At 46.2% G+C, this 113834-nt stretch carries 114 protein-coding genes, 2 tRNA genes, 1 other RNA gene and 4 pseudogenes (2 of these 121 running past the window's edge); 85 read left to right on the top strand and 36 right to left on the bottom strand.

Annotated elements, in window-relative coordinates; genetic code table 11:
• From ELR70_RS17910 to ELR70_RS17890, 6 genes are all read left to right on the top strand, one after another.
• Window positions 1–2099: the 3' portion of a DUF2309 domain-containing protein gene (locus tag ELR70_RS17910; RefSeq protein WP_054015764.1), read on the top strand. 352 nt of this gene lie to the left of the window's left edge; only the last 2099 of its 2451 coding nucleotides appear in the window; its start codon lies beyond the left edge, outside the window; its stop codon occupies window positions 2097–2099.
• A gap of 184 nt (window positions 2100–2283) precedes the next feature.
• Window positions 2284–2502: a hypothetical protein gene (locus ELR70_RS17905; protein WP_054015765.1), complete on the top strand. Its 219-nt coding sequence runs from the start codon at window positions 2284–2286 to the stop codon at window positions 2500–2502.
• A gap of 172 nt (window positions 2503–2674) precedes the next feature.
• Window positions 2675–3421, top strand: a complete 747-nt coding sequence (locus ELR70_RS17900) for a transporter substrate-binding domain-containing protein (protein ID WP_054015766.1) — start codon at window positions 2675–2677, stop codon at window positions 3419–3421.
• A 132-nt stretch (window positions 3422–3553) separates the two neighbouring features.
• Window positions 3554–4504 (top strand): helix-turn-helix domain-containing protein, encoded by a 951-nt coding sequence (locus ELR70_RS17895; RefSeq protein WP_054015767.1) that lies wholly within the window; start codon window positions 3554–3556, stop codon window positions 4502–4504.
• Window positions 4501–4914 carry a hypothetical protein gene (locus ELR70_RS25495; RefSeq protein ID WP_241566320.1) on the top strand — a complete coding sequence of 138 codons (414 nt, stop codon included), beginning with the start codon at window positions 4501–4503 and terminating at the stop codon, window positions 4912–4914. The genes ELR70_RS17895 and ELR70_RS25495 overlap by 4 nt, the downstream gene beginning before the upstream one ends.
• 2 nt (window positions 4915–4916) lie before the next feature.
• The gene (locus ELR70_RS17890; protein ID WP_241566319.1) at window positions 4917–5762 is read left to right on the top strand and encodes a S41 family peptidase; all 846 of its coding nucleotides are present in this window, start codon (window positions 4917–4919) and stop codon (window positions 5760–5762) included.
• A gap of 85 nt (window positions 5763–5847) precedes the next feature.
• Here ELR70_RS17890 and ELR70_RS17885 read toward each other — a convergent pair whose 3' ends face one another.
• Window positions 5848–6033: a hypothetical protein gene (locus ELR70_RS17885; RefSeq protein WP_128064659.1), complete on the bottom strand. Its 186-nt coding sequence runs from the start codon at window positions 6031–6033 to the stop codon at window positions 5848–5850.
• 383 nt (window positions 6034–6416) lie between these two features.
• Between ELR70_RS17885 and ELR70_RS17880 the strand changes: the two genes are divergently transcribed.
• Both ELR70_RS17880 and ELR70_RS17875 read left to right on the top strand, forming a co-directional pair.
• Entirely contained in the window at window positions 6417–7460 is a 1044-nt protein-coding gene (locus tag ELR70_RS17880) for a type III polyketide synthase (protein WP_054015769.1), read from the top strand.
• 146 nt (window positions 7461–7606) lie between these two features.
• The gene (locus ELR70_RS17875) at window positions 7607–9538 is read left to right on the top strand and encodes a GGDEF domain-containing protein (RefSeq protein ID WP_054015770.1); all 1932 of its coding nucleotides are present in this window, start codon (window positions 7607–7609) and stop codon (window positions 9536–9538) included.
• Between the two features lie 100 nt (window positions 9539–9638).
• On the opposite strand, the gene ELR70_RS17870 is transcribed toward ELR70_RS17875, so the two are convergent.
• A complete protein-coding gene (locus tag ELR70_RS17870) occupies window positions 9639–10475 on the bottom strand; it encodes a hypothetical protein (protein ID WP_054015771.1) in 837 nt (278 codons plus the stop codon).
• Between the two features lie 391 nt (window positions 10476–10866).
• Between ELR70_RS17870 and ELR70_RS17865 the strand changes: the two genes are divergently transcribed.
• The 11 genes and pseudogenes from ELR70_RS17865 to ELR70_RS17810 all read left to right on the top strand — a co-directional run bounded on the left by ELR70_RS17865 (window position 10867) and on the right by ELR70_RS17810 (window position 26594).
• Entirely contained in the window at window positions 10867–11766 is a 900-nt protein-coding gene (locus ELR70_RS17865) for a sulfite exporter TauE/SafE family protein (protein WP_054015772.1), read from the top strand.
• A 462-nt stretch (window positions 11767–12228) separates the two neighbouring features.
• Window positions 12229–12504 (top strand): annotated as a pseudogene (locus ELR70_RS25735) (hypothetical protein); the annotation flags it as partial.
• 490 nt (window positions 12505–12994) lie between these two features.
• Window positions 12995–13714: pseudogene (locus ELR70_RS17855) on the top strand (IS5 family transposase).
• 280 nt (window positions 13715–13994) lie between these two features.
• Complete coding sequence (locus tag ELR70_RS17850; protein WP_054015775.1) at window positions 13995–16448, top strand: DEAD/DEAH box helicase family protein; 2454 nt, start codon at window positions 13995–13997, stop codon at window positions 16446–16448.
• A 90-nt stretch (window positions 16449–16538) separates the two neighbouring features.
• Window positions 16539–18239: an N-6 DNA methylase gene (locus ELR70_RS17845; RefSeq protein ID WP_082353212.1), complete on the top strand. Its 1701-nt coding sequence runs from the start codon at window positions 16539–16541 to the stop codon at window positions 18237–18239.
• Window positions 18239–19939, top strand: coding sequence for a restriction endonuclease subunit S (locus ELR70_RS17835; protein WP_054015776.1), 1701 nt, complete (start codon window positions 18239–18241; stop codon window positions 19937–19939). The genes ELR70_RS17845 and ELR70_RS17835 overlap by 1 nt, the downstream gene beginning before the upstream one ends.
• Window positions 19940–19962: 23 nt before the next feature.
• Window positions 19963–23559 (top strand): reverse transcriptase domain-containing protein, encoded by a 3597-nt coding sequence (locus ELR70_RS17830; RefSeq protein ID WP_241566318.1) that lies wholly within the window; start codon window positions 19963–19965, stop codon window positions 23557–23559.
• Between the two features lie 575 nt (window positions 23560–24134).
• Window positions 24135–24356: a hypothetical protein gene (locus ELR70_RS17825; protein WP_128064658.1), complete on the top strand. Its 222-nt coding sequence runs from the start codon at window positions 24135–24137 to the stop codon at window positions 24354–24356.
• 41 nt (window positions 24357–24397) lie between these two features.
• Window positions 24398–24859 carry an HNH endonuclease gene (locus tag ELR70_RS17820; RefSeq protein ID WP_128064657.1) on the top strand — a complete coding sequence of 154 codons (462 nt, stop codon included), beginning with the start codon at window positions 24398–24400 and terminating at the stop codon, window positions 24857–24859.
• 32 nt (window positions 24860–24891) lie between these two features.
• A complete protein-coding gene (locus ELR70_RS17815; protein WP_054015779.1) occupies window positions 24892–25809 on the top strand; it encodes a hypothetical protein in 918 nt (305 codons plus the stop codon).
• 140 nt (window positions 25810–25949) lie between these two features.
• The gene (locus ELR70_RS17810; protein WP_054015780.1) at window positions 25950–26594 is read left to right on the top strand and encodes a hypothetical protein; all 645 of its coding nucleotides are present in this window, start codon (window positions 25950–25952) and stop codon (window positions 26592–26594) included.
• A 19-nt stretch (window positions 26595–26613) separates the two neighbouring features.
• Here ELR70_RS17810 and ELR70_RS17805 read toward each other — a convergent pair whose 3' ends face one another.
• The 10 genes from ELR70_RS17805 to ELR70_RS17765 are packed head-to-tail and all read right to left on the bottom strand — an operon-like array spanning window position 26614 to window position 33204.
• Window positions 26614–27816: a site-specific integrase gene (locus tag ELR70_RS17805; RefSeq protein WP_082353213.1), complete on the bottom strand. Its 1203-nt coding sequence runs from the start codon at window positions 27814–27816 to the stop codon at window positions 26614–26616.
• Window positions 27771–28001, bottom strand: a complete 231-nt coding sequence (locus tag ELR70_RS17800; RefSeq protein WP_054015782.1) for a hypothetical protein — start codon at window positions 27999–28001, stop codon at window positions 27771–27773. The genes ELR70_RS17805 and ELR70_RS17800 overlap by 46 nt, the downstream gene beginning before the upstream one ends.
• 25 nt (window positions 28002–28026) lie before the next feature.
• Window positions 28027–28647, bottom strand: a complete 621-nt coding sequence (locus ELR70_RS17795; protein ID WP_054015783.1) for an MT-A70 family methyltransferase — start codon at window positions 28645–28647, stop codon at window positions 28027–28029.
• 8 nt (window positions 28648–28655) lie between these two features.
• Window positions 28656–29819, bottom strand: a complete 1164-nt coding sequence (locus ELR70_RS17790; protein WP_082353214.1) for a recombination-associated protein RdgC — start codon at window positions 29817–29819, stop codon at window positions 28656–28658.
• A 10-nt stretch (window positions 29820–29829) separates the two neighbouring features.
• The gene (locus ELR70_RS17785) at window positions 29830–30198 is read right to left on the bottom strand and encodes a hypothetical protein (RefSeq protein WP_054015784.1); all 369 of its coding nucleotides are present in this window, start codon (window positions 30196–30198) and stop codon (window positions 29830–29832) included.
• Between the two features lie 17 nt (window positions 30199–30215).
• The gene (gene ssb / locus ELR70_RS17780) at window positions 30216–30740 is read right to left on the bottom strand and encodes a single-stranded DNA-binding protein (RefSeq protein WP_054015846.1); all 525 of its coding nucleotides are present in this window, start codon (window positions 30738–30740) and stop codon (window positions 30216–30218) included.
• The gene (locus ELR70_RS24925) at window positions 30740–30910 is read right to left on the bottom strand and encodes a hypothetical protein (protein ID WP_160317381.1); all 171 of its coding nucleotides are present in this window, start codon (window positions 30908–30910) and stop codon (window positions 30740–30742) included. Before ELR70_RS24925 ends, ssb begins: the two co-directional genes overlap by 1 nt.
• Before the next feature lie 56 nt (window positions 30911–30966).
• The gene (locus tag ELR70_RS17775) at window positions 30967–32004 is read right to left on the bottom strand and encodes a hypothetical protein (protein ID WP_054015785.1); all 1038 of its coding nucleotides are present in this window, start codon (window positions 32002–32004) and stop codon (window positions 30967–30969) included.
• A gap of 1 nt (window position 32005) precedes the next feature.
• A complete protein-coding gene (locus ELR70_RS17770) occupies window positions 32006–32917 on the bottom strand; it encodes a Rad52/Rad22 family DNA repair protein (protein ID WP_054015786.1) in 912 nt (303 codons plus the stop codon).
• The gene (locus ELR70_RS17765; protein ID WP_054015787.1) at window positions 32914–33204 is read right to left on the bottom strand and encodes a hypothetical protein; all 291 of its coding nucleotides are present in this window, start codon (window positions 33202–33204) and stop codon (window positions 32914–32916) included. Before ELR70_RS17765 ends, ELR70_RS17770 begins: the two co-directional genes overlap by 4 nt.
• Before the next feature lie 189 nt (window positions 33205–33393).
• Here ELR70_RS17765 and ELR70_RS24920 point away from each other — a divergent pair, with 189 nt between their 5' ends.
• Together ELR70_RS24920 and ELR70_RS17760 are read left to right on the top strand one after the other, a co-directional pair.
• The gene (locus ELR70_RS24920; RefSeq protein WP_160317382.1) at window positions 33394–33552 is read left to right on the top strand and encodes a hypothetical protein; all 159 of its coding nucleotides are present in this window, start codon (window positions 33394–33396) and stop codon (window positions 33550–33552) included.
• 174 nt (window positions 33553–33726) lie between these two features.
• Window positions 33727–34050, top strand: a complete 324-nt coding sequence (locus ELR70_RS17760; protein WP_054015788.1) for a hypothetical protein — start codon at window positions 33727–33729, stop codon at window positions 34048–34050.
• A gap of 603 nt (window positions 34051–34653) precedes the next feature.
• Here the strand turns inward: ELR70_RS17760 and ELR70_RS17755 are convergent.
• Window positions 34654–35190, bottom strand: a complete 537-nt coding sequence (locus tag ELR70_RS17755; protein WP_054015791.1) for a hypothetical protein — start codon at window positions 35188–35190, stop codon at window positions 34654–34656.
• A 305-nt stretch (window positions 35191–35495) separates the two neighbouring features.
• Between ELR70_RS17755 and ELR70_RS17750 the strand changes: the two genes are divergently transcribed.
• Both ELR70_RS17750 and ELR70_RS17745 read left to right on the top strand, forming a co-directional pair.
• Window positions 35496–35921: a hypothetical protein gene (locus ELR70_RS17750; protein WP_054015793.1), complete on the top strand. Its 426-nt coding sequence runs from the start codon at window positions 35496–35498 to the stop codon at window positions 35919–35921.
• Complete coding sequence (locus ELR70_RS17745; protein ID WP_054015794.1) at window positions 35921–36517, top strand: hypothetical protein; 597 nt, start codon at window positions 35921–35923, stop codon at window positions 36515–36517. Before ELR70_RS17750 ends, ELR70_RS17745 begins: the two co-directional genes overlap by 1 nt.
• A 26-nt stretch (window positions 36518–36543) precedes the next feature.
• On the opposite strand, the gene ELR70_RS17740 is transcribed toward ELR70_RS17745, so the two are convergent.
• Window positions 36544–36879, bottom strand: coding sequence for a hypothetical protein (locus ELR70_RS17740; RefSeq protein WP_054015795.1), 336 nt, complete (start codon window positions 36877–36879; stop codon window positions 36544–36546).
• A gap of 92 nt (window positions 36880–36971) precedes the next feature.
• Between ELR70_RS17740 and ELR70_RS17735 the strand changes: the two genes are divergently transcribed.
• The 11 genes from ELR70_RS17735 to ELR70_RS17685 all read left to right on the top strand — a co-directional run bounded on the left by ELR70_RS17735 (window position 36972) and on the right by ELR70_RS17685 (window position 41215).
• Window positions 36972–37226, top strand: a complete 255-nt coding sequence (locus ELR70_RS17735) for a hypothetical protein (protein WP_054015796.1) — start codon at window positions 36972–36974, stop codon at window positions 37224–37226.
• A 73-nt stretch (window positions 37227–37299) separates the two neighbouring features.
• The gene (locus ELR70_RS17730) at window positions 37300–37608 is read left to right on the top strand and encodes a hypothetical protein (RefSeq protein ID WP_054015797.1); all 309 of its coding nucleotides are present in this window, start codon (window positions 37300–37302) and stop codon (window positions 37606–37608) included.
• Window positions 37609–37726: 118 nt separating this feature from the next.
• On the top strand, window positions 37727–37963 hold the full coding sequence (locus tag ELR70_RS17725; protein WP_054015798.1) for a hypothetical protein: 237 nt from the start codon (window positions 37727–37729) through the stop codon (window positions 37961–37963).
• A 65-nt stretch (window positions 37964–38028) separates the two neighbouring features.
• Window positions 38029–38703, top strand: coding sequence for a replication protein (locus ELR70_RS17720; protein WP_128064656.1), 675 nt, complete (start codon window positions 38029–38031; stop codon window positions 38701–38703).
• Window positions 38703–39059, top strand: coding sequence for a hypothetical protein (locus ELR70_RS17715; protein WP_128064655.1), 357 nt, complete (start codon window positions 38703–38705; stop codon window positions 39057–39059). Before ELR70_RS17720 ends, ELR70_RS17715 begins: the two co-directional genes overlap by 1 nt.
• Complete coding sequence (locus tag ELR70_RS17710; RefSeq protein ID WP_054015800.1) at window positions 39059–39655, top strand: replication protein P; 597 nt, start codon at window positions 39059–39061, stop codon at window positions 39653–39655. Before ELR70_RS17715 ends, ELR70_RS17710 begins: the two co-directional genes overlap by 1 nt.
• Window positions 39652–39876, top strand: a complete 225-nt coding sequence (locus tag ELR70_RS17705) for a helix-turn-helix transcriptional regulator (protein WP_054015801.1) — start codon at window positions 39652–39654, stop codon at window positions 39874–39876. Before ELR70_RS17710 ends, ELR70_RS17705 begins: the two co-directional genes overlap by 4 nt.
• Window positions 39876–40343 carry a DUF1367 family protein gene (locus ELR70_RS17700; protein ID WP_054015802.1) on the top strand — a complete coding sequence of 156 codons (468 nt, stop codon included), beginning with the start codon at window positions 39876–39878 and terminating at the stop codon, window positions 40341–40343. The genes ELR70_RS17705 and ELR70_RS17700 overlap by 1 nt, the downstream gene beginning before the upstream one ends.
• The gene (locus ELR70_RS17695; protein ID WP_054015803.1) at window positions 40340–40639 is read left to right on the top strand and encodes a DUF1364 domain-containing protein; all 300 of its coding nucleotides are present in this window, start codon (window positions 40340–40342) and stop codon (window positions 40637–40639) included. The genes ELR70_RS17700 and ELR70_RS17695 overlap by 4 nt, the downstream gene beginning before the upstream one ends.
• On the top strand, window positions 40639–40854 hold the full coding sequence (locus tag ELR70_RS17690; protein ID WP_054015804.1) for a helix-turn-helix transcriptional regulator: 216 nt from the start codon (window positions 40639–40641) through the stop codon (window positions 40852–40854). The genes ELR70_RS17695 and ELR70_RS17690 overlap by 1 nt, the downstream gene beginning before the upstream one ends.
• A complete protein-coding gene (locus ELR70_RS17685) occupies window positions 40847–41215 on the top strand; it encodes a hypothetical protein (protein WP_054015805.1) in 369 nt (122 codons plus the stop codon). The genes ELR70_RS17690 and ELR70_RS17685 overlap by 8 nt, the downstream gene beginning before the upstream one ends.
• Here ELR70_RS17685 and ELR70_RS17680 read toward each other — a convergent pair.
• Window positions 41199–42635 carry a P-loop NTPase fold protein gene (locus ELR70_RS17680; RefSeq protein ID WP_054015806.1) on the bottom strand — a complete coding sequence of 479 codons (1437 nt, stop codon included), beginning with the start codon at window positions 42633–42635 and terminating at the stop codon, window positions 41199–41201. The genes ELR70_RS17685 and ELR70_RS17680 overlap by 17 nt on opposite strands.
• Window positions 42636–43012: 377 nt before the next feature.
• On the opposite strand from ELR70_RS17680, the gene ELR70_RS17670 reads away from it, so the two are divergent.
• The 23 genes from ELR70_RS17670 to ELR70_RS17560 all read left to right on the top strand — a co-directional run bounded on the left by ELR70_RS17670 (window position 43013) and on the right by ELR70_RS17560 (window position 66183).
• Window positions 43013–43696, top strand: coding sequence for a site-specific DNA-methyltransferase (locus ELR70_RS17670; RefSeq protein ID WP_054015807.1), 684 nt, complete (start codon window positions 43013–43015; stop codon window positions 43694–43696).
• 156 nt (window positions 43697–43852) lie between these two features.
• The gene (locus tag ELR70_RS17665; protein WP_054015808.1) at window positions 43853–45538 is read left to right on the top strand and encodes a hypothetical protein; all 1686 of its coding nucleotides are present in this window, start codon (window positions 43853–43855) and stop codon (window positions 45536–45538) included.
• A gap of 71 nt (window positions 45539–45609) precedes the next feature.
• Window positions 45610–46023 (top strand): glycoside hydrolase family protein, encoded by a 414-nt coding sequence (locus tag ELR70_RS17660; protein ID WP_054015809.1) that lies wholly within the window; start codon window positions 45610–45612, stop codon window positions 46021–46023.
• 244 nt (window positions 46024–46267) lie between these two features.
• Window positions 46268–46480 (top strand): hypothetical protein, encoded by a 213-nt coding sequence (locus ELR70_RS17655; RefSeq protein WP_054015810.1) that lies wholly within the window; start codon window positions 46268–46270, stop codon window positions 46478–46480.
• A gap of 173 nt (window positions 46481–46653) precedes the next feature.
• On the top strand, window positions 46654–47196 hold the full coding sequence (locus ELR70_RS17650; protein WP_054015811.1) for a terminase small subunit: 543 nt from the start codon (window positions 46654–46656) through the stop codon (window positions 47194–47196).
• A 49-nt stretch (window positions 47197–47245) separates the two neighbouring features.
• A complete protein-coding gene (locus ELR70_RS17645) occupies window positions 47246–49072 on the top strand; it encodes a terminase gpA endonuclease subunit (RefSeq protein ID WP_164881460.1) in 1827 nt (608 codons plus the stop codon).
• A complete protein-coding gene (gpW, locus tag ELR70_RS17640; RefSeq protein ID WP_054015813.1) occupies window positions 49069–49287 on the top strand; it encodes a gpW family head-tail joining protein in 219 nt (72 codons plus the stop codon). Before ELR70_RS17645 ends, gpW begins: the two co-directional genes overlap by 4 nt.
• Window positions 49284–50861 (top strand): phage portal protein, encoded by a 1578-nt coding sequence (locus ELR70_RS17635; RefSeq protein ID WP_054015814.1) that lies wholly within the window; start codon window positions 49284–49286, stop codon window positions 50859–50861. The genes gpW and ELR70_RS17635 overlap by 4 nt, the downstream gene beginning before the upstream one ends.
• Complete coding sequence (locus ELR70_RS17630; RefSeq protein WP_054015815.1) at window positions 50851–52194, top strand: S49 family peptidase; 1344 nt, start codon at window positions 50851–50853, stop codon at window positions 52192–52194. The genes ELR70_RS17635 and ELR70_RS17630 overlap by 11 nt, the downstream gene beginning before the upstream one ends.
• A 3-nt stretch (window positions 52195–52197) precedes the next feature.
• Complete coding sequence (locus ELR70_RS17625) at window positions 52198–52545, top strand: head decoration protein (protein ID WP_054015816.1); 348 nt, start codon at window positions 52198–52200, stop codon at window positions 52543–52545.
• Between the two features lie 9 nt (window positions 52546–52554).
• Complete coding sequence (locus ELR70_RS17620; protein WP_054015817.1) at window positions 52555–53589, top strand: major capsid protein; 1035 nt, start codon at window positions 52555–52557, stop codon at window positions 53587–53589.
• Between the two features lie 45 nt (window positions 53590–53634).
• Window positions 53635–53973 (top strand): hypothetical protein, encoded by a 339-nt coding sequence (locus ELR70_RS17615; RefSeq protein ID WP_054015818.1) that lies wholly within the window; start codon window positions 53635–53637, stop codon window positions 53971–53973.
• Window positions 53974–54255: 282 nt separating this feature from the next.
• The gene (locus ELR70_RS17610) at window positions 54256–54789 is read left to right on the top strand and encodes a hypothetical protein (protein WP_054015820.1); all 534 of its coding nucleotides are present in this window, start codon (window positions 54256–54258) and stop codon (window positions 54787–54789) included.
• Entirely contained in the window at window positions 54786–55193 is a 408-nt protein-coding gene (locus ELR70_RS17605; protein ID WP_054015821.1) for a hypothetical protein, read from the top strand. The genes ELR70_RS17610 and ELR70_RS17605 overlap by 4 nt, the downstream gene beginning before the upstream one ends.
• An 8-nt stretch (window positions 55194–55201) precedes the next feature.
• Window positions 55202–55960: a hypothetical protein gene (locus ELR70_RS17600; RefSeq protein WP_054015822.1), complete on the top strand. Its 759-nt coding sequence runs from the start codon at window positions 55202–55204 to the stop codon at window positions 55958–55960.
• Between the two features lie 66 nt (window positions 55961–56026).
• Window positions 56027–59734 (top strand): tape measure protein, encoded by a 3708-nt coding sequence (locus ELR70_RS17595; protein WP_054015823.1) that lies wholly within the window; start codon window positions 56027–56029, stop codon window positions 59732–59734.
• Window positions 59731–60096: a hypothetical protein gene (locus tag ELR70_RS17590; protein ID WP_054015824.1), complete on the top strand. Its 366-nt coding sequence runs from the start codon at window positions 59731–59733 to the stop codon at window positions 60094–60096. Before ELR70_RS17595 ends, ELR70_RS17590 begins: the two co-directional genes overlap by 4 nt.
• Window positions 60096–62171, top strand: coding sequence for a hypothetical protein (locus tag ELR70_RS17585; RefSeq protein ID WP_054015825.1), 2076 nt, complete (start codon window positions 60096–60098; stop codon window positions 62169–62171). Before ELR70_RS17590 ends, ELR70_RS17585 begins: the two co-directional genes overlap by 1 nt.
• Window positions 62168–63142 (top strand): hypothetical protein, encoded by a 975-nt coding sequence (locus ELR70_RS17580; protein WP_054015826.1) that lies wholly within the window; start codon window positions 62168–62170, stop codon window positions 63140–63142. Before ELR70_RS17585 ends, ELR70_RS17580 begins: the two co-directional genes overlap by 4 nt.
• The gene (locus ELR70_RS17575; protein WP_054015827.1) at window positions 63129–63425 is read left to right on the top strand and encodes a hypothetical protein; all 297 of its coding nucleotides are present in this window, start codon (window positions 63129–63131) and stop codon (window positions 63423–63425) included. The genes ELR70_RS17580 and ELR70_RS17575 overlap by 14 nt, the downstream gene beginning before the upstream one ends.
• Window positions 63426–63428: 3 nt before the next feature.
• Window positions 63429–65228, top strand: a complete 1800-nt coding sequence (locus ELR70_RS17570; protein ID WP_082353218.1) for a hypothetical protein — start codon at window positions 63429–63431, stop codon at window positions 65226–65228.
• On the top strand, window positions 65221–65445 hold the full coding sequence (locus tag ELR70_RS17565) for a hypothetical protein (RefSeq protein WP_054015828.1): 225 nt from the start codon (window positions 65221–65223) through the stop codon (window positions 65443–65445). The genes ELR70_RS17570 and ELR70_RS17565 overlap by 8 nt, the downstream gene beginning before the upstream one ends.
• Window positions 65446–65607: 162 nt before the next feature.
• On the top strand, window positions 65608–66183 hold the full coding sequence (locus ELR70_RS17560; protein ID WP_054015829.1) for a hypothetical protein: 576 nt from the start codon (window positions 65608–65610) through the stop codon (window positions 66181–66183).
• Window positions 66184–66332: 149 nt separating this feature from the next.
• On the opposite strand, the gene ELR70_RS17555 is transcribed toward ELR70_RS17560, so the two are convergent.
• From ELR70_RS17555 to ELR70_RS17545, 3 genes are all read right to left on the bottom strand, one after another.
• Window positions 66333–66641 (bottom strand): hypothetical protein, encoded by a 309-nt coding sequence (locus ELR70_RS17555; protein WP_054015830.1) that lies wholly within the window; start codon window positions 66639–66641, stop codon window positions 66333–66335.
• 110 nt (window positions 66642–66751) lie between these two features.
• A complete protein-coding gene (locus ELR70_RS25480; protein WP_241566317.1) occupies window positions 66752–67087 on the bottom strand; it encodes an excalibur calcium-binding domain-containing protein in 336 nt (111 codons plus the stop codon).
• 155 nt (window positions 67088–67242) lie between these two features.
• Complete coding sequence (locus ELR70_RS17545) at window positions 67243–67581, bottom strand: hypothetical protein (RefSeq protein WP_128064652.1); 339 nt, start codon at window positions 67579–67581, stop codon at window positions 67243–67245.
• 41 nt (window positions 67582–67622) lie between these two features.
• Between ELR70_RS17545 and ELR70_RS17540 the strand changes: the two genes are divergently transcribed.
• From ELR70_RS17540 to ELR70_RS17525, 4 genes are all read left to right on the top strand, one after another.
• Window positions 67623–68153 carry a hypothetical protein gene (locus ELR70_RS17540; protein ID WP_128064651.1) on the top strand — a complete coding sequence of 177 codons (531 nt, stop codon included), beginning with the start codon at window positions 67623–67625 and terminating at the stop codon, window positions 68151–68153.
• 112 nt (window positions 68154–68265) lie between these two features.
• Window positions 68266–69114 carry a bZIP transcription factor gene (locus ELR70_RS17535; RefSeq protein WP_054015833.1) on the top strand — a complete coding sequence of 283 codons (849 nt, stop codon included), beginning with the start codon at window positions 68266–68268 and terminating at the stop codon, window positions 69112–69114.
• Between the two features lie 12 nt (window positions 69115–69126).
• Window positions 69127–69795: an RES domain-containing protein gene (locus tag ELR70_RS17530; RefSeq protein WP_054015834.1), complete on the top strand. Its 669-nt coding sequence runs from the start codon at window positions 69127–69129 to the stop codon at window positions 69793–69795.
• 161 nt (window positions 69796–69956) lie between these two features.
• Complete coding sequence (locus ELR70_RS17525) at window positions 69957–70835, top strand: hypothetical protein (RefSeq protein ID WP_054015835.1); 879 nt, start codon at window positions 69957–69959, stop codon at window positions 70833–70835.
• A gap of 193 nt (window positions 70836–71028) precedes the next feature.
• Here the strand turns inward: ELR70_RS17525 and ssrA are convergent.
• Window positions 71029–71385, bottom strand: a transfer-messenger RNA (tmRNA) gene (gene ssrA / locus ELR70_RS17520).
• A 586-nt stretch (window positions 71386–71971) separates the two neighbouring features.
• Here ssrA and ELR70_RS17515 point away from each other — a divergent pair.
• A complete protein-coding gene (locus tag ELR70_RS17515; RefSeq protein ID WP_054017112.1) occupies window positions 71972–73606 on the top strand; it encodes a FapA family protein in 1635 nt (544 codons plus the stop codon).
• A gap of 49 nt (window positions 73607–73655) precedes the next feature.
• On the opposite strand, the gene rnt is transcribed toward ELR70_RS17515, so the two are convergent.
• A complete protein-coding gene (gene rnt, locus ELR70_RS17510) occupies window positions 73656–74321 on the bottom strand; it encodes a ribonuclease T (protein ID WP_054017111.1) in 666 nt (221 codons plus the stop codon).
• A gap of 278 nt (window positions 74322–74599) precedes the next feature.
• Here rnt and ELR70_RS17505 point away from each other — a divergent pair, with 278 nt between their 5' ends.
• The gene (locus ELR70_RS17505) at window positions 74600–75475 is read left to right on the top strand and encodes an OmpA family protein (protein WP_054017110.1); all 876 of its coding nucleotides are present in this window, start codon (window positions 74600–74602) and stop codon (window positions 75473–75475) included.
• A gap of 44 nt (window positions 75476–75519) precedes the next feature.
• Here the strand turns inward: ELR70_RS17505 and mnmC are convergent, their stop codons facing one another.
• Window positions 75520–77505: a bifunctional tRNA (5-methylaminomethyl-2-thiouridine)(34)-methyltransferase MnmD/FAD-dependent 5-carboxymethylaminomethyl-2-thiouridine(34) oxidoreductase MnmC gene (gene mnmC / locus ELR70_RS17500; RefSeq protein WP_054017109.1), complete on the bottom strand. Its 1986-nt coding sequence runs from the start codon at window positions 77503–77505 to the stop codon at window positions 75520–75522.
• Window positions 77506–77685: 180 nt separating this feature from the next.
• On the opposite strand from mnmC, the gene fabB reads away from it, so the two are divergent.
• The 3 genes from fabB (at window position 77686) to ELR70_RS17485 (ending at window position 80456) form a co-directional block, all read left to right on the top strand.
• Window positions 77686–78900, top strand: coding sequence for a beta-ketoacyl-ACP synthase I (gene fabB, locus ELR70_RS17495; protein ID WP_054017108.1), 1215 nt, complete (start codon window positions 77686–77688; stop codon window positions 78898–78900).
• Between the two features lie 353 nt (window positions 78901–79253).
• Window positions 79254–79889 (top strand): hypothetical protein, encoded by a 636-nt coding sequence (locus tag ELR70_RS17490; RefSeq protein ID WP_054017107.1) that lies wholly within the window; start codon window positions 79254–79256, stop codon window positions 79887–79889.
• A gap of 9 nt (window positions 79890–79898) precedes the next feature.
• A complete protein-coding gene (locus tag ELR70_RS17485) occupies window positions 79899–80456 on the top strand; it encodes a hypothetical protein (RefSeq protein WP_054017106.1) in 558 nt (185 codons plus the stop codon).
• Between the two features lie 59 nt (window positions 80457–80515).
• Here the strand turns inward: ELR70_RS17485 and smpB are convergent, their stop codons facing one another.
• Complete coding sequence (smpB, locus tag ELR70_RS17480) at window positions 80516–80995, bottom strand: SsrA-binding protein SmpB (RefSeq protein WP_046004234.1); 480 nt, start codon at window positions 80993–80995, stop codon at window positions 80516–80518.
• A 129-nt stretch (window positions 80996–81124) separates the two neighbouring features.
• Between smpB and ELR70_RS17475 the strand changes: the two genes are divergently transcribed.
• Both ELR70_RS17475 and ELR70_RS17470 read left to right on the top strand, forming a co-directional pair.
• Window positions 81125–81562 (top strand): SRPBCC family protein, encoded by a 438-nt coding sequence (locus ELR70_RS17475; protein ID WP_046004233.1) that lies wholly within the window; start codon window positions 81125–81127, stop codon window positions 81560–81562.
• Window positions 81559–81882 (top strand): RnfH family protein, encoded by a 324-nt coding sequence (locus ELR70_RS17470; protein WP_054017105.1) that lies wholly within the window; start codon window positions 81559–81561, stop codon window positions 81880–81882. Before ELR70_RS17475 ends, ELR70_RS17470 begins: the two co-directional genes overlap by 4 nt.
• 63 nt (window positions 81883–81945) lie before the next feature.
• On the opposite strand, the gene ELR70_RS17465 is transcribed toward ELR70_RS17470, so the two are convergent.
• From ELR70_RS17465 to ELR70_RS17445, 5 genes are all read right to left on the bottom strand, one after another.
• Entirely contained in the window at window positions 81946–82398 is a 453-nt protein-coding gene (locus tag ELR70_RS17465) for a DUF2069 domain-containing protein (protein ID WP_054017104.1), read from the bottom strand.
• Complete coding sequence (gene wrbA / locus ELR70_RS17460) at window positions 82395–82946, bottom strand: NAD(P)H:quinone oxidoreductase (RefSeq protein WP_054017103.1); 552 nt, start codon at window positions 82944–82946, stop codon at window positions 82395–82397. Before wrbA ends, ELR70_RS17465 begins: the two co-directional genes overlap by 4 nt.
• A gap of 4 nt (window positions 82947–82950) precedes the next feature.
• Window positions 82951–83298, bottom strand: coding sequence for an arsenate reductase (glutaredoxin) (arsC, locus tag ELR70_RS17455; protein ID WP_054017102.1), 348 nt, complete (start codon window positions 83296–83298; stop codon window positions 82951–82953).
• 178 nt (window positions 83299–83476) lie between these two features.
• Window positions 83477–84928 (bottom strand): M48 family metalloprotease, encoded by a 1452-nt coding sequence (locus ELR70_RS17450; RefSeq protein WP_054017101.1) that lies wholly within the window; start codon window positions 84926–84928, stop codon window positions 83477–83479.
• Window position 84929: 1 nt separating this feature from the next.
• The gene (locus ELR70_RS17445) at window positions 84930–85595 is read right to left on the bottom strand and encodes a hypothetical protein (protein WP_054017100.1); all 666 of its coding nucleotides are present in this window, start codon (window positions 85593–85595) and stop codon (window positions 84930–84932) included.
• Between the two features lie 373 nt (window positions 85596–85968).
• Here ELR70_RS17445 and ELR70_RS17440 point away from each other — a divergent pair, with 373 nt between their 5' ends.
• Both ELR70_RS17440 and ELR70_RS17435 read left to right on the top strand, forming a co-directional pair.
• The gene (locus ELR70_RS17440; RefSeq protein ID WP_054017098.1) at window positions 85969–87045 is read left to right on the top strand and encodes an AI-2E family transporter; all 1077 of its coding nucleotides are present in this window, start codon (window positions 85969–85971) and stop codon (window positions 87043–87045) included.
• 182 nt (window positions 87046–87227) lie between these two features.
• Window positions 87228–89471: an aminotransferase class V-fold PLP-dependent enzyme gene (locus tag ELR70_RS17435; protein ID WP_235577141.1), complete on the top strand. Its 2244-nt coding sequence runs from the start codon at window positions 87228–87230 to the stop codon at window positions 89469–89471.
• A gap of 35 nt (window positions 89472–89506) precedes the next feature.
• On the opposite strand, the gene ELR70_RS17430 is transcribed toward ELR70_RS17435, so the two are convergent.
• Complete coding sequence (locus ELR70_RS17430) at window positions 89507–90541, bottom strand: LacI family DNA-binding transcriptional regulator (RefSeq protein ID WP_054017096.1); 1035 nt, start codon at window positions 90539–90541, stop codon at window positions 89507–89509.
• 389 nt (window positions 90542–90930) lie between these two features.
• Here ELR70_RS17430 and pgi point away from each other — a divergent pair.
• The 3 genes and pseudogenes from pgi to pgl all read left to right on the top strand — a co-directional run bounded on the left by pgi (window position 90931) and on the right by pgl (window position 95240).
• A pseudogene (pgi, locus tag ELR70_RS17425) lies at window positions 90931–92573 on the top strand (glucose-6-phosphate isomerase).
• 484 nt (window positions 92574–93057) lie between these two features.
• Entirely contained in the window at window positions 93058–94530 is a 1473-nt protein-coding gene (gene zwf / locus ELR70_RS17420; RefSeq protein ID WP_054017094.1) for a glucose-6-phosphate dehydrogenase, read from the top strand.
• Window positions 94530–95240: a 6-phosphogluconolactonase gene (gene pgl, locus ELR70_RS17415; RefSeq protein ID WP_054017093.1), complete on the top strand. Its 711-nt coding sequence runs from the start codon at window positions 94530–94532 to the stop codon at window positions 95238–95240. Before zwf ends, pgl begins: the two co-directional genes overlap by 1 nt.
• Window positions 95241–95383: 143 nt before the next feature.
• Here the strand turns inward: pgl and ELR70_RS17410 are convergent, their stop codons facing one another.
• The 4 genes and pseudogenes from ELR70_RS17410 to ELR70_RS17395 all read right to left on the bottom strand — a co-directional run bounded on the left by ELR70_RS17410 (window position 95384) and on the right by ELR70_RS17395 (window position 99986).
• Window positions 95384–96730, bottom strand: a complete 1347-nt coding sequence (locus tag ELR70_RS17410; RefSeq protein ID WP_054017092.1) for a sodium-dependent transporter — start codon at window positions 96728–96730, stop codon at window positions 95384–95386.
• A 188-nt stretch (window positions 96731–96918) separates the two neighbouring features.
• A complete protein-coding gene (locus ELR70_RS17405) occupies window positions 96919–98229 on the bottom strand; it encodes a HAMP domain-containing sensor histidine kinase (protein ID WP_054017091.1) in 1311 nt (436 codons plus the stop codon).
• A gap of 98 nt (window positions 98230–98327) precedes the next feature.
• Window positions 98328–99034: pseudogene (locus tag ELR70_RS17400) on the bottom strand (response regulator transcription factor).
• A 145-nt stretch (window positions 99035–99179) separates the two neighbouring features.
• The gene (locus ELR70_RS17395) at window positions 99180–99986 is read right to left on the bottom strand and encodes a hypothetical protein (RefSeq protein WP_054017089.1); all 807 of its coding nucleotides are present in this window, start codon (window positions 99984–99986) and stop codon (window positions 99180–99182) included.
• Between the two features lie 123 nt (window positions 99987–100109).
• Between ELR70_RS17395 and ELR70_RS17390 the strand changes: the two genes are divergently transcribed.
• Window positions 100110–101324, top strand: a complete 1215-nt coding sequence (locus ELR70_RS17390) for a serine hydrolase domain-containing protein (protein WP_128064650.1) — start codon at window positions 100110–100112, stop codon at window positions 101322–101324.
• Window positions 101325–101337: 13 nt separating this feature from the next.
• On the opposite strand, the gene yhbY is transcribed toward ELR70_RS17390, so the two are convergent.
• Entirely contained in the window at window positions 101338–101634 is a 297-nt protein-coding gene (gene yhbY / locus ELR70_RS17385; RefSeq protein WP_054017088.1) for a ribosome assembly RNA-binding protein YhbY, read from the bottom strand.
• Between the two features lie 83 nt (window positions 101635–101717).
• Here yhbY and rlmE point away from each other — a divergent pair, with 83 nt between their 5' ends.
• From rlmE to ELR70_RS17335, 10 genes are all read left to right on the top strand, one after another.
• Window positions 101718–102347 carry a 23S rRNA (uridine(2552)-2'-O)-methyltransferase RlmE gene (gene rlmE / locus ELR70_RS17380; RefSeq protein ID WP_054017087.1) on the top strand — a complete coding sequence of 210 codons (630 nt, stop codon included), beginning with the start codon at window positions 101718–101720 and terminating at the stop codon, window positions 102345–102347.
• Between the two features lie 68 nt (window positions 102348–102415).
• Window positions 102416–104350 carry an ATP-dependent zinc metalloprotease FtsH gene (gene ftsH / locus ELR70_RS17375; protein ID WP_054017086.1) on the top strand — a complete coding sequence of 645 codons (1935 nt, stop codon included), beginning with the start codon at window positions 102416–102418 and terminating at the stop codon, window positions 104348–104350.
• Between the two features lie 294 nt (window positions 104351–104644).
• Window positions 104645–105490, top strand: a complete 846-nt coding sequence (folP, locus tag ELR70_RS17370; protein WP_054017085.1) for a dihydropteroate synthase — start codon at window positions 104645–104647, stop codon at window positions 105488–105490.
• Entirely contained in the window at window positions 105487–106827 is a 1341-nt protein-coding gene (gene glmM / locus ELR70_RS17365) for a phosphoglucosamine mutase (RefSeq protein ID WP_054017084.1), read from the top strand. Before folP ends, glmM begins: the two co-directional genes overlap by 4 nt.
• A gap of 79 nt (window positions 106828–106906) precedes the next feature.
• On the top strand, window positions 106907–107650 hold the full coding sequence (gene tpiA / locus ELR70_RS17360; RefSeq protein ID WP_054017083.1) for a triose-phosphate isomerase: 744 nt from the start codon (window positions 106907–106909) through the stop codon (window positions 107648–107650).
• Window positions 107651–107654: 4 nt separating this feature from the next.
• Window positions 107655–108002 carry a preprotein translocase subunit SecG gene (secG, locus tag ELR70_RS17355; protein ID WP_054017082.1) on the top strand — a complete coding sequence of 116 codons (348 nt, stop codon included), beginning with the start codon at window positions 107655–107657 and terminating at the stop codon, window positions 108000–108002.
• Between the two features lie 9 nt (window positions 108003–108011).
• Window positions 108012–108097, top strand: a tRNA-Leu gene (locus tag ELR70_RS17350).
• Between the two features lie 80 nt (window positions 108098–108177).
• Window positions 108178–108262: transfer RNA gene (locus ELR70_RS17345), tRNA-Leu, on the top strand.
• Between the two features lie 471 nt (window positions 108263–108733).
• The gene (locus ELR70_RS17340) at window positions 108734–110527 is read left to right on the top strand and encodes a UvrD-helicase domain-containing protein (protein WP_160317417.1); all 1794 of its coding nucleotides are present in this window, start codon (window positions 108734–108736) and stop codon (window positions 110525–110527) included.
• A gap of 125 nt (window positions 110528–110652) precedes the next feature.
• Window positions 110653–111633: a RimK family alpha-L-glutamate ligase gene (locus ELR70_RS17335; protein WP_054017080.1), complete on the top strand. Its 981-nt coding sequence runs from the start codon at window positions 110653–110655 to the stop codon at window positions 111631–111633.
• A 54-nt stretch (window positions 111634–111687) separates the two neighbouring features.
• On the opposite strand, the gene ELR70_RS17330 is transcribed toward ELR70_RS17335, so the two are convergent.
• Both ELR70_RS17330 and queC read right to left on the bottom strand, forming a co-directional pair.
• Window positions 111688–111918 (bottom strand): hypothetical protein, encoded by a 231-nt coding sequence (locus ELR70_RS17330; protein WP_046005768.1) that lies wholly within the window; start codon window positions 111916–111918, stop codon window positions 111688–111690.
• A 126-nt stretch (window positions 111919–112044) separates the two neighbouring features.
• Window positions 112045–112701, bottom strand: a complete 657-nt coding sequence (gene queC, locus ELR70_RS17325) for a 7-cyano-7-deazaguanine synthase QueC (RefSeq protein WP_054017079.1) — start codon at window positions 112699–112701, stop codon at window positions 112045–112047.
• A 230-nt stretch (window positions 112702–112931) separates the two neighbouring features.
• Between queC and queE the strand changes: the two genes are divergently transcribed.
• Complete coding sequence (gene queE / locus ELR70_RS17320; RefSeq protein WP_054017078.1) at window positions 112932–113597, top strand: 7-carboxy-7-deazaguanine synthase QueE; 666 nt, start codon at window positions 112932–112934, stop codon at window positions 113595–113597.
• On the opposite strand, the gene ELR70_RS17315 is transcribed toward queE, so the two are convergent.
• On the bottom strand, window positions 113598–113834 hold the final stretch of the coding sequence (locus ELR70_RS17315) for a helix-turn-helix domain-containing protein (protein WP_054017077.1). The gene runs 738 nt beyond the window's last position; the window shows 237 of its 975 coding nt (coding positions 739–975); its start codon lies off the right edge, out of view; its stop codon occupies window positions 113598–113600.

Raw genomic sequence — 113834 nt, 5'->3', positions numbered from 1 at the left:
TGGATGAGCACAGGGCGCGTCACAAAATGGCCTGTAAAGATGAAATCATTCATCAGATCAGCCAGTTCTGTGCTGCGCATTTTCAACAAGCTCAGCCCATGTTGCATCGTGAGCACAGCAATGCGCAGCCTGCTCTGTACACGCACTGGCTGGCGGTTAGTCAGCGTGATCGCGGTATCAGTATCGTGCTGGATGAACCCGATCTGCATCGCTATTTTAAACAGTTACCAGACGACCCGGGTGTTTTGATAGCACAAGCGCTGGATACCTTTGGGGTGCGGGACGACCAGGTTGAGTTGTATGCACACGCGTTGTTGCTGGATGTGAGCGGATGGGGCGCCTGGGTTGCCTATTTACGCTGGCAAAACGAGCTTAAAGGTGAGCCACAGGATCAAATGCAGGATCTGCTTGCTATTCGTATGGCGTGGGAGCTGGTGCTATGGCGTTACCAGCAAGCTCATTCCCCGACATTTTTTACTACTTTGGCGCATCAATGGAAGCAATCTCTCGCACTGCTGTCAGAGCAGCCGGCGCAACATCTAACGCAACAAAAACCACTGTGGATCTGGGCCAGAGCAGCAGAGCTGAGTTATCAGCATCAGCTACACAAGGCACTGAGTCGCTCGGCAAATCAGCCGCTACAGGCCATACAGTGTCAAGCCGCATTTTGTATCGATGTACGTTCTGAGGTTTATCGTCGCGCACTGGAAGCGCAAAGCGATAGCATACAGACGATGGGGTTTGCAGGCTTCTTTGGTTTACCGATTTCATATCAGGTGCAACAGGCTGATGTGAACCGCCCTCAGTGCCCGGGTTTATTGTTACCAAGTTTGGTGGCCTCTCATGGCCAGGCAGATAAACATGGCGCCGCTTCGCTCAATGCAGGCGCCCGCTGGCAGGCATTTTCTAAATCGGCCACGGCCTCATTCTCTATGGTGGAATCGGCAGGCTGGCTGGATACCTTTAAATTACTGAAAAAAGCCTTCTTTGCATCTGAACAGGCCCATCCGGTTGATAAGCTGACGAACAGTCAGGACTGGTCGTTGACACAAAATGGAGAGGAACTGAGCGCACAACAAAAGGCGGGTCTGGCCGCTGGCGTGCTGAAGGCAATGGGGTTTGAGCAGTTCGCTCCCACTGTGCTGTTAGTTGGGCATGGCAGCCACTCTGCCAACAACTTGCAGGAAGCGGGACTTGGGTGCGGTGCATGCGGTGGACAAAGTGGGGAAGTAAATGTCAAAGTGCTGGCCTGGTTACTCAATGACAAGGCGGTGCGTGCGGCATTACCTGAGCTGGGGATTGAGATCCCAGAGCAGACAAAATTTGTAGCGGCACTGCACAATACCACCACAGATCATATTCGTTGTTATGATCAAAAGCCGGACGCGCAGATTACGTCATGGCTTGAGGGCGCTACGACGGCGGCACAAAAAGAGCGGGCGGCAAAGCTGGATATTCAGTTGGCTGATGCAAGTCGGGAAGCGCTGGATCAGGCCCTGATAGCTCGCAGCCTGGATTGGTCTCAGACTCGTCCTGAGTGGGGGCTGGCAAACAATGCTGCATTTATCGTTGCACCCCGTAGCTGGACTCAGGGCATTGATTTACAGGGGCGTAGCTTTTTGCATGATTACCAGTATCAGCAGGATCCGGACTATCAGATTCTGGAAGCCATAATGACTGCCCCTATGCTGGTGACTCACTGGATCAACATGCAATACAACGCCTCGACCACAGATAATCTGCACTTCGGCAGTGGCAATAAGGTGTTGCATAACGCGGTGGGCGGTAACATCGGGGTGTTTGAGGGCAATGGCGGCGATTTGCGAACCGGCCTTGCAATGCAGTCGTTACACAATGGATACGACTGGATGCATCAGGTGTTACGCCTGTCTGTTTATCTGGCAGCACCTAAATCTGCGATTAAAGAGATTGCTGAGCGTCATGAGGTGGTCAGGCAGTTGATCGATAATGAGTGGCTGTACGTATTTCAGTGGCAACAAACGGGCGAGATAAGTCGCTTTTATCAAAATCGCTGGTGGCCGGTGTCGGTTGGGTCGCCCGAATCAGGTGAAGAATCAAAAATAGTACAGTGTCTTTGATTTCTGGTATTTACACTACCAGAACAAAGCTGTGGGGCACGAAGCGGCAACCTCCGGTTGCCGCTTTTTTTATTACCACGGCGCTTGGTATATTCGTGCGGATCTGCCACAGTTACAGTAACCATAGGGAGTTTACTATGAGTGGCATAACGTACAGAACAACAGGCAATAATACGGAGTGAGCATGTCGGGAGATATCGTCAAAATTCAGGCTGAACACTGGTCAGCAACTCAGCTTAAGTTAAAAGCACTCAGTGAAAAAATGGCCGCACTGGAACCTTTAATTCTGGAAGCTGCTGAGCAGCTCAACCCAGATAGCAGCAGTTATGATGCGGGTCAACGTCAGGCACTGGCACAACGTCTGAAAGAGGCGCTGTCTAAAGACGGTGAAGCAGTATCATAATTAAAATTACCCGTGTGGAATTCATCTAAGCGTTGCCCATACGGGGGCGTTTATGTTTGAAGCGGATCTGGTACTGCCCGATTGCACAAGAGCATATCTTTCCCTGAATTGTCATTGCAGCTCGTGAAAACGGCTCTAGAATAATAAACATAGAAGGAAGTTGGTAGGTGATATGAATATATCGCGATGTCTTGTTATCTGTAGCATCCTGATATCCGGGCTGACTTTGAGTAAAGCCGCGGTGGCGGATAAGCTCGATGTTTCAGTCGGTTGGACCAAACCTCCTTACGTTATAGAGCAGGGAGATACCGGCTTTGAACTGGATATGGTGAAAGCGATTTTTGCTGCGCTGGGCCATGACCTGCAGTTTGTTTACGTGCCGTTTGGTCGCTCGAATTCTCTGTTGAAAACCTCAAAAGTGGATGTTGCACTGACCATGAACCGGCGCATGGATTTAGCGGGAGCGGTCCTGTCTGAACCCTATATTACCTATCATAACACCGCAATTAGCTTAAAAAGTCGTAACGTAAAGCTGCACAGTATCAGTGCACTTGAGAATTACGCTGTGATTGGATTTCAAAATGCATCGCTGGTCCTGGGGATGGAATATCAGCTCGCAACCGCCAATAGCCCCTTGTATATAGAGCTGCCCGACCAGCAAAAACAGGTTGAGCTGCTGCTGCAGGGCAAAGTCGATGTAGTCGTTATGGATATTAATATATTTAACTATCTGAGCAAGGCTATCCTTGGTCGTGACCAGATGGTCAACGTATCGGTGCATCATTTATTTCCCGCGTCACCTTATCGAATTGCATTCAGAGATCCTGAGCTTAAAGAGGCCTTTAACCTCAAGATGGTGCAGTTTAAAAACAGCCCCGCCTATCAAAAGTTACTGAGCCGATATCAGTTCCTGCAATAAGCCTTTTCACTTTTCTGTCTGGCCGCAACCCGTTGTTGCAACTGACGCTCAGTTATGGTGTCTGATTTTGTCGATTTTGTGTCTTAAGTGACACTGCTTGTTCGGTTATGATGGACATCTAAGGAGTAAGGTATGACCAGAAAACAAGTATATTTTATCGCGGATGGGTTTCAGGCCCTGGACTTATTTGGGCCGTTGGATACCTTTATGGAAGCCAACGCCTGCGTGCCAAATGCCTATGCGAGCAAGCTGTTGAGCATAGTGTCCGGCCCGGTCAGGACGGCTTATGGTCAACAGGTTCATGCCGATTTTGGGCTGGACGATAATATTGACCTGGATGATTTGATCATTTGTGGTGGCAGTGGCATGCGGACGTTAACGCTTAGCGCCCAACAACTTGCTGCTCTATCGGCGCTGGCAGGCAAAGCTGAACGGGTATTCAGTATTTGTACCGGCGCGTTTGTGTTGGCCCAGCTTTTTCCTGACAAGGCATTGACCCTGACGACGCACTGGCGCTATTGCGAAAATCTGGCCCGGCAACATCCACATTGCACCGTTTCTGCGGATCCTCTGTATATACAGGACCAGCATGTCTGGTCGTCGGCTGGGGTGCTGTCGGGTGTTGATCTGGCACTGGCTATTGTGAGAGAGGATCATGGCAACAGTATTGCTGCACAAGTGGCGAAAGATCTGGTGGTCTACCTGCAACGCTCAGGAAACCAGCATCAGTATTCAGATGCCCTGGCATTGCAATCTGGCGACAGTTTGAAGCTTTCTCCGCTGATGGATTGGTTGAGCACCCAGCTTAATCAGTCGGTCACGGTATCCAGGATGGCTGAGTTTTGTAATCTCAGCGAGCGGCAACTGACACGATTGTTTAAGCAGCATCTGAATTGTACACCCAGTCACTACTTTAAGACCCTGAAACTGAATCATGCACGCGACCTGCTCTGTGAAGAAAATATCAGTCTGCAACATGTCTCGGGCAAGCTTGGTTTTAACAGCTATGACAGTTTCAGGCGTGCATTTATAAGACAGTTTGGGGTATCCCCGTCACACTATACAAAAGGAATTAACCGATGAAACACGCTCTGATGGCGCTGATATTTGGCAGCTTTACATTTGGTGGTGCCGCTTCACCGCTTACCCAGGCAGAGCAACAAGCCTGGCTGGAAGACATTGACTTTTATGTCCAGCAGGTGAAAACGCAACACATTCAGCCATTTCATACACTGGCAGAAGCAGACTTTTACCTAAGGGTTGAGCGCCTCAAAACACAACTGCCGGTGCTCACAGAAGCGCAGGTCGAAACCCGGCTAATGACGATAAGCCGGGCAATAAGCGACGGACACAGCAATTACTTTATGATGTCGGGGCCACACCAGCACTTTCCATTTAGGTATAAGTTTTTTGGCGATACCTTACGTGTTATCGACACCACGCCAAAATATCGCAACTTGCTGGGGCTCAGCTTAGCTCTATCAACGGGGTGAGTGTGGCTGAGCTGTACGCTCAGTTGTCGGCTACTTTGCCTGGCGTAGACAATCAGTACAGTGAAAAAACCAGCTTTGAGTATTACCTGTCTTTACATAAATTATTGCTTGGGCTTGAGATAGTGGCAGAGGGCCAGTCAGCGCTGTTCAAATTTGGTACAGGGAAAGAGGAGGTCAGTGTACAGGTTTCGCCCGTTAGTATGAGTGAATTTGGTAAACTCAGCTCTGCTTATTCACGCACAGAGCCCGAGCTAACCGCGCAGAGTATTGGCATGCCAGGGATCACATTGAGCCTGTTGAGGCAGCATAAGGCCGCTTACTTTGCCTTTACGTCTTATCCCAAACTAGAGCAGATAATAGCGCATTGTGAGGACTTGCAGGCGACACTCAGGACGGCGGATTCGCGCGTTATAATTATTGATTTCAGAGGCAACGGTGGCGGTAATTTCTACTCGGGCCTGGCGTTGTCAGCATGTTTGCAATCTCTGGATCAGATTGACTGGATGCAGGGAGTCTATGTTTTATCAGATGGAGAAACCTTTTCTGCTGCCATGACCAATACCGTGCAGTTCAGACAAATCCTCAATGCCACAGTGGTCGGCACCCCAACCGGAGGAGACCCAAATCAGTTTTCAGAAAATAGCGTGTTCTCGCTGCCAAACTCGGGGCGTCGGTTCAGCTTGTCGAAACGGTACTATCCATTTTCAGACGTACAAAGTGATGCCGTGTATCCGGACATACATATAGCACCGAGCTGGGAGGATTACCGCACAGGAAAGGATACCGTGTTGACGTATCTTCTATCACAACTAAACGCACACACTCAGTTGCCTGCATTGATTGAATAGAAACTGCGATTATGCAAGGCATGGGATCCGTGTCCCAGTGCCTTGTATTCACAACACGCCCAACAGGCAGTGCTGAAGCAAACGTTTATAATGGGAAGTTACATTCCAACGTAAAGCAATCCGTTGTTATACACATATCCAGTGCAGAGCAGTGATGGTTTGTTAGTCCGGGAAAAGCACCTCCTGCAACCTGGTGTGTTACATGGTGTGGCATTTGATTTGCCGTGTGCGTCAGGTTTTTAACCGCTTTCTTTTTGAAGTTAAGTTTCATAATTATTCCTTTAAGTTACGTGCTCACCCAATTGAGCACAGCAATAAATTACCTTAATTAGGTAAATGTGCAACAGAAAAATGCAATTGTGGCAGAGCACCGCCTGTTACAGATGTGGCGACCTCCTGAAAATGCTCTATGGCCTTGAACGCTGGTGTTTAATGGCATTCCTCATTGTTTCTCTTCAGGTACTTTATGTCTCAATTTTGTTGTTTTTTAGATCTTTAATTTAACGTTTTTGCTGATTTTTATTTTAATAAATTGATTTTTAAAGCCAAAGATATTTTCTTCAAGAACCCCTGTTGTTAATTTTATTTTTTATTTTTGTGAAATTTATTTTTGTGGGTCGGGTCTTTTTGTATGAATTCAAAAGGAGATACAACATGACCACATTATGCAAACCCGCGACTTTCTACCCAGAGCACCTAGTCAATGCTGATGACATCATGACCGTCATTGAAGTTTGTCACCCTGATAGCCCTTACAAGCAGCGGGCTTTTGAAATGATCCAAAATACAGAGGTCAAGAACCGACACCTGATCCTGCCGCTCACAGAAGTCGTGAAGCTCGGGGACTTTGGCGCGCGTGCCGCTCGCTACAAAGAAGCAGCCATTGATATGGCCCAAACCGTCGCATTAGAAGCGATGGAAAATGCCCGGGTGCAGCCGGAAGACGTCGATATGGTGATAACTACGTCTTGTACTGGTTTTATGATGCCCTCATTGACTGCGCATTTGATCAATCGACTGGGTTTACCTAATGAAACCAAGCAAATCCCGATTGCGCAGCTAGGCTGTGTGGCGGGGGCCTCGGCGATTGGTCGGGCATTTGAATACTGCCAGACCCGCAGAAACAGTAATGTGCTGATCGTCTGTGTTGAAACCTCCTCATTGTGTTTTCATCGAGAAGCCAACCGTTTACAGGACTTTATTAGTGATGCGCTGTTTGCCGATGGCGCTGCCGCTGTGGTCATGCGTGGTGACAGCCAGGTATCTGGCCTCAAGCTGACCAATAATCAAAGTGTTACCATCAAAGATACACTGCCTTACATCGAATACGATATTACCCATCAGGGCTTTAAGTTTTCTCTGGATAAGCAGGTCATGCACTCCATTCCCCATGTTGCACCTTATCTGCAATCATTTTGCAGACGCAGCCTGTCGCGCGATGCCAACCAGGTTGATAGTGCGATTTTTCACACCGGTGGAAAACGTATTCTTGATGAGCTGGTGCGGTGTTTGTCGCTTGAGCCAGATATGGTGGCCCGCTCCCGGGCTTGCCTGGCTGAAACAGGTAACACCTCCAGCGTAGCAGTCATTGATGTTTTAAAGCGGACTTTTGACTCTGCAAGACACGGCGATACCAGCCTGCTTGCTGCATTTGGGCCCGGATTTACCTCGGAGATGAGCGTTGGGGTGTGGCACTGAGTGAAGCTCAAGGTAAAAAGCCAAAACCGCCTGTTTAATAAGCAATGTGGGTTGGTTTTGGCCATCAGCTAACAGACAGCGCGGTTTCATGGCTAGTCAGTCACTTTATTGTATACTTTAGCAATTATCCCTGAGTGACCTGGGTCATGTATAAAAAAGCCTTTCTCGCGCTGAGTTTATTTTTTGTCTCTATGCTGATAGTTGCAACACTGGATACCTTTTGGTTGCACGGTGCCAATGCGCAGCGGCCAGCTCACATACCCCCGGTATTACCACCCGAGGAACAATTAAAGCAGCAGGACCCATTGCACCCGCTGCTTGACATTTATGGCTTGGCTGCTCACTCACCGCAGGCTGCGTTAAAGCAACTGGCGCAGTGGCAACAAGAGAACTCAGGTTTAAAGCCAATCGAAACGGTGTATGTACTGTGGGTTCGCAGGCGCGCAGCGAGCGACGATAGCGAACGTGCTGCCTTGGACCAGCAGCTTTCTGAGCTGGCACAAAAACATCAGCTCTTCTGGCTGCAAGCCTGGGTTGCACAGGCTCGGGCAAAAGTAGCGCTAAGGCTAGGTGATCTCGACACGGCGCGTACAGCGATTGTCGAAGGGGTGACGCTCGCGCAAAAGCACGGTGTGGGGTTTCTTTTAACAGAGCTTTACAATACGGCGGGTGTGGTTCTTAACGCAACCAATGAACTGGTTAAAGCGCAGCAGTATTTTCTCAAAGGGATTAAACAGGTCGACGCATGGCCTGATAACCGGCTGCATGGCCTTTTACATAATAACCTTGGGCTCTTGTATGTACACCTGGAGCAATGGCACAACGCGTTAAAGTATCTGAGTCAGGCAGAAGCGCTCTATGGAAGTTATGCCGGCGCCACCCCTGAATACATGTCGATGATCTTGTTTAATCAGTCTTTTGCTCACAACCGTGCCGGCCAAGCCAGCCAGTCCAGAGAGAAATTTGAGCAGGCGTTGAGTTACCTGAACGAGAATTCCGGCGATTTCTATCGGGTTGTTGCACTCAAAAATGAGGCCCGACTACTTAACCTGGAGAAAGATCTGGATGGAGCTACGGAAAAAGCCACCCGCTGCACCAGTATGACCAGTACTGAGCAATACCCGATGCAGCATGGGATCTGCCTACTGGAGCTGGGCTTGGCACATTATGCTGGCGGGCGAATTGATGCTGCGCAATCGGCAACTCAGTCAGCGGTAGCGGTGTTTAGCCTGCTTAAACACACACGCTGGCTGCTCAAAAGTCGGCTTTTTCTGGCACAAGTACTGGAAAGTCAGGGCGAGGCCGCAGCGGCACTGGCACTGCTTAAAGAGGTGAGGGTAGAGGAAAAAGCCATGATCATGAATGAGCTGATTGCGCTGGATACAGCCCTGGAAGTGCAACAAATTGCTCAGGAGCGTGACCTGTTAAGCGCGCAAAGCCGGTTATCTAACCTTGAGCTTTTACTTGATAAACAACGCTTCAGATTACTGGTCTTGTGGTTAGTTCTGGCGCTCACCGGGGCTGGATGGCTGGCACTGAGGGCCAGAGCGGTAAGCAAAGATAACCGCCGCTTGTACGATTTGAGTTTTGTTGATCCCCTCACTAAAGCGGCCAATCGTCGTTTATATCAGCAGGAAATGGCAAAACCGAAAAGACTGAACACCGATACACTATACCGTCTGGTGGTGATTGATCTCGACCATTTTAAACAGATCAACGACAATTTTGGCCACGACAAAGGAGATGCGGTGCTAGCCGAATCCGCAACACGGCTACAAAAGTTTGTTGCCGATGATGAGTTATTTGTACGATGGGGCGGCGAGGAATTCCTGATGGTGGCTAAAGAACGTGATGACTTTCGGGCATTTACCCAAAATATGGTGAATGCACTGAGAGAGGCACCGTTTAAACTTGGGGACACCACGCTTCAGGTTACCGCCTCTTTTGGTGTCAGCCATGCGATGAAGGTACAGCAGCTGGGTACATCAGATGCAGCATTTAAATGTGCCGATCAATGTTTGTATCAGGCTAAACAAAATGGCCGGGATCAAGTTGTGATGCCTCAACAGAGTCGTTAGTAGGTTGCAGATGTCAGGCTAAGTCAAATGTTGCTATTTGACGGCCAGACGACTTGCTGACCACGCGGCTGGGGCCAGCAAGTTTTGTACTCTGTACTTTTTACTTAAACAGTTCCAGTTCACCTAAGCTCAGGTAATTGCCCAGATCATTTGAGACATCAAGGCGGTAGTACTGATAGTGTGCCTTTGAGTCCAGACAGTATTCAGACATAGCTGGGAAGTCGGGCTTGTCGCCTGACCCAATGGGTGTCCAAACCTGTTGATCGTTACTACCAAACAGTTTCCAGCTGGTGGTGATCCAGGTTGTGGTGTGATTGTAGCCCTGGGCAAGTGCGATTTTAGATACCGCCTCTGCCTGAGGCAAAGTCACATAAACTGACTCCTGATTTTCTTTGGAAAACCAGACGTGGTTATAGCTGTAGACCACGACACCATCATTCAGGTGATTAATGCTGCCATGGCTGGTAGTCGCGACCTCAAAAGCGCTGATATCAACTTTCTCATCTGCCAGCTGGCAGGCGCGGTTGGGCACCGTACCATCTCCTATGGTCAACTCGAAATCGCCGCTTTGTTCAGTGACATCGACCCAGTGTCCGTACCAGCCGTTGAAATCCAGTGACGGGGTGCCGTAGTAGGTGGCTTTTATTCCGTCGTTATTGATCACATCAAAAGTGATGTACTTAGTGCTGTCTGGTGCGTTGATCTGAGGTTGAGCACTGTGTACCTGGCTGCCCGAGATGATGCTGCCCTGACTGTCTGTGGCAATAAAATGCGTGCCACGAAACTCAGGTGTAAAGGTTGTCAGTTTATCCTGAGTCAGCAGGTTGTCTCTGAGGCTGTCCTGTTTGAGGATAAGTCCATCGCTTTGCGCTGTTGCAGAGCAGGCAACCAGTGCCAGCGCACTCAGTAAAAATTGGGGTTTTTTATTGGTAAACATCGTTATTCCTTAAGTTATCCTTGTTTCCAGTAACCCATTTTAAGGGACAAATGAGTAATTAAGAAGGCTTAAGGGTATAAAGTTTGTTTTATATCACAGTTGGCAGCATAGCCTTTTCAAAAAAACATTCAATACGAGATAAGCGAGGGCGCCATAAGACGCCTGTTGCATGAACGATTGAATAGAGTAAACACTACGTGCCAACCGCACCGGCTCAAACCGGGTTGTCATGGCCGCGCGCAATCACGTTTGTTGGCATTAAACCTTTGTGCAAAGGGCTGGCCAGTGGTTTCACACCATTATCTAATCAGGATATTTTGGTTTTCGGTAAACGTGATTGTTCCAATCTGGCAGACATCAAGGATACAATGTGGCCGCTTAAGGAGAAAGTATGCTGCAAAACACCATCCGTCAGAAAATATCAAAACGCTCTGTACCACTACTGGTCTACCCCTGCTTGCTTTTTTGCTGGCTGTTAAGCCTTGGCCCGGATCTGGCTGTGAGCAACTTCTATCAGCAGATACAGATAGCGCTGACCATGGTGTTTGGTTCATTTATTGCCGGCGGTACGGCGCTTGGTGGCGGGGCTGTGGCCTTTCCCGTCATGACCAAAGTGCTGTCTGTTGAGCCGTCTACTGCGAAGGTGTTTTCGTTGGGTATTCAGTCCTTTGGCATGGTTGCCGCGACACTGACTATCTTGTTCTTTAAGATCCGTTTTTATCATCGGGTTGTATATTCGGCGCTGCTGGGGGCGATCCCAGGCGTAATTGTTAGCCTGACGTTATTGGGCGACCTGCTGCCAAGGTTGGCAATCAAATCCTTATTCAGCGTACTGCTGATTTTGTTTGCGGTGACCCTGATAAAGCAGCTCAGAGTTGGCATTCAGTCTCATTTGACAGAGAGTTCGACCGATTATCAGTATATCCCTTTGGTTGGATTTATAGGTGGGCTGGCAAGCGGCCTGGTGGGATCCGGAGCCGACATTTTTATTTTTGCCTACCTGGTTTTAATGCTGAAAAAAGACATCAAGGTTGCCACGGCAACCAGCGTGATCATTATGGCCATCACCTCTGTTGTGGGCACGATAACGAATATGCTGGTACTGGACACACTCACACCCGAGATCCAGCTGATGGTGCATGCAGCCATCCCCGTGGTGATCCTCGGTGCACCGCTGGGGGCACTGGTGTGTGCAAAACTACCTGAACGCGGCGTGGTTAATATGTTATTGCTGCTTATCGCACTGGAGACCGGCTTCACAGCGTATGAGTGTGTCAGACTGTATCTGTAGGCAGAAATAGCCTGGGTAGAGCTGACATACGAGTTTCGGACCACGAGAATGTACTGATAAAACTATCAGCTGTTGAGTGGCAGTAAGTACTAGTGTGAGAAGGAAGCGCACTGGCTTTTTTAAAAACCGTCTCCGATTATGGTTAACCAGACATCGAGAGTGGGGCAATATCAGGCAATGAAGCCTAACCCAGCGCCCATTACTTTTTATGAGACAGGACCGAATAGCGAAAAACGCTCAACGATGGTATTTTACGGCAATCTTGATAGTGGGCAGATATCAGATTCCATTAAGGGTGCAGCATTTATAGAAATCAGACGCAAAACTGATGGATCAGATACACAGCTATAGAAGTGCTAAAGACAGCACCTGGCTTCCACGTAAGCCGCCTATCGGGTTAACCGAATAACGCCGTGAAATATCAAACTAAGTGAATGGCTTTTATTTTTTCAAGGATTAAAAATGGATAACTCCAATTCCACCCATACGTTTACTATATCCAGGCAATATCTACTGCTTGCAGTATTGGCTGTATCTATTTTGGCATGCATATTCATCATTAGTTGGGCGCGTACACCTGAATACAGGCCATTGGTGCAGGATATGCGTGTGGTTGATGCCGTTAAAATAGTCGATATCCTTGAAATGCATGATATTTCCTACAGGGCAGAACTGTCTCAGCATATTTTATATGTCCAAAAGAGAGATGCCGATCAGGCGCGCCTGGCACTGGCCAGAGCTGGATTCGTGTTCGAATACCCTGAAAAAGATCGATTCACCGGATTACCAGAGGCATGCACCTTACTGGAAGATCAGGCTGGCGAGAAAAAAGTTAAACCTCTGTGGGAACAACCCTGGTTTATGCAGTCCCAGAGGTTGCTTATGGGTGCACTTGTAATGATAGTCTTTATACTGGCTGTTATACGACCAGCGTTGTCTGCTCTGATTTACCCTCAGGCCAAGAAGTAATCGTGCGGAATGAAAAATGGGGCCGATCAAAACCGTTGACAAAAAACATGCACTTTAGGTTTTCAAGCTCACTTGTTGCCTATTCACTGGTTGGTGTTATTTTTGGCTTGAGTAAACAGGGATTCGGGTAAAGTCTGCGTTGTTTCTTAAATCATTGAACTAATCCTGCCTTGTATGAGCAGATCTCAAACGCAGACACCGAGACTGAACGTTGAAAGAAAAGCGTATCACTAACTGGCGTGAATACAACAAAGCTCTTATGGCCAGAGGCAACATCCAGCTTTGGTTTTCCGAGGATGCAATTACTCAGTAGAACAACACGCAACATCACGGCGGCAAAGGGCGAGCTAATCATTTCTCCGAGCTGGCAGTTCGTTACAGACCAAATTCTTGTGCATCTGCAGGCATTGATATCGTGGTTGATAGCACCGGTTTGAAGGTATACGGAAACGGCGAGTGGCACGCAAGAAAACATGGTGTGAACCAACGCTGGACCTGGCGAAAGTTACATCTGGCCATTGATGCAAATACTCACCAAATCGTAGGTGCTGAGTTATCCACAATCTCCGTAGCTGATTCAGAAGTTCTAGGCGACTTACCCAGGCCATTGCGCAGGAAGGTCAGCTCGGTCAAAGCGGATGGCGCTTATGAGACCCGAGGCTGTTATGCCGAAGTGGCAGCCAAAAAGGCCGACGCAGTGATCCCACCAAGGTGTAATGCGCAGTTGTGGGAAGATGGACATGCTCGCAACAGCGCGGTTATTTTAACAAAGCATATAGGCAGCAGTGAGTGGAAAAAGTGTATGAACTACCATCAACGTTCACTGGCGGAAACGGCAATGTACCGGTATAAACAGCTAATGGGAGACAAGCTGGCCAGTCGAGGATTCAATCAGCAGCACACAGAAGCGATGATCAAAGTGAAAGCGCTTAATAGAATGGCTGGGCTAGGTATGCCTGAATATCAGGGAAACAGCTGAAATCTCGGTGTTACCTAACCTATCTGGATTTGATCAACAAGGCCTAACAAAACCTAAAACTACGTCAAGAGTAATATTTTAAACGCTATCTAATTGTTTTTTAAGTGACAAATTTTGGTCATTTTGTTAAGTTATTTGTAATAAGTTTAAGTTGAGCAATTTTCATAGTTATACGCAAAACTATGAAAAAACAGTTCGTAAGAAAAGAAAGCATCAGTCCCTTATTGTTATACGCCAAGCACTTTTACTCACGAATCAATGGATTTGAAAAGGTATTCATATGAGTCCAATAAACAAAAAAGCACTAAGCGAAACAGACATCATATCTAAATTCATTATGCCTGCGGTTAAAAAAGCAGGGTGGGATGATATGACGCAAATTCGCCAAGAAGTGAAACTTCGAGACGGTAAAGTCATAGTTCGTGGTATGGCTGCTGCACGTAAAACAGTTAAAAGTGCTGATATTGTTCTTTATCATAAGCCGTCTATCCCGCTCGCTGTCATTGAGGCGAAAGCCAATAAACACGAAATTGGCAAAGGGATGCAGCAAGGTTTAGATTATGCCAATTTATTAGATGTGCCATTTATATTTGCCAGTAATGGCGACGGCTTCGTATTCCACGATAAAACCAATCCTGCACAATTAGAGTCAGAAATAACATTAGAAGATTTCCCAACACCCGCACAGCTTTGGGATAAATACTGCACATACAAAGGTTACCAACCAGCTCAACTACCTATAATCACACAAGATTACTATGATGATGGTTCTGGAAAATCTCCGCGTTACTATCAGCTACAAGCAATAAACAAAACGGTTGAAGCTGTTTCATCAGGTCAAGATCGCATTTTATTGGTCATGGCAACAGGCACGGGTAAAACCTATACGGCTTTTCAAATTATCTGGCGCTTATGGAAAGCAAAAGCAAAAAAACGAATATTGTTTTTAGCCGATAGAAACGTATTAGTCGATCAAACTCGCACCAATGACTTCCAGCCTTTTGGTCAAGCGATGACTAAAATCACTGGCAGAAAGGTAGACCCTGCATATGAAGTTCATTTAGCACTATACCAAGCACTAACAGGCCCAGAAGAATGCCAAAAAGCATACAAGCAAGTTGACCCAGATTTCTTCGACCTCATCATCATCGATGAGTGTCACAGAGGGAGTGCATCAGAAGACAGCGCTTGGCGAGAAATACTCGAATACTTCAGCTCAGCGACCCAAGTTGGTCTAACGGCGACACCAAAAGAGACTGATGAAGTTTCTAATATCGATTACTTTGGCGAGCCTGTTTATCAATATTCATTAAAACAAGGTATTGAAGATGGGTTTTTAGCGCCATACAAAGTTGTTCGTGTTGATATAGATGTCGATCTACAAGGTTGGCGACCAACTAAGGGAATGGTTGATAAAAACGGCCATGTAATTGAAGACCGTATCTATAACCAAAAAGATTTTGATCGCACAATGGTAATAGATGAGCGCACGCAACTTGTTGCAGAAACCATCACCAATTACCTTAAGCGAACTGATCCCATGTCTAAAGCCATCGTGTTTTGTAACGACATAGATCATGCAGAGCGAATGCGCCGAGCGCTTGTGAACTGTAATCCAGAACAAGTGGCTAAAAACGATAAGTATGTGATGAAAATCACAGGTGATGATGCAGTTGGTAAAGCACAGCTAGACTATTTTATTAACCCTAAAAAGCCTTATCCTGTAATTGCTACAACTTCTGAGCTTATGACAACAGGTGTTGATGCCAAAACCTGTAAGTTAGTTGTACTTGATCAAAACATTCAGTCTATGACCAAGTTCAAGCAAATCATTGGGCGCGGTACTCGTATAGATGATAAATTTGGCAAGTTATGGTTTACAATCTTAGATTTTAAGAAAGCCACTGAACTATTTGCCGACGAGCGATTTGACGGTATACCAGAAAAAGTAATATCAACAAAGCCTGATGATATTAACGATCCTGAATCTGACTTTGATGATGTAATTGAAGATAATGACCCAATAATTGATGATGAGTTTGGTGAAATTAAACATCCAGATACCGATTACGATATATCTTCAGATGAAACTGAAGCCGGCTACCCATCTGGTGAAATCCACGGTGATGATTGGGGCGAAGAAGCACAAAAGGTAAATAAATACCACGTTAACGGCGTTTCAGTTAAAAAACTGGGTGAACGTGTTCAATACTATGATGAAGACGGCAAGCTTGTTACCGAATCTTTTAAAGATTACACCCGCAAAACCCTCACAAAAACCTTTAGCTCTCTTGATGAGTTTGTAAAACGCTGGGATGAAGCCGAGCGCAAGCAAGCGGTTATTGATGAACTTGCAGCTGAAGGCATAATTTGGGAAGTTTTAGAGCAAGAAGTGGGGAAAGAATTAGACCCATTTGATATGATTTGCCATGTTGTTTTTGACCAGCCGCCACTAACGCGAAAAGAACGCGCAAACAATGTTAAAAAGCGCAATTACTTCACCAAATATGGCGATCTAGCCCAAACCGTCCTTAATGAACTGTTAAATAAATACAGTGATGAAGGCGTTGCTGCCATTGAAAGTAAAGATGCCCTTAAAACAGGAAAAGTGGTGGAGCTTGGTCGCCCGTTAGAACTTGCGAAAAAAGGTTTCGGCGGAGCAAAGCAATATGAAGCGGCAATTACCGAATTAGAAAAAGCAATTTACGAAGCTATGCCTGAAAAACAAGCCTAACACTAAATATTAAAGTGTCGCCTTACAAAGGCTTCAAAGGAATTCAGTTAGCTAGTAGTACAAGAAGCTCAGAATTAGAGAATAAAATTAATGTCAGTTAGTACAGTTATAAAATCGATTCAAGACATCATGCGCAAAGATGCGGGTGTTGATGGTGACGCACAGCGTTTAGGTCAGTTATCCTGGTTACTCTTCTTAAAGATCTTCGACGCACAAGAAGAAGAGCTTGAATTTGAATTAGATGACTATCGCGAGCCAATTCCAGAGCAATACCTATGGCGTAACTGGGCGGCTGACTCCGAAGGGATCACAGGTGACGAGTTACTAGAGTTTATTAATGACGATTTATTCCCAACGTTAAAAAACTTAACAGCACCAATTGATAAAAATCCACGTGGTTTCGTTGTTAGAGAAGCATTCTCAGACGCATTTAACTACATGAAAAACGGTACGTTATTGCGTCAAGTGATCAACAAACTCAATGAAGTTGATTTCACTGACTCTAAAGAGCGCCATTTATTTGGTGATATCTACGAGCAAATCTTACGAGACTTACAAAGCGCAGGTAATGCAGGTGAATTCTATACCCCTCGTGCGGTAACACGCTTTATGGTAAATCGTATTGATCCTAAGTTAGGTGAGCAAGTGTTCGACCCAGCTTGTGGTACGGGTGGTTTCCTCGCTTGCTCGGTAGATCACGTAAAAAATAACTATGTGAAAACAGGTGCTGACCATAAAACGCTGCAAAGCCAAATTCACGGAGTTGAAAAGAAACAGCTACCGCATTTATTAGCCACAACCAATATGATGCTGCACGGAATTGAAGTACCTGTGCAAGTTAAGCATGACAACACTTTGAATAAACCACTATCCAGCTGGGACAGCGACTTCGACGTTATTGTGACCAACCCACCATTCGGTGGTACGGAAGAAGATGGTATCGAAAAGAACTTCCCTGCTGAAATGCAAACCCGTGAAACGGCAGACTTATTCTTACAGCTCATTGTAGAAGTGTTAAAAGATGGCGGCCGCGCAGCAGTAGTATTACCAGATGGCACATTATTTGGAGAAGGTGTTAAAACCAAAATCAAAAAGCTGTTAACCGAAGAATGTAATCTTCACACAATCTTAAGATTACCTAACGGCGTATTTAACCCGTATACGGGTATTAAAACTAACATCCTATTTTTCACCAAAGGCCAGCCAACAAAAGATATCTGGTTCTATGAACACCCATATCCAGAAGGCGTTAAAAATTACTCTAAAACTAAACCAATGAAGTTCGAAGAATTTGAAACTGAAATTCAGTGGTGGGGTGAAGAAAGCGATGGTTTTGCCAGCCGTGTTGAAAATGAACAAGCCTGGAAAGTCGATTTTGTCGCTAAGCGCAAAGCCGCGGAAGCAGATGCAAAACCGCATTGGGACAAAGCTGAAAACACCAAGGCAGAAGCTGAAAAGGTTAAAGCCGAAATCGATGCGCTGAAATCATCTGACTCAGCAATTGATGACAAAGCCAAGAAACTGCTTAAAGAAAAAGTAGATTCTCTAAAAGCGCAAAGAGAAGAGCTATTAAAACGTGCTAATGCCGAGCAATCACAAGGTGATGCTATTTTTAATGCCATTTTCAATTTTGACATTAAAAACCCGCATGTTGGTGAACAAGTAAGTCACGACCCTGATGAACTACTTGAGCAATATCAAACTCAGCAAAAAGGTATTCAAAAACTGCGTGACCAACTAAAAGACATTCTGGCGGATGCACTTTCATCAAATAATGAGGGTAAAGCTTAATGTCTGTAGAAAGCGTTATTACCGAAAACCTCGATATTTGGACATCGGCAATTAAAACCAAATCTGCATCAGGCAGAGGCAGCTCAAATAAGCTTGAACTTTATGGGATTAAAAAACTGAGAGAGTTGATCTTACAGCTAGCGGTTAGAGGGAAGCTTGTTCAGCAAGACTCAAATGACGAACCAGCTGAAAAGTTAATAGAGAAAATTGAGATTATTAAGCAAAAGCTCATTAAAGATAAAGTATTTAAGAAAATCAAAGCTAAACAGCCTGCTTCTGAAGAAAATTATCCCCATAAGCTTCCCAGAAGTTGGAAGTTTATGCCTCTTACAGAAGCTTATTATCCAATTTCTCCTGGCGGTAAAAAGTTAAAGAAAACCGAAATGTCAGAAGAAGGTCTGTATCCAGTCGTCGATCAAGGCCAAGAGTTTATTTCAGGCTATACAAATGATGAATCGGTACTAATTAAAATACCCAACGATGTTATTGTCTTTGGTGATCATACTCGAAATATAAAGTTGATTAATTTTGATTTCGTGGCTGGCGCTGATGGCACCAAAATTTTATGCCCAATCCTTATTGAACCAGACTTTTTTTATCTAAGTTTGTGTAGCTTTGATTTGGAAAGTCGCGGATATGGCCGTCATTTCAAAATTCTTAACGAGAATCTTTTAGCGTTACCTCCTTTGGCTGAGCAATCTCGGATAGTAACAAAAGTTAATGAGATGATGGCTCTTTGTGATCAACTTGAGTCTAAAACAGAATCTAGTATTGAAGCACATAAAACACTGGTTGAAACGTTATTAGCGACGCTTACCAACGCCAAAGACGCTGAGGAGCTAAACGAAAGTTGGCAGCGCATCAGCGAGCACTTCGACACTTTATTCACCACAGAAGACAGCATCGACCAACTAAAACAAACCATCCTGCAACTCGCGGTGATGGGTAAACTAGTAAAACAAGACCCCAATGACGAACCCGCGTCAGCATTGTTAGAACGAATAGCTCAAGAAAAAGAAAAGCTAATCAAAAATAAGAAAATTAAAAAGCAAAAAGCACTTCTACCAATATCAGAGGATGAAAAGCCTTTCGAGCTTCCAGTGGGATGGGAGTGGAGCCGTATTGGAAATGCATCATTGAGGACGGACTACGGCTTGTCTGATAAGTCTAGTGAAAATATTGATGGCGTGCCTGTATTGGCAATGGGACAGATTCAAGAAGGGAAAGTAATTTTGGATGTTCAGAAGGTGGTTCCGTCTGATGTTGAATCACTCCCTGAACTTTATTTGGAATCAAGAGATTTGCTCTATAACAGAACAAATAGTGCTGAACTAGTCGGTAAAACGGGGATATATGAAGGTGCTGACTCTGCGTACACATATGCATCATATTTAATTCGTATAAGAACCTTAAAAGACAATTTTTTGCCAGAATTCTTAAACTTGAATATGCAAACCCCAATATTTAGGAAAACTCAAATTGTCCCCCATCTTAAGCAACAATGCGGGCAAGCAAATGTAAATGGAACGATCATGAAAAGTATGCTTGTAGCTATTGCACCTGAAGCCGAAATGAAAAGAGTTAATTACAAGCTGAACCAGCTTTTAAGTTTATGTGACGAGTTAAAATTAAAGCTTCAAGCAGCAAAATCAACCCAAGCATTTTTAGCCGACTCTATTTCATTGTCATTAGTCAACTAGCCAAACAGCAACAAGGACGTTAAATGAAACTAATTAACGAAAAATACCGCGCATTAAAACCTTCTATAGATTATTTAACCGATGAAGTTGTTATTGCCCAAGCATGGAAGAAAACGCATGGTTATATACGGTCTTTCAACTGGTACGCGGATACATTAGCACTTGATATTTCAGCTCTAACAATCGAGGAAAATGCCAAGATATGGGCTAAAGCCCTATTAGATGGCAAACCATTAAATGACTTGGAATTAGTGCCCGCTGCTAAAAGTGAAGATTGGGCGATATCAGAAAATGGCTGGCAATTTAAAGGTGACCGAAAGGACGCTGAAGGTAAAACAAAATTACCTATTAGACCTTTAGCCCACTTAACTATAAGAGATCAAACTTGGGCTACAGCTGCGATGATGTGTTTGGCGGATGCCGTTGAAACAGCCCAGGGTAAGTGTGAATACCTACCATTTGAAAAAGCCAGAAATAAGAAAGTTTATAGTTATGGCAATCGGTTACTATGTGATTGGAACAAAGAGGATAAAGCTTGGTTTCGGTGGGGCAACAGCGAAACTTATCGTAAATTCTTTACTGACTATCAAAACTTTTTAAATCGCCCACTAGAAATAGGCCGTGAAGTAGCCAATGTTAGTTCAGGTAATGAAGACGTATATGTTGTGAATTTAGACTTGTCTAAGTTCTACAATACAATTGACATCGATATATTAATTGAGCGTTTACAAGAGTTAGCCGTTGAATTTGGTCATGAATTGCAGGATGACTTTTGGAATAAATTAAGAGGTGTATTTGCTTGGAAGTGGCGCCCTGAAGATATAGCTTCCGCTAAAAAACTCAATTTAGATGACGCAGCTATCAAATTGGGGTTACCTCAAGGGTTAGTGTCAGCTGGCTTTTTCGCTAATGCTTACCTGAACCTCTTTGATAAAGAAGTTGGCTCTTTTATTAGCAAGCAAGTTGATAAAGTGACGGGTGTTACTTTGCATGACTACTGTCGATATGTTGATGATCTAAGGCTTGTAGTGTCTGCTGACAATCAGTCAATCTCAGCAATTTCAAAAGCCGTGAACCAGTTTATTGAAAAAAAACTGGTATCACACGGTGGAAAGAAGCTAAAAATAAATGACAAAAAGACCAAAGTAAACTTGTTATCTGACCTTGATAATAAAGGTAGCATGGCAAATAGAATTAAGCTTTTACAGAGCGAGTTAAGTGGCCCAACTGATAGAGACTCTATTGATTCTATTACTGGCGTTTTAGAAAACCTATTAACTATTGAGAATGAATCTCTAAGCTTTTTAGAGGACAGTACGCCTGATGCTAGCTTGTTGTCGATTGCAAATTTCGATCATGATATTAGATCCGATACTTTAAAACGGTTCGCTGCGAACAGACTTGAATCAATTGTTCGTAGCAAGCGAAAAATGAGTTTTGATGGTGACGAATCGAAAGTTACTTTGGCAGAGGCAGAGAATGAATTACTGGCTAAAAAGCTAATTGTTGCATGGATGAAAGATCCTTCTTTGGGGTTGGTTTTAAGAAAAGCTATAGAAGTTTACCCTGATGCTGATTTGTTTGAGCCTGTATTGGAATCGATTTATCAACGTAGTAGTTTTAGCAACGCTAAAAAAGGCAAAGACTCTACAACCGCTGCGATGATGGATTATTTATTAGCAGACTTGTTCAGGTGTGCAAGTGACTTCAACGGCTATTTTCAAGTTATAAAATATCCCGCTAAACTAGAGCCGAACTCTGTAATTGAGCTAATAGTCAGATATGCTCAAAAGATTATTCCTAGCGCAGCTAAGTCAATGTTTGTTAAGCGCCAAGCGTTAATGCTACTGGCTGTAGTTAATAAGCCTGTACTTATTGAGCTAGGTGCTGATTCTATCCAGCAGTCTTTACACAAGATCCTAGCTAATAACCCCGAAGAGTTCAGCTCTCAGAGAGCCGCATTATTTGAAGTCGCCGGCCAAATCACAGGACATTTTGATAATTACGCGTCGTTATTTATTGAAAACATCTCACCATTAGGAGATAAGAAACTTGCTGCTTTAGCTGTATTTGCTAAACGCGGAGGCCCATTTTGGTTAGCGTTATGGAAGCAGCTTAAAAAACAAAAGCTAACTACGTTGATTAGCCAGTTAAAGTGGGCTGAACCTGCTGCAAATTCACTACCAAAACCAAGAAAACAATTACTTTCTAAAGTCATCACTTCTGAATTAAATGGCTTTAGATTTGAACACGGCGCACTGAAATTGGCATTAGGATTGTTAGATCTTGCAGTTGAAAAACCAAATATTGTTGGTATGCCGCCAAGTTCTATTAATGTGGCTTTTGAGGGCAACGATACTTGGGAGAAAATTTGGAAGCACTATATAAAGTCTATTATATGCACGACGAGTGCTAATGTTGGATCGAGAGACCCTCGTTTTCTAATACCAACTTGGATTGATGCAACTAGTAGCTCAGAGAAGGCTATACTGTATTGGATCGGCAGCATATTGCGAGCGTCAGTGTTAGGTGGTGCTGATTATACAGGCACCCAATGGAAGGCGAGCAAGGTTGTAACTTACAAAGGGTTAAGAAGTAGCTGGTATAAGAGGCGTATGGGTATGATCCATGCACCAGAAGCATTGATCGGTGAATATGCCACTGTCAGTGACTGGTTTTCAGATTTATTAATGCGTTGTCTTCAGTGGCCTGGTTTCGAATCATCATTTGTAAAAAGCTCAGATGTTCAGTTGATACAAGATTTAGAGTCTTTCAGGAGTTGCATAGAATCACGCTTGGATAAATTGAACGAATTAATGTGTAGAACAAGCGAATTGCCAGCACTGCCTACAGAGGTTCATCGTCCTAATCAATTCAGCAAAGGCTTTAGAATTGTTACAGTTCAACAAATCCTTCCTAAGACTACTGACTTTAACCCCTCCGATATTGAGTTGAACCAGCCCAAGATCCGTGCAAAACATCGGGAACACTTAGCTTCAATATGTAGCCTAACGTTAAAAACGTTAGAGGCTAAACGAATTGCTGATGAGCAAGACAAAAAACCAACGGCTGATTTAATTGTTTTCCCAGAAGTTGCGGTTCATATAGATGATCAAGACTTAATTAAGCGCTTAGCAGATAAGACAAATGCAATTATTTTTGCAGGTTTGGTATTTACAGACCATAAAGGCAAGCTAGTAAATATTGCAAGGTGGTTTATTCCAGACTATCGAGAAAGTGGCCGCCAATGGGTGATTAGAGATCAGGGCAAACACCACATGAATCAAAACGAGGTTCTACTGGGTATAACAAGTCATCGACCTTGCCAGCATATTTTGGAAGTCCACGGCCACGATGAGGGGCCATTTCGTATTACCGGATCTATATGCTATGACGCCACTGATATAAAGTTAGCTGCAGATTTGCGTGATAAGACTGATTTATTCGTTGTAGCTGCACACAACAAAGATGTAACTACCTTCGACAATATGGCATCAGCACTTCAATGGCACATGTATCAACATGTCGTAATCTGCAACATCGGTGAGTTTGGTGGATCAACAATCCAAGCACCTTTTAAACAACCGTATGACAAACTTATTTCTCATGTTCATGGGTAGGACAAATATCTATTAATACAGCTGACATAGATCTAGCCGCCTTTAGACGCAAAACGAAGACATATAAGGAAGTGAAAGCAAAGCCTGCTGGGGTTTAATATATAAGTTAAGTTCTTATCGATAGCATAATGGTATTTTCCCTTGTAAAAAAGAGGTTTAGTAGTGCAGGACATAACAATAGGAGGACTGCATGACTTTAAATCATAGACTTAAGGCTCTAGGGTCAGGTCTTGCATTGTGCAGTGCACCTGCGGAAAGCCCATAAAAAAAGCCCCCGCAAATGCGGAGGCTTATTTATTGGTGGAGCTGGGGGATTTGAACCCGAAATAGGTATTTTTTAAGTTTTTGAATTTAAATAAGAATATCGCCTTCATACACACCAAGTGACGAATTTGTGACATTTCATATTTTTTAGTTGGCTCAGACTTGCTCGGATGCAATTGTGATTGTTAACAAAAGGCCGGCTGTATTTCAGTTTTTTGCACAAGTGAGTATTGCCCATTGAATTGATTTTTTCAAACTGATGTGGCATTAAACATCGTCATATAAAGAGAAAACTAAACAGGATCGTTAGAATGGCTGTCACTAAAGGACAAGGTAATCCTAGATGGACAAAGGATGAAACTATACTCGCTCTTGAGCTCTACCTGGAGGCTGAAGGTAAGATACCTTCAAAGTCTGATATCCGGGTTCAGGAACTATCTTCATTACTTCGCTCGTTTCCTTTTCATGCAGAGTACGCCAGATCAGAAACATTTAGAAACCCAGATGGTGTAGCCTTTAAACTTCAAATTTAAGGGCTGTTGCTACGGGCAAGGGGCTCAATAATACTTCAAAGATGGATAGAGAAGTTTGGGAAGAGCTCGGCGATGATCCAGAAAGTGTTCGATCTTTATCTCGCAATATTAAAGCTGGCCTGGAAATTCTTAAAGCAGATAAGCTAGATAGTTATGACCATGCAAGTGCAATAGAGGGAGGGGTGTCATATCGAGTGCACCTTAAGCGAGAAAGAAATAGCGATTTGCGGAAAAAGTTTCTCCAAAAACGAAAGCGGGAGGGGGCACTTTCCTGTGAATTGTGTGGTGAGCGGGCAACGAGTATAGATGCGAAGTATAGGGACAGCGTATTTGAAGTGCATCATTTGAAACCACTTGGCCTTACAGGAGAAACGAAAACTAGCTTTACTGATTTAGCTCTTTTGTGCGCAAATTGCCATAGAGCAATTCATTCTTTAATGCGTCTATCGCCTGGTCATATATCACTTAGCCAGGCCAGGGATATGATGCTTTTAAAGGGCTAGCAACTAGACTGCAAGAATTGCAAGGAAGATAAATGAATACTAAAAATCAAAACGATCGGACAGATAACATTCCTGATGAACCTGCTGAGTTTGTATACCAAAACATACTGAAAAAAATACTACTGGTCTTTATCGGTTCTGGGCTGATTACTAATGCACTGTATATATACGGACTCGCTTATTATGAAGGCTACATTGAAAATCTAGGCTTTGAGTTTGGGTTCTTCCCTATAAAATGGAATGACACGTTGATATGGACTTATGTCGCCAGCCGAGAAATAGGGGCTAATACAGTTAACTTTTGGACAAAGCTAACTGGCCCAGCCGTCCTTTTTATACTAGTAGCTACATATTTTATAGCCAGAGCTTGGATGACTTTAAATGCATTGGAAGCGAGAAGGAAAAAAGAGAGCCCTTATCGTAGCGGGTTGGCGAGGATTTTAGTTCCGATCAGAAAAAGATACCCCAGAGCATTTGGGTTAATTTACCCACCTGTAAAGTGGCTTCTAATCATGGAGCAGTCAATTTGGGCCTTTTTGGTTTCATACTTTGTGTTGATATTCTTGTTTTTTATACCCTTATTTATATTTATATGGGTGTACTTTCCGTTAATTGGATTACACCATGGGGAGGAGGTTGGGGAAAAGAAATATGAACAGTATCAAAGTGACCTCTGTGGTGATGAAAGTGACTATTGGATAAAATGTGTGTCATTTTCAACTAGGCACCTGAAAGACAAAAGCTTGCCTGACAAAGTCTATGGAAGAGTTATTTTAAAGCAGGGAAACTTAGTGGGCATCATTACCAAAGATGGGCCCATAACAATAACTATGCCGCCTTTGTTTTATCAAAAAGCACAGAAGAACAAGTGCTATAAAGTTAAATGTGACAAAGACAGTAAAATCAAAGGCGCTCAAAAGTTGAGTAGTAACGAGGAGCGGGCAATTTAAAGATTGGGTCGCGTTGAACGATTGATTGACATTTAAACACTGAAGTTAATCGAATCTAGCGTACATCGATGAGCAATTGTCCGCGAGTAAGCTAAAATCTCTATAGGATTTGCATCACTTCTGATTTCAGGAAGAAATGTATGAATGAGCGAAAAGTTTGGACTTCACTGGAAATAGTGAAGCTGGTTGTTTCAGTGTTAACTCCTTTACTGTTATTGTGGTTAGGCATGATCGTGAATGTTTCCATCCAGGAAACAGAGCATGCAATTAGAAAAGCAGAAGAGGCTAGAGAGATCCAAAGAATCAATCAGCTTGCAATCCAAAGCCTTGCCAAGAGAGTTTATGAAAGGCGATCTAGGGCAGAGTTACTTGCTTCATCTTTGAAAAGAAACGTGTCACTTGAAGAAACAATCGAGCGTAAGACAAATTATGATGACGCGTATTTTCAGTGGAACAAAGATCATCAAGCAAATCTACTTCTGGTGCGAAGCGTATTAGGCTCACAGCAATATTCGGAATTCGAATCAATGATAGAATTTTACCTGGTAAGGAAGATTTTTAGCCCACTTGATCGTTGTCTCACTAAGGCCTACGACTATAGGATGACGACTGGGAATAGCGGGAAAGGCATTTTGTTAGATTGTAACGCTAATGAGTTGCTACAACAGGCCCTTGATTGTGGTTACGCTTTAACTGATGAGCTATTTAAGCTCACTGAGAGAAATGGAAGCAATCAAAGAGCCGTGTCTTCCAATGTAATAAAGCAGCGTTGTTCAGCCGAGTGAGCTTGCTGCCTTATTTGAATTAGTTCCGACCAGATTTGAAATGCCCTGAATTGCCTGTTTTGGAGTCATGTTCCTTGATGTAACTACCGTAATGCCGAAATAGCATTTCGGGGCCATCGTGGCCCATTTGCTCAGCGATCCACCATAGATTTTCACCACGGCTTATCATCATGGTGGCAAATGTATGGCGTGTCTGATATGGGTTCCTGTAGCGCACTTTTGAGCGCTTTATAACTGGCAACCAAATATTCTTTCGAATTTGGTCGGCGCCGGTTAATGGTGCCAATTGCCTGGGTTCCTCAAACACACATTCAGATTTTAACTCAGTAAATGCCTTTTGAGCTTTGAGAGCTGCAAGGGCTTCTGGCATCAGTGCAATAACGCGCCTGCCGGCGGATGTCTTGGTTCCTTTTGTAATTGAGGTCTTGTTCTTTGGATCTCGAATGACGGCTTCTGTTACTCTTACTTCTTCGTTGAAGAAATCCACATCTATCCATTTTAGCCCAGCAAGTTCAGAAGACCGCAGGCCGCTATAAAATGCAAATTGAAGCAAGTTGCGCTCTTGCTCGTAACGGCACGCGTTGAGAATTGCCTCTATTTCAGCTGGTCTAAATGGATCTACATCTTCATGCTGCCCTCTGGTGTTAACTTTCTCCTGATTTTTCATGTATTTGCCCGGGTTAACGGCCGTGCATGGGTTAAACTGGATCACGCCCTCAATAACAGCTTCATTCAACGCGGAATTTAAGAGGCTAAGCCTATTCCGCATGGTTTTAATTGAGACCGATGATGACTTGATAAAGTTTTTCAAGTCAGCTGATGTGAGCGACGCTACCGGAATATCATGAAGCGGAGCCAGGTTGTTTCTAGCTCCTTCATATCCGCGAATCGTCGACAGACTTAAACCTCTTTTTTCAGCATCTTCGATGTACTCATTCAAATAGTGAAGGACTGTTAATCCGCTCTTATTGGAATTTCCAAAATTTTTAAGTTTTGGCGATTTTGGAAAATAGTCTGCGTAGAAGAAATGGTCGAGCGATATTTTTCGCTCGATTTCTCTTTTAAGCCCTAAAGCATAATCCCAGTCTTTCTTGAGCTCTGCATTCAAACCCGGGAGGGGCTCTCGGCAACGCACACCGCGATAGCTAAAGTTTATGTAGAGGGTTTCTCTAGTCTTTAGCTTGCGACTTGATACGCCTGGATAACCTGACCTGCTGCCCATTTGTTCACCTCCATAATATTGATCCACCGGGTTTTAGAGCCTTTCGGAACGTTGTAATGAATGCCTTTTATCCAGTGATGTTTTTTGATTCGTTCGTCTATGGTTTCTTTCTTCTCCAGGTAGTTTTGTATATAAACAGCTTGCGGGATCCACTCCAGAAATACTGATGGGCTTGCATTTGTCATGATTCACCTTTTTAGTTTAGTGCAGCTATGCTGCGTCACTTTTGAATTTATCTACTTCATTACCCCAAACTTGCCAACCAGGCGCCTGGGTGCGTGCAAACAACTCAATTTTGGGTTTGTCACCTGCGAGCTCTGCACACTTTTGGCGGAATTCATCTGGCTTGCGGCTGTGCTCCAATATCGGGTAGTTACCTGTAAATGTAATAGGGGCGAATAACTCACTGGCATCCATCTCGCAGTTGCCAACAGCGCGAACGGAGCGTGACGCGACTTTGGGCTTACCCTTGATGGCGATAATTGCTGACTCGCTACCGGCGCGGGTCCAGTAACCCATACCGAAAAATGGTAAGCCTTTAACCGTGAGTTTGTTCCATACAAAGCCATTCATGTTTTTGAGTTCAAAACCCCAGGCTTTGACGAGTTCGATAGCCTCTTCGGGCATGGCGTTAACCCACCACATAACCAGGATGCAGTCATCTGCGGCAATTTCGGATACTGGCATAGTCTTTAGTTGTTCAAGGCTCATAGTGTCGTACTGCTGAGCCGCTCCTGATTTCATTGAGCCACCCGATTTCTTGCTGTTGAATTGCCAGGCTGGGTCGGCGTATATCAGGCTGTATTTTTGTCCATAGAATTGCTCGAACATGATCCCTCCTAAGCCGCGATTACGTCACGGACGCCGTTATGGCCGGGAGCTGTAACAATGCCTTTGGCTTCCATTGCTTCAATTAAGCGCGTCGCTCTGTTGTATCCGATTCGTAGTGAGCGCTGAAGAGATGATACCAATGCGTTCTTGCTTCTAATTACGATGGCTTCAGCTTCGCTGTATAGCGGGTCTTCAGGGTCTTGCTGGCTTTCTTCTTGCGGGAAACTTGCCGTTTCAATTTTAGGTGGAGCGCCTTCGTACCCATCATCAATCTTAGTGCGGATTGCTGCGTGCAGGGCGGTTGCTAGCTCAGTAAGTTCTGTGATTATCAGGATGAAATCAGCAGAAAGTTTTGCGGCCATGTCTTCAAGTGGAATGTCACCGTTGCGCTCTTTTATGATGTCCGAGTATTTGATTCTCTTTATTGTGCCTTTGCTGTCCAGGGTGAAGGTCACCTGGTCCTTATATTTGAGTTCCAGCACCGTTACAAAGGTGTTTTGCATGAGTTCTTGCACTTCTTCGGACTGGAGATCGCGCTCTTTAAGCACAATCTCAGACGATGCCTCTGCTGTATCGCTTAGCCTCGCTGTGCCACCAAAGGTAAAATGCTCCGGTGGGGTCTGCTCCGCAACAAATTCAGTTAGTGCGGTGTCAATAAACACATTCGCAAATAAAGGTGCAACGGGTAGGGTGCCAACGGACTTGCGAAGCAATGCCAACGCTTCTTCTGCTTTATTAAAAGAGCTGGCATTTACAAATACAAACCCTTTGGTCAGGTCAATCAGGATGTGAGTGTTTGACGACTTCTCAAAAGCTTGCGGCGTTATAGTTTGAAGAATGTTCTCCTTGATCTCGTCGCGTTCTTTCTTCTTAACTGTGCGTCCTTCTTCGGTTTCTATTAGTTTGATTTTCTCGTGCATCATCTCATTGACCACAGATGCAGGGATTACGCGCTCATAACGTTTTGCGCACAAGAGAATTTTATCGCCTACAACGTGAGCTAGCTTGTCGCCATGATCACCTAGCGCAGTGGTCCAGCCGAATGTCTGGGCCTCTTGGCTCCCGCAGCGGCGAGACCGGTCTTGAGCTAGGGCTGATTCCAAGGTTTCCGCATCAAGGTACTGTGATGGGATCTCTTTAAATTTGTATGCTATTGCATTTGGTATAAACATGGGTCGTTCCTTAAATATGGATATCAGGGTTAAAATTCTCTTCTAGCGGTACCCATTCGTATCGCTGTCGCTTAGCCTTTGTGAGTATCGGGTTGCCTTTCTTATCAAGTACCGGGCGCCTTCTCATTCCGCATAGACTTCGAAATTCACCAGGCAGCTTTTTTGCCTGGATGATGAAGTCATTCACTGAACTGGGCATGGCGAGTTCACCGCTTATGCTCGATGGTTTTGAGCTTTTGAAAATTTGAGCCTGCACCACCGCAATCTGCGCTTCTCGCTCTTCCGCATTTTGGGGAGCTAATTTCCCTTTGAGCGCACCGACCTTTTTTACAGCTGCTTTCCTGCATTTGGTTTGGCTAACTCCGTATACACAAAACATTGGCTATCTCCTTTCATTCAGAATGGGATGTCGTCATCAAAATCAACGGGTGGCTCCATGGGGTTATTTGACCCACCTAATTGACTGCCGCTGAGGTTGTGGTGTTGCTGACCCTGCTGTGTATAGCCGCTCTGTTGCTGCCGGTTCCCGCTTGCGGACTGTTGTTGGTATTGCCCGCTGCCGTTTGCTTGACTAACTCCACCCAGCATCTGCATTTGCCCACGGATATCGACGACTATCTCGGTGGTGTAGCGCTCTTGACCGTTTTGGTCTGTCCATTTACGAGTCTGTAAGCGACCTTCGATGTAGACTTGAGAGCCCTTGCGCAGGTATTGACCGGCTACCTCTGCCAACTTTCCGAAAATCAGTACCCGATGCCATTCAGTTCTTTGTTGCGGTTGGCCTGTGTTTTTATCCTTCCAGCTGTCAGTGGTCGCAATGCTGATGCTCGCTACTGCATTACCGTTAGGCATGTAACGTACTTCAGGGTCTTGTCCTAAGTTGCCAACCAGAATTACTTTGTTTACTCCGCGTGCCATGATTATTCCCATACCTCTTTAAATTCAGCGTCCCTCGCTCGCTGCTCTTTTATGTCCTCTATCTGCCGGCGGCATTTACCCTGGCGCACTAGCTGGCTGGCAATGCGTGCGTTGCGTGCCTGTATAATTGCGCTGGCTTCTTCCGGGGTTTTAATCAATAGATCTATTGCCATGTCCTTGCTCCTATATATAGAGGGGCTTTCGCCACCTCTGCTGGCTGGGTTTTAAATTATGCTGCGCTTTGCTCGTCTGCCATTTGCGCGATAAACGCTTCTGCTTTTTCAAGCTGTGCACACACGAGGTCTAAATCCCCGTTCTCTCTTCGAGCTTTTGCGCTGGGCCAAATGCCAAGAGGTGTGTAAGTGAGTGGGGCCAACTTGCATGTTTCAGGCTCTGAGGCAACCTCAGGTTCAGGGGCTGGCGCAAGTGCCTCAAGCTGCTTCTTCTGGTGATACATCTGGCCGAGCTGGGCAATAGATGCCTCTATGGCTTCTTGCGCTTCCGACAGTCTGTCGCCAAATTCTTCAACATGCATGGGTGCTGTTCTTAGCTGACCGATACGAGCGTCAATTTCAGCGCTCGATTTAGTGATACAGTTCGCGGGTTCCATGCGGATTTCCGCGATCTTGTCTGTGATAGCTTGCGCTTTTGCAGCGGCTTCTTGCTTAGCGTGGAGCTCAGCTTTTTCAGCTTCAAGTTGCTCGTTCGCCTTGGCCTGTGTCTGCATTTGGAAAAGGCGGTTTAGTACGTCTTTTTTGGCTTCGATGGCCTCATGAATGAGCTCTTTGTCAAAACAGCTGGTTTCAAGTAAGTCGACTGATTCCATGACGTCGGCGATGTATTGTGATGATTTACCCTCACAATCAGTGATAAACGCGCGAAGCGCCTGAATTTCTGCTCGCTGCCCATCTAGCAGCTTTTGGTGCTCAAGCTCGGCCTTTGCTTTGGCTTCTTTGCGGCGTGTTTCTTCAATCTCAAAAGGGGCCACAACAACGGAGTAGATACCTTCAACCTGCTCAATTAGCTGGTCGCCCCGCGCTTTGATTTGCTGGCAAATTTCAATCCGACGAGCATTTATGGCCTTTGTCAGTTTGTTCCGTTCGGCCCGCGTCTTACGGCCATCTTTAAATTGCTTATCATCGGACATGTCGACAACCAGGTTAGTCGGGTATTTCTGAAGCAGGGCGGATATACCTTCATCTGTGATTTCATTTTGAAACACGATATTTAGTACATCTGTGCCTGCGGATTGTGTTGTTGTATTCATTCTATGCTCCTTGAAACTTCATTAATTGAGATTGCTTAACTTGGTTAATGCGGTTTATGTAGTCTGTTTCGGTGAGGGTAAGGGCTTTGCAATATCCCTGTAGCTCCTGTTTCACGCGCTTGAACTCCATATCCAGAAGGGTTTCGTTTACGGTGGATTCAAGTGTTTTCACGGCGCTATTTAGCCAGGCTTTGAACTTGGCCACAGCCTCAGTACGCTTTGCCACTTGCTCTTGCTCGACAGCTTTCTGCCTGGTGTTACGAGCTTCAATAACGGCCTTGCGCTTAGATTTCTCGCCCATTGCTTCGGCACAGCGCATCGCCTCACCAAAAGCCTTGGCCAGTTCAGTTAGATTTGTTGCTGCTTTTATGTTGTCGAGATACTGATTAAGGTCAGCTTGTGGCAACACAAATTCCGGTAATGGCGGAGTAGGCCATTGGACTGGTAGCCAGGTAGTGTTGTTCTCGTCTATGTCCTGTCGAATAAGGGCGAAGTTCTCTGTGCATTCATAGCGGTCTGCAATTTGCTGACATTTCAAAAACACAGGTTCTACACTATATAGGTAGCGGCCTATTCCGAACTGCACGCCAGCTCGCTTCATCGAGCCTGAAAGGGCGCTTTTGAGAGGCTCATAGTCGTTGTAACTTGCGCCATCCCATTTGGTAATCCATGTGCCATCAATAAGTAGTTTAAGGCCGCATATCTGACCACCATCAGCGTCGCGGTACACGTTTTCCCAGCCGTGGAGACCCAACACATCATCAAGTCTTTGTTGGACGGCCCTGTTAGTGACATAAGGCACCACCTGAACCCAAGGGCCGTCATTGTTAACGCCACTCTTGAACACCAGCCATTCGATATCACTTTCCTCAAATGGTGCTGCGAGCTGCTCTTGAATGCTAAGCCCACTCATGATGCCTGCTCCCCATAAAGACCGCGAACCTTATTTATGAGCCTATCTATTTCTGTTTCTGCATCTGGGTCATTAAAACGAATAGATTTCTGCTCTTTAAGTTCGGGACTACCAGTTGAGTGATCCCATACATCTACATCAACCATCTGGTTAATGGGGTATGTAGTTAGAGATACAGATATTGTGTCGTGTTTCTGAAGGCTCATGGCTGCGAGCTCAAGCACCATTATATTAATACGGGGAGCTTCAGTAGCGATGACATTTACGACCCTTTGATAGTTGTGCATACGCGGATTCTCAAATCATGTTTTGCTCAACTATATTTGCATATATGCAAATTGTAAAGGGTGTAAGGTGTTAAATTTGCGAATTCGCGAAAAGTTCGCTTGTTGGATTGACTTTGTTTAAATTCTGTTGATATATTGTTTGAAAGACTGGGTTCCTGTATTATTTAGCTTCTACTTAAAGGAGTTGGTATGTTGAAGAAGCCAAAAAAGAACGTCTTTCACATAGGTTTTTATGAAGCTAGGTTGGTTAAGGGGGCGGAGTCTTCCTCTCCAGAAGCTGAATATAAAATACCTGTATTTCGACATCGTTCAGGAGGTGATGGAAATGGAGACCTTCCGCCAAAATAAAAGAAGTTTAGAGTGCCAAATATGAACATTTACTTCTCCCTAGATATTGCTTGGTTGCTTGTAGGGATAGCGGCCCTTATCCTTAACTATAGCGACAGTAGGGCGAGGCTTATATGTCTGTCTTTAGTTTTGATCTCTGCGTGTGGGCACTATTTCCACCCGATAATAAAGAGCATGAAGGATGCTTATTTATACTGGGAGCTTTTTGGGGTTTCAGTCAATTTTGCAAAACTAACCGCCATCTATGCTGTGTCATCCATGTATAAGCAAGGTGTACCACGTTTTGCTGTTCATATTTCATCAATTTTACTGGTTGGAATTGCTTTCAGGGCGGTATTTTACTGCGTCTGGGTGGCTTGGAATAGTAATGTGTTGGTAGAGATTTATCAGGTATTGGTGCCATCTTTGAATGCAGCTATATTGGTGCTGCTGCTGGTTAATGGCTTTAGGATAAGAATAGAAAACAGAGTTGATTATAAGGAAGATAATGGATATTAATTTAGTAATCACGATCCTGCTCACCTTGTTTATAGTAGGTTTTTCACTGCATAAGTCTATATCAGAGAAATCAAAGGAAGAGCGGAATCAAAAGTCTTATGATCTAATTAAAAAGCTCGATCAGGACTTGAGTGAGTGCGTGTCGGATGAGGAAACGCAGGCCGTGGTCGCGACATTCATATTTAAGTCTAGCGCTTTCATAAAGGACGCAGAGAACGTAGAGAGGGTTGGTACATCGAACATCAAGTCGGGCTCTATCATAAAATCAAAACCTTAAAAAAAATTATGAATATATTTATGAGTCTTTAAGTGGTTTGCTCTTCGGTGAGCATAGAATCGTAACAAATAGAAAATAAAGGATATTGCCGTGTTGAAAAGTATGAAAATGAGCACTCTGAGTATTAACAAGTGTAGTCTTGTAAGTGGTGGTGTTGGAGGGGGTGGTGGTGATGATCTTGATCCTAAGCAAAAGTTAGAACCTGGCACTTTCACAAATGGCAACGGTTGGGAGCCTAGATACAAAGATAGCTTTGAGCTAACTCCTCTTACAAACGGTTTCGGTATTGACCCCGCTTAATTGGCAACGCCACTACCGAGCATGTTTTACATGCTCGCTATTCTAAACATCTCCTCTTCAAACAGTTTATAATCACCAGTAACACTTGCTTTATATCCTGCAACGGCCATGGCCGCTAGTTTAGGTATATTTATTTCACCCGCAGAGCTCATGCCAGCGTATGCTTTTTGGAGGCTTTGAGCTAGTAAGTCTGAATTAATATCGGCCAATACTACTGGTTTAAGATTGTCATCAAAACCGAGTGGATTGCACAACTCGTACCAGTCCGGCATCTCCAAGCCTAATCCAACCCCCAGCTTGAATATTGACGAAATGGTTGCATCGGTATCCATTCTTTCTATCCTAGCGATGTTGGAAAAATGTAATGACATTGAACCAGCAGAATTAACCTCGATTGCAGCTGATAAGTCCTTCAAAGTTTGTCCATTTTTCTTTCTGAGAAAGGCAACATTTTTTGCAAGGAAGAATCTTGGAATCTTTTCTATTTCCCCTTCATTGATCAGCTCAAGTGCATCTGGAAAGGTTTGTCTTAGCAACTCCAGCCAATCTAAATTCAAATTCATAAAACTATTCCCTTGAAAATTGTTGGGTCTGATGTATATTGGCATATATGCAAATGTTTGCATGAATGCGAATTATTGATTATGAAATTAAGAATAACACAGTCAGATGCAAAAACGCGAATTAATAACGTGAGAATGAAACTAAATTCAGCCTCAAACCCTCAGTTGCACGAAATAGCCAAGTTAGTTGGCATATCGGTGTCAGGTTTGTATCGATTTAGGAGTGGCAAGCAAAAGTCCATCGATACAGAGTCCTGGATACAGTTGGAATCCATAGAGTTCAGACTTGAAGCACAGGAGGGGTCATGAGCGCGCTTTTGCCACTACTCAACAACACTCAATTTATCCAATGGTTTAAAAGTAAGGGAGGGGGATACGATCCAGTAAACCACCCCTTACTAACGAAAGACGAAATGATCCGCAGATGGACAATGACAGATGCTGAATACATGGCTGAACCACATTTATATTGGCCTAGTGAGGGTGAGTGTAAGGGCAAGCCACGCATGATGCCGCCAGAAGAAGTAGCGAAAAAGCTAAAAGCGCGCCAGGTTGGCTTGGAAAAGCTTTGGCGGTATGCAATTTCATTCTGGTTAGGTCGCCCTCCATACTCGGTTCATGTCACGCGATATGCCAGTGAAATCGAGCCATGGACTGCAACAGAGCAAGAGATTGCGAAGGCGTTCCATGCGGGGACTGAGTTTCTAATCAATCGAACTAAGGAAGACTAATGAAAATGGCAATCGAAAGCTGGCTTGCGAAGGCAGAACAGCGCACAGAGCAAGTGAGCAACCCACAAGAAAAAGCCTCACTGAAAGTTCAAATTGCGAAAATTGGCGGCGAGATTATCCGGCTGAACTCTCAGCTACCAGGGCTTACCGAAGGTACTTCCCCGGATGAATATAGATACGTATCCATTAACACTGATACGGGACCTATTGAAGTCCGCGCCTCCCCTGAGGTAAATGAGATCCCGCACCTGACTGTAACCATGCAAGGCTTTGGAAGATTCAATGTTACTCACACCCCAACTGGCCACTCTGTTGTAACTAACTTTGAGCGCGCTATAAATGCCCATGTCTGTATGGCGCGATTGCAGCTTGCGTTTAATGAATTGGGAGTAGATTTAGACTGCGATAAAGAGCAAATGACAGCTCAGGTGAAGGAGAACTTAAAGCCATGCAGCTGCTTGCATGGGGAAACTATACCGCAGTATATCTCTGAATTTTCCAGCATGTTCTACCGTGAGTTTCCTGGTGGGTGCGATGATGACCCCTATGAAGAATACGAAGCATTGCTAAACAAGCTAAAAGGCGCTGCATCATGAGCGCCACTATTGTCGCAAAGCCTGGTTTAGCCTACGGCCAGCTTGAAATTGCTTGGCACTTCAAAATCGGCCATTTCCTGGCTCAATGCCAGCTTAAGTTCAGCCAGGCTGAAATCATTAATTGCGGCGGGACGAATAGACAATTTAAGAGAAAGGTAATAGGTGATTGCATCTCTGCCTGTAGTACAACCCCGGTAACCATGCTTATCAGCAAGAGTCTGTCCAAACAACTCAAGCGCGCACCAGTCATCTGCTTCACTAAGTACGGCCTCGGCTTGGTCTCTAAGTTGGTTTGCTTTCTCAAGAGCGGCCTGGCGAATTTCTTTCAGGGTTTTACGGGTACTGGCGGGATCATAGTTCATTGTGACTCTCCATATCTGTTTACATTCCGTTATCAACCTAAATATAGCAGGCGTTCGGCAGAATGCTCTGAAAAATACTCAAGGAGGTAGCAATGGCAGTTCTAAAGCGACTCTCAAAAGCTGAGATTAAAGGCACTTATGAATACTACGGCCTAATGTACGGCATTGTGCCGGTATATATAGGTGATCCGAACGGAGAGGCGCGCGTATGCGTGCGCAACTGGTGGCCTGACTGGTTGTTAGACCTGGCTGACGCACTGTTCGGGCTTTTAGTAATGATGGCCCGGGTAGTAAAGCCTGATTTTGAGCCGATGTTCTTTTTCAAACTAACCGACCGGATCCGGTGATCAAGGCTAAAGATTAGATCTTAACGAAAATTACCAATTCATTTTAAATGACAAAACGCCCCTCGGAGGCCCAATGGAAAAGAACAGTAAGCTCTCTCTCACCATGAAGGTAAAAGCTGATACAACGGTAATTCAGCCTTTGATTGACAAGTTACGTCTTGCCATTAGTAAGTTTGAACCCGGTTTATCTGAACGCTTTAGTGAAGCTTTTGAGTTGCTTCTCAATAGTGGCAATTTGTTTTTTGAAATCTGCACTGTCGAGCAGAATAGAGGTGCCACAGATGCAGCGGAGTTGCTTGTTACGCTTTATCCAACTGATCGTTTTCTTATGTTTGCGAGAGCAGTTTTCGCAGGGGATCTCGATAGTTTGATTGTCGAGTAGTGACATTTTTAAGCTTCCTTATACTGGTTTATTTGACTTGCAAATTAAGCATACCAGTTCAAGGAAGCGCCTAACAGCGGAGTGTGGTTATGGGCCCAATGGATTAGAGGACAAGCAAATGGTACACCAAGAGAATTTTGCTCAGTGTAATGACTGCGGCGTAAGTGACTGTGATTGCGAAGCTAAGACGTATTTAGTGTGCGCAGAATTAACCGTGGCCGTGCTTATTGAAGTAGAGGCAGCCGAAGAACAAGAGGCGAGGAAAAAGGCGCTAGAAGAAATCGACAATAAAAACTATGAAGTCCAAGAACTTGTTGATGATCCGACAATTGAGTGGGCTGAGCTGAAAGAGTGAAAGCACTCACGACACCAACAGGAAAACTAATTAAGGAGTAACCATGTCGTTATTTGGTGATTTATATGAAAAATGCCCGGAATTGCGACCGGGTAACAAGACTAAAGACAAACCGGAAAACCAGTCTAAAACAAAACCGTAGACAAAATAAAACCCACGTGGCTTTGGCGGGCATACGTGGGTCTCACTCATTAACGAGGTTAATTATGGCAAACACAGCTCAAATAATCAACTTTCCAGAAGCAGTTAATAGCGAAGGTCCTGCGATAGTGAAAGCGGATATAGAAAACGGGTATGACAGATTGGCACATGACATTACCGACACGTTAGCCAGGCCACCTGTAAAACTCTCTGCGAGGGAGTACCAGGTGATCATGGCGGTTATCAGTAAAACTTACCGTTTTCATAAATCGGTGGACTGGATAGCCAATGGCCAGCTTGCGGAACTAACCGGCATTGATGAAACCAATATCAGCAAAGTGAAGGGGGCGCTGATCAAGAAGCGCATCCTGATAACTGAGGGGCGCAAGGTTGGAATAAACCCGGTTATATCGGAGTGGTCAGAGCCTGAAAAGTCAAAAATGACTCCACAAGTCAAAAACGACTTAAACAGTCAAAAACGACTTCCGAAAAAGTCAAAAACGACTAAAAACAAAGTCGAAAATGACTCACCACAAAAGAAAGAAACTATTACAAAAGAAATAGAACCTAAAGGTTCTTGCCCTCCCCCGAGGACGTAATGGATTTATTCAACGAAATTCTTGGTCAGGATATGGCTCGGGTGCAGAAGCTCAATCACAACCGAAAAACCCTGATCCGAGCCAGAAGCAAAGACCTGACCACGCTCAACCATTGGCGTGATTACTTTTTGAAAATCCAGATGTCGGATTTTCTCATGGGGCGTAAGACCAGCTGGAAAGCGAGTTTTGACTGGCTCCTGAAAGACTCGAATTGCCTGAAAATCATCGAGGGCAACTACGACAACAAGTCAGGGCCGGTAACAACACAAGCCCCAAAAAGCGTAAACGACGAGCTGGCTGCAATGCAGGCGGCTACGGCTCACATTCCTGAAATTGACGACGACATGGTGTTCTAATGGAAATTCAAACTATCCAGCCTGAGCAGGCACCAAGCGCAAACGGCAAAATCGAGTCATTGGTTAAGATGTTGGCTGAGGATATTCTCCCGGCACTGGCTGTGTATTATCCCAAGACTCAATTTGCATGGCGTGGTTATGTTCAAAATTATGCCCGAGAGTATGGTCAGCAGCTATTCGGTTCTGGTGTTTCAAAGGTGCATATCATGCAGGCACTTGATGCTGCAAAATCACGCTCAACACAGGAGCAATACGCACCTACACCTATCGAGTTCCGCCACATGTGTCTGCAAGCCGCAGGGATGCCGACGCTTGAAGCGTGCATAGAAGAGATCGAGTCTCTGAGGGTTTCAGAGTTTGGACCAAAGAAGCGCGGCAATAAGCCATGGTCGTGCCCGTTTGTTTACTGGCTAAGTGCCAGAACTTCTGGAAGTCGGGCGCATATGTCGGATCCTCAATGGCGAAAAATGGTGAAGCTGAGCTATTCAAAACTGGCTGACAAATTTGCCGCCGGTGAAATACAGCCGATCCCACGCTTGTTAGAAAACAACCAAGAACCCGCATACATGAAGTATATGGGCAAGGGGGCTGCATGAGCGATGCTGTAAGTGCCGATGTATTGCTTAGGGTTGGGCGGGAACTTCGGGGGATGTCTCAGTTGGACGTAGCGGTACTTTATGGGATAGGTGAGCGCACCTATCGCCGTTATGAAGCACAAGGTAGCCCGATTAAATATGTTGATTTAACTGGGATCGTTGCCGACGTATTTCATTTGCAACTAGATGATCTGTACCAGATTGCAAAGGAGCATCAGTAATGGCAGAGCTAGTGCTACTTAAGGGGTTGAGTGGCCTTGTGCCATACAATCCAGAGTCAGAAGAGATTATTAAGAACTTAAAATTGGGAGCGATTATACAGGCCAAGTTTAACCAGCCGAGAAACCCCCAGTTTCACCGCAAGTTTATGGCATTGCTAAACCTGGCATTTGATCACTTTGAGCCGAAGCCTATTGTGTACAACGAGGTCGCAATAGTGCCTGAAAAAAACTTTGAGGAGTTCAGGCGTTGGGTAACTATTCGGGCCGGTTTTTTCGACTTTATTGGCTACCCAAATGGCACCTATCGCGCCCGGGCAAAATCAATTTCATTCGCAAACATGGATGAACAAGAATTTTCGCATCTTTATTCAAAAGCCATTGACGTCTTACTGGAAGACGTACTGAACGACTATGAAACATATGATCAAGTTGAGTCAACGGTAAACAAAATTATAGGGTTTGCATGAGTTTAATAAACAACAAGCTGCGCAAGAGCGCAAAGGGTCAAGAGTGTCAGGTGCGCTTACCAGAGATCTGCAACTGGGACCCTGAAACAACAGTGTTGGCGCATGTGGGCAAAGGCTCAGGTATGGGGCAGAAATGCGATGATATCCATGCAACCTTCGCGTGTAGCGCATGCCATGCGGAAATGGATAGAGTTACGCGAATCCTAGAGAAAGATTTTGTAGACCAATGCGCTTATGAGGGGATGGTTAGAACACAAACATACTGGCTGTCTCAAGATCTGATTAAGGTGGATTGATGACTGGTGGTGAGATCCTTAAAGCTGCGCGAAGTCTTCGTGGTATGACTCAGGACGAGGTGGTCGCTATGTACGGCGGTATAAGCAGAAATACATATCAACGGTGGGAAGGCGGGCGCACTGCGGCTCCATATGATGACGTTAAAGCAATCGTTGAGCAGGTTTGCAAATTAAACCTGGCTAACCTTCTGGCAATGGTGGAAAGCAATGGATAATTTAAAGAACCTAAGAAAAGATCTGCGTGCCTGGGGCCGTTATTGGGCATCAAAAGAAACCGTTGGCGGGTATGCGAGTAAGTCTAATGTTGAGCGTTTACGCGAGTGTTGCGAGCTTGGTGGTGTGTTTAGCTCAGATGCTCACTTGTTTAGTCACGGATCGCAGGGAATCAAAGTCCCCAAGCACATTGAAGATATGACCAAAAGGGTGAACCAGCTCAGTGATAACTGTCGGAAAGTCATCACTGGCCGGTATGTGAAGGGCTTTACCGGGCAAGAGCTAAGAGCTTGGACGGGTCTACCTGAGATTAGAAGTGTTGAATTCTGGTTGTTGAGGGCAGAGTCTAATCTTCTTTCATAGATAAAAATCTTCCAGCGCTTTCAACCAAAACTGGATACTGTGAAAGGTTCAGCAAGCGATGGTCTTCCGAGGCAAATTGACAATACCTGTCGGTGGTACCCTTAATCGTCATGGGGCGTTCTATTTTTGTGTTAACGGTTGAAATTCTGACTAAAGCAAAAACTGTTTGTATAATATTTTCTTTATCACGCGCGTTAAGTTTGCTCCTGATGCGGTCAGGGTGCTTTAGTGATAGGCAAAAATTTGAAAGCCAGTTATCAGCGCTTGGGGAGGTTGAACCAGCGATTCTCTTTCGCGCTTCGGTATATTTCTCTGGCTCAGAGACTTTCAGTAGAGACAGTAGCGCAAGTGGTAGGAATATCAGTTTAGTTTCCATATTCTGTATAGCGACCATCTCGATCAAATTGGCAGCTTGCTCCATATCACGTAAGCCTGCCCCGATGATATCAGATAGAGTGGCAAATATATGAATGTTTGCTTTTATTTCATCCGCTTGCTTTTCGCCAGGCCAGCAACACAAAGATATTAGGTTTTCTGTTTTAGAAATTTTTTCAGAAAATAGATAAGTGGAGTAGTTTTGAGCGCTTGGCTCAATAAAAGTGTAAGTTTGGCTGAAGAATCTGTTTAGGTATTTCTTAGCATGAAAGTTTTGCCCGTAAACTACTTTAACCGATTCGCACAGTTGCTCTGAAGCCGTTGCGATGACGAAGTACACACCTTTTGCTGAAAATAGATGCTTAATCACCTCAAGCATTTCAATGGCATATTGAGGTCGGCATCGATCTAGTTCGTCGACGAAAATGAATAATGGCTTGGTCTCTTCGCCAGCAATTTTCGCAACCTGCTCGATACTGTTTACAAACTTACTGATAGAGTTTTCAACTTTTTGCTGTGCCTTTATGAGGCTCTCGGCGAATTTAGTTGTGGCGGCTCCGGCTAGTTTGGCTGTTTGAGTGTCAGCCTTATCTGTTTTTGGTTCTTCTTCGGGGTTAGTTTTCTCTTCTGTAGCCTCATCTAGGAGCTCTTCAAATTCTGAAATAGACATATTAGCTAGTTTTTTTACAACCATTCCAGAAGCAATCGGAGCAAGGTTCTCTAGAGCGCTCCGCCACCAAGGTGTGAGTTTTTCGCTGGACTCAATGTAATCACTTAGTTGATCTTCGACTGCTGCCATAAAGCTAATTAGAGGGTTTTTAGAAAAGTCACTTTCCCAAGCGTTGACATACACAACTTTACATCCATCAATTTCTGTAAGTTGCTCTTTCCAGTTTTGAAGGAAATAGGTTTTGCCGAACCCCCACTCAGCATCCAAATTTAGTACATAAGCGTCTTTTTTTACCGTAAATCTGTTTAATAGAAAATTGGTTAGAAACTCAGCCTCTTCTTTCCTATTTAACTGATCGTTCTGCCAAGTTGTCATAATAAAATCCTTTAAAGTCAATCTTAAGAATAATCTAACAGTAATATTGAAAGTCATTCAAGCGTGTCGTATTTGACCGTTTTTCACACTAATCGCCTGCAAGCACCGAAAAAGCAACCAAAAGCCCCATATTTGTGGTATCCATTCGGGCTAAATAAGGCACAATATATATAGGCTCGCGAGAGTCATATACAAAATCCTTCTAAAACTAACCCCGCCATTGAGAGGGGTTTTTTATTGGTGATTTATGCAAGATGTGAGATGTACTTGCGGAAAGCTACTGTGTCGCTTAGACGGCAAAGTAGAGATCAAATGCCCCCGCTGTAAAGCAATTAACAACATAGAACGCCGAGAGCGTCACGATAACAAGGTGACGCATGACAGAACTAACGTTAGTTAACGGCGACTGTGTAGAAGAAAGCAAAAACATTCCAGACAATTCGGTTGATTTGGTCCTAACGGATCCGCCTTACCTGATTGGTGCCAGCAGTATTGGTAAACCATCAAAGGCCGGGTCATGGGCCGACTGGATGAACGTAGCCCATTTTTATAAGTCCTGGTTCGAACAAGCTAAGCGCGTGTTGAAAGATACTGGTTACCTGGTGTCATTCTGCAACTGGCGCTCTATGCCTGTGATAACCAAGGCGCTCGCTGATTTAGGTCTATCCATTACCTCAGTACTGGTATGGGATAAACAGTGTTTAGGCACTGGCCCTAAAAAGGCGCTACGGCCACGTTATGAACTGGTGGTGTTTGTCGGTATGAAAGATGCCGAGATACCGAACCGTTCACTTTCTGATATATGGGAATGCAAGAAGGTCGCGCCTCAGAACAGAGTAACTGGCCATCCAGCAGAGAAGCCCGTCGAACTATTCGAAAAGCTGATATGTGAAACCACTCGAGAGGGTAGTCTCGTTGTTGATTTCTTTACAGGTAGCGGCACCGCCGGGGTAGCTTGCCAAAATACAGGACGTAACTTTATCGGCTACGAACTGGATCCTCACTGGTACGCAGAAGCGGCGAAACGGCTAAACACGCAAGAGCCAGTCAGTACAGTTTAAACCGTTGGGGTAGAGGGTGCGCATGGATGCGGCCCGCTTGTTGTTATGAATATATGCATATAGGTACATTTACGCTCCCTGCACAAGGTTTTTGTCAGTTGATAAATTAGGGTATGATTTCTTTCATCATAGACAAAGGAGGCGGGGGATAGCATTTTGAAGGCTATTGTTAATTTCATTGCAACGGTGGCCGTGGGCCTTTTAATTGCTTGGGCCACGTATGCTTGGTTCAATGATCGGGCGGATGTAGTCGTAGAAACATCCTTGCTTGTGGAGGTTGCATTTTCTGCGCCCGATGTAAAGGGATATCAGCGTTCATATACAATCCGAAATGCAGGGGGTGTAGCTGCTCAAAACATCATCGTGAGGCACGCTTCCAAAGTGAAGGATTATAAAATCACAAAAGCTTCTGACAATGATGTGGTTACTGATAGTAGTAGCAAGGGGGTTATAGACCTCAATTATAAAAACCTTAATCCAGGTTCGGCCTTTACTCTTTTTGTTCTATATAAAGAGCCAATGGGGAGCAGCTTAGAAGTTAGTTACGCTGGCGGTGTCGTTCGCAGCAGTAGCGATTCCGAGAATAAGCGGGATGATTCTTTCTACTTTTCGATAATGATAATCATGGGCTCTATTGTCTACTTGTTATTTGCAATTAGAGAGGTATCGCTGTCTCGGATCCATATTTATCCTAAAAAAGCCGATATAAAACGCAAAAAAAGATGGTACGTAACTGAAAAGGAACATGAGGATATAACTAGCAAGAGTATAAGCTTGTTGCTCGTTCCAGAACTTTCTTATGACAGAAGTATCGAAGACTGGGGCTCTATGAAGCTCCTTCTGGACGATGAAATAAGTCAACTTGATTTGACATCAGAGCTGAAAGGTTCTCTCGTAAAGGGCTTGAATGACATGTTTCTTGCCGAGGCTGAGTATTACATCCCAAAAATAAAGAGCTTGATAGAGGTCGAGCGACTATTTCAAAAGACAAAGCCTGAGCTTATAACAGACAAAACATGGGATGAATTCAAAAGGTGCTTGGCTAAGCGGTTGAGTTACTTGGCTAATAGTTGCTGTTACGAATTTGGTTCCACCTCCAGAGTTGACTTGATTGCGTCGCTTAGAAAGGACCACGTTGAAGGAATGGAGCGTGGTCAGTTTGAAAGTTATAGAAAGGATTTGCAACGCTCTCTCTTTAATACTTACATCGATGAGCTCGCTCAAGCTGTCAAGTATGACCGCATAAACTTGGAATTTAACAACCCTGAGGGGTTAGATCTTTTAAGCGAATTCGATAAGGATAAAGTCACATCTCTAATTTATGAAGTAAATTTGACTCGCCTTTTTTACCATCGAAATAAGTTCTTTCATAGCGAGGATGCCATTAGAGATAGGTTGTCTTCCAGGCCTGATTGGGTTAGCGATGAGCACTGGAAGCGGATAGAAGAAGTGGATCAAAGAGCGCTCTATTCATTTGAGGCTGAGAAGCTGTTTGAGCGATTTCAGTCTGAGTGTAGGTCTCGACTCTTAGTATCTGTTGACGAAAAAGAGGCGGAAGAGCTTTTCGACTACCTTGTCACGTTACAAAATCTGAAAGCTGACCTGCTCCAAGAAAAGCGCGATTTAGAAGTCAGGCAGTTGGATTTAACCAATAGTGAAAAGTCTTGGGATAGCAAAGTTGCAAAGCTACAAAATCAGTTAGACATATTGGATGACTTACTATCGGGGCGTTTGACTCTTGACCGTTTAGAGTACCCGGAAACTATTTTCTCAAAAACGAATTTGGATAACCTCCGCAAGATTGAAGAGCTTCATCTGCAATCAGAGGCTGCGCCAGAATAATATATAGATTTCCGGCATCTTGAAGAACCCGCATCATGCGGGTTTTTTTATGCCTAAACAAAGGTACACCTATGACAATGAACGCTATAGAGCAACTAAAAAAACATGAGGGCTTCAGAGATAAGCCTTACTTCTGTACTGAAGGGCATTTAACAATTGGGTATGGCCTGAACTTAGATGCCGGCGTAACGGAAGAGGAAGCCGAGGTGATCCTGTCAATGAGGGTTGAAGGTATTCGCAAACGCTTGGCAAACGCTATCCCTTGGTATGCAAACCTAGCTGCACCGCGTCAAGGTGTACTGGTAAACATGGCATACAACCTGGGTGTTGCTGGGCTGATGGGATTTGCCAAAACACTCACGCACATTCGGTCAGGCGATTACAACACAGCATCACATGAGATGTTAGATAGCCGATGGGCAAGGCAAGTGCCAACCCGGGCAGCTGAGCTGGCATTGCAAATGCAAACAGGTGAATGGCAATAGCTGCACTCTAATAAAGAACTGAGCAATGACGCCGATGAGATACTAACCTTAGAGTTAAAAGCAAGAGAAGGAACTCAAAGTGAAAAAGAATAGTATCACTGACCTCGTTATCAAATGGATTGCAATCACAGTTGCAGCCCTATCAGTTCTCAGTTGTTCGGCCTGGCTCATCTCTGAGCTCATACCTATGAATATTACAACCCTATAATTGAGAGGATCACAAGTGGCAGAACAGCAATGGCATATGAAGAAGCAAGTAGATGTAGCACACATCATCACTACGGTTGCATTGTTGGTATCTGGACTGTGGTTTCTATCGGACCTCGACAAGAGAATATCAATTAACTCGAAGCTGATTGAGCAGGTGCAGGCTCAACGCAATGAAGATCAGCGTCGCATTGAGAAGCGGCTGGACTCGATCGATTCGAAGCTGGACGCGCTACTGAAAGCTAAGTGACTGATTTGTAGAATGTTTGAGCGGGTCCTATCTGGGGTACCCCCTATGTAATGCGGGTAGAAAACACGCGAGGTCTCTCACGTTTTTAAAAATGGTCCGTTTTGGGCTTTTCCGTTTCCGGTTTCTTTTGGGCATTTTGAGCCTTACTTATCGTCGAATTATGAGTGTTTTTGATGGCAACACAGAGAGAGGTAGCTGACTATTTCGGTGTTGACGAACGCACGATCCGAAACTGGCAAAAAATCCCCGGATTCCCCGTCAGCAAAGGGCGTGGCGGGTATTGCTACCAATCAATATCACGTTGGTTGGTCGCCTGTAACACGACACTAAAGAGCGGAGTCTCTGAGCGGTCATCCGAACATGATGATGCGACAGAAAAAGAGCTGGAAATGGCGGAAAAGCGCTTAAAGATCCGTAAGTCTGAAGTTGACATTGCTCATAAAGAATTTGACCTGCAAGTCAAAGAGAAAAAGTTCGCTCCAATTGAACTGATCACGAGAACACTAGAATTAGTCAGTGTGTCTATGGCCTCAAATCTTGAGGCGCTTTTACCCAAACTTAAAAAAGCCTGGCCGGACATTCCGCCGGATGCTGTAGAGACAATACAGAAGGTTGTGGCCACAAGCCGAAACGAGGTAGCTAACATTGAACCAGATCTCACTAGCTACGAAGCAAGCGATCTGGTTGGCAGTTCGGAGGGGGCTGAGCCCTCTTAAAACTCAGGTACCGCAAACTGCGGTTGAGTGGTGCGATGAGCATTTTTTCTTGCCTGAAGGATCTAGTCAGATCCCGGGGCGATGGGCTACGCAACCCGTTCAAAAAGCACCTCTGAATATGATGGGTAATGATGCGATAAACATCATTACAGTCCAAAAGCCGACGCGCTTCGGTTACACAAAAATGCTATGTGGTGCCCTGTGGTACCTAGGGGTGCACAAAAAGCGCAGCACAGTGGTGTATCAGCCTAATGATGCGCTGGCAAAAGATTTCACAGTCAATGAGATAAACCCGTTACTTCCCGTTGTTCCAGCGATTCAGGCGGCATTTCCAGATTGGTCGCTTAACAACGAAAACAACACGGTAAAGAAAAAGGTCTGTACCGGGTTCTCGATTGATATCAAAGGAGCTGAGAGTCCCAACAATTTCAGGGCAATCACAAAACAGGTTGTCATCGCCGATGAGCTGGGTGCTTTCTCCATCAATGGTGGAGAGGGTGACAATATCAAGGTCCTCCTGAAGCGTATTCAAGGGGCTTCGTTCGGAAAGGCGATATTTGGTTCGACTGTTGTCTATTCGGGCGATGTTATTGAGCGCCTCATGTTGGAGGCGGATTGCGTTTTCAATTTCCACTTGCCATGCCCGCATTGCAAAACCATGCAGGCATTGGAGTGGGGTGACAAAGACTCAGCTCATGGTATGAAGTGGGATAACAGCCTTGTCGGCGATGAGGCCAAATCTCAAAGCGCGCATTACCTGTGTCGCAACATTGAATGTCAATCCGCTGAGACCAAAGGGCGAATTGAATACCGACATCTATCCAGAATGGAAGATCGAGGTCGTTGGATTTGTGAAAAAACCGGAATATGGACAGAGGATGGTCTCAGTTTTTATAACGCCGTTGGCAATAAGGTCAGAGCACCGCGACGCGTTGGTATTAAATGCTCTGCGCTGTACTCGCTAAACCTAACTGAAGGATGGATTGAGCTTGTCCGTGAATGGCTGGATATAAAAGGCGATCCGGATAAGCTGCAGGCATTTATCAACCTGACACTGGGATTGCATTTTGACCCGGTCAATACCAGGCGACTTGATCACCAAGTATTGTTGGACCGGCGAGAGCAATACAAAGCGCAGGTACCTAATGATGTGGTTTATCTAACGTGCGGTGGTGATACGCAAGACAATCGGATGGAAGGATATGTCTGGGGCTTTACCGCCGACAACCGGAAATACATGATCGACCGGTTTGTTTGTATGGGTGATCCGCGCGACCCAGAGGTCGAAGATGCGGTTGTCGAGTTTTGTGCCCGTACCTACACCCGGGCAGATGGTGAGGTGATCCGGATCTCTCGGGTTTGTTGGGACTTGGCCGGTCACCGTGCCGAAGTGGTTTATAAGCTGTCTAAGCGCATTGGCCTGCTTAGGTTTATACCTTGTCGGGGGGCCAGTAGTTACGGCCAGCCCGTGCAAACCATGCCTATGCAGGTGAACAAAAAAACGGGTACCTACATCGTTCAGGTGGGCACTGATACTGCTAAAGACATTTTTTACGCAGACATTGAGGTACCGCTCAATGAACAGAGAGCCGTCCACCTTCCATTGGATGGTCGAATTTGTGGTGAAGATGTTTGTAAACAGCTGGTGTCGGAAATTCGCAAACCAAAGAAGACCAAACAAGGCGTTGTTTTTGTGTATGACAACGAGGGGCGCCGGAACGAAGCCTTAGACTGCTTCAATTACGCGCTTGCGGCACTCCAGGTGTCCATCGAGAAATTCTCTCTAGACCTTTCATCTTTCAAGACTGAGAAAAATGTGCAAATGGCCGCTGCGGCTTCATTTGCTGATCTTGGTAAAAAATTGGGTGCACAATGACTATCGAACAATTAAAGGCGAATTTGGCAGAGGCTGAGCAGGCTTATCATGATTTGCTCACTGGCCAGGCTGTGGTCTCGTTTGTGCGCAATGGCAGGCAAGCGCAGTTTTCGCAAGCAAGAAGGGCAGATTTAAAAGCGTATATTGACGAGCTGCGAACGCAAATCGATGGCGTATCCAGTCGCCGCCGTGGCCCTATGGGGTTCAGCTTATGAGTGGACTTGTTGCTGCGGATGGCATTACGCCACTTTCGGAGCATTGCGCCAGCTATGCTGGTGGCGGCAATGGGTTTGGCGGGCAGATGAGAAACTGGCATCCGGCATCACGTAGTGCGGATGCGGCTTTGTTACCGGTCCTCGAAACAGGCAACGCACGCGCAGACGATCTGGTGCGAAACAACGCTATCGCTCATGGCGGCGTACAAATGCACATTGATAACGTTGTTGGTAGTTTGTTTAGGCCCAGCTATCGGTTGAATTATAAGGTGCTGGGCATGAATGAGGCGGATGCCCGGGCATTCATGAAAGAGGCTGAGCAGGCCTTCATCGAATATGCCGAGTCGCCATTTTGCTACATTGACGCTGAGCGTAAGCGCACTTTCACTATGCTTGTGCGTGCAGTGGCTGCTGCTCATTGCCACCATGGCGAGGGTATGGGGGTAAGCGAATGGATCACCCGTCCGGGTGCCATGTTCAAAACGGCCATTAAACTGATATCACCGAAACGCGTGTCTAATCCGAACGGCAGGCTGAGCAATAGCCGTTTACGTGGTGGTGTGTCTGTAGACAGGCATAACGCAGCACTGGGCTACTGGGTAAAACAGGATGCATACAACGAGTTTGGCGAGCTGGATCGCTACAATGGGCGTTGGAAGTACGTAGCTCGGGAAAGCCGGTGGGGGCGTGCCAAATTCATACATGTGTTTGAGCCATTGGAAGCGGGGCAAACTCGCGGCGCAAACCTATTGCTGTCCATGATGGAACAAATGCAGAGCCTGAGCCATCTGCAAAACACCAAACTACAAAACGCCATTATTAACGCTATGTATGCTGCTGTTATTGAATCGGAGCTGGACTCCGAGCAAGCTTTTCAGCTGATCAGCGGTGGTAATGGTGCAGAACAAATGCAGAAGTGGATGACGTATATGGGCGAGTACCATTCCACTGCCAACATTCGGATGAACGGCGCCAAAATTCCTCACCTGGTGCCGGGTGAGAAACTCAAATTTACCCAGAGCACCAATGCAAATAATGGTTTTACCGAGCTAGAGGCTTCAATGCTTCGGTTTATAGCTTCAGGTTTTGGGATGAGTTACGAGCAGATAGCGCGTGATTATTCAAAGGTCAATTATTCAAGTGCTCGCGCCAGCTTCAACGAATCATTCCGCTACACGATGGGTAAGCGCAAAACAATAGCGGCACGATTCGCATCATTGGTATTTGCGAACTGGCTGGAAGAGGCTTTACACCGAGGCATTTTGAAACCGCCCTCGTCACGGTTCAATTTCTATGAACGTAAAGAGGCGTGGACCCGCTGTGAGTGGATAGGTGCCGGTCGCTTATCAATTGATGGACTGAAAGAGGTCAAAGAAGCGATCCTGAGGATTGAGTCGGGTCTCTCAACATACGAAAGGGAGCTTGCTTTGATGGGAGAAGACTATATCGAAGTGTTCGAACAGCAAGCCCGAGAAATTCAGGAGCGCAAAGAGAAAGGCTTACCGCCGCCCAGTTGGGTGACGGCTTTGGCTTTGGATTCTGCGAACGACAACGGAGAGCAAAATGCCGCTTGATACATCACACATGCACATAATCAGCCGAGCGTGTAATCAGCCGCAATTGCTCGAACCGACTTATGCGGCAACATTTTTTGGTGCGCTGGCACTCAGATCAGGTGTTAACCAACTCGTCGACATAAATGGCGAGACCCTGGGGCAAGAACAGCTAACAGAGTTAGCTAGCTCATTTGGCTCAAGTCGTGATCGTGAGCGGCCATTTCAGGTCGTGGATGGACTGGCTATTCTTCCTGTGTCAGGCACGCTGCTGCATAAATATGGATACGTAAGACCAGTCTCTGGTGCAACGGGGTATGACGGCATTATTGCGCGGCTACACGACGCAATGTCAGATCCTGACATTCGGGCCGTGATGTTGGATTTCGACTCACCAGGTGGTGAAGGCGCAGGCTGTTTTGATTGCGCTGAACAAATCAGAAAGCTTCGAGAAATCAAGCCAATTTACGCGCTTTGCTACGACACCATGTGCAGTGCTGCGATGGCATTGGGCTCTGCATGCACAGAGCGATGGATCACGCAGTCAGGCCGCGCTGGCTCGGTTGGTGTATTAGTCGCGCACAAGTCGTATGAAGAACAGCTGAAGGAGGATGGTGTTGATATAACACTGATCCACTCAGGCATGTTTAAAGTCGATGGGAATCCGTTCGAAGCACTGCCAGCCGAAGTTCAATCCCGCATTAAAGCCAATATTGATAAAACGCGAGATAAATTTGCCCAGCTAGTTTCTGGGGGCATAGGGATCAGTGCGGAGTCTGTGCTGAATACCGAGGCACAGGTTTACACCGGTCAGGATGCAATCGATGTCGGTTTTGCTGACAAATTAGTAAACGGGTCAGAGGCGGTACCTCTGCTACTCGATGTCATTAAATCAAACAACTCAGTTGGAGTCTCTATGTCTACTGACACAAAAACACCCAGCTCATCTGCTGGGGCAGACGGCGGAAATCAAGGCGCGCAGCTAACCCAGGCTGATGTAGACGCTGCCAAAGCACAGGGTGCAAAGCTGGAGCGAGAGCGGATTGCTCAAATCCTGAATTGCGAGCATGCTGACGGTCGCCAGACTATGGCTTGCCATCTCGCCCTTTCAACAGATATGTCGGCCGAGCAGGCGACGGGCTTGCTACAGGTATCACCAAAAGAGCAGGCCCAAAGCTCAGAACAACCTCAAGACAAAGCTGGTTATATGGGCGTTGCGCTTGATGCAGCAATGGCGCACGGCGAGCAACCAAACCTTGAAACAACCGGTGACGCCGATGAGTTAACTGCCCTGGAAAAAGAGGAGCAAGAATTACTTTCTGCTCATGACGCTGTATTTGGCAAAAAAGGATAAGAAATGGAACAACTAACTCATGAACACCTGACAGCTGGTGATCGACCACTTACTCAGAATACTGGCACATATGCTACCGGACAAACCCTGATACGCTTGACACCAATTGCCCGGGTTACTAGTAGCGGTGAACTGAAATCTTGGGATCCGGCTGCCAACGATGGCACTCAGAACGCACGCTTTTTGACTGTGGGCGCGGTTGATACCAGTGCGGGTGCTAAATCTGCGCCCTTCTACGATTCAGGGCATTTCAATGAGGCGCTCATTGCCTGGCCTGCCGGCGTAACTGATGCGCAAAAAGCGGGGGCATTTGACGGGACCCCAATCGCGATTGGTAATATTTTGGATTAAGGAGCCACAATGTCAGACACATACTCACCACGAACTTTGTACGGTGTCGTGCAAAAAAAGAAAGCGAAGGTATCTTCGCTTTTTTTATCCCTGTTTTTTCCGAACATGTATACGTTTGAGACAGCGGATGTTGATATCGACAAAGTCGATGAAGCGGTAAACTCTGCTGTTTTTGTAGCCCCTGAGGTAAACGGCAAAGTCATTAAGACCCGTGGTCACACTACAACGAAAATTACACCAGCGTCATTGAAACCTAAACATGATGTAGACGTCACCAAAACGACCAAGCGGCGCCCGGGAGAGGCTTTCTCTGGAGAGCTCAGCTTACAGCAACGCCGCAGAGCGATCATGATACAGAACTTTGTCGATGAAGAGCTAGCTATTCAGCAAACGGAGGAGTGGATGGCAGTGCGAGCTGTCGTGGACGGCAATTACACCTGTGAAGGTGAAGGGCTGCCAGAGCCTATTAACGTTAACTTCAATCGCAGTGCTGAAAACCAGGTGACCCTGGTTGGGGCTGCATCCTGGCTGACCAAAGATCGCGCCACATATAATCCGCTTCGCGATATTGAGCAGTACTCAATTGCTTCAGAGCATGGCATCAACATTCTGATCTGTGATCAGCTTGGGTGGGGCCTCTTGAATGAATTCAAAGCTGTGGCGGATAAGCTTGAAACGCGACGCGGTTCGAACTCCCAACTTGAGACGGCCCTAAAAGATCTCGGCAAGGACGTATCATACAAGGGGTATCTCGGCGATGTGCTTGTCGTGGTTTATACAGGCCACCGATTAGTAAATGGGGCCAAAGAGAGCTACCTGGATAACTACACGTTTGTGCTTGGGCATACAGGGATTGAATTAGCAAGAATGTATGGTGCCATTTTGGATGATGATGCCATTGAAGCCGGTATGTCTGAAACTGATCGCTTTCCAAAAACTTATAAAGAAACCGGTGACGTAGCTAAGACCTACACGGTCACCAAATCCGCACCATTGATGGCGAACACAGATCCTGACGGGTTCGTTGTTGTCAAGCTAGCCTAACCACCTCAAGCCGCTTTATGCGGCTTTTTTTATGAGTGAATTACTATGAGTCAAATCGAAGATTTAACGGCGGAACTCGCAGAGCTTTCGCTAGAGCTGGGACGCGAAGTTGAGCCAGAGAAAAGTGAAGCAAAGCTGAAAGAGCAAATTCAACGTTTGAAAGCTGAAATAGCGGACGGGGCAGGTGATACATCGACCGAAGAAACTGATGGAAAAGCTCGCCTTGTGTCTGTAGTCAGTGAGCATCCAGGCAAGCTTGTTTTTCAAGTAACAAGTGATAATGACAGCAAGTTCACAGTACTTCCCGGTAAAAATGAACTTACCCAAGCGCAAGCTGACTTAGCCTTAACATTCAGTGCCATTAAGCAGCATGAGACTGCTTAAAAAAGCAATTGAGAAGAGCCTTGCTATTGAAGAAAGGCTCCTCCTTGCTACTTCTCAGAAGGCTTATTATGAAGGGCTGGAAATAGATATTGAGATTGCAGAGCGAGTGCGTGAGCGTGGGGATGAATACACTAGTTATTCGCGTGAAGAAATAAAGACTGTTCGACTCCTCCGTTCTCAGTGCGACCCTCAAGAGCGAAGCCCTATAACTATCAACAATGAGACTTTTCACCTAACGGAGCTTTATCTGAAAGATGAAATCTCAGTCACATTCGTATTCTCATGACTCAATTATCAAGACAAGTACGCGACATTAGAAAAACCGCTGAGATCAAGCTTAAAGAAACCATTGCGGGAAGTGGTGAGCAGGTCAAAGGTGTATTAGTTGATGCTATCTACGAGCGATATGGGTATTCGGACAGAAGTTACGTTGATAATCGCCTTAAGGTTAATGTTCAGCCTAGCCAGCTGGAGCTAATTGTATATGCACGCCATCGGGTGAGCAGTGCAATCAACTTTGTGCAAAGCCCGGTGTATCGCCAAAGTGTAAACCCAAAAACACCAAACAAACTCGTGTTGTCAGGCTACATGGGGGCGTTTATACGCGGCAAGACAAGCCACTGGAAAGGGGCTTTTATTTTCCAAGGTAAAAATAACAATGAATTGTTGGGCTATCGAGATAAGGGGCAAACTACGCGGGATATCCCGAGCGTACCTTATGGTCCCAGTATAGCGGGCTCATTAGCTGTCGTTAGCGATAGCGTTCAACCTTTTGTTGTTCAAATGCTAAGCAAAAAGCTGGAGAGGTCCATATGAGCAGCGATGCGCTTACTGTGCTGAATTCTACAGTTGATTTCTTTCAGCGATTTGCACCAACTGAAAGGGGGTTTTACAGAGCAAACTCTGTTGGCAAGGAAGAAAGCAAGAAAATAACCATCCAAGTATTGGAGATGGGGGTTGGCAAGCCTCAGCATATTGAAGCGTTGGCCGTTTTATCTCACAAAGCAAACTCAGAGTTTTTCGACGTTGCTGATGAGCTTCTAATTACCTTAGCAAACGAAATTAAGCTAGCAATAGAAGCTGAAAGCAAATCAATTAACAGTGCCCTGAATGGCAGTGTCATAGGGTTCACCCTCACCGAAGCAATCAAGATCATACCGCCTGAGCCGCAAGATAAGGATGCAAAGGCTGTATTCAGTTTAAACATCAAATACAAGTAGGAGTGAATATGTCAGATTCACAAGGTTTTATATTACGTGGCGAAGTATTTCTAACGCGCACAAATAGTAAAGGCGTGCCATTGCCCGGTACTGGCGCGGTCGGTCCAATTAACGCCGAGCAGCTTGAAATAGAGCCAGACATTGAGGAAATAATACGGCCATCCAAGAACAAAGCAACCTATGGGAAATCGTTGGGTCGCGTGCAAACGGCCAACCCTACCAAGCTGAAACTCAAGTTCGATGAAGTGGATTCAAAGTTACTGGCCGATGTATTGGCGGCTGAGCACACAACCTTGAACCAACAAGCAGCAAGCGCAACAGACAAGCCTGTCACATTAAACAGTGATGGCACCTGGAGTGACTTAGGTGCTAAACACATCACGGCTACAAACTGGTCGGTGAAGCTGGGGCCTGATGTATTGGATGAAGGTGTTGACTATGAAGTTAAGTGGGCTGCGGGTCTGATAAGACCTTTGGCAGGTGGACGCGTTGTAAGTGGTGGTGAGGTAGCGGTCAGCTATCAAGCCTTGGCTCTTGAGGGCAGTAAAATCAAAGGTGGTGAGGCTCAAGAAGTTAATTGGGCGATCTCATTAACTGGCGTGAATATCGACTCTGGCGAAAAGGTGCAGCTCGATATACCGCTTGCGCAATTGAGCTCCACCTCAGCGCTTAACTTTCTGCAAAACGAATACATGTCACCGGAGTTTGAAGGTGTAGCCTCTATTGCTCAAGGCAAAGACTATGACTTTCAGATCATGGTTATCTAGCCAATTAAATTAGCTTTAAGTTAAACAACAAAGCCCCGAAAGGGGCTTTTTTTATTGGGTATTTCAATGGCTTTCAAAAACAAAGTAGTCGAATTCATTATTAGGGGCCGAGATTTACTTTCTGGGCCTGCTCAAGATGCCGAGCAAAATGCGGCGAAGTTAGAGCAGACAATTGAAATTCTCAATACAGAGCTCAAGCGCACTGATGCGCAAAAAGCCGCGGTAAGCCGGTATCAGGAACTGTCGAAAGCGCTGGTCGACAATCAACAAAAGTATGAGTCAGCAAGCATTAAAGTAACCGAGCTTGCCAAAAAGAAAAAAGAAGCCGCTGACGCATCAAAAAGCCTCGCCAAAGACCTCGCAAATGCTGAGAAGGCGCTTTCTGAGCTGGAATCACAAACTACGGACGCTGGCGGCGCGAGTGACTCGCTAACCCGGGATATTACTGAACAACGTAACGCCGTAGAGGCATTGCAGCGTGAACACAAAGCGTCGGTAACTTCTCTGGCTAATCAAGATTTAGCACTCAAAGGTGCGCGCAGCAGTATGAATCAGCTGGCATCCTCATTGAATAAAGGCCGTGTTGAATTCGACAAGTTAGAGAAAAAGCTGACTCGCCAAAAAGTCGACCTCAACAACCTGGGTGAAGCGCATCGAAAACTAACCGTGACTCAGCAGGGTACTGAGCGTGCGATTGCGTCCGCTACGAGCAAGCTAAACAAGCAAAAAGTTGCGCTAGAGCGGACGACTAAAAGTGCGTCTGACTACGGTGGCAGCATCAAAGGGGCCACCCGAGATCTTGTTGCTATGGCGGCAGCATATGTGGGTATTGACCAGCTTGCAGGCAGCATTAAGAGTATTTTTGAAACGGGCGACAAGTTTGAACGTTTATCCGTTCAAATGACAGGCCTCATGGGTGGCATTGCTGAAGGCAAAAAAGCGACAGCATGGGTCAAAGAGTTCACCAAAAACACGCCGCTTCAACTTTCTCAGGTGAGTCAGGCATTCGTAAAATTAAAATCTTTTGGCATAGATCCAACCAATGGGGCAATGCAGTCAATCGTTGACTCAGCGTTCAAGCTGGGCGGCGGATTTGAGGAAGTCGAGGGGATTTCGTTAGCGCTCGGTCAAGCATGGGCAAAGCAAAAACTACAGGGCGAGGAAATATTACAGCTCATTGAGCGTGGGGTCCCAGTGTGGGATATGCTCGAGCGTGTGACGGGTAAAAATGTCCAGGAACTGCAAAAACTGTCCAGTGCAGGCAAATTAGGGCGTGACGTCATTGCTGCCCTGATGGATGAAATGGGCCGGGACAGCGCGGGAAGCGCGGCGGCGCAAATGCAGCTGCTCAGCGGTCAGGTGTCAAATGCGCAGGATAACCTCGACCAGTTTTACAATATGATCGCCCAGTCCGGTGCCATGGACTGGTTAAAGCAACAGATCACCGACCTCAACAAAGAATTCGCCGCTATGGCAACCGATGGACGCCTGAAAGCTTGGGCGCAATCGATCAGCGACACGATTATCTCGATTGGCGAATCCATTAAATCAGGTATCGCAACACTGGTTGAGTATAAAGATCAGATCCTCACCGTCATCAAGGTCTGGGCTGCACTCAAAGTGGGCACCTATTTTAGCAATGTCATTTCGGGTGCCAAATCTGCCATTTTGACACTCAAAACCTATACAACCGGGCTAAAAACGGTAAATACGACTACAAACGCCGTTGCGGCCAGCTCAATTAAGCTAAAAAGTATCCTGTCATCAATCGGTGCTATTGGGGTATACACGCTGCTGATTGATCAGCTGGTAAATGTATTCAATGAGTACCAGCGCCTGGTGAAGATGGAAAATCAGGTACGTGATAGTCAGCGCAAAACGGAAGAGCAAGCCACACGACTTGCAAACACCTTTGAAGAGATCAGCCGCGAAATGGGCGTGAATATCACGACCATGGAAGAGTACGAGGCCGCACTTAAAAGCGGTGCTGTCGTCTGGAACGAGCAGTTGGGTATATATGAGAATGTCGCCAAAAAGCAAAAAGAGCAAGCCGAAGCGGCAAGTCAAGCAGCGGAGGCAGAGCGCCAGCGTGCTGAGTTTTTAAAACTGACCGTGCCTGAAGCGCTGAAAGTGATTGAGACGCTGGAGTCTCAGAGCCACAGCCTGAACGGGGTCCGTGATGGCGTGGATGGTTTTATACAATCACTCGAATCTGCCCGCACAGCTCTGCAAGGTGCGGGGGACGAATATTCACAACAAATCGTACTCATCGACAAACTAAGGAGTCGGTTTGAAGCACATAACGAGAGTCTTGAGCGGCAGGCCTATTTATCTGATGACCTGAGTGCTGCCTACAAAAAGCTGGGGGTAGAAAGTAGCGAAGCGCTGAAGAAGTCTGCCACTGAATTACAGGGCGCGTTTGAGCTGATCCAACAAAGTAACGAGCCGATCGCATTGCAACGCCAGGCGTTCTTAAAATGGGCTGAGGCGGCCATTGAAGCGGCAGAGGCGACGGATCAAGTCGTGCCCGCCAGTGTAAAAGCTGCCTCCGCAGCGCTTGGACTGACAAATGAACTTGATAAACTCATCGCCAAAGCAAACGACCTCAAGCCCGCGACGGATGGCAACAGCGAGGCTGTTAGTCGATTTGCCGCTGAACTGGAAAAGACCAGAGCGGCAATTGAGAACAACCAGCGCATTCTTGATAGCTCAACGGCGTCGGCTAAGCAAAAGCAAGCAGCGCAAGAGGCGTTGAACCGGCAAACCGGACTGGTTATTCAGCAGGAAAACGATCTGGCGAGGGTGCGCGAAGCTGAAAAAATGACATTACAGCAACTCACGGTTGAGCAGCGGAAGCTGGAGCAAGAGTTGCAAAAGGTTGGCCAGAGTTATCAGTCTGGTGCCATTTCAGCGGATGAATATCAATCCAAGAAAGAGCGTATTTCTCAAATTCTGAGCGTAGTAAATGATTTGCTTGGTGACTTTAAGAATGCGCAGGATCAGGTTACCGCTGCAACTCAGAAAGGTACCGAAGCCAGCAAACGCCACATTGAGAGCTTGCAGGGGCAAGAGAAGGCGCTCCTGCAGGTTGGGGAAAGCGCTAGCCTGGCTGCGGGAAAACTGGAAAGTTATTGGAGTAGCAGTGCAAAGCAATCTGGTCTGGGTCGCGAGCAGAGCGGCCGCCCGACGGTCGACACTATTGTCGACTATAACGAGGCAAACCCGAACGCATACTATTTCAGCAGTCGTGAAGTTCAAGCTGAAAAGGCGCGGCGAGACAGTGCTCAGCTCAGGGATCAGCAATACAGCCGCTTTGAGCGTGAGATTAAACAGGCCAAATCACAAAGTCAGCTTAACGATATCTACGACAAAATTTTCAATCAACTTAACCACCTTGAGCGTGATCAGCGCGTTGCACTGGGTGAGCTTATTAAGCAGCAAAAAGAGGCGCTTAAAAAGGCGCCAACTCAAAGCCAGGCGGCACACCAAAGTACGCAAACCCAAGAATACGAGAGCCCTTCTACAACAAGGCAAAACAGGAAGCAAGATCGGTTTTACCCGGGAAAAAGCAGCTTTCAGACTGGCGCCAAGTTTGCGACTGGCGGCGACTTAACAGGCGCGGTTGAGCGATTAAATGAAACGATGGAAAGACAGTACAGCGGTAAAACAATCAGGCTGGTGCTGGCGACTCCGGGCGGACAGGATGCAGAGCTATATGCAACAGTCCGAGATCAGTTGCTAGACGAGCTAGAGAGAATGGGGAGTGTGCAGTGATTGAATTAGGGGGGCAGCAGTATGGGCATTTTGTGTGGACTGATGAGCATAATTACCGGTCTGTTGCGGAGCAGTATGAACGAGCCTTAAATGGTGCGCCGCATATCGAAAAAACCGCAATCCCTTTTGGTCGGCCAATCACATTGCAAAGCGATATGGAGGCGGCTGAGGCTTATAAAGCTTTGCTTTCTCATAGTCAAAGTGCGCTGGACAGTTTTGCTATCAGTGTTCGCGGCGTGTTGTACCAGGTTGTTTGGGATCATACTCAGCAACCGGTAAGTGGAGAGCCCGTGAGTGTCTACTGTGATGCTGAACCTGATTTTTATAAAAATGTGATACTTAAGTTCAAGACGGTGGGCTAATGCTTAGAAGTGATCTAAAGATATTCAAGCCGGAGAGATTGGGCGGTGAGCCTAACGCCGGAGGGCAGCGGACCAATAAAGCTATCGAAAACGGCAAGCTGAATGATGTATTCGCGGCGATCAGTGACGTGGACTATGCGTGGAGCGCCTTTGAGCTGGCAAAACTTTTTCCTGCTGTGGCCACTGCTGATGCCAGTCTTTTCGCTGATGCCCGGGTGTTTATCAGTGATGAGCCCGACGATCCATTAGTCACCGTGCTTTTGGCTGAGTCTGAGCAACTGACAGACACTAGCGTTTTGTCAGACATGATGGGGATGCTGGGAACGGGTCGGTTTCATGGTATGGCCACAACGACGGGGGCCATGGAGGCGGGCACTCAGGAGGTGCCGGTGAATCGTATCAGTGCCAATCTGGCGCCGACGACATCGAGACGTAATGCACATACCAATGTTAAGCCAGCGCAAGACGCCAGCGGCTATAAACTGGCACAACAAAAAAGCTATGGATTTTTGTATAACATCAGTATTGATGTGCCGGACATGCTCATGGAGCGGCCGGTGTTTTATGGCTCATACAAATATTATGACGCCTCCCAAGGGCGGTGGGTTACAAAAGTGATATCCCAAGTGTTTTTCAGTCTGAATGGCACAACGGTAACGACAACCCTTACAGAGGCTGTCAGGCCGGGATATGATTTTAACCTGTATTACCTGCCTACGGGTGACTTTCGGTACCACTCATTTTATCGGGACGGCGCTACAATTCAGCTTGCAGAGGGCGAGCGGGTGCAACCAAAAACGGTCAAGGTCAAGCTTCAATCAGAGGCCGCGCTTGCTACCGACGATGGAGCAGGTAATTTTATTGTTGATGCACGCCTGGTTGCGCAGATTGACTATGAGACTGGCGTCATAACTGAGCTGGAGCCGCTGGATTTTACTCAGGCTCACTCCATTTATGGTGCAATTATTAGGACTCAGCCTCTGTCGGTTAGAGAAACGCAATTCTCGGTGGAACATGATGTTATCCCTGACTCTCTGTACATCAGGTGTACTAGCTCAACCGGAACACCCATGAGCGCATCGGGCGATACAAACGGGCAAATAACGGGCAATGGAGTCTCTGGCACACTAAACGCCGCAAACCTCGTCAGCCTAGTGTTCGATGTTGATGTTCAGCCAGAGTCTATTAGTTATGATTACGATGAGTTGATCCACGATCCCGTGCCGACTCCGCCGGGCGGGATTGACCGGTCTCAACTGCCAGGCGGCGGGATAGTCCCCATATTTCACGTCGACAACCTGATCAACATACAGAGCAGGCAGCGCACTCAACACCCGGTTTTATCAAATGGTGATGTTATTACTATTGAGGCGGGAGCTGATTGGGTGGATATCATCGATGGTAGTGGTAACAGCCTGTATTCTGGCTCAGATAGCAATTACAGCCATGACAAAGCGTCAGGCAAAATAACGATAAATGCCGGTATTGTAGGTTTTACCGGCCCCTACATCATAACGGTGATACACAGCGAGCTGGCTATGATCGCAGACATTGATGTGACTACATTACGGACGTTTATCCCGACAAAACGAGCGTACCCAGCCGGAGCAACGGTCTCTAGTGTGTATTGGCTTGGGAATTTGCAAGGTGCAAGTAGTGATGAGCGCACACTGTCGGCCTGGCAAAACAATTTTGAAGAGGTAGGTACACCGGCAGCAAACAGTATCAACTTCACCCAGTATCCCATTGAGTTTAATAACCAGGGTTGTATCAGTCAGCGGTGGGCCTGTGTGTTTGATGGTAATGGCGCCTTTGATGTTATTGGTCAGCATATTGGCCACATTGGTACATTCGATGTGATAGCAGATTGCACACCTCTGAACCCTTTTACAGGCGCGCCCTATTTTATTATTCGAAAGGAGGCGCTTGGGGAGGGGCTTGGAGCTGGTGAGGCATTTCTGTTTACCTCGAAAGCGTCAAGCAAGCCAATCATGGTGACACGCTCAGTATCACCAGGTCATTCAGATATCGAAACGGACAACTCAACAATCGCTTTTTTGGGAGTATACCAATGACAATACCTGTAACGGTCTACCGATCAGATGATGCAGGGGCGCCGCAAGTTACAGACGGCACACCGGCAGAATGGTTTGCCGTCCTCAAGCAATGCCTGGTTGATGGATATGGCGCAAAATCCCCGGCAGGCTGGAAACTGATCGCGGAAGTTGAGGACCCCCCGCATATGACCTTGCAAAACAACGTAGCCAGCGGAGGGTCGGGTGGCTATGCGATGTTTTCTAGCCCCCAAATTAAAGCCACAGCCATTATGGTTGGTCAGACCGCGCTGGATTATTCCAGCGTCGCTGATCATGATCGGGTTGGGCGTACATTTCGATGGGGGCTGTACTGGAGCGCCGCAACGGCTGACAAAGCGCTAAAAAACTGGATGATCATTGCATCCGCAACCGGGTTTTACATGTTTGTCTATGCCAATGAAATGACCGCCAAAAACTGTATCAACAGTGAGGTACATGGTTTTTTCTATGTGGGTGATTACGTGAGCACCACGCCTAATGACCCCGCGAGATTCATTTCGGCATCAGGTGACCAGCGAACAGGCTCTATCAATTACACGGAGTCATTAGGAGAGATCCACCTCGGGACTAAGGCGGTTGGAGTTGCATACCCTTTGGACAGCTCAACGACTACACAGGAGCTCTATACCCAAACCATTTTTGGTACCCGGCAAACACCCAGTGGTAACTATGACGCAAAACCAGATGTGACAGTCCTGTGCCCCATTTACTTATTCAGTGATACCACATCAGTCTCGTCAGCCTCGCTCAATGATCCGATTACGCCTTGGTGTCGCGGGCATTTACCTGGCATATTTTCATCTGCCCAGTGCGGGTATGGCTCAGAGCAAATGCCCTATTTTAAGCACATCGATGGCCAGTCATACTGGTCTGTGCCCTATACCCGTTCTTCCAGTTCAGGCAGTGCTATCTGGATAAACACCGTGGAGTGGCAACATGCATCGAGTTAATGTCAGGCACATAACACCAACCCAGCCAATTAATGTGGGCATGTTGCGGTTAAATGTAGACCCGTACGCCTCTCGCATTCTGTTACTGGATAGAGACAGCAATACGCTGATCGCGTCAATCGTACCGGATGGCCCCAAAATTGCTCGCTTTATGCCCGCTGCTTATACCGTAGAGCCCAGGCTGTTAGTCCTGATGCTGGATGACACGAAGGTTTACAGTGCGGCGGTGCTGGATCATGTACAGGCTGAGGTGGTGGATCTCGTAACACTCAATGCTGAGTAACATATGAATACCGTTTCATTTGCCGCACCGTATCAGGTCAACTACTCTCCGGCTACCCTCTCGTTTAAGCAGGCTGATGCGTCTGGCACAGGTGACATGTTGCGGTTTACAGCCCCCTACAAAGTCAGTGTCAGCCCGGTCACAATTCGGTTTGAGGGCGCGACAGATCCTGACACGCCCAAAGAGGGGGGTGTCTACGTTTCAACAGGTTGGGAGCTCCCAAAATCGACCCGTGTCGAGCGATCAGCGCCTTGGTCACTGTTAGATGTTGCGTTGATACGGGTAAAACAGTCATGGGTTGTGTCCTGCTCAGATGGCGCAGCTTACGGGTCGCGGTGGGGCGCGGATACAGCCCCATTGTGTCGTGAAGTGCTGTTAATTTCAGAGTATCCGAATAGTTCATTACAGTATTTTGATTTGCTGGGTAACGCTCAGGAAAGTGTAGGTATCAATGCAATGTGGCGATGGGGTAGCGCTGCACAGCTTGGTACGCGATACCGCATATGTTGGAGCTCGCCAGTAAATCAAGGTGTGGCACTCAGCGCCTCATGGTCTGCACATCCGCCTATTTTGGCAACCCGAACAACTATCGCTTATGCACCTCGCGTGGCTGAGTATATTTGTGTTCGAACAGCTCATCCGATCCCCGGGTTCGCAGAGCTGAAATTTAATGGACTTTACCAGCCATCACACACGCTGGAGTTTGGTATTCCCGACAAAACATGTCGCTGGGGCCTGCCTGGTGGGTTGGTTCGTTCAGATGACGATGTGCCGACACTGGATCGTAAAATCCCCATCGAGCCACAATTACAAAGGGCATACATCATGCAACCCACTATCACTTGCAAACGTCTATCCGACGATACAGATATATTGATCACTTCATTTAGCCATTCGCTTGAGCGCGGTCAGTTTGCCGCTACCGGCTCAATCCGTTTTTGTAGCCGTATTGATATGGAGCGCGCTTTAGGCCAGGAACTGCTAGTCACCATTAATGGCTATGAATACGTGGTGATATGCGAGCAGCCAAGTACAAGCAGTAAGTTTGGCTCTGTCAGTTTCAGCGCTTCGATACGCGGGCGATTTGCAATGCTAGCCACTCCGTATGCCCGCGAAACGAATTATACCAACCCGACAACCAAGACCATGGCTGGTATTATGTCCGATGCCCTGACAAACACAAGCTGGACACTGGACAATCAGATGATTGATTACCCCATACCAAAAGGCGCATATAGCTACAGAGGGTTAACGCCAGCCAGTGCGTTGCTGCGCATAGCGCAAAGTGTCGGTGGTATACTAGATTTTGATGATGTCAGCAAAACAGTATCAGTTATTCCCGAATGGCCCGTGGCTCCGTGGGACACAGATAGCGCTGTGTGTGATGTGATCCTAAATGACTCTCTGATCCTAGAGCATAACACCAGGCAAACAGTGAGTCCGGAACACACTGCGGTGTTTGTACGCGGTGAACAGCAAGGTGTGGCGTGCAAAATTAAACGGGCAGGGACATTGGGTGATCAATATGCGTATGATGTGGTTGACTCTCTGATAACTGACAACCAGGCGGCGCGTCAGCGTGGGACGTGTGAGCTGGCCAGAAGCGGCAACAAAAAAATATCAGAGATACGCACCAAACTAACAGCTACATTGCCGCCCATCAGGCCTGGTATGTTGATCGGTATTCGATATTCTGACTCACTCTATAAAGCAACCTGTGACAGCGCCTCTGTGAGTGTATCCATTAATGCGCAAGGTGCAGTCACAGTTAACCAAAGCATAAGGCTGGTGTCTAATGTCTAATTTACTAAACCGCTTAAGTGCTGTCCTTGGCGGTACACGGCGTAGTATTGTTAAGATCGTTCAGGTGAATACTGATGGCACAACTTTGGTACAGCACAGTGATGGATCGCGGAGTGCCGTCCTGGGTGACAGCGTCCAAAGTGGTAGCGTATACATCGAAAATGATCGCATCACAGACGCGGCGCCTGATCTGCCCTATGCGGAGATAGAGGTGTGATTATTTGAAAATCTGTTTAAATATTTTAAAACTGAACCTTTCGCACGCATCTTCTTATACTTCTGAAAACGATATTTGTCATCTAATCAATAATATTTAAATCTTCATATGTTATAAATTGAGGGTGTCTTACTAAAACTATAGCTAGAAGGAGTGTCTAGGGTGTGTTTCTTCAATGACAATGTTTCAACAATTCTTCAGCATATAGCTCTTTTTCTGGAGGTTAGCGGGCTGTATTTGGCTACCTTAGATGCCTGGAATGTAAAGCAGCTAAATGCAATAAAACGGTTTTTTTCACAAATCTATATTTCTAAAGAGGATTTTATTGATAGTTTTTCTGAGCGTTTCTGGCATTCAGCTTTTAACTTTCGTGATTTGAAGTTTTTGCTCAGCTCTATTTTGTCAGCCTACGTGTTGTATCACTATTCTGATTTTGTTAATTCATTAGATTTAGCTTCCCCTTCACTTGGTTATGGAATAAAGCCACTTCTATATTTCTTGTTTTTTGGTGCTCTAGTAAATATAGGAACAGTTGTAATTAATTTTTCATTGGCATTGATTAGAAGCTTTCCTTTGCTTGTTGGTGGTTTGGTGTCAAAGCTACTTTTTTCGTCTGGCAATCAAGATTCAATCAAGGGTCTAGGGGTCTTCCTTGCTAGTGTAGGGGTCAGCATGGAAGTATATCAGGTCATAACCATTCACTGGGGGTGTAATACGCCCGTGCTTATCATCATATAGCGCTAAGGCATCCAGACTGTCTATATTTAGTTGCGGGGAGGGGGCAGATTAGCAAGAGAGTGACCGTATGTAGAACGCTCATAACTACACGCTAGGTGAAATCTAAACCTTTCCATCTATGCTGCAAGCTCAGATATGAGCTATTACAGCTAACCCGTTAGGTTTTGCCAGTTTTCCATTGCTTCATTCATGGAATCCATGTCATCGTCATATTCTTCAAGCTTTTCATTAATGTCTTCTGCCCATAACCCTAAAGCCTGGCCAGGGTCGTAGTTCGTGCCTTCTGTAGAATTAAAATCAATAACAGCTTTCTCTAAGAATTTCCCATAAAGGTCAAAGTTGCTGCACTTGTTGAGGCGGCCATGCTCGTTTTCAAATTTGTCAGCAGCTTCATCAATTAGATTAAAAAGCTGGTTCCTGTGTGAATCAGGCATTTCTTGAAGTGGTCTATTGTTCATGCACTTGTCCTTAGTTTGATTGGCTTTTGCATGCTTATCTTAGCTTTTGTGATAGCTTACAATCGATAACGCTAGTGACGTACTGAGTAATCAGCAAGGCACTTCTGTAATCACTCGCACACGACACCGTCACCATCAGTATCACGCATAAATGGATAAGCGATGTGTGATTTTTTTACCGGCGCTATATTGTGCTTTCGAGCTTCAGCGCATGTAATACGCCCGTTTTTATTGTCATCATATAGCGTTAAGGCATCTTGCTTTTCTGTATTTTGTAGGGGCTTAGCCTCAGCGCCATTATCAGCAAAGAAGAGCATCTCGGTACTGGTGCAAGTCGCCAGTTCTGCGTCCAATCTCGTCGCTTCTGCAATATCTATAGTTAAAGAATACTTTCTACGTACTTCTATAATTCTGTTTGCAAACCAGCACTTATTTTTCTCTGGCATCCATTCTGCTGCGTCTTTACCGCATTTGCCACTTGAACTGCATCTATTTATAGCTGGAGCGGCTAAGGTGAGATTCAGTAAATCCGATGCAAACGCATTTTTTACAGACAGCGGGGCAGCACATAAACCACTATCATGGGCTTCTGATGTTGCGACTATATGCTCAATATCTGTTTCAGTATCTGACTCAAAATATGAGCCTGAATATGGCCCATATACAAGCCCCCCATTGAGGCCACGATATCGTCTTCGACCGATTGAGGGTAGGGGTATTGTGTTTTCTTATCGTAAGGGGAGCATCTATTTTCCGGGGCTACTTTGAGGCCTCTCCATGTATCTGAGTTAGCAATGGCTGATAGAGAAAATTGTGCGCCTATCAAAAAAGTAATTGAAAGCTTGGTAATCATTAATGGCACCTTTTTATTTATTGACTGGTGTGGCTTTTCCATATTTCTGAAAACTATAGCTTCACTTGGGAAAAATAAAAATCTCATAATCAGCAACCTTGATGTTACAGTAAGCTCTAGCAATAACAATGTCACTCAAGGAAAAATCAATATATATGATTGAGTTAGCTAAATATGTACAAACTCCAGATTTCGTCCCCATTTTTAGTGCGGTTGTAGCTGTTGGCGCTTTAATTGCCACATGTATGCAAGCTAGGGCAACAAAAATGCATAATCAAGTATCAATCAGGCCGGTCTTATGTGATTGGGTGCACACAGATTCAGATAGAATTTATTTTTGGGTGAAAAATAAAGGTCTTGGTTCAGCGAAGGTTACATCATTTTGCTATTTTGATGGTGAAGAGCGAATTTCAGGAAAGGAGCTCTACAAGAGGTTGGAGGAGCTACTTTTGCCCTACGAAGTTAAAATGGACAATTTTTTAGAGCGTTTGGATCAAGGTACTTTTTTCGCTAAAGATGAAAAGGTCGTTATTTTGGATCTTGGTTTTCCAGGCTGCAAAAATATTGATGAAATTGAAGTTATTCTTGGAAATAGATTTAGGCTGGAAATTAGTTATGAATGCCTGTATGGCAACAAATTCAAGTACATATCAGGTTAGTGAGTTACTTGTTCGTGACGCCCTTCTGTAGAGTGTTTTGTTTGCTTTTGTACATTGGCAGTTTAGGTGGAAAGGGTGTAAACTCAAAAAATATACTCTGGAGGTTTTAGTCATGACATCAAATTTTGAACACGGATCCGACAAAGGTGAAGCAAATTCAGTTGGTAGAGCTGCCGGTGATATATCAAATAACGACAATCTTTTTGCAGCAGAACCGACAAATGCTATCAAGTGGATGGATTTTCAAACAGCTCGATACGCCTCGGTGACAACACATATGAAAATAAGCAAAAGTGGTAAGAAAAAGCTTATTGATACGGTGACAGAATGCGCACCCACCTATTGTACAGTTGGTATAGATCGTCAAGAAGGAATGTTTGTATCAAGATTGGCGAGACTGTGGTCACGAACCCTAGTAAACACCGATATTTACAATGATTTATTGACGGGGTTAAGTTCAAAGATTAGCCTGACGGGATCAACTCTCCAACAGAAAGTAGCTCAATTAGAAGAAGAAAACCAACAGCTAAGAAAGCAAGTAAATGAGCTGACGAATCAGCTGTCAGCGGATTCGTTAAGGCAAGAAAATATCTCGAGAATTAAGAAGACCAAAGAGTCTTACCTTAAGGATATGTCACAAAGTTCTGGCTTTGGTAAGCTTCTTGATTGTACCCGACAGCACATAAATGGATTGCGTAGACAAGGTAAGCTTTTAGCCGTAAATGGTAAAAATGGCAATTACTACCCCGAATGGCAAGTAAACTCTTCAGGTGAAGTTTATCCGTGCATTGAGTCAATAGTAGGGGTATTCGGTAAGGACGACCCTTGGACCGCAATCCAGTTTTTTCATACACCGTCGGATCTTCTAAGTAATAGTACGCCAAGAGAATGGATGTCAGATGGCGGGGATGAAGAGCTGCTTTTAACAGCGGCTAAGCTATTTACCGAACAAACGCTATGATAGGAGCGGAGCTTGGAACAGGAATTTAAATTAAGTTACCCCCGCATAGAACTGTTAGCCGAACTAGAATTAATTTCAAAACTGGAGTACGAGGAAAAAGGTCCGGGAGAGCTATTTTACCGGATACACAACAAAGACTATGGATGGGATTTTTACGATAAAGGCCTTTATGGGAGATTTAATGGCGTTGTTCCTGTGGGTGCTCCACCAGAGTTTGCTCATGGTGGAATTAAGGCGTTCGGTACCTGTTACCTGTCCGGAACCATTGAAGGTGCATTGAGTGAGTCTATTTTTCGCAATGCGCATTTAACCCCCGATTTTTTTGTACCCCAAAAACTTCTGTCGTCGAAAAGAGCGGTGGAGGTGGAAGTTCCGCAGGGTACTTTTATTAAGTTTATTGACCTGACTAACGCAAAAACGCGCAGGCTTCTAGGGATCGATACTCAGGTTTTCAGTACTGCAGATTATGACGTGTGTTTTGCTTGGGCGCAGATGTTTAATTTAATGGGCTTCGATGGTGTAAAGTACACTGGAAGGAATTATCAGGCAACGTGCTATGCTTTGTTTGAAAAATCTCGCCTCGATATTGATGATGGTGAAGATATTGGTTTTATATCCGGTGACACTGTGCGACCACATCTTTTAGAGCTTGCTAGTGAGTTAGGTGTCTTTGTCGAGTAAGTTCGGTGATTTTTATTTGGCTGCGAATTTTTTAATTTTCCTCATATGCTGGCTTGAACCTTAGCCCCTCCCGATGCCCCATGATAGTGCGCCTTCATGAATTGATTCAACAGAACTGTCTGATGCATACTAGCAGCCTCAAAGTGTGAAAGGATTAACAGATGGTAGATAAAACTAACCCCGCAACAATTGATGAGCGCACTACATTGCAGAAGATAGACTTCGTAGTGACCAGGGCGGCCCCTGCAGCCATAGCTATATTATTTATATTTTACTTTTTAAATTTTTATGATGGCGTAAAAGATCAGTCATCATTTGGTGCGTTTGGTGATTACTTTGGCGGTATTCTAAATCCTATACTTTCGTTTTTAACAATTATCATATTGGTTTATGCCACTCGATTACAGGCGAAAGAGCTAGAGCTTACGAGGGGTGAGTTAAGGGAAACAAAATCGATCCATCGCGACAACTTAAAACTGCAGAAAGAGGTCTTACAAGAGCAGAGCAATCAGCATGCGTTAAAAGTTCTAAGTGAGAAACTTGAAGTTCATGCATCAAAATTCATGGAAATTGTGAATCAACCGCTCTTACTCCCTCCTGAACCAGTGCATGCAAAAAGAGGAAAGCACTTGGTTAACTTGCTCTCAATAAGCAAGAAGTCCGGTAGATATATTGAGTTACTAGATGATGCCGATTTAAATGAGTACATTCGGTCAGTGTCTTTATTTACCGAAATGGCATCGCTCACCATGAGTAATGCGGCCCGGGATTTGCGCCAGGTATCGAAACTGAATATTCCTGCCACTCATATACCAGACCAATTATTGATGCGCCCACTCAGCATGATGCACGTTGTTGAGAATGGATTGCGTCTCTTAGATGAAAGAAGCAATCAACGGCCTGGCTTAAACTCGACTACATACGGAGAGTTTACGGGCGTCTTACATGAGCTTGGGAAGGCCAAGCAGTTACTTACGTATGAGTATAATGACGTTCGCCATAGGCAGCTCGCCATATATCAAGAAAACGATCGTGGTTGAGAGCTAGGGGCGGAATGTTGCACAAACTAACATTGTGGTAACTGTATCAATTTGGGTAATTTCCGAATTTTGCGTGCCGTATTTGTGACCCCACGTGACCAAATTAGGGCACGTCGTAACCACTATAGAAACACCCCTAAAAACAAAAACCCCATCAAAAACAGTGTTTTGATGGGGTTTCGGTGTTGCTATGTGGTGGAGCTGGGGGGATTTGAACCCCCGTCCAGAAAGCGTCGACCTTCGGTCCTACATGTTTAGTATCGTCTTTTGGTTAACCTTTAAGTCTCGGACGAACACGATAAGTAAAGGCGAGGCCGCTTAGTTTTAGCCCTTCAACCCCGGCCAGGGTTTCCGTAGCGATCTTGTGTAGGGTGACACTCCAGAACCAGAACCACAAGCATTTCATGGAGGAGTGCTAGCGGGCTATTATGCCGCTAGAGCGTAGTTATCGTCGTTTGCGATTACTTTAAATGCGGCTTTTTTACGAGGCCAACCGCCCCTCGACATGCACCTCAGGCTTCATGAATCCTGTCGAATCCTAATCAGCCCCTGAAATCTCTTTCAGTCAGTGATTATGATTATACCCAATAAAATCCCTAAAGCTCAAGCTAAGTTTGCCGATAAGTACAGTGATAAGAACTACTTGGCGGTTTTATACTCAAGTCTCATTTACAATCGTTTATATTTTGTGTAGTTGAGTGACTGGTTGGGCTTAACAATTAGGGAAGGTTGTGCTCAAATAAGGCAAGGCGATGGTTGTTTTAACTTGTCGCTGCGAGTCAGTTTGACCGGTTCGTACCTGTTTTATCTAGGTTTGAATTTTGGCTGCATCTTAGATTATGGGAAATATAGCACTTTGGTTGTATTTTTTCCAAATTATTTTTGTTGTTTGCCAAGATTAGCTTGCATAAATAGGTACAACTGTAAAATGATGGGACTTGATGTTAGCGCATTAAAAAGCATGCGTGCTTTATGGCGATAACATAACAGGCTGTTTTCTGTTTAGACTCTACTCAGATTGTCAGCAAGGATGCAATACAGTATTAGAGGTTACGCAGCGGCCCTTGCCCTATGTATAGACCTGGTAGTGCATAATAAATTTAATAACATCATGCATAATTTTCGGGAAGTAAGTGATGTCTTTGTTTCATTTTGATGAGGAGTCAGGGTACGTTTCAATCAACGAACACCCTGCAAATACCGGATTTCCGGCCAGTTCCGCGCAGCTTGTTGAAGCGCTGGAAAGCTCTCCTTATGCCGACTTTGATATCATACATGCCAATATCGGGCAGTTGTTTTCGCCGTCGGATGATAGAGAAAAGGATTCCTTAATTGTAGCTAAGGCGGTTGATGCCGAGCTGTCTATTCGGGTCGATGACAACAATATGATGGCCGAAGCTCGACTGACGACAGCACGGGGCGGCAAAATGGTGACCATGGAGCAGGCCCGTGAAGCACTAAAATCAGCCGGGGTAAAACGCGGGATCAGCAAGCAAGCACTGGATACTTTCTTAGGTCAGCAGTTTGAGCAGTCTCCTGGTAGTGTCTATAGTGGCATTGTTGCCCATGGTCAGCGTGCCAAAGATGGCACTGACGCCAGATTTGTTCGTTTGTGTATGACAGCGCAAGACAGAGTTCTAAGCCCGCAACAAAAAGACGGTGGCAAGGTTGATATGCGCGACCTCGGTGCCATCATTACCGTCAGTCCCGGTAGCCCGCTGATGAAGCGTGTGCCGCCAACGCCAGGCGAAGAAGGGTATTCTGTATTTGGTGATGTACTTGAGCCTAAACAGGGTAAAGACTTTGCCCTGGAGGTACCGGAAGGCACCAAAATCTCTCCCGATGATCCTAACCTGTTAATTGCTGACTCCAAAGGGGTACCCGTGGCTATTCCTCGTGGTATTCGCGTGGATGACGTGCTGTGTTACGACCAGGTTGATGTTACGACGGGCCACATTGAGTTTGATGGCAGTGTGATTGTCAGTGGTGATGTTAAAGACGGTATGAAAATTAAAGCGTCTGGCGATATCACCGTGATTGGCTTTGTTGAATCTGCACACCTTGAAAGCAATGGCGCGGTGACAGTTATGCTGGGCGTGATAGGTCGTAAGCGCGAAGAGGGCGAAGACTTCAGTTGTTGTATAAAAGCAAAACGCACCGTTTCAATTGGTTATGCACAGTATTGCCATATTGAATCTGAGCAGGATCTGTTGATTGAACGTCAGGTATTACACTGCGATCTCAGAGCCAAGCGCATGATCCGGGTCGGCAAAGGCGACACGCCCAGAGGTAAATTGATCGGCGGCACAGTATACGACGCCATGCGTATTGAAGCGGGTGAAGTGGGTGCACCTTCGGGTACCCGAACGCGCATAGCGTTGGCGCAGGATTGGCATATGCTGAAGAAAAAACAACAAGAATTTAAAGATCTTGAAAAGCGTCTTGCCGATAAAACCCTTGCTCTGAAGCGGGCCCAAATCAAAGCGCAGAAAGCACCAGCGTCTACCAAACGCGACGCCTATCTCAGCAAACTGGCAGTGAATGAGCAGCAACTCAGTAAACATTACGCGCGTAATCAACGCAATATGAAGCTGGTACAGCACAAGCTGGCAAGGCTGTTAAAGATGAGCCGGATCAAAATCAACGAGTTAATGCATCCGGGGATCGAACTCACCATTGCCAGAGACAGTAAGTCATTTTCTCGGATTTATCCGCCGCATTCGGTATTGCTCGATGAGGGGAAGATCACTCAGGAATTTGCTACACAGTAAGGTTGTCGCGATACCTGTGGCGGGTATCGCGCATGATGTTATTCCTCGGCTATTGAGCCGATTCGTCATCCTCTTCATCCGACATGTCAGGTAAAGGCCAGCCACCCAGTGCCTGCCACTTATTTACAATATGACAAAACAGCTCTGCGGTGCGTTCGGTATCATACAATGCTGAATGTGCCTGGCTGTTGTCAAACTCAATCCCTGCGGTACGACAGGCTTTTGCCAGTACTGTCTGGCCCAGTGCTAACCCTGCAAGCGAAGTGGTGTCGAAACTCACGAACGGATGAAACGGGGTGCGTTTGATTTTACAGCGCTCGATGGCAGCATTTAAAAAGCCGTGGTCAAACGCGGCATTGTGAGCCACCACAACCGAGCGCTGACAGCCCGCGGCCTTTTGGGCTTTGCGTACTGCCTTACAGATCTCTTTGATTGCTTCTTCTTCGTCTACTGCGCCGCGTAAGGCACTGAAAGGGTCTATGCCGTTGAAGTCTATCGCCGATTGTTCGATATTGGCACCTTCAAAAGGCGCAACATGAAAATGGACCGTGTGGTCCAGGCTGAGCAGGCCCTGGTCGTCCATCTTGAGCATGCTGACGGCAATTTCCAGCAGTGCGTCGGTGTCTTTATTAAAGCCTGCGGTTTCAACGTCAATGACGACGGGAAAAAAGCCGCGAAAGCGCTTTGCGAATAGGGTTTGCTCTTGTTCTGCCATAATCTGCTTGGTTTACTAATTTGAGCGGCCTATTATACTGATCAGAAATAAAGATGCGAACTTAGTGGCGCGTTTCCTGCTTCAGTATGCGTATCTGGCAGTACAGCCGTCATATCAGGTGTACCGTTTGAGGTTCAGGTGTCAGAACTTTGCCGTTCAGTAGCTTGATATTAAGGCACGATTATTGCTTTGACTTTCAGTAAGACGCTAACTACAGGCTGTCCTGTTTGCGGGCACTGCGTCTAGTTCGGTATTTTTGTTCAAAGCGGAGTAAAAGCGTGAAGTTTAATACAAACCTGATCATTGCCATGACATTGAGTATCCTGACGCTTCAGGCACAGGGCGCAATGCGGCAATACTCTGCCACGGCAGACAGCTCGCAATGGTTTGTTGACAGAACCACCCGATTGTCGTGCGCTTTATCACATGAAGTTCCTTACTACGGTGAGGCCATTTTCTCTGCAACAGCAAGTAAAAACAAAGACCTGACTTTTAATCTGGATATGGTTGTAAGGCCCGATACTTACGACTTTGCCGGGCTGGAGTCGGTGCCGCCTGCATGGCGAGCCGGGTTGCCGGCACGGGTGATGGGCCAGATGAAGTTATTGAAGAAATTTGATGGTGAACTGACCAACGACATCTCCTGGGAAATGTTGACTGAGCTCGAAAAGGGCTATTATCCCACTTTTTATTATCAGGACTGGCAAAACCAGCACGATCAGATCTCCGTGGCGCTGTCTTCAGTGAATTTCAAAAAAGCTTACTGGGAGTTTTTGCAGTGCCGCGACAACCTGCTGCCTTACAGCTTTGAAGATATTGCCTTTACGGTGATGAATTATAAGTTTAACAGCAGCGAACTCACCAAGTCATCGCGCAAACGCCTGGATATGATTGGCGAGTACCTCAATAATGATCCTGACATTGAGTCGATTTATATTTCGGCGTACACGGACAGCTATGGTGGCCGCTCGGTCAATATGGCGATGTCGAAAAAGCGTGCAGAAGCCATTAAAAGCTATATGGCGTCTAAAGGCATACCAGAAGACAAAATTGTCACGGATGGCTTCGGTGAAAAACGCCATGTTGCGCCGAACGATACACCCATCGGACGTGATAAAAACCGCCGCGTGGTGATCCAAATCTCCAAACCATAATAGCAAGGCTCCCGTTTTGGGAGCCTGACGGCATTGCACATTATTTAGATTTTGTTTCTGATCAAATCCCGAACCACAAAGCGGGCAGGGTGCAGTGCCTGATTCAGTCGCTCGCTAAGCGGGCGCGGTTCATCACACAGTGCAGCAATCAGGTGTTCAGTCACCAACGGCGCACTACACAATCCGCGTGCGCCAAATCCCGTCACTACATGCAGACCTTCATGAGGTTGCGTTAATGGTGCAAAATCATGATGTTTGCCTCGGCGCAGATTGGCAAAAGCGTCGCACAGACTGGTTGGATCCGGCACCTGACCTATCATGGGGAAGTGATCGTTAAAGCAGCAACGTACTGCCGCTTTGGCCCCTGTGATTTCTCCCAGGCTCTGATCAAACTGCGTATCGCCATAAAAGCCCTGTAACTGAGCGCGGTTGGTGGCATTATCCTGCTCGGTGACTTCACGGCCCTTGCTGTATTTTTCAAACGTCGCGCCCATACAATGTTCGCCCTGCAGGCTGGGTGTAAAGTACCCTTTGTGGCATAACACTGTTGCGAGCGCGGAAGAGGCTTCGCCGGCCTGGATATGAGAAACCTGGCCCCGCACACCATGCAATCCTAAGTGTTGTGTCTGAGCAAACCCGTCGCTGTGCTCACCGCCACATACAAAGACGTCAGAAAACGGCCCCTGCCACTGAGCATTAACGAGCAGGTACCAACCATCTTCACGTTTGTCGAGTTCGCAGACATTAGCATTAAAGTGCTGCTGACCCGGGCACTTAGCCTGTGCTGCGTTGTAGACGGCTGCGGTCAACTGAGGTGGGCTTACCCAGCCGGCCTGTTCGATAAACAGACCATCGAATGGGGTGTCTATGTTGGCCAGCTTTTGTGCTTCTGTGACTGAGACATAGCGTATTAATGAGTCTGGAAACAAATCACTGCTGGCAATTTTCTGGTGTTGTGTCCGTTTGCCATCGGTCACACTTTGCAGCAATACGCCGCACCAGTCATGGTCGTAGCTAAAGCCAGCTGCTTCGATTTGCTGATAAAAACGCCGCGCGTATAAAAAGCTCAATGCATACAACTCACTGGTGGTGCTGTATTCGGCCTGCAGGTTAGGATAAACGGCGCCCTGGCGGTTGTGTGATGCACCACCGGCGAGGGTTTCATCCTTACAAAATAAGGTCGTACTGATGTTGCGTTTGGCAAGCTGGTAGCTCAGGCAGGCTGAGCCAATACCGCCACCAATGACGGCAACGCGTTCGAGCTTACGAGCTGTGTGGCGATAGTATTGTGGGTTAGCCGCCTGCTGATTCGCCTCATTAAACTGACCGATCACCATTTCCCGTTTGCGGCCATAACCTTTGACTTTTTGACAGTCAAAACCGGCTTGTTGTAAGCCCCGTCTGACAAAGCCCGCTGCGGTAAAGGTGGCGAAAGTGGCATTGGCCCGACTCAGCGCTGCCATGGCATCAAACAGAGATTGTTGCCACATATCCGGGTTTTTGCTGGGAGCAAAGCCATCCAGGTACCAGGCATCTACCAGGCCGTTGGGCGCATACGAGAGCTTTGGTAAAGAGGCATGTACATCACCAAACCACAGATCCAGAATGACCTCACCGCCATCAAACTCAAGGCGATGACAGCCTTCAATGGCATCCGGGTATTGTGCGCACAATTGTTGTGCTTGATCCGATAAATCTGGCCATGCTTTTAAGGCTTGTCGTAAATCTTCAATCTTGATGGGGTATTTTTCAAATGAAATAAAATAAAGACGTTGAACATTGCGCTGTGTTTTCAGGCGCTGAAACTGAGCCCAGGTATTAAGAAAATTCAGCCCTGTGCCAAATCCGGTTTCGGCAACCACAAAGTGGTCCCTGTCATGGTTAAGTAATCGGGTATTGAGCTTGTTTTGTGTGTAAAAAACATAATCCGACTCTGCCTGGCCGTCGTCGTTCGAAAAGTAGACATCGTCAAAGCTGTCTGCGACCGGCGTGCCTGCGTCGTTAAAGTGTATCTGGGCGTTGCGTATCATAATGAGTCTAAAAGTTCGCTACTAAATTGGTGGCTATTTTACGGATTTTATTTGCGTTCGTCCGTTGCATTTTAACAAATATCAGTTCAGAGTACGTGTGTACGCTGGAAAGCTGACCACTTGGTACCTGGTTTCAGCGTAGAATACGCGTAAATTTAAAAAGTCCTAAGGGAATTACCCATGAGAAGAGCCGTTATTACGGGTATCGGTGTAGTGTCAAGCATCGGTAACAACAAGCAAGAAGTACTAGAATCTTTGAAAGCGGGTAAAAGTGGTATCGCTTTTAACCAAGAGTTCGCAGACATGAATCTGCGCAGCCAGGTATCGGGCAAGCTGGATATTGACGTAAAGTCTCTGGTTGACCGTAAAGCACATCGCTTTATGGGAGATGCAGCTGCATTTTCTTATATTTCAATGGCGCAAGCGATTGAAGACTCAGGTCTGGCACCTGAGCAGGTTTCTAATGAGCGCACGGGTCTGATCGTTGGTTCAGGTGGTGGCTCATCTAAGTATCAGGTTGAAGCCGCAGACATTCTGCGCGAGAAAGGCGTTAAGCGCGTTGGTCCTTACATGGTACCGCGTACTATGGCCAGTACTGCGTCTGCCTGTCTTGCTACACCGTTTAAAATCAAAGGTGTAAACTACTCTATCAGCTCTGCGTGTGCGACTTCTGCGCACTGTATTGGTAATGCGGTAGAGCAAATTCAGCTGGGCAAACAAGATGTGATCTTTGCCGGTGGTGGTGAAGAGCTACACTGGACCCTGGCAATGGAATTCGACGCAATGGGTGCATTGTCTACTAAGTACAATGAAGCACCAGAAACGGCTTCACGTACGTACGATGCAAACCGTGACGGTTTTGTTATCTCTGGCGGTGGCGGTATCGTGGTTGTTGAAGAGCTTGAGCATGCACTGGCACGTGGCGCACACATCTATGCTGAAATTGTTGGTTACGGCGCGACATCAGATGGCTATGACATGGTTGCACCGTCTGGCGAAGGCGCTGTGAGATGTATGAAGCAGGCAATGCAGGATCTCGAAGGTCCAATCGACTATCTGAACACCCATGGTACTTCAACGCCGGTTGGTGATGTTAAAGAGCTGGGTGCAATCCAGGAGCTGTTTGGTGACAATTCTCCGGCGATCAGCGCAACTAAGGCAATGACAGGTCACGCACTGGGTGCTGCTGGTGTTCACGAAGCGATTTACTCATTGTTGATGCTTGAAAACAACTTCATTGCACCATCTATCAACATTGATGAGCTGGATGAACAGGCACAAGGCCTGGATATTGTGACTGAAATGCGCGAACGTGAGCTGAACACTGTGATGTCGAACAGCTTCGGTTTCGGCGGCACCAACGCAACTTTGGTGATGCAAAAATATAAAGGTTAATCGCGACTCGATCTGCGTTTACCAAGGAAAAGCCAGCATGCAAAGTGCTGGCTTTTTGCATTCATTTGTTCACCCGTTTGAATAAACTGGCAAGCCGGCCAGCCTCGTCTATTATCAACACTTATCATCACATTTCGTCCGCTGAAGCAAAACATGAGAGCGCGTTTAGACCGTGCACCTGGTCAGGCAAAAACACTATGACTTAAAAGCACGGATCTTAGTCAGGCGGCACCAAACATTGGTTATAGTGTGTTGCCATGGCGTTGGCACAAAACCGCGTAGTGAGCAGACATCATTGTGATTGGGACTTTGGCAAGACGCATTACGCCGCGTAGCATCATTAAGGAAAGGGCATGGCAAAAGTTGAGAAAAGTTTAAAACTGGGCGCAGGGCTTGTCTTTGGGCTGCTTATTCCTTGTGTGCTGCTGTTTTACGCGGTGACTGGCATCAAAGAGCTGCCGGGCGCAGTGGAACATAAAGGATCACTGGAGAGCGTGGTTAAAACGTTCTCTACAGCCCAGAGTTCGCTTAAATCGGCCAATGATTATGCATTTTTGTCTATGTTGGCAGCAGAAAATGCCAATCAAAAGGCGATGCTGAATAAACAAGTGATGAAAGTGACCGTGATACAGATTGGCTTCGCGGTGATTTCCCTTGGCTTATTGTTTATTGTGCTTGGCTTCAATGAGGGCGGGGTGAGTGCATCTGGCGGTGCCTCAGAGGTTACCTTTGATATCAAAACCGGTTCAACGGGGCTGGCGGCGATAATCATAGGTGCATCCATGGCGACGGTAGGAGGGTTGCAAAAAAATGAATATTACACAGTCTCTGTACCACTCTACCACAGCTCTCAAACTGCCATTAAAAATCAACTGACACTCATGCTGCAAAGCTGTACCAAGTCGTATAAAGGCGCTGAGGAAGCAAATGCGCGCGATAAGTGTTTTACAGCAGCGGTGAGCAAGCGGTTTCAATTAAAAACCAAATAAGGAAAAGCAATGAAATTGGTATATTCATTCATTTTTATGATGTTTGCCCTATCGGTGCGCGCGGAAGTGTTTTGCTTTACGGTTACAATTGATGGTAAAGACATTGAACACTGTGTTGATTTTGGGAGCATCCCGCCAGAAGACATTATAGCAGGTGGAGGAGATTGCGGTGGCAGCAGTGAATGCGGTTATAACTGGTTAGTTATTGATGGTCGTCTCATCAAAGTGCATCGACCTAGTGTTATGTCAGGTGTATCGAATCCCTTGGTAATTGAGCAGCGGCAAGTAGCACACGTGGCATCTTCCATGGAAGCGATTAGAGCCTTGCTGCAGACACAAAAGCAAGGAGAGCTGACACTCAAATCTGATGAGCTCTTATCGGGAGTTGAGTCATTTTTGGGTCACAATATGAAAGAGGAAGAAACTAAGCAGGTGATCAAGGCGCTTAATTTTGAACCTGACTTTGTGCAGGGGAGTAAGGTTAAACAAGTTTCTGTGGATTTGAAAACACTGAGTCATGCAGATATTAAGCTACTGAGTGTAAAGTCAGTGAGAAACCAGCCCTAACAAGTGACTGATAAGCAAAGAAGGTGGGCGTGCTAAAACAATACACGCCCATTTTTGCATTACGCTTTGTGTTTCATCAGACGCTCTTTGTCGCGTGACCAGTCTCTGTCTTTGATGTCGGCGCGTTTGTCATGCATCTTCTTACCTTTAGCAAGGTGGAATTCGAGCTTAACCCAGCATTTTTTCCAATACATGGCGGTCGCCACCAGTGAAAAGCCATCGCGCTCTGTCGCTCCGATCAGGCGGTCAATCTCACGCTTTTTAAGTAACAACTTGCGATAACGCATAGGGTCGCAAATAACGTGCGTTGAGGCGCTGTTGAGCGGCTGGATTTGACTGGCAAGCAGAAAGGCTTCGCCGTCTTTAAGGTGAATATAGGTATCGGTGATATTGACCTTGCCAGCGCGGATGCTTTTTACTTCCCAGCCCTGGAGTTCAATACCGGCTTCGAACTTGTCGTGTAAAAAATACTCATGACGCGCCTTTTTATTCAGCGCTATGGTATTGCTATTTGATTTGTTTGGTTTTTTCTTTGCCATAATGGCGTAGTCTACCTTGTATATCGGCGCGGATCAAAAATTGTGGTTATTTTCCCCCAGTCGCCTGTCACAAACAAGATAAATCTTGAAAACCTTGGTAAAATCGCTTTGTTAGAGTTTGGAGAGCGTATGCCACAAGTAGAAAAAAGTGCGTTAGTGATGTACAGCACACAAGAGATGTTTAACTTGGTCAATGATGTTGACGCTTACCCCGCATTTTTGCCTCATTGCTCCGGGGCGCGGGTGATTGATACTTCGGATCAGGGCATGACTGCAAGCCTTGAAATCTCTAAGGCGGGTCTGACCAAGTGGTTTACCACTAAGAACCAGTATGAAGGCAATCGGGTCAGAATGCAGCTGGTCGACGGTCCGTTCAAATCCTTACATGGATATTGGGAGTTTATTGAGCTGGACGAGCAAGCCTGTAAGGTGTGCCTGAAGCTTGAGTTTGAATTTGCCAACAAGTTGATTGAGCTGGCGTTTGGCCGCATTTTCAATGAAGTAGCGAAGAACATGGTGTCGGCTTTTACACAGCGAGCTAAAATTGTATACGGAGTGCGCTCATGATCCAGGTTGAAGTGGTATTTGCCTTGCCCGAAAAGGCCACAACGCTCAGTGTTGATGTGGCTGAAGGCACCTCAGTGGAGCAGGTTGTGTTACAAAGTGGTATTCTTGAGCGCTGCCCGGAAATTGATCCGACGAATCTGAGCCTGGGTGTCTGGAACAGGACGGTGAAGTTAAATCATGTGGTACGCGACGGGGATCGGATTGAGGTGTATCGTCCGCTGATAGCCGACCCCAAAGAAGCACGTCGTCGCCGTGCAGAAAAGGCGAAAGAAGAAGGGCGTGCCAATAAAATCACAGGTGGCCGCCCGCTGTCGAACTAAAGTTCAGGTATGAGTATGGCCACCGGGTTGATATGTAATACGCAATGAGGTGGCCTGAGCGATTTACTTCTCTTCGTCCTTCAGCTCACTTTGCTCGTAAGCTGCCTTTTCATCCGCTAAGTCCTGCTTTAGCTTACGGATCTTCAGCCCCAGCTCCTGGCCCCTGTGTCTGGCATAGTACGTACAACCAATAAACATGCAGGTGGCAAAAAACAATTCGAGTAAAATTAAGGGCATTTCTTCGGGAGACACCCACAGCAGGGTGAGACTGTGCGTAAAGTAGATCAACACGATGAAATTGGCCCAGGCATAGGTGTAAGGTTTGTCCTGAATAATGCCTTTTAGTGGCAGCAGCAGGGGCAAAATGTATACCGCAAACACAAAGCCGGTACTGTAGCCTTCACGCGGCGCTAATACAAACAACCACAGAGGCATGAGAATTAACAAGCCCACATAGCCTATAAGGGCTGAGGCCTGAAAGCGTTTTGTAACGGGTTTTTTGGGGATCTGGCTCATGATAATTTATTGCTAATGGTAAACAGTCGTTTTGCAAGTGCCCGGCAGATTTTCAGCTCGGTGTCTGTCAGCTCGCTGCTGTTGTCCATGCCGGCGACATGGGTTGCGCCATAGGGCGTGCCACCACTGGTGGTCGACAGCAGCTCAGGCACATCGTAAGGAACACCCATCAACAGCATGCCATGGTGTAGCAGAGGCAGTGACAGATTAAGCAGGGTCGCTTCATTACCACCATGCATGCTGCTGGAAGAAGAAAACACACAGGCTGGTTTGTCGATAAGCTGGCCTTTTAGCCAGATATCACTGGTTGTTTCCCAGAAGGTTTTTGCCTGCGATGCCATCATCCCAAAGCGCGTTGGTGTGCCAAAGGCAAGTGCATCGCAGTCAATGAGATCTTGCTTCGACACCACAATGTCATGGGCCTGTTTTGCAACAAAAGTGCGCAGTCTGACTTGTGCACCATGAAACTCCAGGGTTTCTGCAATTTCATGTGCCATGGCTGCAACAGAGCCATGGCTGGAATGATATAAAACTAAGATCTCAGGCATAGGATCACAGAATATCCAGAACGGATTCAGGTGGACGGCCAATGGCGGCTTTGTCACCTTTCACGACGATTGGTCTTTCGATTAATTTGGGATTTTCCAGCATTGCCTGACGAATGCGCGCTTCGTCACTGTCTTTGCTCAGGCCCAGCTCTTTATAAAGTGTTTCTTTACTGCGCACCAGCTGGTGTGCAGAAGTAAAGCCTAATTTTTGTAACAGAGCACTCAGGGTGTCTTCATTGATAGGCGTTTTAAGATATTCGACAACCTCAGGTTGAACGTCCCGAGATTCCAGCAAAGCCAGAGTTTCTCGAGATTTTGAGCAACGAGGGTTGTGGTAAATCGTAACTGACATATAAGATCCTTTACGGTATTAATACTTATCTGATTCAACGCAAATTGTACCGTATCCTGCAAGCCATGCCTACGTTTTTCAGGTCAAGCGCCGGTTGCCTTGAGGGTGAGGCGTCGATAGGCGACTGGGTTTCCCCTGAGCGCATGGTTTTTCCAGTTTACGCTCAGGGGGCACTGGCTTAGAGTTTAGCCAGCTCTTTTTGCATATCCCGGTACTGAGTTAGTAAGGCTTTTAAGCGCAACCGACGTACGGTTTCTTCTTTTTCAACGTGGTTAAGCGCCTTCTGAATTTCGTCTGCCGCCCGCATAAAGGCACCATAGTGACTAAGCAGGCTGGCCTGGCTTTCATGGTAGTCTGCTTTGGCATCCATTTTTTTGTAAGTATCAGTAAGCAGCTGCCTGGCAAGAACATGCCCCGGTTTTTCCAGTAAAAAGACCTTCAGAAGTTGCTCGGCCAGCTTATATTGCTCGCTTTTAATAGCGACGTTGGCGTAATTGAGCGTGATAACCTGATTGTTGGGTCTAAGCTCATGTTTTTCGCCTAACAGCTTAGTGATCGCTGTATAGTCTTTTTTTGCCAGTAGCAGATCTGTGTATACGTCCAGATAGAAGAGGTTGTTTGGTTCAGCATTTAACAGCTTGTCCATTAAGCTTTGTGCCTTGTCCAGTTTTTTCTGATCCAGGTAAGTGATGGCCAGTCCATATTCCAGTGCACTTTTGTCCAAGTCGGAGGATTGTTTCAATGCCTGTTCAAAATAGGCTTGTGCTGCCTTACCCTCCAATTGATATCTGGCGATAACCCGGCTTTTCGCTAGCTGAAACTGTCGGCTTTTTGGCACATACCTTTGTTGATATTGCTGCGCACGCAGACGCACGTCTGACACTCGGGAGTCGGGCAGCGGGTGAGACATTAAAAAGACCGGCGCTTTGTTTTTAAAGCGCACCTGGGCGGCCAGTTTGCTTAAAAACTCACTGGAGGCGTTTGGATCAAAACCCGCATTATACAAAGTCTGCATACCAAAACGGTCGGCTTCTTGTTCAGCTTTTCGGCTGTGAGTGAGCTGGTTCAGCGCAGACTGAGTCGAGCTGGCTGACAGGATAGCCATGCCTGCGTCGGGGGCGATAACGGTCGCCAGAATACCGGTGATCATACCCGCAATTGTCAGCGCGCTGTTGTCTTTTGCTTGCTGGATCCTTCGTGCCAGGTGACGTTGTGTCACATGGGCTATTTCGTGCCCCAGTACTGAGGCAAATTGACTTTCGTTGTCGGCCTGTGCCATCAACCCGGTGTGCACGCCAACATGTCCACCATAAAACGCAAAAGCGTTTATATCTTTATTTTCAACCCAAAAGAATGAAAAGGGAAAACGTACATCATTGGCATTGGCAACCAGTTTATTGCCTAATGCTGAAAGGTATTCATCAAGCACAGGATCCTGCACAAGCTTAGAGCCTGAGCGGATCTGCATCATCATGATTTCGCCGATGGCTTGCTCTTTATCTATGGGGAGTACTTGTACCGCAGAAGTGCCCAAATCAGGTAGTTTTAATGAGGACTGAGTGAAGCCTGAGGTCGAAACAGTCAGTGACAGGGCACACACAGATGCCTGAAACAGTTTTTTTAACTGCATTCTAATCCTTATTTATATCATCGCCGAGCATGATCTTGGCAATGTCCACTTCATCGCTGCATGCCCGGGCGTCTTTTTCGCATAACATATAAAAGTCTTTTATTGAGACCCCATCGACCTTAATAACGTTCAATTCTCGTTGCAGCATGGTCAATGTTTTGTGCACCACCTTGTGCGCGTGAAGGATAAGCGCTTTGTCTGCGGTATCGCCCCGGTCAAAATAAAAAGCGATAAACTTATGGAGCTGATTGAAACGCAACAGGACTTTCATGGTATGTGGGTCCCAGACGTTAAACTCAAGATATTTGTTGTCTTTGAGGTATCTGTCGACTTTGACCCCTTTGGCAATGGGGTAAGCCCACAATTCAAAACCGCGGTCCGTAAATACCTGATGCAAAGACAAAGCGGGTGCATTATCACAGTGGATAAGACCATTTTCGTCTTCGTATCCACCAAGCAAAGATAAGTTCCAGTTCCGTTTGTCTAGCAGACGTTTAACGGCGTGATCAAATCCATGTTGAAAAATCCCTTCACCTTCGCTAACCGAAGAGGCAACAAGATGATAAAATGGCGGCAACTCACCCCAGTTAATTTGTTTTTTAAACCAGTTTATTTCTTTTAAGGTTGGGTTGTCAGGCAAACGCGCCTTGTTGTTCGCACCAGGCATGTGAAAATCCGAAAAAACACTATCTCTGTTATAAGGATAACGCATTGACCGAGTTCAGGCTATACGGTTTGCAGACAGAGTAAATCCGAAACGTGCTAAGGTACAGCAAAAGAGTTGTAATAGGTTGAAAGTAGAATTAAAAAAGGCCCTAGCAGAGTGATAGAATATGATTTACGCCCTTTGCGGTGTCCGCAGCTTTTTGTTCAGTTCAAGTGGCAGCTTAAACAGGCGAAGCTTAAGGCAGATGCCGTGCGATTTTTTTACACGAAAGAACAAGACCTGCGAGATGTAATGCGCTATTTAGACAGTCAAGATATGGTATTTCAGCATAATCAACAGTCAGAACCATTTTTTATACAAGTGGAGTGTGTAAATGATTGAACTCATTAAGTCCTGGTATCGGGCCAAGTTTTCAGATCCAAACTCAGTAACGCTGTTGCTGATGTTACTGGCGATGGCCGCGCTATTGTATTTCTTTGGGACTTTTATCATCCCGGTATTGGTGGCTATTGTGATCGCTTACCTATTAGACTGGCCGGTTACTCGTCTGCAACGGCTAGTGCCTAGCCGACAGATGGCGACCAATATTGTTATGCTGGTGTTTGTGAGTGTCATGCTGGCGTTGATGTTTGGCATTTTGCCGGTGTTATGGACACAAACCAGTAATCTGGTGCAAGAAGCACCGACAATGATTGAAGAGGGCAAGTACTATTTGTTGCATTTGCCCGATAACTATCCAAACCTTATCTCCGCCGAGCAGGTGCAAAACCTGGTTGGGACGGTTGAAACTAAGTTGTTTGAATTCGGACAGCAGGTCGTGTCAGCGTCTCTGACTTCGATTAAAGACGTGGTGGCCTGGCTGATTTATTTGGTGCTGGTGCCTTTGTTAGTGTTTTTCATGCTCAAGGATAAAAGCCAGTTAACCACAGGCTTGTTACAGTTAGTGCCAAAAGAAAGACGCCTTATTAATCAGGTTTGGGAAGAAATGGACCACCAAATCATGAACTACATTCGAGGTAAAGTCTTTGAGATCATCATAGTGGGTTTATCCAGCTTTGTCGCGTTCACCATTTTGGATCTGCGTTATGCCGCTTTACTTGGCACTTTAGTTGGGTTCTCGGTTTTGATCCCTTTCATTGGCGCGGCTGTAGTCACTTTACCCGTTGCCGCGGTTGCGCTGTTCCAGTTTGGTATCGCCCCTGAATTCTGGACTGTGTTAGTGGTCTACGGTGTGATCCAGGCATTGGATGGTAATGTCCTGGTGCCTTTATTGTTTTCAGAAGCGGTTGATCTCAACCCTGTCTATATCATAGTTGCCGTATTGTTCTTTGGCGGTCTGTGGGGGTTCTGGGGAGTGTTCTTTGCAATTCCTCTGGCCTCACTGGTAAAAGCACTTCTCAACGCCTGGTCAACTCAGCATCAGGAATATCTGGCCTCTGAGGCTGACTGATCTCTCTCATCTGACAGGTGGCGAATTCGCGTCACCTGTTGCTTTTGTGCTCCTTCCCGAATGTTATCTTGTACCATTTTGGAATAACGATCTTCATTTATACAGCAAATGATTATTATGCTTGCACTGCCTTTTGTGTAGAATGGAATATGATATTCTATATTGTTATAAAGGAGCGCCGTGTGATCCAGTCTGAGCAAGACCAATTAATCTACCTCGATGCTAATGCCACTACACCGGTATTACCCGAGATTGCCAAAGTTGTGGTACATACCATGCAAGTTTGTTTTGGTAATCCCTCTAGTGCCCATATTACGGGTGTTCAAGCTAAGCACCTGATGGAAGAGGCCAGAAACAAAGGTCGGGAGGTGATTGGGGCAACAAGTGGTGAATTGCTTTTTACCTCAGGCGCAACAGAAGGAATACAGACTGCAATTGTTTCTGCGCTCAGTGATTACGTTCAGCAAAGAAACAAGCAGTATGCACACCCCGTTCTAATGTACGGCGCGACAGAACATAAGGCTGTGCCAAATACCCTAAAACACTGGAACCGCTTACTTGGCCTGAATGCTCAGATCCTGGAAATCCCGGTAGACTCGAAGGGGTTACTGGATCTGGACTTTATCGCCGAACATATTGAGCAAGCCGTAATGATCTGTACTATGGCTGCGAACAACGAAACGGGAGTTAAGCAGGATCTGGCTCGCCTGGAGCAGGTGATCCGCGAAGGTAACACGCAAACGGCCTGGATGGTAGATTGTGTGCAGGCGCTGGGTAAACTACCGCTTAAGCTGTCTCAAACTACGATTGATTACGCCCCGTTTTCTGGACATAAACTCTATGCACCGAAAGGGATTGGGTTTTTATATATTCGCAGCGGCAGTCCCTATACACCCTTTATCGCAGGTGGCGGCCAGGAATCGGGCATGCGTTCCGGTACAGAGAATATCCCGGGTATTGCCGCGCTCAGCAAACTGTTTGATATGTTGCTCGATAAAGAAAACTCACCTTTTAACTCAGTGGCGCAGCTTGAAAAGCATCGTAGTATGCTGGCTGAAGCCGTTAAGACGACGTTTAAACAAGTCACCTTTCATCATGACTTTGCGCTGTCTGTTCCGACCACACTGAATTTTTCGGTAGATCACCTGACCAGCAAAGAGGTGATTGACCTGCTGGATGCGGCGGGTATTCGTGTCAGTGGTGGTTCTGCCTGTAGTTCGGGCTCCAGTCGAAGTTTTGTACTGGATGCGATGAATGCGCCTGACTGGCAAAGCGAGAATGCCATCCGGCTTTCATTTGGGCCTGCTGACAGTGAAGCCCAGATCCGCCGTGCATGTGATACGCTGAAAAACTTAAAGCCTATATTAGAGAATAACTGCCTGGTGGTGTCGGATAGTACTGCACCTGAGCAGGAAGCCTGTGCCGTAGGACTAACCCAGTTACGCCATCAGGGCGCTTGCTGCTGGTTGTATGTGACAACTGATAAACAAGCGGTGATCGTTGATCCGGTTCCGGAGCTGGTGCCCAGATTGCAGCGTTTACTCGACAAACAGGGATTGAGATGTAGTGCATTGCTTAAGACGTACTTGAGTGAGCAGGCCACCGACGCCGTGAACCTGTTAGCCCACAATCTGACTGATAAAAGAGCCGTGGATGAGTTCGGCTGGCCTGAAGGCGAGTCAGGTGGCCTGCTACAGGGGGCTCTGAAAAAACTCTCCCTGGCAGATAGCAATTTCCAAGAACGCTGTTATTTGCTTATGCAGGGCGAGGATGTGTCTGCCTGCTTCGTTGGTAAGTTATTACTTCCTCAGGGGTTGGGAGATAGTCAGGGTGAAACCTCACGCGCGATGTCAATGGCGGCAACTTTGCTCCGTCTCAACGAGGTGCTTGATGACAATAGTCTGATATGTAGCGCATTAGATTATCAGCAGTGTTTTGCTATTAACTGGCATGCGCAAGTGCAGATAAGCCCGCTCTTGGGTCGGTTGCTTAACGGAGCATGCTCCACTGATGAATTCGTGGAGCAAAAAGCTGGTATGGATCGCGATTCAACCACATTCAGAGAGCGTTTCCTTGGTGCACTTATGGACTCGGCAGTGCCATCGGTTCAGTCGCTCAATAAAGCGGCTGCCGGAGATTGGCTGCAATCTCATCAGGGCGTGATTATTGACTGTCGTGAACCTTATGAGTCGGATGTCTCGAGACGTGGGATCACGGAGTTGTTCGGTGAGCTGGCTTCCGGCCGGGTACTGAATATCCCATTGAGCAGAATGACGGATGTGCTGAGAAATGGTGCTTTGAATTCATCGCAGCATTATCTGTTAGTATGTCGAACAGGCAATCGCTCAATGCAAGCAGGCAACACGCTTGCTTTGCTCGGTTTTGACAGGGTAGCCAATCTGGCTGGTGGGTTGGCGCTGAATTGATGCATGTGTGCCCCGGCCTTGCCGGGGCATGTGGTTTATCGAGGTGCCGGGCCGGTACTTTCTCGTACCACCATATTTGGCGTAAACGTGGTAACTATGTCTTTGTCGTGATTACGGCTACCGCGGGTCTTAGAAAACAACAACCGTGCAGCATGTTCCGATATCACGTTATTGGCCTGATGCGCAGTCGTTAACTTTGGCCATGTCTGGCGCGAGAAAGGTGAGTCCTCAAAGCCGGAAATGGACAGCTGAGCGGGTATCTCGATATTCATTAAACGTGCAGCAAATAGCGCACCTGCGGCCACCTCATCGTTACCTCCTAAAATTGCAGTGATCTGATTAGGGTTACCATCTTTAAGTAATGCTTTTGCGCCGTTAACACCTGATTCGAAAGAATAGGTGCCTTTATATATATAGTCTTCGTTGAAGGCTATCTGATGATCGGCTAAGGCTTGTTTATAACCTGCCAGTCGTTCGGTTGTTGATTTGTGTTCCTCATCACCACAAACAAATGCAATGTGTTTGTGTCCCAGCGTTATCAGGTGTTCTGTTATCTCATAAGCGGCTGCAAAGTCATCAACATAAATACAGTTTCTGGCGTTTTCTTCCTGCTCGTTGTGACCAGATAATAAGCGAACATAGCTCACGCCCAGTTCATCCAACATATCAATGATAGGTTGTTGCTCCGATAAAGGCGGAGTTAGCACCAATCCAGCAAGGCGCGAACGCTTGATCATAGTGGCAATCTCTGCCTGCATATCTTCGCGCTGTGCGTCGCAAGGGTGGATCACCAGCTCGTATCCCTCTTCTTTACACCGAGACAAAACACCATTTTGCATATCTATGATGTAGTAAGCATTGGGGTTGTCATAAACCAGACCAATGGCAAATGAAGACGTACCAGCCAGGTTCCGTGCGGCAGTATTGGGTTGGTAGTTAAGCTCTTTGACGGCTTGCATCACCTGATCGTAGGTTTTTTTGCGTACCGATGGTTCCTTGTTGATCACGCGCGATACGGTTTTCATCGACACGCCAGCGTGTTTTGCTACATCGTTGATGGTTACTTTCATCTTGTTTTTCTTCTGTGAGAGAAGGTGGTACTATATTGTGTACAAGCGACTAACTGCGTACTTTATAGCGCGATCATTGCGCATTCCTGATGACTCGCAGTCGGGTTTTTACTCGGTATAGTCCGTGCCTTGATTTCATAAAATGATCATTTAATGCTTCTAGTCTATCCAATTTACTCTCAAATTAGCAGCAAAAAATCTACCAAATAAATTAATGATACCGGTGTCAAAAAGTCAAAATTCGGGTATTATGCGCAATGTAAAATTGATTATTAGCTATTTGACAGCGTTGTCATTTTAACTTATGTTTAACGCAATACACCGTTTAACACTTGTGATAATTACAATTTTTATTGTTCTGAAAACGCATCGTCACTAGGGGAATTTTTATGAGTTGCCGTACACAACTACAGAGTTGGCAGGCTTTAACAACAGCATCAGAGCAGCTGAAGACACAACATCTTAAATCTTTGTTTGAGCAAGACCCAGACAGATTTGAACTGTTTTCTCGTCAGATCCCGGGCTTGTTGTTTGATTTTTCGAAGCAACTCATAGACAAAGACACGTTTGAACAGCTCATTAAATTAGCGCAGGAATGTGAGCTGGCTCAGTGGCGAGACAAGCTGTTTGCGGGTGAAAAGATTAATATCACCGAAGATCGTGCTGTTTTGCACGTTGCATTGCGTAACCGCGGGAATACACCGATTTATGTCGATGGCGAAAACGTCATGGATCAGGTCAATACAGAGCTCGAGAAAATCAAAGCTTTCAGCCACAAGGTACGCAGTGGTGACTGGCGTGGTTATACTGGCAAATCAGTTAAGGATGTTGTAGCAATTGGGGTAGGTGGTTCGAACCTGGGCCCCCAGATGGTCACAGAAGCGCTTAGTTCATATGCTGACGATACGCTTAACGTACATTACGTGTCTAATGTAGACGGTGTTCAGTTGGCCCATGTATTAGACAAGGTATCTCCTGAGACGACTTTATTTGTTATTTCATCAAAGACGTTTACGACGTCAGAGACCATGACTAATGCACGCTCTGCTGTTGCCTGGTTTATAGATGCTGCACAAGACGAAGCCGAGGTAGCCAAGCACTTTGTAGCGGTCAGTACGAATCTTGAAAAGACCCGTGCATTCGGTATCGCCGACGAAAATGTATTCACAATGTGGGACTGGGTGGGTGGTCGTTTCTCTTTGTGGAGTGCTATCGGGTTACCCATCGCATTATACCTTGGCTACGACAAGTTCGAGGCCATTTTAGAAGGGGCCTTTGAGGTTGACGAGCACTTTAAAAACGCACCACTTGAGCACAACATTCCCTTGATTATGGCGCTTTTGAGCGTATGGAATACCAGCTTTCTGGGTTATCAGTCGCAAGCTATTTTGCCTTATGATCAGGCACTACATATGCTGCCTGCTTACCTGCAACAGGGTGAGATGGAGAGTAATGGTAAGCACGTCACCTTTGACGGCAAACAGTACCTTACACAACCGTACCATTGATCTGGGGCATGACCGGTATTAACGGCCAGCACGCATTTTACCAGTGCCTGCATCAGGGGAACGTAATTGTACCTGCTGATTTTATCGCCTCAGTTAAACCACAGCGCAATGTTGATAAACATCATGATATTTTACTGTCTAATTTCTTTGCGCAGACAGAAGCGCTGATGGCAGGTGTGAATGAACAACAGGTACGCGAAGACTTGGCGAAAAAAGGTAAGTCGGAAGCTGAAATTGAGCGTCTGCTGCCGCATAAAATCCACGAAGGAAACCGACCTACAACGTCGATGATCTTGGATGAAGTCGATGCCAAGGCGGTTGGTCGCCTGATAGCGCTATATGAACATAAAATATTCTGCCAAGGCATTATATTGGAGATTTGTTCATTTGATCAGTGGGGTGTTGAGCTGGGCAAAGGGCTAGCCAGTGCCATTGAAGCAGAGCTTACGCAAGAAGGGGTAGAGCACACACACGACAGCTCTACAGCCGGATTGATAGCGTACTACAAACAGAATCGATCTTAAAAACTGACCACTGGCAGGAGTGTCAGGTGTCCGATTGCTACCAGGGCACGAACGAAAAGAATACCTTTGAACGGGTAGCGCTGGAGTGCTTAGGGCCTGTATTTTTGTGAGAGGAATTACAGTGCCCCTAAGGCTCATTTTTTCAAATTTATTCGCTTTGTCATAACTTATAACTGGCAAGCGGGTAAACTGGCTTTATCAGAGCCAACAAGCAGTGACGGACAGACTCTTATTGGGGATGTATGACGTAGTCGTCACGACGAAGTACATACGAACGTATCAAATCGGTAATACGTTATCATCCCAACTGAACGTCGGCACAACAAATCGGGTATCATCAGTAGTACTGTCAGGTTGTGCAATCGAATTCAAATCCAGCATGAAAGCAGTGTTTGCTAGTCTACAGTCAGACTGGAAAACGGTTTTAACTAACGAGCGTGTGATGCACTGATGTGCTACGCGCCTAACCTTGTGAGACATAATTATGCTTAATCCTTTTGATATCGTAATTTTTGGTGGGGGCGGCGACTTAGCGTTACGAAAGTTGTTACCTGCAATGTATCGTGCGTATCAAGAAGGTAATTTACCTGAAGGCTCACGCGTATTGCCTACCGTCCGTGCACAAGAACAAAGAGAACAATACCTCGCCACGGCAGAGCAGGCACTTCAATCTCACCTTAGTGAAGGGGAGTTTAATGCCAAAGACTGGAAAGCCTTTTCGCAATTCCTGGTGCCTGTGGTTGTCAATGTGACCGCGTCAGATGATAACTGGGATGTTCTGAAAGATATTCTGGACACAGATGGCGAGGAAAAGTCTCGTGTCTTCTATTTGTCCTTACCACCTGCTGTGTATGGTACCTGCTGTGAGCTGCTGTCGCAGAAAAACCTGATCACTGAAAATTCTCGAGTAGTGGTTGAAAAGCCAATTGGTTACTGTGGGAAGTCGGCGGAAGAAATAAACGGTAAGATTGCACAGTTCTTTGATGAGAGCCAGATCTTCCGTATTGACCACTACTTAGGTAAAGAAACCGTACAGAACCTGATGGCATTGCGTTTTGCTAACGCTTTGTTTGAAAACCTCTGGGATGCCAAGTCAATTGACAACATTCAGATCAGCATCTCTGAAACCGTTGGCCTCGAAAGCCGTGCTGGCTTCTATGATAAGGCCGGCGCATTGCGCGATATGGTTCAAAACCACTTGTTGCAGTTGCTATGCCTAGTTGCTATGGAATCTCCATCAAAGTTAAATGCCAATAGCATACGTGCCGAAAAGCTTAAGGTGCTTGAAGCGCTACGTCCTTTGGTTGGTGAAGATGTTGATGACAATGTGGTACGTGGACAGTACGTACCCGGCGACCTGAACGGTAAACTAGTGCCTGGCTACCTTGAAGAGCTGGGCGAAGGTTCCAGTACAACTGAAACCTTTGTTGCTATCCGTGCGCACATAGATAACTGGCGCTGGGCGGGTGTACCATTTTATCTCAGAACAGGTAAGCGGATGAAAAAGCGTTGTGCTGAGATAGTGGTTGAATACAAGCCGGTATCTCACAATGTTTACGACCCAAGTGTTGGCCCGATCCAGCCAAACCGCCTTGAAATCCGTCTGCAGCCTGAAGAAAGCATTCAGTTAACTTTGATGTCAAAGCGTCTTGATAATCTGGAAATGCAACTACAGCCGGTTACTTTGAACATTGAGCTCAGTCAGCAATACAGCAAGGGGTTCCACTCAGATGCGTACAAGCGTCTGATGCTGGACGCGGCAGCAAATAACCCGGCACTGTTTATTCACCGTGATGAAGTTCGACAGGCCTGGCAATGGATCGACCCAATTGTGGCACGTTGGCAGGAAAAAGGCACACCATCACTATATCGTGCGGGTTCATGGGGCCCTGAAGCGGCTGATGAGCTACTGGAAGAAAATAACCATGCCTGGTTCAATGTGGGAGAAAAAGCATAATGGCACAGCTGAACGAAGCGTTTTTTGATAGCAAAGAGGCGATGACGGAAAAACTGGCAGAACTTCTGAGCAGTACACTCAGTGATGCGATTGCGTCAGACGGTCGTGCAACCATGCTGGTGTCTGGTGGCTCGTCACCAGCTCCGGCCTACAGACACTTGTCAAACCTGCCATTGTCATGGGACAAGGTCACCGTGGCTATGGTTGATGAGCGCTGGGTCGACGCAGATCATGAAAAGTCCAACGAAGCTTTCATCAACGCGACTTTGCTACAAAACGAAGCAAGCACCGCTGAGTTTGTGACCATGAAAAATGCCGAAGCAACGGCAGTGGCTGGTCAGGCTACCTGTGAAAAAGCTTATACAGCGTTGAAAGCACCGTTCGACATAACCATTCTTGGAATGGGCCCGGACGGTCATACTGCCTCTTTGTTTCCTCACGCAGAGGGGCTTGAGCAGGCACTACAAACGTCTGATCTTGTTTGCGCAATCAATGCTAAACAAAGTGAAGTTACAGGGAGTATCACTGAGCGTATGAGCCTGACACTGGCAGGCATTGCTCATACAAAACATGCAGTGTTACTTATCAGTGGAGAGGCTAAGCGCGCCGTGTATGAAGAGGCGAAGCAACCAGGCTCTGAACTAGATATTCCATTGCGGGCTGTGCTAAATCATCCGCAGCTTAAGCTCAGCGTGTTCTGGTGTCCTTAATCCACCACACAGAATCGTATAATTGAAAAAAGCACGCTCAGAGGCGTGCTTTTTCATATCCATAAAACAATCCTCTGAAGAGGCGAGCAAAAAAAGAGAGGCTGTGTTGCCTCTCTATTCCTTAGATTTCACTCGTCTACTTGTTACAGAGAGTTGATAAAGACCAGCGCGATTGCCAGCGGGCAGACGAACTTTATGTACAGTGGCCAGATCCGCCAGAACAGAGACGATGCAACTTCCGGATGACCTTCCTGGATTTCGCTCAGTAGTTTCTGACGGTGCCAGATCCAGCCAACGAAAATACAGCAGAACATGCCCAGTAACGGCTGGCCGAATTGCGTTGTTAGTTTAACAACCAGGCCAAACAGGGTTGAGAAGTTGAGGATGATAGTCACGCTCACGGCTGCAATTATACCGCCAATGATCCAGGTCGCTTGTGTTCTGGCCAGGGCAAACTTCTCGACTGCGTATGACACCGGTGCCTCCAGCATAGAAATAGAGCTGGTGAGCGCTGCAATGCTCATAAGAGCAAAAAAGGCAAACCCAACGAATACACCCACACCGCCCATACCTTCAAATAGGGCAGGCAGAACCTGAAATACTAAGGTGTCCTCTGATAAGAGTTGGCCTGTAGCTGAGAAGATCTCCACCCCCTGAGCCTGTGCCACATACATAGCCGGGATAATAAGCAAACCGGCTACAAAGGCAATAAATACATCGATTAGGGTGACATAGGCGCCCAGAGAAACCAGGTTTTCCTGCTTACTGATATATGAGCCATAAATGATCATAACACTGGTACCCAGCGACAAAGAGAAGAAAGCCTGACCGAGTGCACTGACAAGTAAGCCAGGGTCGAGCAAAGAAGAAAAATCAGGAACCAGATAGGCTTTTAAACCTGTTGTCGCGCCTTCCTGAGTAAGCACATACGCAATTAAAGAGAATAGTATAATCAACAGGGCTGGCATCAGACGTTTAGACCATTTCTCAATGCCATTTTCGACCCCTTTACTAATGATTGAGATAGTCAGCGCCACAAAAATTAGGGTAAAGCCAAGATCTCTCACCAGAGATTGCTCTGACAACCATTGAGCGGTGCCAGTGGCACCGACTGTACTGGCGACAGGCTCTATGGTAGCACTGAGCATCCAGCCTGCCACAATGGCGTAAAAGCTCAGGATCAGGCCGGCACAAATGATGCCGCCAAAGCCGACGAAAAACGCGAATTTCTTCTGTATCGGGTTATTTCCAAGTTTTTGCAACGACGAGACCGCATTTGCCTGGCCGTGACGACCAATAACCAGTTCAGCCATCAAAGCGGGATAGGCCAGACAAAACGCTAGGATCAAATACATTAATACAAAAGCGGCACCCCCGTTACTGGCGGTTTGAGTCGGGAAACCCCAAATGTTTCCCAGGCCAACAGCAGAGCCTGCTGCAGCCATAATGAATCCGAAGCGAGAGCTGAACTCTCCGCGCACAGTGCTCATATTGTTATACTTCTCTTTTTTAAAGACGGCGGCAACAATCTACTGTAATTAAAAGGAAATAAAAAGGCCTAAATTGCATTGATCTAACACAAGTTTTTGCTTAAATCCTGAGCGTAATCTGAAAAATCCAGTACAGTGTTGATGTTTAGTTAGTATCTAGCTGATTTATAGCATAAATCTAACGCTTGTCAGTCAGCCTTGACAGTATTTCTCGGTGCTTTACAGGGAAAAGTCAGCGTGAATTTAGCGCCGCCTAGCAGGTCGGACCTGCTGACACTAGCCTGACCGTGGTGCCAGTCAACTACTTTTGCAACAATTGCCAGGCCCAGGCCATAGCTTTTGCCTGCGCGATTACGGTGCCCTTGTTCCTGAAAAAACGGGTCAAATACTTTGGCCCAGTTTTCTTCTTCTATACCCGGCCCATCATCTTCGACCCGTATTTCAATCTGATGATCCAATTGCTGTGCGCTGACTATTATCTGTTTATTGGCAAAATCGCAGGCATTACTGAGCAAATTGGAGATGGCTCTTGCCAGCCAGTGAGGGTCGGCATCTAACTGTAAGTGAGCAGGGACCGAAACACTGGCATTGATTTGTTTGTTAGTCAATTTGGGCGTCATTTGTTCAACCACATGACGGATATAACCGTCCAGTTTAGTGGGCGCGAATTTGAGTAGGTGTGATTTTTGCTCGAGTGTGGCAAAGGACAAGTAGCTCGCCAACATGTCTTCCATCTGGTCGAGATCTTTTTCCATTCTGTGCATCAGGGCATGAACCTGCTCAATGTCGTCTTCCTCAAAAGCCGCATCAAAGCCAAAGCGTAAACAGGCTACCGGAGTACGAATATCATGAGATAGACTGGAGGCCATCAACTTGTTTTCTGCTAGCAGCTTTTCTATTTGATTTGCCATGCGATTAAAGGTGAGCTCCAGGTCTTTTATATAGGTAAAATGATTGACCTCTATTCGGGCACTTAAATCACCACTGGCAAACTGTTTCGCAGCACTGACCAGCACGGCAAGTCGCTTCGCCAGTGGGGCTAAAATAACCCACATAAAGGTACAAATACCCGCGTAAAACGCTAAGGTGAGAAAGACATCGGAGTCGTACTGTTCAGGTGGTTTCTCTAATCTGAGTTCCAGATAGTCTGGTGCCAGTGAAGGGGCTGACTTCAACAGGTAATAGCCCATGTCATCCTCTAGCAGCAAGCCTTCAGGCTGCATCATTTGGTTTTTTAGCTCAACGGGGAGTGCCAGTGAATCGCCAGTGCTGTAGGTGATGGGTAAGTCAAAGTCCTTACTGACCTGCTCCATATAGGCGGGCCGCAAAGTTTCGGGAATAGAGGCGCTTTGATTGGTTACGCCATACAGCAGCTTTGCCTGCCATGCAAAGGCATCTTCAGCAGGTTCAGCTTGTTGGCTCAGAGTATCAAGCAGCCAGCCCAGTACGACAATTGAGATCAGGGCGCTGGCTAAAAGATAAAGATAGAGCTTTTTCATTCACTACTCCAGAGATAGGCACGACTGCATCAGGCGATGCGAAGAGGGGCTGAGTCCGCACCTGAATGCGCGGACTGTGACAGGCTAAACCCTTTGGTTTACCAGGCAGAAGGTACAAGCAAATAGCCTTTTCCCCAAATTGTTTTAATTTTTTCAGGATTCTGAGGATCATCGCCAAACTTCTTACGTAGTGCTGAAATCAGTACATCTACGCTGCGATCCAGACCATCATATTCGCGTCCTTTAGTTGCCTTAAATACGGCATCGCGGGAAACCACTTCTCCGGCATTGCTGGCCAAAAATGCAGTAACAGGTATTCGGCACTGGACACATTTACTTCCTGATCTGACACAATGACTTTTCGTGCTTGTGTATCAATACGCAGGTTCCCGACATTGAGCATGACGGCATTGGTATCGGAGTTAGATTCACTGTCCTGAGCTACACGCATGTTTGCCTTGATCCTTGCCAGCAATGCACGAGGGCGAACGGGCTTGATGACATAATCACTGGCACCGACTTCTAAGCCAATCACCTCATCCATTTCTTCGTCTTTGGCTGTGAGCATAATGATGGGCTTGCTGTAAAACTGACGCAGCTCGCGGCATACACTGATACCGTCTTGTCCAGGTAACATGATATCCAGCAACACCAGATCCGGCTCGTGTTGTTTGACCATACTGACAACCTGATCACCGCGATAACAACATTCTGTGGTATAGCCCTGATTATTCAGGTAATCGGCAACCCACTGCGCGAGTGACTCGTCATCTTCAACCAACAAAATCGTGCCGTATTGCTCCATTTGACTTCTCCTTAATTGCGCTTGCCAGAGTGACTGATCGACAAGGCTTCGTTAACTTTGCTTTAATTATGTTCTTGACTGCAATTATAAGTACGAATCGCGTAAAAAGTGTAATTAAGTGTGTGTTCTTGTTTTAGAACCTTTATTAAAGCAATACATTAAGTTTTTCTATCAGGCCGCGACTTAAATGGTACATCATGTCACTGGTCAGGGCGCTGACTTCTGTTTTATTACAGGCACCGGCCGTTTTTACGAGCGGAGATATTTGTGATTCCACGCGATAGGGTGGGATCTCCACAGCCTGATTGTATCTGGCTCGACGTGCTTCATCCTGATTTTGTTCAACAATAAACGAAACCACAGCGTGTTCATTGGTCACTTTCTCAGTTTCTGTAAAGGTATATTGTAACGGGATACCCTGGTAACCAGCGCTGTTGATAGACGACTTAGCAAACCAAATGACATCGGATGATGATTTGTGCGTCAATCGCATACTCAAAGAAGCAATGATATTGCTACACTGCTTACTCGGAATGGTTTGAGCTAATTCAGCAATGTAGGGGTGTGGGTCTTCGGGCTTGTTCAATACGTACACCTTGTCTTTACCAAAAGACAGGTCAAGTTGTTGAACGACTAAATGATAATCGCTGCTTTTTTGGGCAACAACAGTTAAGCCTTTGTCTTTCAAAAGCTGGATAATCTGTTTGCGTAATGTATCCGTCATACTGACTTTACTGGTATCGATATAAACCGTGTTACCACTTTTGACTGGGTGAGCAGGCAGCTGAACGGATTTGATCCGAGCAGATTCTAACTCAGTACTGTAGGACAGTTGATACACTGATTTGGTTAACAGTGGTTTCGCCGGTACGCCCAGTTTGGGTGCCATTGGCGGTGTTGCAATACACCCCGTCAGTCCGGCAAAGGCGATAATTGAAAGCAAGCAGCGCATGACTTATACCTCTAAATTTAGTTTTATAGTTCAGCACTTAGCTGCATTAAAACACGACAAATTCTTTGGCATTATCTCAATGGCCGAGTAGAACAAATTCTACCGCCAACAGGGATTGTCCGCGTGAGCAGTGCCAAACTTCATGATATTATGTGCAGCGTGTTAATGAATCGGATCATTATGAAGTCACTGCATCATCTTATTATTGCATTCGCACTGACGACCTGGGTCGTTCAGGCTAGCCCAGGCTGCGAGCAGCAGCGCTGGGAGCAATTTGTGAACGCATATTCTAAGCAACTCAAACAAAAACTAAAAGAAAAATCGATACCGGGCGCAGCATTGAGCATTGTGCACCGCGAGCATGGTGAGCATATTGTCGGAATAGGCGTAACCAAAGTCAGAAAAGGACAAAAAGTCACGGCCAATACGCGTTTTCGTTTAGCGTCTGTTTCTAAAACATTTGCAGGTTCCCTAACCGCAAAGCTGGCTGCGCAGGGTGTGCTCGATATCGAAGATACAGTTGCAGAGCACCTGCCTATTTTTACCAATAGTGCATACGGCGAAGCGAAGTTATACCACCTGTTGAGCCACTCCAGTGGTCTGGTGCCAAATGCATATGACAACTTGATTGAGTCCAGGATGAGTTATGACAAAATTTATCCGAAACTGGTTGATGTGGAACACATTTGCAGACCTGGCATCTGTTACGGCTATCAGAATGTTATGTTCAGTCTCATCGGCGATGTCATTAAGCAAAGCACTCGGTTGAGTTACGAGTCCTGGCTTGAGCATTTTTTCTTTGCGCCTTTGGGTATGAAAGATGCGGGTTTAGGACATGCGCATATGACCAAAGACGATAATTTTGCAGCACCTCATGTCCGGGGTAAAAAGCGCTGGCATACCGCAAAGTTAAAACCTCATTACTATAAAGTAGCACCCGCAGCGGGCGTGAATGCCAGTGCTGCGGATATGAGCCAATGGTTGAAGGCGCAACTGGGTATTTATCCATCGGTACTATCACTGGACGCACTGACCATTCAGTCTCGACCTTACACGCGCACAAAGCGTGAGTTGCGTCGGCGTGTATGGCGTAACTACGTTGAACAAGCGCATTACGGTCTGGGATGGCGCATATATAGTTTTTCTGGCGAGTTAATGTATTATCACAGCGGCTGGGTGCAGGGCTACCGGACAGATGTGGCTGTGTTACCTGAATTGGGGATTGGGTTCAGCCTGCTACTAAATGCAGAAAGCGGTGTTATCAATGGCCTGAGTACAGAGTTCATTCGTCAGGCCATCGAATTTAGTAGAACAGCTGAAACGCAGGCTGACGGGTAGTCAGCCCGGCTGGCTACTGGCGAGGAAGTTGAATTTTTTTGTCTTCGCTTTGGCGATATAGCACAATGATGTGTCCGATCACCTGAACTTTATGAGCGCCTGTCTCACGAACAATGGCGTCAAAGATAAGCTGTTTGGTCTCACGGTCATTAGTTGGGACTTTTACTTTAATGAGTTCGTGAATGTCTAAACATTGCTCAATCTCTAACAGAACCCCCTCTGTCAGCCCGTTACCGCCGAGCAAAACAACAGGTTTTAGGTCGTGTGCTAACCCTTTTAGGTACTGCTTCTGTTTATTTGATAATGTCATATTGATACAATTTACTAATTAAGGCTTGAATTACCGCTATTCTAACGCCATCTAAAGAATATTACTAATGAGTTGCAGTTAATATGGCAAATAAAAAGCACTCAGCGAGCTCCAAACGCTGGTTAAAAGAACATGTTGAAGATCCTTATGTTCATGAGGCACAAAAACGGGGCTACCGCTCTCGTGCCGTCTTCAAACTTGAAGAGATCCAACAAAAAGACAAATTGTTTAAACCGGGCATGCATGTGGTTGACCTGGGAGCTGCACCTGGAAGCTGGTCACAGTATCTGGCGGAACAGGTGGGTGATAAGGGGGAAGTGATCGCGTGTGATATTTTGCCAATGGACTCTTTACCAGGCGTTGCATTTCTTCAGGGCGACTTTCGTGAGGAGGCTGTTTTGGGCGCCTTGCTAGACCGAATTGGCGGCAAAAATATTGATGTGGTATGTTCGGACATGGCGCCTAATATGAGCGGTAATACTGTGATAGATCAGGCGGGCAGTATGTACCTGGTTGAGCTAGCGTTCGACATGTGTCATCAGGTGCTCAAGCCTAACGGCGCTTTTACTGTTAAAGTGTTTCAGGGTGAAGGCTTTGATCAATTTGTACAGGATGTGCGTAATGCCTTTAAAGTGGTTAAAATCCGCAAGCCAAAAGCGTCACGCCCCCGATCTCGTGAAGTATATATAGTGGCGACGGGCTACAAACTGTAGTACAGTTGAAACGCTTTTAAGACGAATTTGAATTATTTTAGATACAAGAGGTTAACCCCTTGAGCGATATGGCGAAGAACTTAATACTCTGGCTGGTAATAGCTGTCGTGCTAATGACCGTATTTCAGAGCTTCAATGGTGGCGAACAAGCGGATCGCCAAACTAGTTACACTCAGTTTGTGAACGAAGTGCGCAGCGGTGTCGTCCGCGATGTCAACATCGACCGGACAGCTGGCACAATTACAGGGATCAAAAACAATGGTGAGCGTTTCCAAACTATTATGCCATTGTACGACGATGATCTGATTAACGACTTACTTAAGAACGATGTAAACGTTAAAGGCGTTGCACCAGAAGAGCAGTCGTTCCTGGCCAATATCTTTATCTCCTGGTTCCCAATGCTTTTGTTAATTGGTGTATGGATATTCTTCATGCGTCAGATGCAAGGGGGCGGTGGCAAAGGCGCCATGTCATTTGGTAAAAGTAAAGCCCGTCTAATGGGCGAGGATCAGGTAAAAACTACATTTGCGGACGTTGCAGGCTGTGACGAGGCAAAAGAAGACGTGACTGAGTTGGTTGACTTCTTACGCGACCCATCTAAGTTTCAAAAGCTTGGCGGTAACATCCCTAAGGGGGTGTTGATGGTTGGTCCTCCTGGTACAGGTAAAACCTTGCTGGCAAAGGCTGTTGCTGGCGAGGCAAAGGTTCCATTCTTCACCATTTCTGGCTCAGACTTCGTAGAAATGTTTGTGGGTGTGGGTGCGTCACGTGTACGTGATATGTTTGATCAAGCTAAAAAAGCGGCTCCTTGTATTATTTTCATCGACGAAATCGATGCCGTTGGTCGTAAACGTGGTGCCGGTATGGGCGGTGGTCACGATGAGCGTGAACAGACTCTCAACCAAATGCTCGTAGAAATGGATGGCTTTGAAGGTAATGAAGGGATTATCGTAATTGCTGCGACGAACCGTCCCGATGTACTTGACCCGGCATTGCTTCGTCCTGGCCGTTTTGACCGTCAGGTTGTTGTAGGCTTGCCAGATGTACGTGGTCGGGAGCAAATTCTGAACGTACACATGCGTAAAGTACCTCTTGATGAAAATGTTGAGGCATCAGTCATTGCACGCGGTACACCTGGTTTCTCAGGTGCTGACCTGGCTAACCTGGTTAATGAAGCTGCGCTATTTGCAGCCCGTGGTAACAAACGTAAAGTGAGCATGGCTGAGTTTGACGCAGCCAAAGACAAGATCATGATGGGTGCTGAGCGCAAATCTATGGTTATGTCCGAGAAAGAAAAAGAAATGACTGCCTACCATGAAGCCGGTCACGCTATTGTAGGTCGACTGGTACCAGAACATGACCCTGTCTACAAAGTGTCTATCATTCCGCGTGGTCGAGCGCTGGGTGTCACTATGTATTTGCCTGAGCAGGATAGAGTCAGTCACTCAAAAGAACATCTTGAGTCTATGCTTTCCAGTCTTTACGGCGGTCGTATTGCTGAAGCCATTATTTATGGTGATGATAAAGTAACAACCGGTGCCAGTAATGATATTGAGCGAGCAACAGACATCGCTCGTAAGATGGTGACACAATGGGGCTTGAGTCCGAAGTTGGGTCCACAAATGTACATGGAAGAACAGGGTGAAATGTTCATGGGTGGCGGGTCATCTCGTATGGCTGGTGTATCAGATGAAACGGCTAAGCTTATCGATGCTGAAATTAAGGACTTTGTAACTCGCAACTACGATAGAGCGGAGCAAATTCTTAAGGACAATATGGATATCCTACACGCTATGAAAGATGCATTGATGAAGTATGAAACAATCGATGCAGGTCAGATTGACGACTTGATGGAACGAAAAGAAGTGCGTCCACCCAGAGATGCCCATGATCGTAAGCCGTCAGACAATGGTAATGCCCAGAAACAAACTAGCGCGAGCAGCAACGATGACAATCGCGAAAGTGAATCTGCGCCGGGTTCAGAACTTGATGATAAGTCCTAACCTGAGTTACAATTAACAAATTGAAACCCCAGCTTGAGCTGGGGTTTTTTATATTTTAAGAAAACAGCTTCATACCAATTCGCCCTTAAGCAAGCTGAGCGCTTTAGAGCATTATGTATAACAACGCTTACACCTTCAGGCTGTATATTATGAGTAATCACAATAGGTGCATTGGTATGAGTAAGCGGCCATTCAGATGATGTCAGTTAGGCTCTCCACCGCGAGTGCTTACTATCTTAATGTGGCAGTTTTTTTTAAAATGTGCTTATATACAGGCATTTCAACAGGCGAATTATGCTTCAGCTTAAACTTCCTCGTGGTCGTAGACTCGACCTTACGATGCCCCGGATAATGGGGATAGTAAATGTAACTCCTGACTCATTCTCAGATGGCGGCAAGTATTCTCAATCTGACAGCGCTGTCAATCATGGCTTGATCTTATTAGAGCAGGGCGCTGATATTCTGGATATTGGTGGCGAGTCAACACGACCGGGTGCGCCTGATGTGTCGTTAGAGCAGGAGCTTAGCCGAGTTATTCCAGTGATTGAAGGCCTTCGTGCGCAGTCCGATTGCATTATTTCGATTGATACCAGCAAAGCTGAGGTGATGGCAGCTGCGATAGAAGCTGGTGCAGACATCATCAACGATGTCAGAGCTTTACAAACGCCTGGTGCACTCGAGGTTGCTGCTCGCTATGACAGCGTCGCTGTTTGCCTGATGCATATGCAGGGTCAGCCCAGAACAATGCAAATCGCTCCTACCTATCAGGACCTGTTTGAGGATATTCGCAGTTTTTTTGAGTCACGTATTACTAGCTGTGAGGAAGCTGGTGTAGCACGTGAGCGCCTTATTATTGATCCAGGTTTTGGTTTTGGGAAAACGCTGGAGCACAACTTCTCGCTGTTAGGGCAGTTATCATATTTTGCTGAACTGGAACTTCCTGTTCTGGCCGGACTATCCCGGAAATCTATGTTTGGCAAATTACTTAATCGGGATACAGATGAGCGCCTGGCTGCAAGCCTCAGCGGAGCATTATTATGTGCTCAGCAGGGTGCGCAGATCATACGTGTTCATGATGTAAAAGAAACCAATGATGTGCTGCGGGTTTGGCGCGCAGCAACGCATGGAGTAAATGAATGACAACAAGAAAATATTTTGGTACCGACGGTGTACGGGGTTTGGTGGGAGAGTTTCCAATCACACCTGAATTTGCACTCAAATTAGGCTGGGCAGCTGGTAAAGTATTATCCAAGTCTGGCACTAAAAAAGTGATTATAGGAAAAGACACGCGTATTTCAGGGTATCTATTGGAAACATCTTTGGAAGCCGGACTCATTGCTGCGGGTATCAACGTCGTTCTGCTGGGCCCAATGCCTACACCAGCGGTGGCATATTTGTCACAGACTTTTCGTGCTGAAGCCGGGATTGTGATTAGTGCGTCTCACAACCCTTATCATGATAATGGTATTAAATTCTTCGGTGGTGATGGAAAGAAACTACCTGATGAAGTTGAGCTGGAAATTGAGGCTATGCTTGACGAGCCGATGACTTGTGTTGCTTCAGATAAACTGGGTAAAGCAAGACGTCTCGAAAACGCAGATGGTCGTTACATAGAATTCTGTAAAGGACAGTTCCCTAACGACTTGTCTCTGGAGGGACTCAAGATTGTCTTAGACTGTGCTAATGGCGCTACTTACCACATTGCTCCTGCTGTAATGCGTGAACTGGGAGCAGAGGTTATATGCACGGCTTGTGAACCCAATGGAGTTAACATCAACGAAAAGTGCGGTGCAACGCATGTGGATGCACTCAAACGCCATGTATTGGAGCACCAGGCCGACGTCGGGATTGCATACGATGGTGATGGTGACCGTGTGATGATGGTAGACCATAATGGTCGCGTATTCGACGGCGATGACATTGTTTATATTATTGCAGCTCAAGCACAGCGTAGCGGGCAATTAAAAGGCGGTGTAGTGGGCACTGTCATGTCTAATATGGGACTGGAAAATGCGCTTAAAGAAAAAGGTATCCCTTTTGAGCGCAGTAAAGTTGGTGACCGCTATGTATTAAGCAAGCTTCAGGAGCACGGCTGGACGATTGGTGGTGAAAGCTCTGGGCACGTACTCAATCTCGATCTCATTCCTACCGGGGATGGTATTGTATCGAGCCTTCAGGTATTGGCGGCGATGGTTGCACAAAATCAGACTCTCAAAGACTTAGGCGCTGGGTTTGTAAAATACCCGATGAAAATGATCAACGTACGGTACGCCAAAGGAACTGATCCTGTCTCAGCAGAAGCTGTGCAACAAGCCGTTAGAGACGTGGAATCTGACTTGGGTGATAAGGGGCGAGTGCTACTGAGAAAATCAGGTACTGAGCCGGTTGTCCGCGTTATGGTTGAGGCCGAGCAAGAAAAGCAAGTTATTGACTTTGCCACCAAAATTGCTCAGGTCGTTGAATCTGTGAGCAACTAAACAAAAAACCACAATTTTTTCTTGTAACTTAGGGTGAGTGGCGTTAGTATCTCACCCGCTTTCTGACACGGAGTAATACATGGGACAGAGAAAGCCAATCGTCGCAGGCAACTGGAAAATGAACGGCTCGCCAGAGCTGATAAAAGAAATTGCAGCGGTGAATGCGCAAGTCACAGGCGAACAACGTGAGGTGTTGGTTTTTCCTCCGGCGGTTCTGCTTTCTGAAGCAATCTCAGCAGGTTTAGAGTGTGGCACACAGACTGTGTCAGAATTCGATGCCGGCGCGTACACGGGTGAAACACAAGCTTCCTTAGTTAAATCTCTGGGCGCAAATTATACCTTGGTTGGCCATTCAGAAAGGCGCAGTATCTACGGTGAGTCAAATGACGACGTCGCCAACAAATTTGCGCAAGCACAAAAGAGCGGTCTGACTCCTATTCTGTGTATTGGTGAAACCCAAGAGCAGAGAACAGAAGGCAAGACAGAAGAAGTTGTTAAACAACAGCTTGAGTCTGTAATTAAAAAATTAGGCATAGCATCACTGGTTAATTCTGTGATAGCATACGAGCCAGTCTGGGCTATAGGTACTGGTTTAACAGCCACGCCGGAACAAGCTCAGGAAACACATAAGTATATACGTGACTTGTTACGCAGTTATGATGAACAGGTTGCAGAGGCGCTACGCATTCTTTATGGCGGTAGTGTCAATGAAAGTAACAGTGAATTATTATTCGCACAAGCAGATATTGATGGTGGCCTAATAGGCGGAGCAAGCCTCAAACCTCAAAGCTTCAAGGCTATCTGTGAAAGTGCAAAGGGATAAGTAAATGTACGAGATTCTTTTGGTTATTTATTTGGTTGTCTCGCTGTCATTGATCGGTATGATCTTGATCCAGCAAGGTAAAGGCGCAGATATGGGTTCTTCATTCGGCGCTGGCGCATCGGCAACTGTGTTCGGGTCATCTGGTGCTGGTAACTTTATGACTAAGACAACAACAATACTTGCAACAGTATTCTTCGTGCTAAGTATTGTTCTTGGCAGCATGACGGCAAGCCAGATTAAGCAAGCTGATCAGTGGGAAAACTTGGAAGCGCCAGCTGCGACAGTTGCACCTACAAGCGAGGACGTACCAGCTTCAGAAGAGTCTCAGAATAACTCGGACGTACCGAACTAAAATTCCTTAGCGAACGTGGTGGAATTGGTAGACACGCCATCTTGAGGGGGTGGTGAGCATAGCTCGTGGGGGTTCAAGTCCCCCCGTTCGCACCAAGTCTTTGAGCCAGCAATGCACTGGCTCTTTAAAACGAAAATCTTTGTGCTCCTTAAGCACACATGCATTACACCGAATTGCGAATGTGGTGGAATTGGTAGACACGCCATCTTGAGGGGGTGGTGAGCATAGCTCGTGGGGTTCAAGTCCCCCCATTCGCACCAATCGGTTATCCTATATCTCATAATTACTTTCCAAAAGCTTACAATACCAATTTTACTTAATACCTGTTCAATTTGACGGAGCAAATATGACGCTAACTGTGTTAAAAATTTCTCATTTAGAACAACTAAATAGCAAAATTTTTGCCTAGTTATCGAACATATTTTCTCGCCTCAAAATAGAACACTTAATTAAGCAAATTGGTATAAATTTAAATCACTTAGCTCACTATTGCCTCGACATTGAGTTACACTAAAAGAAACTGACCTGTATTTTCCTTTATGCTTTTTCCTGCTCACTTTATTTCAAGAGTATTTCATAACACCAAATCTGTTGAGGTGGGACCGCAGGGGATAAGTGTTCAGCGCTCGGACGACACAATATTGCTTAGCTGGGCTGAACAATCTCGTCCTCCTATACTCGTGACGGACTGGCTGGGTACCCGTATCGAGTGTTATCAACAGGGTACAGTCTTGAAATTTCGATTGCGTGGGCATTCTTACCCTCAATTGCAGCACTACCTCGAGATACACTGGGTAAACACCCATAAAGCACGCCTGCTCTCATCAGTCAGGGCAATAGAACAGCTCCTGCAACATCGTTACCTGTCGGTGCGCCATTGGGCTGCAACCCGTGCTGTGGTAGCCGAATTAGCAAAGTACTGGAGTGGCTGGAAAAGTCATACTCAGATGCACAGGGTACTTCAGCAAGCACAGTGTACCGTCAATGAGCTAAACGCCTGGCAAGAAGAAGACCTCGCTCAATTCAGAGAAGCGTTTGTACAGTCACAGTTATCTCGCTATGAAGCTTTCTTTGATACTGTGTGTGGTCATCCGATGACTCAAGCACAGCGTCGTGCATGCGTTGTTCAGGATGAGCGTCAGCTGCTGTTAGCCGGAGCTGGTACTGGAAAAACCAGTGTTATGGTTGCAAAAGCGGCCTATCTGCTGCACTCAAAGCAGGCTGAAGCCGAGCAAGTGCTGATGCTGGCATACGGTAAAGAAGCCGCAGATGAGATGCAGCAGAGACTCAAAGATAGCAAGGTAACGGTAGAGTGTGCCACTTTTCATAGCCTTGGATTAGGGATCATTGCACAGGTTGAGGGACATAAGCCGAAACTATCTGCATTATGTTTGAATGATGGTGCGAGAGAGCGGTTTATTGCCGATACTTTGGCATCTTTGTGTCAGGATCCTCAGTATCAAAGAGATTTACTTGCTCTACTAAAAAATGAGTTTTCTGCCACACAGCAAAGTCAGGGACCCGATTTGGGTAGTCATGCCGCCACAAAACTCATAAGACAGTTTTCTGAAGCCCTTAGCTTTTACAAGCAGGCTCTGTTTTTGGGTAAAGCACAAGCATTGAGTCAAGAGTTTGCGCTCTGGACAACTTGTTTCAGGCCGGTACTAGCAGACTATCAGCTTTATCTGCAAAAAGAGCAGTGTATCGACTTTGACGATATGATTACGCGCGCGATCGACTATGTTCGTCGTGGCCAGTTTTGTAGCCCCTGGCACTATGTGCTGGTTGATGAGTTCCAGGACATATCACCCCTTAGAGCCAGGCTGGTGAAAGCCTTGCTTGCGCAAAACGACAAGAATGCTTTGTTTGCAGTCGGAGACGACTGGCAGGCGATTTACCGCTTCAGTGGTGGGGATGTGTCGATGACTACACACTTTGCAGACCATTTTGGACAAGCCACTATCCAGCAACTGGATATGACCTTTCGTTATTCGCAACAGTTGCTGGACATTGCTAGTGAGTTTGTTTGCCAGAACCCCAACCAATTAGTTAAAAGAGTCAATGCCAGTAATGTGGCCACCAGCCCGGCTCTGGTGGCACGTCCAGATAGCAATGACGCACTCAGCACAACGATAGAAGCCTTTTTAGATTTGACCGCGGAGCCGTGTAGCCTGCTTATACTGGCACGCAATCACAAATTTTTGCCATCCTCCGAAGAGATATCAAGCCTTGCTCAACGCTTCCCCAGAGTTCGGATAACGGCACTAACGTTTCATGGTGCCAAGGGGAAAGAGGCGGACTTCAGTCTTTTACTCGGCTTGCATCAAGGTAGTGTGCCAGCCAGAGCGCACAATGCGGCTATCACAGAAGCGCTTTTACCCGAGTCTGAACTCTACCCGGATGCAGAAGAACGTCGCTTATTTTATGTCGCTTTGACACGCGCCAGGTTGCAAACTTGCTTGTTGGTGCCTGAGGAACCTAGCCCTTTTATTGAGGAAGTCTTGGCACTGGCAACCGAGTTGTAACTACAGTGCTCACCGGGCCTTAGTTCCGAATAATTCATCCTGACGACAAAATTATTTTGTTGTACTTCATCAAGCTGGCTCATCATAATCCGCGTTTTAACGCAATCGATAGACGAGAAACACAGATGCGTGGATGGATCATATACAAAGACTCAGCAACCCTATTAAAACCTGAAACTTACGAGATCAAACGACTGTTAGAGGTCGCCAAGGAAGAGAACATTGATCTGCAGGTTTATTCGCCCGATCAGTTTGACTTGCTCGTCTCTCGCGAAGATGACCAGAGCGTCTTGATTGATGGCGAGCCGGTGTCACTACCAGACTTTGTACTTCCGCGTATGGGTGCCGGAACCACCTACTTTGCACTGGCTATCATTCGTCACCTGGAGCGTCTGGGTGTGCATTGCTTTAACAGTTCAGAGGCAACGGAAACAGTAAAGGACAAGTTGTTTGCACAACAAATACTGGCGCAGCAGAATCTACCTACACCAAAGACAATGCTGGTGAAGTTTCCGGTTAACATTGACTTGGTTGAAAAGCAGATAGGATTTCCCGTCGTAGTAAAAACCTTGTCCGGATCGCAAGGCAGTGGGGTTTTCCTGTCAAAAACGCGTAGTGAGTTCGATGATTTAATGCAGCTGATTGAAGCGACCAGCCCGAAAGCCAACATCATTTTGCAGAAATTCATTAAATCGAGTCATGGCCGCGATCTGCGAGTACTGACCATTGGTGGACGTGTCGTGGCATGTATGGAAAGAAACTCTGGTGGGGCAAATTTCAAAGCCAATGTCAGCGCCGGTGCGAAAGGCTTGTCTCATCCGATCACCCCTGAGATTGAATGGCTGGCCACTCAAACGGCAAACATACTGAATCTGGATATGGCGGGTATTGACCTGTTGTTTGACGAAGAGCATTTTAAGATCTGTGAAGCTAATTCAAGCCCTGGTTTTGAAGGGCTCGAAGCTGCTGTTGATGTGGATGTTGCGCGGGAAATTCTACACTTTATCCGCATTCGGTTAGGGATTTTCGATAAGAAAAAGTCGAAGTCTTTAGAAACCAAAAAGTCTACGGCTAAAGCAGACTCGATAGCTGCGACCTCAGCTTAATCTTCGCTGCGATTCAGGTCAATTAAGATACCAGCTGGTAAGTCCGGTCTGGTATCACAGCTTGTTGATTTCTTTGGCAACTTGGTAACCATCGTCGGTGATGATCTGTTCCAGTGTCGCAACCCGTGACTTAAGTTGTTTGATTTCTTCTTGCATTGCCTGTTTCTCAGACTGATTCATTCCATCGAGCTTTTTCATTTCCAGACGTTTAGCATAGATTTCCCTCACTGTGCCAAATCCTACTGCAATTAGGACAATCAAAAACACCATTGTGGTACCGGGCATAGGTATTACTCCATTTCTAAATTTGGTACTCCAATCGTAGCAAATTATACAGCGAAGATCTGTGGCGTATCTGTTTCAAGATGTGATTTAGAATGTGGGCAACTTGTGCGCCCACCTGGGGAGGGCTTATTCGTACGATAAAGGATCGCTAGCCTGATTTAATTCAAAGGCTTCCAGGCGTTCCTGACAAGCGCCACATTTGCCGCATGCTTTCTCACGGCCGTTGTAACAGGTCCAGGTTTTACTGTAGTCCAACCCCATTTTCAGACCATCTGTGAGGATCTCTATCTTAGTGTTGTTCAGGTAAGGACAAACAATCTCGATTTCTTCGTAGTTTGCGATGCGACAGACATCATCCATTTTTTTAACAAACTCAGGGCGGCAATCCGGATAAATTGCGTGGTCTCCTGAGTGGGCACCATAAAAGACCTTGCTAGCCTTGAGAGAAACCGCGTAACCTACCGCAAGAGACAGCAAAATCATATTGCGGTTCGGCACAACCGTGCTTTTCATGCTTTCTTCTTCGTAGTGGCCTTCAGGCACTTCGATATCGTCGGTCAAAGAGGAACCGCCGATCAACTGATTGATAGCGGAAATATCGACAATTTTATGCGCTACCCCAAGTTCATCACAGGCCTGGCGGGCAACTTCGAGCTCTTTTACATGGCGCTGGCCATAGTTAAAAGACAGTGCATAGACCTCATAGCCTGACTTAAGTGCTTTGTTCAGGACCGTATATGAATCCATACCACCGGAATAAATAACAACGACTTTTTCGCTCATTGGTTTGCCTCGTTTATGTGCTCGAATACTCACTGACATTGCTCGCAATTTTAATAGAGGTTTATGTCAGGGCGCGATATACTACACGGCCGCTGAAAAAATGACAATCAGACGGGTCAGATAATGCCTGTTTTTCAGCGTTGTGGCTGTTGCCAACGTAAAATGTAAACCTTATTAAATCGTCATGTATCCGGTTTGATCCCGGGATGTAAAGTGAGTTCGGAGCTGTTTTGTACAAGATCAATGAAGTGTTTGAAACCATCCAGGGTGAAGCCAGCCACACTGGCGTGCCTTCCATTTTTGTGCGCTTGCAGGGGTGTCCTGTTGGTTGCGCCTGGTGTGATACCAAGCAAACCTGGGAGGTAGACCCCGTTTATCTTGTGAGCCTCGAACAAACAGTCGAAAAGAAAGCGGACTCAGACTACTGGGCCAATGCCACACCTGAGCACCTGTTAGCTTTGTTTAAAGAGCGGGGTTACACTGCCAAACATGTCGTTATTACGGGTGGAGAGCCCTGCATGTATGACCTAAACCCGCTTTGTGACAAGCTTCACGCTGAGGGGTACGACACTCAGGTTGAAACCAGTGGCACTTTTGAGATCCTGGTGCCAGATGAAACCTGGGTCACCGTTTCGCCTAAAATTAATATGCGTGGCGGGTATGAAGTACTGGCGAGTGCCATGCGCAGAGCCGATGAAATTAAGCACCCTGTGGCAATGGAAAAACACATCGAAGAGTTAGAAGCTTTGTTTGAAAAAACCGGTGTGCATCCCAAATTGGTGTATTTGCAGCCAATCAGTCAAAAGGCAAAAGCGACCAAGCTGGCTATTGATACCTGTAAACAAAAAAATTGGCGCCTGTCAGTACAGGTACACAAGTATATTGGTATAAGTTAGTCAGACACCGGCTCGCAGCGGTTTCACCTTTAGCCATATTTCCAGTGCAATGCTGCGAGTTGACGGGTCTTCTGCGTTGCTGTCTGTTATCGGCTGGTTGTAGTGCTCAATGAGAGGCGCGTCGTCAGGCTCATAGCCACTGTGTGGTAACCAAGCCGAATATAGTGCCAACTGAAAAGGCAGCAGGTTACTGGCTAAATCATCATAGCTAAAAACTGCGTACTGCCCGCTGTTCAA

The sequence above is a fragment of the Pseudoalteromonas sp. R3 genome (genome assembly GCF_004014715.1).
GTDB lineage: Bacteria > Pseudomonadota > Gammaproteobacteria > Enterobacterales > Alteromonadaceae > Pseudoalteromonas.
This window is presented reverse-complemented; position numbering and strand designations above follow the sequence as displayed.

What these genes read in the sequence shown, in the direction of transcription:
- ELR70_RS17620 (WP_054015817.1), top strand. Translation starts at nt 52,555, where the DNA reads ATGTCAGACACATACTCACCACGAACTTTGTACGGTGTCGTGCAAAAA.
- ELR70_RS17430 (WP_054017096.1), bottom strand. Translation starts at nt 90,541, where the DNA reads ATGAAAGTAACCATCAACGATGTAGCAAAACACGCTGGCGTGTCGATG.
- ELR70_RS17625 (WP_054015816.1), top strand. Translation starts at nt 52,198, where the DNA reads ATGGAACAACTAACTCATGAACACCTGACAGCTGGTGATCGACCACTT.
- wrbA (WP_054017103.1), bottom strand. Translation starts at nt 82,946, where the DNA reads ATGCCTGAGATCTTAGTTTTATATCATTCCAGCCATGGCTCTGTTGCA.
- ELR70_RS17825 (WP_128064658.1), top strand. Translation starts at nt 24,135, where the DNA reads ATGGCTGTCACTAAAGGACAAGGTAATCCTAGATGGACAAAGGATGAA.
- glmM (WP_054017084.1), top strand. Translation starts at nt 105,487, where the DNA reads ATGACAACAAGAAAATATTTTGGTACCGACGGTGTACGGGGTTTGGTG.
- ELR70_RS17805 (WP_082353213.1), bottom strand. Translation starts at nt 27,816, where the DNA reads ATGGGCAGCAGGTCAGGTTATCCAGGCGTATCAAGTCGCAAGCTAAAG.
- ELR70_RS17655 (WP_054015810.1), top strand. Translation starts at nt 46,268, where the DNA reads ATGAAGAAGCAAGTAGATGTAGCACACATCATCACTACGGTTGCATTG.
- pgl (WP_054017093.1), top strand. Translation starts at nt 94,530, where the DNA reads ATGGCACAGCTGAACGAAGCGTTTTTTGATAGCAAAGAGGCGATGACG.
- ELR70_RS24920 (WP_160317382.1), top strand. Translation starts at nt 33,394, where the DNA reads ATGTTGAAGAAGCCAAAAAAGAACGTCTTTCACATAGGTTTTTATGAA.
- ELR70_RS17865 (WP_054015772.1), top strand. Translation starts at nt 10,867, where the DNA reads ATGCTGCAAAACACCATCCGTCAGAAAATATCAAAACGCTCTGTACCA.
- ELR70_RS17900 (WP_054015766.1), top strand. Translation starts at nt 2,675, where the DNA reads ATGAATATATCGCGATGTCTTGTTATCTGTAGCATCCTGATATCCGGG.
- ELR70_RS17595 (WP_054015823.1), top strand. Translation starts at nt 56,027, where the DNA reads ATGGCTTTCAAAAACAAAGTAGTCGAATTCATTATTAGGGGCCGAGAT.
- ELR70_RS17605 (WP_054015821.1), top strand. Translation starts at nt 54,786, where the DNA reads ATGAGCAGCGATGCGCTTACTGTGCTGAATTCTACAGTTGATTTCTTT.
- ELR70_RS17470 (WP_054017105.1), top strand. Translation starts at nt 81,559, where the DNA reads ATGATCCAGGTTGAAGTGGTATTTGCCTTGCCCGAAAAGGCCACAACG.
- ELR70_RS17850 (WP_054015775.1), top strand. Translation starts at nt 13,995, where the DNA reads ATGAGTCCAATAAACAAAAAAGCACTAAGCGAAACAGACATCATATCT.
- ELR70_RS17475 (WP_046004233.1), top strand. Translation starts at nt 81,125, where the DNA reads ATGCCACAAGTAGAAAAAAGTGCGTTAGTGATGTACAGCACACAAGAG.
- ELR70_RS17630 (WP_054015815.1), top strand. Translation starts at nt 50,851, where the DNA reads ATGCCGCTTGATACATCACACATGCACATAATCAGCCGAGCGTGTAAT.
- secG (WP_054017082.1), top strand. Translation starts at nt 107,655, where the DNA reads ATGTACGAGATTCTTTTGGTTATTTATTTGGTTGTCTCGCTGTCATTG.
- ELR70_RS17615 (WP_054015818.1), top strand. Translation starts at nt 53,635, where the DNA reads ATGAGTCAAATCGAAGATTTAACGGCGGAACTCGCAGAGCTTTCGCTA.
- ELR70_RS17485 (WP_054017106.1), top strand. Translation starts at nt 79,899, where the DNA reads ATGAAATTGGTATATTCATTCATTTTTATGATGTTTGCCCTATCGGTG.
- ELR70_RS17635 (WP_054015814.1), top strand. Translation starts at nt 49,284, where the DNA reads ATGAGTGGACTTGTTGCTGCGGATGGCATTACGCCACTTTCGGAGCAT.
- fabB (WP_054017108.1), top strand. Translation starts at nt 77,686, where the DNA reads ATGAGAAGAGCCGTTATTACGGGTATCGGTGTAGTGTCAAGCATCGGT.
- ELR70_RS17585 (WP_054015825.1), top strand. Translation starts at nt 60,096, where the DNA reads ATGCTTAGAAGTGATCTAAAGATATTCAAGCCGGAGAGATTGGGCGGT.
- yhbY (WP_054017088.1), bottom strand. Translation starts at nt 101,634, where the DNA reads ATGACATTATCAAATAAACAGAAGCAGTACCTAAAAGGGTTAGCACAC.
- ELR70_RS24925 (WP_160317381.1), bottom strand. Translation starts at nt 30,910, where the DNA reads ATGGCAATAGATCTATTGATTAAAACCCCGGAAGAAGCCAGCGCAATT.
- ELR70_RS17830 (WP_241566318.1), top strand. Translation starts at nt 19,963, where the DNA reads ATGAAACTAATTAACGAAAAATACCGCGCATTAAAACCTTCTATAGAT.
- ELR70_RS17685 (WP_054015805.1), top strand. Translation starts at nt 40,847, where the DNA reads ATGGATAATTTAAAGAACCTAAGAAAAGATCTGCGTGCCTGGGGCCGT.
- ELR70_RS17680 (WP_054015806.1), bottom strand. Translation starts at nt 42,635, where the DNA reads ATGACAACTTGGCAGAACGATCAGTTAAATAGGAAAGAAGAGGCTGAG.
- ELR70_RS17540 (WP_128064651.1), top strand. Translation starts at nt 67,623, where the DNA reads ATGTCACTCAAGGAAAAATCAATATATATGATTGAGTTAGCTAAATAT.
- ELR70_RS17745 (WP_054015794.1), top strand. Translation starts at nt 35,921, where the DNA reads ATGAAAATGGCAATCGAAAGCTGGCTTGCGAAGGCAGAACAGCGCACA.
- ELR70_RS17755 (WP_054015791.1), bottom strand. Translation starts at nt 35,190, where the DNA reads ATGAATTTGAATTTAGATTGGCTGGAGTTGCTAAGACAAACCTTTCCA.
- ELR70_RS17905 (WP_054015765.1), top strand. Translation starts at nt 2,284, where the DNA reads ATGTCGGGAGATATCGTCAAAATTCAGGCTGAACACTGGTCAGCAACT.
- ELR70_RS17695 (WP_054015803.1), top strand. Translation starts at nt 40,340, where the DNA reads ATGAGTTTAATAAACAACAAGCTGCGCAAGAGCGCAAAGGGTCAAGAG.
- ELR70_RS17580 (WP_054015826.1), top strand. Translation starts at nt 62,168, where the DNA reads ATGACAATACCTGTAACGGTCTACCGATCAGATGATGCAGGGGCGCCG.
- ELR70_RS17885 (WP_128064659.1), bottom strand. Translation starts at nt 6,033, where the DNA reads ATGAAACTTAACTTCAAAAAGAAAGCGGTTAAAAACCTGACGCACACG.
- ELR70_RS17815 (WP_054015779.1), top strand. Translation starts at nt 24,892, where the DNA reads ATGAATACTAAAAATCAAAACGATCGGACAGATAACATTCCTGATGAA.
- ELR70_RS17445 (WP_054017100.1), bottom strand. Translation starts at nt 85,595, where the DNA reads ATGCCTGGTGCGAACAACAAGGCGCGTTTGCCTGACAACCCAACCTTA.
- ELR70_RS17810 (WP_054015780.1), top strand. Translation starts at nt 25,950, where the DNA reads ATGAATGAGCGAAAAGTTTGGACTTCACTGGAAATAGTGAAGCTGGTT.
- ELR70_RS17760 (WP_054015788.1), top strand. Translation starts at nt 33,727, where the DNA reads ATGAAGGATGCTTATTTATACTGGGAGCTTTTTGGGGTTTCAGTCAAT.
- rlmE (WP_054017087.1), top strand. Translation starts at nt 101,718, where the DNA reads ATGGCAAATAAAAAGCACTCAGCGAGCTCCAAACGCTGGTTAAAAGAA.
- ELR70_RS17565 (WP_054015828.1), top strand. Translation starts at nt 65,221, where the DNA reads ATGTCTAATTTACTAAACCGCTTAAGTGCTGTCCTTGGCGGTACACGG.
- ELR70_RS17575 (WP_054015827.1), top strand. Translation starts at nt 63,129, where the DNA reads ATGCATCGAGTTAATGTCAGGCACATAACACCAACCCAGCCAATTAAT.
- ELR70_RS17765 (WP_054015787.1), bottom strand. Translation starts at nt 33,204, where the DNA reads ATGCACAACTATCAAAGGGTCGTAAATGTCATCGCTACTGAAGCTCCC.
- arsC (WP_054017102.1), bottom strand. Translation starts at nt 83,298, where the DNA reads ATGTCAGTTACGATTTACCACAACCCTCGTTGCTCAAAATCTCGAGAA.
- ELR70_RS17570 (WP_082353218.1), top strand. Translation starts at nt 63,429, where the DNA reads ATGAATACCGTTTCATTTGCCGCACCGTATCAGGTCAACTACTCTCCG.
- mnmC (WP_054017109.1), bottom strand. Translation starts at nt 77,505, where the DNA reads ATGATACGCAACGCCCAGATACACTTTAACGACGCAGGCACGCCGGTC.
- ELR70_RS17800 (WP_054015782.1), bottom strand. Translation starts at nt 28,001, where the DNA reads ATGACAAATGCAAGCCCATCAGTATTTCTGGAGTGGATCCCGCAAGCT.
- ftsH (WP_054017086.1), top strand. Translation starts at nt 102,416, where the DNA reads ATGGCGAAGAACTTAATACTCTGGCTGGTAATAGCTGTCGTGCTAATG.
- ELR70_RS25480 (WP_241566317.1), bottom strand. Translation starts at nt 67,087, where the DNA reads ATGCCAGAGAAAAATAAGTGCTGGTTTGCAAACAGAATTATAGAAGTA.
- ELR70_RS17450 (WP_054017101.1), bottom strand. Translation starts at nt 84,928, where the DNA reads ATGCAGTTAAAAAAACTGTTTCAGGCATCTGTGTGTGCCCTGTCACTG.
- tpiA (WP_054017083.1), top strand. Translation starts at nt 106,907, where the DNA reads ATGGGACAGAGAAAGCCAATCGTCGCAGGCAACTGGAAAATGAACGGC.
- ELR70_RS17670 (WP_054015807.1), top strand. Translation starts at nt 43,013, where the DNA reads ATGACAGAACTAACGTTAGTTAACGGCGACTGTGTAGAAGAAAGCAAA.
- ELR70_RS17650 (WP_054015811.1), top strand. Translation starts at nt 46,654, where the DNA reads ATGGCAACACAGAGAGAGGTAGCTGACTATTTCGGTGTTGACGAACGC.
- ELR70_RS17720 (WP_128064656.1), top strand. Translation starts at nt 38,029, where the DNA reads ATGAAAAATGCCCGGAATTGCGACCGGGTAACAAGACTAAAGACAAAC.
- ELR70_RS17735 (WP_054015796.1), top strand. Translation starts at nt 36,972, where the DNA reads ATGGCAGTTCTAAAGCGACTCTCAAAAGCTGAGATTAAAGGCACTTAT.
- ELR70_RS17730 (WP_054015797.1), top strand. Translation starts at nt 37,300, where the DNA reads ATGGAAAAGAACAGTAAGCTCTCTCTCACCATGAAGGTAAAAGCTGAT.
- ELR70_RS17725 (WP_054015798.1), top strand. Translation starts at nt 37,727, where the DNA reads ATGGTACACCAAGAGAATTTTGCTCAGTGTAATGACTGCGGCGTAAGT.
- ELR70_RS17715 (WP_128064655.1), top strand. Translation starts at nt 38,703, where the DNA reads ATGGATTTATTCAACGAAATTCTTGGTCAGGATATGGCTCGGGTGCAG.
- ELR70_RS17770 (WP_054015786.1), bottom strand. Translation starts at nt 32,917, where the DNA reads ATGAGTGGGCTTAGCATTCAAGAGCAGCTCGCAGCACCATTTGAGGAA.
- ELR70_RS17710 (WP_054015800.1), top strand. Translation starts at nt 39,059, where the DNA reads ATGGAAATTCAAACTATCCAGCCTGAGCAGGCACCAAGCGCAAACGGC.
- ELR70_RS17750 (WP_054015793.1), top strand. Translation starts at nt 35,496, where the DNA reads ATGAGCGCGCTTTTGCCACTACTCAACAACACTCAATTTATCCAATGG.
- ELR70_RS17555 (WP_054015830.1), bottom strand. Translation starts at nt 66,641, where the DNA reads ATGAACAATAGACCACTTCAAGAAATGCCTGATTCACACAGGAACCAG.
- ELR70_RS17775 (WP_054015785.1), bottom strand. Translation starts at nt 32,004, where the DNA reads ATGAATACAACAACACAATCCGCAGGCACAGATGTACTAAATATCGTG.
- ELR70_RS17465 (WP_054017104.1), bottom strand. Translation starts at nt 82,398, where the DNA reads ATGAGCCAGATCCCCAAAAAACCCGTTACAAAACGCTTTCAGGCCTCA.
- ELR70_RS17545 (WP_128064652.1), bottom strand. Translation starts at nt 67,581, where the DNA reads ATGAGATTTTTATTTTTCCCAAGTGAAGCTATAGTTTTCAGAAATATG.
- ELR70_RS17795 (WP_054015783.1), bottom strand. Translation starts at nt 28,647, where the DNA reads ATGTTCGAGCAATTCTATGGACAAAAATACAGCCTGATATACGCCGAC.
- ELR70_RS17525 (WP_054015835.1), top strand. Translation starts at nt 69,957, where the DNA reads ATGGTAGATAAAACTAACCCCGCAACAATTGATGAGCGCACTACATTG.
- ELR70_RS25495 (WP_241566320.1), top strand. Translation starts at nt 4,501, where the DNA reads ATGAAACACGCTCTGATGGCGCTGATATTTGGCAGCTTTACATTTGGT.
- ELR70_RS17535 (WP_054015833.1), top strand. Translation starts at nt 68,266, where the DNA reads ATGACATCAAATTTTGAACACGGATCCGACAAAGGTGAAGCAAATTCA.
- ELR70_RS17820 (WP_128064657.1), top strand. Translation starts at nt 24,398, where the DNA reads ATGGATAGAGAAGTTTGGGAAGAGCTCGGCGATGATCCAGAAAGTGTT.
- ELR70_RS17785 (WP_054015784.1), bottom strand. Translation starts at nt 30,198, where the DNA reads ATGTTTTGTGTATACGGAGTTAGCCAAACCAAATGCAGGAAAGCAGCT.
- ELR70_RS17330 (WP_046005768.1), bottom strand. Translation starts at nt 111,918, where the DNA reads ATGCCCGGTACCACAATGGTGTTTTTGATTGTCCTAATTGCAGTAGGA.
- ELR70_RS17880 (WP_054015769.1), top strand. Translation starts at nt 6,417, where the DNA reads ATGACCACATTATGCAAACCCGCGACTTTCTACCCAGAGCACCTAGTC.
- ELR70_RS17335 (WP_054017080.1), top strand. Translation starts at nt 110,653, where the DNA reads ATGCGTGGATGGATCATATACAAAGACTCAGCAACCCTATTAAAACCT.
- ELR70_RS17440 (WP_054017098.1), top strand. Translation starts at nt 85,969, where the DNA reads ATGATTGAACTCATTAAGTCCTGGTATCGGGCCAAGTTTTCAGATCCA.
- zwf (WP_054017094.1), top strand. Translation starts at nt 93,058, where the DNA reads ATGCTTAATCCTTTTGATATCGTAATTTTTGGTGGGGGCGGCGACTTA.
- queC (WP_054017079.1), bottom strand. Translation starts at nt 112,701, where the DNA reads ATGAGCGAAAAAGTCGTTGTTATTTATTCCGGTGGTATGGATTCATAT.
- ELR70_RS17405 (WP_054017091.1), bottom strand. Translation starts at nt 98,229, where the DNA reads ATGAAAAAGCTCTATCTTTATCTTTTAGCCAGCGCCCTGATCTCAATT.
- ELR70_RS17490 (WP_054017107.1), top strand. Translation starts at nt 79,254, where the DNA reads ATGGCAAAAGTTGAGAAAAGTTTAAAACTGGGCGCAGGGCTTGTCTTT.
- ELR70_RS17835 (WP_054015776.1), top strand. Translation starts at nt 18,239, where the DNA reads ATGTCTGTAGAAAGCGTTATTACCGAAAACCTCGATATTTGGACATCG.
- smpB (WP_046004234.1), bottom strand. Translation starts at nt 80,995, where the DNA reads ATGGCAAAGAAAAAACCAAACAAATCAAATAGCAATACCATAGCGCTG.
- folP (WP_054017085.1), top strand. Translation starts at nt 104,645, where the DNA reads ATGCTTCAGCTTAAACTTCCTCGTGGTCGTAGACTCGACCTTACGATG.
- ELR70_RS17705 (WP_054015801.1), top strand. Translation starts at nt 39,652, where the DNA reads ATGAGCGATGCTGTAAGTGCCGATGTATTGCTTAGGGTTGGGCGGGAA.
- ELR70_RS17600 (WP_054015822.1), top strand. Translation starts at nt 55,202, where the DNA reads ATGTCAGATTCACAAGGTTTTATATTACGTGGCGAAGTATTTCTAACG.
- ELR70_RS17875 (WP_054015770.1), top strand. Translation starts at nt 7,607, where the DNA reads ATGTATAAAAAAGCCTTTCTCGCGCTGAGTTTATTTTTTGTCTCTATG.
- ELR70_RS17660 (WP_054015809.1), top strand. Translation starts at nt 45,610, where the DNA reads ATGACAATGAACGCTATAGAGCAACTAAAAAAACATGAGGGCTTCAGA.
- ELR70_RS17610 (WP_054015820.1), top strand. Translation starts at nt 54,256, where the DNA reads ATGACTCAATTATCAAGACAAGTACGCGACATTAGAAAAACCGCTGAG.
- ELR70_RS17515 (WP_054017112.1), top strand. Translation starts at nt 71,972, where the DNA reads ATGTCTTTGTTTCATTTTGATGAGGAGTCAGGGTACGTTTCAATCAAC.
- ELR70_RS17700 (WP_054015802.1), top strand. Translation starts at nt 39,876, where the DNA reads ATGGCAGAGCTAGTGCTACTTAAGGGGTTGAGTGGCCTTGTGCCATAC.
- ELR70_RS17410 (WP_054017092.1), bottom strand. Translation starts at nt 96,730, where the DNA reads ATGAGCACTGTGCGCGGAGAGTTCAGCTCTCGCTTCGGATTCATTATG.
- ELR70_RS17895 (WP_054015767.1), top strand. Translation starts at nt 3,554, where the DNA reads ATGACCAGAAAACAAGTATATTTTATCGCGGATGGGTTTCAGGCCCTG.
- ELR70_RS17845 (WP_082353212.1), top strand. Translation starts at nt 16,539, where the DNA reads ATGTCAGTTAGTACAGTTATAAAATCGATTCAAGACATCATGCGCAAA.
- ELR70_RS17395 (WP_054017089.1), bottom strand. Translation starts at nt 99,986, where the DNA reads ATGCGCTGCTTGCTTTCAATTATCGCCTTTGCCGGACTGACGGGGTGT.
- rnt (WP_054017111.1), bottom strand. Translation starts at nt 74,321, where the DNA reads ATGGCAGAACAAGAGCAAACCCTATTCGCAAAGCGCTTTCGCGGCTTT.
- gpW (WP_054015813.1), top strand. Translation starts at nt 49,069, where the DNA reads ATGACTATCGAACAATTAAAGGCGAATTTGGCAGAGGCTGAGCAGGCT.
- ELR70_RS17870 (WP_054015771.1), bottom strand. Translation starts at nt 10,475, where the DNA reads ATGTTTACCAATAAAAAACCCCAATTTTTACTGAGTGCGCTGGCACTG.
- ELR70_RS17790 (WP_082353214.1), bottom strand. Translation starts at nt 29,819, where the DNA reads ATGTTTATACCAAATGCAATAGCATACAAATTTAAAGAGATCCCATCA.
- ELR70_RS17740 (WP_054015795.1), bottom strand. Translation starts at nt 36,879, where the DNA reads ATGAACTATGATCCCGCCAGTACCCGTAAAACCCTGAAAGAAATTCGC.
- ELR70_RS17690 (WP_054015804.1), top strand. Translation starts at nt 40,639, where the DNA reads ATGACTGGTGGTGAGATCCTTAAAGCTGCGCGAAGTCTTCGTGGTATG.